The organism is Delftia sp. RIT313 (assembly GCF_000632165.1).
Taxonomy (GTDB): domain Bacteria; phylum Pseudomonadota; class Gammaproteobacteria; order Burkholderiales; family Burkholderiaceae_C; genus Comamonas; species Comamonas acidovorans.
On record NZ_JFYT01000090.1, the window covers coordinates 1 to 114,524 of the forward strand.

96 protein-coding genes and 3 tRNA genes (1 of these 99 running past the window's edge) are annotated in these 114,524 nt (G+C 67.1%); 48 read left to right on the plus strand and 51 right to left on the minus strand.

Going from position 1 to position 114,524, the window contains the following annotated elements; all coding sequences use genetic code 11:
- The coding region (gene hemA / locus BW39_RS25545; RefSeq protein ID WP_235264285.1) for a glutamyl-tRNA reductase at positions 1–1,365 on the minus strand (1,365 nt) is incomplete at its 3' end.
- 72 nt (positions 1,366–1,437) lie between these two features.
- Here hemA and BW39_RS25550 point away from each other — a divergent pair.
- Positions 1,438–1,713: a hypothetical protein gene (locus tag BW39_RS25550; protein ID WP_013800828.1), complete on the plus strand. Its 276-nt coding sequence runs from the start codon at positions 1,438–1,440 to the stop codon at positions 1,711–1,713.
- A gap of 55 nt (positions 1,714–1,768) precedes the next feature.
- On the opposite strand, the gene BW39_RS25555 is transcribed toward BW39_RS25550, so the two are convergent.
- A complete protein-coding gene (locus BW39_RS25555; protein ID WP_043824944.1) occupies positions 1,769–2,692 on the minus strand; it encodes a LysR substrate-binding domain-containing protein in 924 nt (307 codons plus the stop codon).
- 148 nt (positions 2,693–2,840) lie between these two features.
- Between BW39_RS25555 and BW39_RS25560 the strand changes: the two genes are divergently transcribed.
- Both BW39_RS25560 and BW39_RS25565 read left to right on the plus strand, forming a co-directional pair.
- On the plus strand, positions 2,841–3,833 hold the full coding sequence (locus BW39_RS25560; RefSeq protein WP_012207270.1) for a tripartite tricarboxylate transporter substrate binding protein BugE: 993 nt from the start codon (positions 2,841–2,843) through the stop codon (positions 3,831–3,833).
- Complete coding sequence (locus BW39_RS25565) at positions 3,833–4,738, plus strand: N-formylglutamate amidohydrolase (RefSeq protein WP_013800830.1); 906 nt, start codon at positions 3,833–3,835, stop codon at positions 4,736–4,738. The genes BW39_RS25560 and BW39_RS25565 overlap by 1 nt, the downstream gene beginning before the upstream one ends.
- Here BW39_RS25565 and BW39_RS25570 read toward each other — a convergent pair.
- The 6 genes from BW39_RS25570 to ugpB form a co-directional block, all read right to left on the minus strand.
- Entirely contained in the window at positions 4,735–7,161 is a 2,427-nt protein-coding gene (locus tag BW39_RS25570; RefSeq protein ID WP_043824946.1) for a DUF3772 domain-containing protein, read from the minus strand. The two genes, BW39_RS25565 and BW39_RS25570, sit on opposite strands and share 4 nt — an antisense overlap.
- A gap of 153 nt (positions 7,162–7,314) precedes the next feature.
- Entirely contained in the window at positions 7,315–8,079 is a 765-nt protein-coding gene (gene ugpQ, locus BW39_RS25575; RefSeq protein WP_043824947.1) for a glycerophosphodiester phosphodiesterase, read from the minus strand.
- Positions 8,080–8,169: 90 nt separating this feature from the next.
- Positions 8,170–9,180 carry a sn-glycerol-3-phosphate ABC transporter ATP-binding protein UgpC gene (gene ugpC, locus BW39_RS25580; RefSeq protein ID WP_034396898.1) on the minus strand — a complete coding sequence of 337 codons (1,011 nt, stop codon included), beginning with the start codon at positions 9,178–9,180 and terminating at the stop codon, positions 8,170–8,172.
- A gap of 89 nt (positions 9,181–9,269) precedes the next feature.
- Positions 9,270–10,118 (minus strand): sn-glycerol-3-phosphate ABC transporter permease UgpE, encoded by an 849-nt coding sequence (ugpE, locus tag BW39_RS25585; protein WP_012207265.1) that lies wholly within the window; start codon positions 10,116–10,118, stop codon positions 9,270–9,272.
- A gap of 2 nt (positions 10,119–10,120) precedes the next feature.
- Entirely contained in the window at positions 10,121–11,002 is an 882-nt protein-coding gene (ugpA, locus tag BW39_RS25590; protein WP_012207264.1) for a sn-glycerol-3-phosphate ABC transporter permease UgpA, read from the minus strand.
- A gap of 123 nt (positions 11,003–11,125) precedes the next feature.
- Positions 11,126–12,430: a sn-glycerol-3-phosphate ABC transporter substrate-binding protein UgpB gene (ugpB, locus tag BW39_RS25595; protein ID WP_013800834.1), complete on the minus strand. Its 1,305-nt coding sequence runs from the start codon at positions 12,428–12,430 to the stop codon at positions 11,126–11,128.
- A 420-nt stretch (positions 12,431–12,850) separates the two neighbouring features.
- Here ugpB and BW39_RS25600 point away from each other — a divergent pair, with 420 nt between their 5' ends.
- The 21 genes from BW39_RS25600 (at position 12,851) to BW39_RS25700 (ending at position 37,257) form a co-directional block, all read left to right on the plus strand.
- Entirely contained in the window at positions 12,851–16,765 is a 3,915-nt protein-coding gene (locus BW39_RS25600; RefSeq protein WP_043824948.1) for a DUF3683 domain-containing protein, read from the plus strand.
- Complete coding sequence (locus BW39_RS25605) at positions 16,765–17,220, plus strand: HIT family protein (protein ID WP_043824950.1); 456 nt, start codon at positions 16,765–16,767, stop codon at positions 17,218–17,220. Before BW39_RS25600 ends, BW39_RS25605 begins: the two co-directional genes overlap by 1 nt.
- Before the next feature lie 10 nt (positions 17,221–17,230).
- Positions 17,231–17,653 (plus strand): gamma-butyrobetaine hydroxylase-like domain-containing protein, encoded by a 423-nt coding sequence (locus BW39_RS25610; RefSeq protein ID WP_013800837.1) that lies wholly within the window; start codon positions 17,231–17,233, stop codon positions 17,651–17,653.
- Positions 17,654–17,880: 227 nt separating this feature from the next.
- Positions 17,881–18,612: a bifunctional demethylmenaquinone methyltransferase/2-methoxy-6-polyprenyl-1,4-benzoquinol methylase UbiE gene (gene ubiE / locus BW39_RS25615; protein WP_043824952.1), complete on the plus strand. Its 732-nt coding sequence runs from the start codon at positions 17,881–17,883 to the stop codon at positions 18,610–18,612.
- A gap of 53 nt (positions 18,613–18,665) precedes the next feature.
- Positions 18,666–19,682 (plus strand): Tim44 domain-containing protein, encoded by a 1,017-nt coding sequence (locus BW39_RS25620; RefSeq protein ID WP_043824956.1) that lies wholly within the window; start codon positions 18,666–18,668, stop codon positions 19,680–19,682.
- Between the two features lie 118 nt (positions 19,683–19,800).
- Positions 19,801–20,442 (plus strand): ubiquinone biosynthesis accessory factor UbiJ, encoded by a 642-nt coding sequence (locus BW39_RS25625; RefSeq protein WP_043824959.1) that lies wholly within the window; start codon positions 19,801–19,803, stop codon positions 20,440–20,442.
- Positions 20,439–22,004 carry a ubiquinone biosynthesis regulatory protein kinase UbiB gene (ubiB, locus tag BW39_RS25630; RefSeq protein WP_013800840.1) on the plus strand — a complete coding sequence of 522 codons (1,566 nt, stop codon included), beginning with the start codon at positions 20,439–20,441 and terminating at the stop codon, positions 22,002–22,004. The genes BW39_RS25625 and ubiB overlap by 4 nt, the downstream gene beginning before the upstream one ends.
- 58 nt (positions 22,005–22,062) lie before the next feature.
- Complete coding sequence (locus tag BW39_RS25635; RefSeq protein WP_013800841.1) at positions 22,063–23,511, plus strand: sodium:solute symporter family protein; 1,449 nt, start codon at positions 22,063–22,065, stop codon at positions 23,509–23,511.
- A 177-nt stretch (positions 23,512–23,688) separates the two neighbouring features.
- Positions 23,689–26,373: a DUF11 domain-containing protein gene (locus BW39_RS30660; protein WP_235264286.1), complete on the plus strand. Its 2,685-nt coding sequence runs from the start codon at positions 23,689–23,691 to the stop codon at positions 26,371–26,373.
- 219 nt (positions 26,374–26,592) lie between these two features.
- Entirely contained in the window at positions 26,593–26,904 is a 312-nt protein-coding gene (locus BW39_RS30665; RefSeq protein ID WP_043824961.1) for an FmdB family zinc ribbon protein, read from the plus strand.
- Positions 26,905–26,922: 18 nt separating this feature from the next.
- On the plus strand, positions 26,923–27,546 hold the full coding sequence (locus BW39_RS25650) for a DUF502 domain-containing protein (RefSeq protein WP_012207252.1): 624 nt from the start codon (positions 26,923–26,925) through the stop codon (positions 27,544–27,546).
- Positions 27,547–27,587: 41 nt separating this feature from the next.
- Positions 27,588–29,390 (plus strand): aspartate--tRNA ligase, encoded by a 1,803-nt coding sequence (gene aspS / locus BW39_RS25655; protein WP_043824963.1) that lies wholly within the window; start codon positions 27,588–27,590, stop codon positions 29,388–29,390.
- A 78-nt stretch (positions 29,391–29,468) separates the two neighbouring features.
- Positions 29,469–30,284 carry a curli production assembly/transport component CsgG gene (locus BW39_RS25660; protein ID WP_043824965.1) on the plus strand — a complete coding sequence of 272 codons (816 nt, stop codon included), beginning with the start codon at positions 29,469–29,471 and terminating at the stop codon, positions 30,282–30,284.
- Between the two features lie 8 nt (positions 30,285–30,292).
- Positions 30,293–30,769, plus strand: coding sequence for a dihydroneopterin triphosphate diphosphatase (gene nudB / locus BW39_RS25665; protein WP_043825103.1), 477 nt, complete (start codon positions 30,293–30,295; stop codon positions 30,767–30,769).
- A 27-nt stretch (positions 30,770–30,796) separates the two neighbouring features.
- The gene (locus tag BW39_RS25670; protein ID WP_012207248.1) at positions 30,797–31,570 is read left to right on the plus strand and encodes an endonuclease/exonuclease/phosphatase family protein; all 774 of its coding nucleotides are present in this window, start codon (positions 30,797–30,799) and stop codon (positions 31,568–31,570) included.
- Positions 31,571–31,699: 129 nt separating this feature from the next.
- The gene (gene folE / locus BW39_RS25675) at positions 31,700–32,422 is read left to right on the plus strand and encodes a GTP cyclohydrolase I (protein WP_052155430.1); all 723 of its coding nucleotides are present in this window, start codon (positions 31,700–31,702) and stop codon (positions 32,420–32,422) included.
- A 106-nt stretch (positions 32,423–32,528) separates the two neighbouring features.
- Positions 32,529–33,410, plus strand: a complete 882-nt coding sequence (locus BW39_RS25680) for an EamA family transporter (protein ID WP_043782810.1) — start codon at positions 32,529–32,531, stop codon at positions 33,408–33,410.
- Positions 33,411–33,424: 14 nt separating this feature from the next.
- Entirely contained in the window at positions 33,425–34,288 is an 864-nt protein-coding gene (locus BW39_RS25685) for a DUF429 domain-containing protein (RefSeq protein WP_043825104.1), read from the plus strand.
- A 45-nt stretch (positions 34,289–34,333) separates the two neighbouring features.
- Entirely contained in the window at positions 34,334–34,978 is a 645-nt protein-coding gene (locus BW39_RS25690; protein WP_043824968.1) for a LysE family translocator, read from the plus strand.
- Positions 34,979–35,075: 97 nt separating this feature from the next.
- Complete coding sequence (locus tag BW39_RS25695) at positions 35,076–36,101, plus strand: AraC family transcriptional regulator (protein ID WP_096913901.1); 1,026 nt, start codon at positions 35,076–35,078, stop codon at positions 36,099–36,101.
- Between the two features lie 142 nt (positions 36,102–36,243).
- Positions 36,244–37,257, plus strand: a complete 1,014-nt coding sequence (locus BW39_RS25700) for a Bug family tripartite tricarboxylate transporter substrate binding protein (protein WP_043824971.1) — start codon at positions 36,244–36,246, stop codon at positions 37,255–37,257.
- Here BW39_RS25700 and BW39_RS25705 read toward each other — a convergent pair.
- The 6 genes from BW39_RS25705 to BW39_RS25730 all read right to left on the minus strand — a co-directional run bounded on the left by BW39_RS25705 (position 37,244) and on the right by BW39_RS25730 (position 44,247).
- Entirely contained in the window at positions 37,244–38,719 is a 1,476-nt protein-coding gene (locus BW39_RS25705) for an amidase (RefSeq protein WP_043824972.1), read from the minus strand. The two genes, BW39_RS25700 and BW39_RS25705, sit on opposite strands and share 14 nt — an antisense overlap.
- A gap of 100 nt (positions 38,720–38,819) precedes the next feature.
- Positions 38,820–40,313 (minus strand): ABC transporter substrate-binding protein, encoded by a 1,494-nt coding sequence (locus tag BW39_RS25710; RefSeq protein ID WP_043824974.1) that lies wholly within the window; start codon positions 40,311–40,313, stop codon positions 38,820–38,822.
- 129 nt (positions 40,314–40,442) lie between these two features.
- The gene (locus BW39_RS25715; protein WP_043825105.1) at positions 40,443–41,300 is read right to left on the minus strand and encodes an ATP-binding cassette domain-containing protein; all 858 of its coding nucleotides are present in this window, start codon (positions 41,298–41,300) and stop codon (positions 40,443–40,445) included.
- Entirely contained in the window at positions 41,297–42,349 is a 1,053-nt protein-coding gene (locus tag BW39_RS25720; RefSeq protein WP_043824976.1) for an ABC transporter ATP-binding protein, read from the minus strand. Before BW39_RS25720 ends, BW39_RS25715 begins: the two co-directional genes overlap by 4 nt.
- 15 nt (positions 42,350–42,364) lie before the next feature.
- Positions 42,365–43,288, minus strand: a complete 924-nt coding sequence (locus BW39_RS25725; protein WP_043824977.1) for an ABC transporter permease — start codon at positions 43,286–43,288, stop codon at positions 42,365–42,367.
- Positions 43,285–44,247: an ABC transporter permease gene (locus BW39_RS25730; protein WP_043824979.1), complete on the minus strand. Its 963-nt coding sequence runs from the start codon at positions 44,245–44,247 to the stop codon at positions 43,285–43,287. Before BW39_RS25730 ends, BW39_RS25725 begins: the two co-directional genes overlap by 4 nt.
- Positions 44,248–44,555: 308 nt before the next feature.
- On the opposite strand from BW39_RS25730, the gene BW39_RS25735 reads away from it, so the two are divergent.
- Positions 44,556–44,819, plus strand: a complete 264-nt coding sequence (locus BW39_RS25735; RefSeq protein ID WP_012207234.1) for a YfhL family 4Fe-4S dicluster ferredoxin — start codon at positions 44,556–44,558, stop codon at positions 44,817–44,819.
- A 4-nt stretch (positions 44,820–44,823) separates the two neighbouring features.
- Here BW39_RS25735 and pth read toward each other — a convergent pair whose 3' ends face one another.
- From pth to BW39_RS25770, 7 genes are all read right to left on the minus strand, one after another.
- On the minus strand, positions 44,824–45,447 hold the full coding sequence (gene pth / locus BW39_RS25740; RefSeq protein ID WP_043824980.1) for an aminoacyl-tRNA hydrolase: 624 nt from the start codon (positions 45,445–45,447) through the stop codon (positions 44,824–44,826).
- Between the two features lie 126 nt (positions 45,448–45,573).
- The gene (locus BW39_RS25745; protein WP_013800859.1) at positions 45,574–46,203 is read right to left on the minus strand and encodes a 50S ribosomal protein L25/general stress protein Ctc; all 630 of its coding nucleotides are present in this window, start codon (positions 46,201–46,203) and stop codon (positions 45,574–45,576) included.
- Positions 46,204–46,376: 173 nt separating this feature from the next.
- Positions 46,377–47,336 (minus strand): ribose-phosphate pyrophosphokinase, encoded by a 960-nt coding sequence (locus BW39_RS25750; RefSeq protein WP_012207231.1) that lies wholly within the window; start codon positions 47,334–47,336, stop codon positions 46,377–46,379.
- A gap of 44 nt (positions 47,337–47,380) precedes the next feature.
- Positions 47,381–47,457 (minus strand) — tRNA-Gln (locus BW39_RS25755).
- 29 nt (positions 47,458–47,486) lie between these two features.
- Positions 47,487–48,350, minus strand: coding sequence for a 4-(cytidine 5'-diphospho)-2-C-methyl-D-erythritol kinase (ispE, locus tag BW39_RS25760; RefSeq protein ID WP_043824984.1), 864 nt, complete (start codon positions 48,348–48,350; stop codon positions 47,487–47,489).
- Between the two features lie 71 nt (positions 48,351–48,421).
- Positions 48,422–48,955, minus strand: coding sequence for an outer membrane lipoprotein LolB (locus BW39_RS25765; protein ID WP_043825107.1), 534 nt, complete (start codon positions 48,953–48,955; stop codon positions 48,422–48,424).
- Positions 48,956–48,966: 11 nt separating this feature from the next.
- Positions 48,967–50,754, minus strand: coding sequence for a tetratricopeptide repeat protein (locus BW39_RS25770; RefSeq protein WP_200871545.1), 1,788 nt, complete (start codon positions 50,752–50,754; stop codon positions 48,967–48,969).
- Between the two features lie 61 nt (positions 50,755–50,815).
- Here BW39_RS25770 and mutM point away from each other — a divergent pair, with 61 nt between their 5' ends.
- The 3 genes from mutM (at position 50,816) to mutY (ending at position 55,055) form a co-directional block, all read left to right on the plus strand.
- Positions 50,816–51,646 carry a bifunctional DNA-formamidopyrimidine glycosylase/DNA-(apurinic or apyrimidinic site) lyase gene (mutM, locus tag BW39_RS25775; protein WP_043824987.1) on the plus strand — a complete coding sequence of 277 codons (831 nt, stop codon included), beginning with the start codon at positions 50,816–50,818 and terminating at the stop codon, positions 51,644–51,646.
- Between the two features lie 336 nt (positions 51,647–51,982).
- On the plus strand, positions 51,983–53,980 hold the full coding sequence (locus BW39_RS25780; RefSeq protein WP_013800863.1) for a dynamin family protein: 1,998 nt from the start codon (positions 51,983–51,985) through the stop codon (positions 53,978–53,980).
- A gap of 4 nt (positions 53,981–53,984) precedes the next feature.
- On the plus strand, positions 53,985–55,055 hold the full coding sequence (gene mutY, locus BW39_RS25785; RefSeq protein WP_043824989.1) for an A/G-specific adenine glycosylase: 1,071 nt from the start codon (positions 53,985–53,987) through the stop codon (positions 55,053–55,055).
- A gap of 21 nt (positions 55,056–55,076) precedes the next feature.
- Here mutY and BW39_RS25790 read toward each other — a convergent pair whose 3' ends face one another.
- The 7 genes from BW39_RS25790 to BW39_RS25820 all read right to left on the minus strand — a co-directional run bounded on the left by BW39_RS25790 (position 55,077) and on the right by BW39_RS25820 (position 62,666).
- Complete coding sequence (locus tag BW39_RS25790; protein ID WP_012207224.1) at positions 55,077–55,319, minus strand: hypothetical protein; 243 nt, start codon at positions 55,317–55,319, stop codon at positions 55,077–55,079.
- Positions 55,316–56,749, minus strand: coding sequence for a cell envelope integrity protein CreD (gene creD / locus BW39_RS25795; protein WP_043824991.1), 1,434 nt, complete (start codon positions 56,747–56,749; stop codon positions 55,316–55,318). The genes BW39_RS25790 and creD overlap by 4 nt, the downstream gene beginning before the upstream one ends.
- 109 nt (positions 56,750–56,858) lie before the next feature.
- Complete coding sequence (gene creC, locus BW39_RS25800) at positions 56,859–58,319, minus strand: two-component system sensor histidine kinase CreC (protein ID WP_043824992.1); 1,461 nt, start codon at positions 58,317–58,319, stop codon at positions 56,859–56,861.
- Positions 58,320–58,335: 16 nt separating this feature from the next.
- Positions 58,336–59,055: a two-component system response regulator CreB gene (creB, locus tag BW39_RS25805; protein ID WP_081816295.1), complete on the minus strand. Its 720-nt coding sequence runs from the start codon at positions 59,053–59,055 to the stop codon at positions 58,336–58,338.
- A 29-nt stretch (positions 59,056–59,084) separates the two neighbouring features.
- On the minus strand, positions 59,085–59,987 hold the full coding sequence (gene rapZ, locus BW39_RS25810; RefSeq protein WP_012207220.1) for an RNase adapter RapZ: 903 nt from the start codon (positions 59,985–59,987) through the stop codon (positions 59,085–59,087).
- A 4-nt stretch (positions 59,988–59,991) separates the two neighbouring features.
- Positions 59,992–61,767: a DNA repair protein RecN gene (gene recN, locus BW39_RS25815; protein WP_043824995.1), complete on the minus strand. Its 1,776-nt coding sequence runs from the start codon at positions 61,765–61,767 to the stop codon at positions 59,992–59,994.
- A gap of 2 nt (positions 61,768–61,769) precedes the next feature.
- Positions 61,770–62,666 (minus strand): NAD kinase, encoded by an 897-nt coding sequence (locus tag BW39_RS25820; RefSeq protein ID WP_012207218.1) that lies wholly within the window; start codon positions 62,664–62,666, stop codon positions 61,770–61,772.
- Between the two features lie 30 nt (positions 62,667–62,696).
- Between BW39_RS25820 and hrcA the strand changes: the two genes are divergently transcribed.
- The 3 genes from hrcA to BW39_RS25835 all read left to right on the plus strand — a co-directional run bounded on the left by hrcA (position 62,697) and on the right by BW39_RS25835 (position 64,101).
- Entirely contained in the window at positions 62,697–63,701 is a 1,005-nt protein-coding gene (hrcA, locus tag BW39_RS25825; RefSeq protein ID WP_013800869.1) for a heat-inducible transcriptional repressor HrcA, read from the plus strand.
- Between the two features lie 67 nt (positions 63,702–63,768).
- Positions 63,769–63,847, plus strand: a tRNA-Ile gene (locus tag BW39_RS25830).
- Positions 63,848–64,024: 177 nt separating this feature from the next.
- Positions 64,025–64,101, plus strand: a tRNA-Arg gene (locus BW39_RS25835).
- Between the two features lie 80 nt (positions 64,102–64,181).
- Here BW39_RS25835 and BW39_RS25840 read toward each other — a convergent pair.
- The 5 genes from BW39_RS25840 to BW39_RS25860 form a co-directional block, all read right to left on the minus strand.
- On the minus strand, positions 64,182–66,551 hold the full coding sequence (locus tag BW39_RS25840) for a CHASE2 domain-containing protein (RefSeq protein ID WP_043824997.1): 2,370 nt from the start codon (positions 66,549–66,551) through the stop codon (positions 64,182–64,184).
- A 27-nt stretch (positions 66,552–66,578) separates the two neighbouring features.
- Positions 66,579–68,366, minus strand: coding sequence for a FecR family protein (locus BW39_RS25845; RefSeq protein ID WP_043824998.1), 1,788 nt, complete (start codon positions 68,364–68,366; stop codon positions 66,579–66,581).
- Positions 68,363–69,076, minus strand: coding sequence for a response regulator transcription factor (locus tag BW39_RS25850; protein ID WP_012207214.1), 714 nt, complete (start codon positions 69,074–69,076; stop codon positions 68,363–68,365). The genes BW39_RS25845 and BW39_RS25850 overlap by 4 nt, the downstream gene beginning before the upstream one ends.
- 94 nt (positions 69,077–69,170) lie before the next feature.
- A complete protein-coding gene (locus tag BW39_RS25855; protein ID WP_043825000.1) occupies positions 69,171–70,463 on the minus strand; it encodes a tryptophan--tRNA ligase in 1,293 nt (430 codons plus the stop codon).
- Positions 70,464–70,538: 75 nt separating this feature from the next.
- Entirely contained in the window at positions 70,539–71,216 is a 678-nt protein-coding gene (locus tag BW39_RS25860) for a site-2 protease family protein (protein ID WP_013800873.1), read from the minus strand.
- Positions 71,217–71,392: 176 nt separating this feature from the next.
- On the opposite strand from BW39_RS25860, the gene BW39_RS25865 reads away from it, so the two are divergent.
- On the plus strand, positions 71,393–72,754 hold the full coding sequence (locus BW39_RS25865) for a methyl-accepting chemotaxis protein (protein ID WP_043825002.1): 1,362 nt from the start codon (positions 71,393–71,395) through the stop codon (positions 72,752–72,754).
- Between the two features lie 119 nt (positions 72,755–72,873).
- Here the strand turns inward: BW39_RS25865 and BW39_RS25870 are convergent, their stop codons facing one another.
- Together BW39_RS25870 and BW39_RS25875 are read right to left on the minus strand one after the other, a co-directional pair.
- A complete protein-coding gene (locus BW39_RS25870; protein WP_012207210.1) occupies positions 72,874–73,518 on the minus strand; it encodes an L-threonylcarbamoyladenylate synthase in 645 nt (214 codons plus the stop codon).
- 25 nt (positions 73,519–73,543) lie between these two features.
- A complete protein-coding gene (locus tag BW39_RS25875; RefSeq protein WP_013800875.1) occupies positions 73,544–74,407 on the minus strand; it encodes a 3',5'-nucleoside bisphosphate phosphatase in 864 nt (287 codons plus the stop codon).
- 212 nt (positions 74,408–74,619) lie between these two features.
- Here BW39_RS25875 and BW39_RS25880 point away from each other — a divergent pair, with 212 nt between their 5' ends.
- Positions 74,620–76,407, plus strand: coding sequence for a methyl-accepting chemotaxis protein (locus BW39_RS25880; RefSeq protein WP_043825004.1), 1,788 nt, complete (start codon positions 74,620–74,622; stop codon positions 76,405–76,407).
- A 58-nt stretch (positions 76,408–76,465) separates the two neighbouring features.
- On the opposite strand, the gene BW39_RS25885 is transcribed toward BW39_RS25880, so the two are convergent.
- The 7 genes from BW39_RS25885 to BW39_RS25915 all read right to left on the minus strand — a co-directional run bounded on the left by BW39_RS25885 (position 76,466) and on the right by BW39_RS25915 (position 83,465).
- Positions 76,466–77,128 (minus strand): DUF799 domain-containing protein, encoded by a 663-nt coding sequence (locus tag BW39_RS25885; protein WP_013800877.1) that lies wholly within the window; start codon positions 77,126–77,128, stop codon positions 76,466–76,468.
- A gap of 1 nt (position 77,129) precedes the next feature.
- Positions 77,130–77,504, minus strand: coding sequence for a DUF4810 domain-containing protein (locus BW39_RS25890; RefSeq protein WP_043825006.1), 375 nt, complete (start codon positions 77,502–77,504; stop codon positions 77,130–77,132).
- Positions 77,501–78,181 (minus strand): CsgG/HfaB family protein, encoded by a 681-nt coding sequence (locus BW39_RS25895; protein WP_043825007.1) that lies wholly within the window; start codon positions 78,179–78,181, stop codon positions 77,501–77,503. The genes BW39_RS25890 and BW39_RS25895 overlap by 4 nt, the downstream gene beginning before the upstream one ends.
- 97 nt (positions 78,182–78,278) lie before the next feature.
- Positions 78,279–79,997, minus strand: coding sequence for a single-stranded-DNA-specific exonuclease RecJ (recJ, locus tag BW39_RS25900; protein ID WP_043825009.1), 1,719 nt, complete (start codon positions 79,995–79,997; stop codon positions 78,279–78,281).
- 10 nt (positions 79,998–80,007) lie between these two features.
- A complete protein-coding gene (locus BW39_RS25905; RefSeq protein ID WP_043825011.1) occupies positions 80,008–81,006 on the minus strand; it encodes a phosphoglycerate mutase in 999 nt (332 codons plus the stop codon).
- A gap of 66 nt (positions 81,007–81,072) precedes the next feature.
- Entirely contained in the window at positions 81,073–82,398 is a 1,326-nt protein-coding gene (locus BW39_RS25910; protein ID WP_043825013.1) for a sulfatase family protein, read from the minus strand.
- A 44-nt stretch (positions 82,399–82,442) separates the two neighbouring features.
- Positions 82,443–83,465, minus strand: coding sequence for a tripartite tricarboxylate transporter substrate binding protein (locus BW39_RS25915; RefSeq protein ID WP_043825014.1), 1,023 nt, complete (start codon positions 83,463–83,465; stop codon positions 82,443–82,445).
- Between the two features lie 179 nt (positions 83,466–83,644).
- Here BW39_RS25915 and BW39_RS25920 point away from each other — a divergent pair, with 179 nt between their 5' ends.
- The 3 genes from BW39_RS25920 (at position 83,645) to lolD (ending at position 86,139) form a co-directional block, all read left to right on the plus strand.
- A complete protein-coding gene (locus BW39_RS25920; protein ID WP_034396824.1) occupies positions 83,645–84,115 on the plus strand; it encodes a MarR family winged helix-turn-helix transcriptional regulator in 471 nt (156 codons plus the stop codon).
- A gap of 61 nt (positions 84,116–84,176) precedes the next feature.
- Positions 84,177–85,430: a lipoprotein-releasing ABC transporter permease subunit gene (locus BW39_RS25925; RefSeq protein WP_043796595.1), complete on the plus strand. Its 1,254-nt coding sequence runs from the start codon at positions 84,177–84,179 to the stop codon at positions 85,428–85,430.
- Entirely contained in the window at positions 85,423–86,139 is a 717-nt protein-coding gene (lolD, locus tag BW39_RS25930) for a lipoprotein-releasing ABC transporter ATP-binding protein LolD (protein ID WP_013800885.1), read from the plus strand. The genes BW39_RS25925 and lolD overlap by 8 nt, the downstream gene beginning before the upstream one ends.
- Positions 86,140–86,160: 21 nt before the next feature.
- Here the strand turns inward: lolD and BW39_RS25935 are convergent, their stop codons facing one another.
- The gene (locus tag BW39_RS25935; RefSeq protein ID WP_043825016.1) at positions 86,161–87,627 is read right to left on the minus strand and encodes a methyl-accepting chemotaxis protein; all 1,467 of its coding nucleotides are present in this window, start codon (positions 87,625–87,627) and stop codon (positions 86,161–86,163) included.
- A 214-nt stretch (positions 87,628–87,841) separates the two neighbouring features.
- Here BW39_RS25935 and BW39_RS25940 point away from each other — a divergent pair, with 214 nt between their 5' ends.
- From BW39_RS25940 to BW39_RS25980, 9 genes are all read left to right on the plus strand, one after another.
- Positions 87,842–88,663 (plus strand): TatD family hydrolase, encoded by an 822-nt coding sequence (locus BW39_RS25940; protein WP_043825018.1) that lies wholly within the window; start codon positions 87,842–87,844, stop codon positions 88,661–88,663.
- Positions 88,664–88,738: 75 nt separating this feature from the next.
- Positions 88,739–89,284 carry a DNA-deoxyinosine glycosylase gene (locus BW39_RS25945; RefSeq protein ID WP_043825020.1) on the plus strand — a complete coding sequence of 182 codons (546 nt, stop codon included), beginning with the start codon at positions 88,739–88,741 and terminating at the stop codon, positions 89,282–89,284.
- A gap of 19 nt (positions 89,285–89,303) precedes the next feature.
- Positions 89,304–90,113 (plus strand): spermidine synthase, encoded by an 810-nt coding sequence (locus BW39_RS25950; RefSeq protein WP_043825021.1) that lies wholly within the window; start codon positions 89,304–89,306, stop codon positions 90,111–90,113.
- A gap of 70 nt (positions 90,114–90,183) precedes the next feature.
- Positions 90,184–91,986 carry a GspE/PulE family protein gene (locus BW39_RS25955; protein ID WP_043825024.1) on the plus strand — a complete coding sequence of 601 codons (1,803 nt, stop codon included), beginning with the start codon at positions 90,184–90,186 and terminating at the stop codon, positions 91,984–91,986.
- A 207-nt stretch (positions 91,987–92,193) separates the two neighbouring features.
- Positions 92,194–92,682: a tripartite tricarboxylate transporter TctB family protein gene (locus BW39_RS25960; protein WP_013800891.1), complete on the plus strand. Its 489-nt coding sequence runs from the start codon at positions 92,194–92,196 to the stop codon at positions 92,680–92,682.
- 15 nt (positions 92,683–92,697) lie between these two features.
- Positions 92,698–94,209, plus strand: a complete 1,512-nt coding sequence (locus BW39_RS25965) for a tripartite tricarboxylate transporter permease (RefSeq protein WP_012207191.1) — start codon at positions 92,698–92,700, stop codon at positions 94,207–94,209.
- A gap of 152 nt (positions 94,210–94,361) precedes the next feature.
- Entirely contained in the window at positions 94,362–95,678 is a 1,317-nt protein-coding gene (locus BW39_RS25970) for a DUF3422 family protein (protein ID WP_043825026.1), read from the plus strand.
- A gap of 157 nt (positions 95,679–95,835) precedes the next feature.
- Positions 95,836–96,633: an SDR family oxidoreductase gene (locus BW39_RS25975; RefSeq protein WP_043825028.1), complete on the plus strand. Its 798-nt coding sequence runs from the start codon at positions 95,836–95,838 to the stop codon at positions 96,631–96,633.
- Between the two features lie 186 nt (positions 96,634–96,819).
- Positions 96,820–99,570: a bifunctional diguanylate cyclase/phosphodiesterase gene (locus BW39_RS25980; RefSeq protein ID WP_043825030.1), complete on the plus strand. Its 2,751-nt coding sequence runs from the start codon at positions 96,820–96,822 to the stop codon at positions 99,568–99,570.
- On the opposite strand, the gene BW39_RS25985 is transcribed toward BW39_RS25980, so the two are convergent.
- Positions 99,545–100,447: a DMT family transporter gene (locus BW39_RS25985; protein WP_043825032.1), complete on the minus strand. Its 903-nt coding sequence runs from the start codon at positions 100,445–100,447 to the stop codon at positions 99,545–99,547. The two genes, BW39_RS25980 and BW39_RS25985, sit on opposite strands and share 26 nt — an antisense overlap.
- 136 nt (positions 100,448–100,583) lie before the next feature.
- Between BW39_RS25985 and BW39_RS25990 the strand changes: the two genes are divergently transcribed.
- Both BW39_RS25990 and BW39_RS25995 read left to right on the plus strand, forming a co-directional pair.
- The gene (locus tag BW39_RS25990; protein WP_034396808.1) at positions 100,584–101,564 is read left to right on the plus strand and encodes a quinone oxidoreductase family protein; all 981 of its coding nucleotides are present in this window, start codon (positions 100,584–100,586) and stop codon (positions 101,562–101,564) included.
- Positions 101,561–102,403, plus strand: a complete 843-nt coding sequence (locus BW39_RS25995; protein ID WP_052155431.1) for an NUDIX hydrolase — start codon at positions 101,561–101,563, stop codon at positions 102,401–102,403. Before BW39_RS25990 ends, BW39_RS25995 begins: the two co-directional genes overlap by 4 nt.
- Before the next feature lie 6 nt (positions 102,404–102,409).
- Here BW39_RS25995 and BW39_RS26000 read toward each other — a convergent pair whose 3' ends face one another.
- The 4 genes from BW39_RS26000 to BW39_RS26015 form a co-directional block, all read right to left on the minus strand.
- Positions 102,410–104,074 carry a Na/Pi cotransporter family protein gene (locus BW39_RS26000; protein WP_013800898.1) on the minus strand — a complete coding sequence of 555 codons (1,665 nt, stop codon included), beginning with the start codon at positions 104,072–104,074 and terminating at the stop codon, positions 102,410–102,412.
- Positions 104,075–104,337: 263 nt separating this feature from the next.
- Positions 104,338–104,853 carry a signal peptidase II gene (gene lspA / locus BW39_RS26005; protein ID WP_013800899.1) on the minus strand — a complete coding sequence of 172 codons (516 nt, stop codon included), beginning with the start codon at positions 104,851–104,853 and terminating at the stop codon, positions 104,338–104,340.
- Positions 104,854–104,873: 20 nt separating this feature from the next.
- Positions 104,874–107,729, minus strand: a complete 2,856-nt coding sequence (ileS, locus tag BW39_RS26010; RefSeq protein WP_043825034.1) for an isoleucine--tRNA ligase — start codon at positions 107,727–107,729, stop codon at positions 104,874–104,876.
- Between the two features lie 105 nt (positions 107,730–107,834).
- The gene (locus BW39_RS26015; RefSeq protein WP_043825036.1) at positions 107,835–108,884 is read right to left on the minus strand and encodes a bifunctional riboflavin kinase/FAD synthetase; all 1,050 of its coding nucleotides are present in this window, start codon (positions 108,882–108,884) and stop codon (positions 107,835–107,837) included.
- 157 nt (positions 108,885–109,041) lie between these two features.
- Here BW39_RS26015 and BW39_RS26020 point away from each other — a divergent pair, with 157 nt between their 5' ends.
- On the plus strand, positions 109,042–109,650 hold the full coding sequence (locus BW39_RS26020) for an HNH endonuclease (RefSeq protein ID WP_012207180.1): 609 nt from the start codon (positions 109,042–109,044) through the stop codon (positions 109,648–109,650).
- A gap of 10 nt (positions 109,651–109,660) precedes the next feature.
- Here the strand turns inward: BW39_RS26020 and BW39_RS26025 are convergent, their stop codons facing one another.
- From BW39_RS26025 to BW39_RS26035, 3 genes are all read right to left on the minus strand, one after another.
- Positions 109,661–110,977, minus strand: a complete 1,317-nt coding sequence (locus BW39_RS26025) for a tetratricopeptide repeat protein (protein WP_043825037.1) — start codon at positions 110,975–110,977, stop codon at positions 109,661–109,663.
- A gap of 113 nt (positions 110,978–111,090) precedes the next feature.
- Positions 111,091–113,160: a sensor histidine kinase gene (locus tag BW39_RS26030; RefSeq protein ID WP_043825039.1), complete on the minus strand. Its 2,070-nt coding sequence runs from the start codon at positions 113,158–113,160 to the stop codon at positions 111,091–111,093.
- Positions 113,148–114,524 carry the 3' portion of a sensor histidine kinase gene (locus tag BW39_RS26035; RefSeq protein ID WP_043825040.1) on the minus strand. Its footprint extends 603 nt past the window's final position, so the window shows 1,377 of its 1,980 coding nt (coding positions 604–1,980); its start codon lies off the right edge, out of view; it ends in the stop codon at positions 113,148–113,150. Before BW39_RS26035 ends, BW39_RS26030 begins: the two co-directional genes overlap by 13 nt.

Genomic DNA, 114,524 nt, shown 5'->3' on the forward strand with positions numbered 1-114,524 from the left:
CCGAACTGGGCAGCCAGCTTCTCGCCGCGCTCCAGCGTGCGGTTGGCGATCATGATCTGCTTGGGGTGGCGGGCCGCTTTGGGCCGAGCGCAGGAACAGGCGCGAGACCGTGTCCATGGTCTGGCTGCGCTGGTCGGCATCGCCCTTGTGCAGCTCGGCCAGGGTGCCGTGCAGCATTTTCTGCGTGAGGCCGCGCGACAGGGCCTCCAGCACGGTGTCGATGTCTTCGCCCTTGGCCAGCAGCTTCTTGGCGCGCGCAATCTCCAGCGCACGCCATTCATCGGTCTGGGTGTTGAGCTGGCGGATCAGCGGCACCACGCCGGCCTGCGGGCGGCGCTGGTCCAGCCAGTGCATGAAGCTTTGCACGCCATGGTCGATGATGACTTCGGCCTGCTCGACCGCTGCCTGGCGCTGGGCCTGGCCCGTGCGCACCACGGTGGCCAGGTCGTCCACGGTGTAGAGGTAGACGTCGCGCAGGTCCTTGACCTCGGATTCGATATCGCGCGGCACGGCCAGATCGACCATGAACATGGGGCGGTGCTTGCGCTTCTTGAGCGCGCTTTCCACGGCGCCCAGGCCGATGATGGGCAGGCTGGACGCCGTGCAGCTGATCACGGCATCGTATTCATGCAGATGGTCGGGCAGGTCGGCCAGCCGCATGGTGCCGGCGCCGAACTGGGCAGCCAGCTTCTCGCCGCGCTCCAGCGTGCGGTTGGCGATCATGATCTGCTTGGGGTGGCGGGCCGCGAAGTGGGTGGAGACCAGCTCGATCATCTCGCCCGCGCCCACGAAGAGCACCTTGATCTGGGACAGGTCTTCGAACAGCTGGCCGGCCAGCCGCACGGCGGCAGCGGCCATGCTGATGCTGTGGGCGCCGATCTCGGTGGAGCTGCGCACTTCCTTGGCCACCGCGAAGCTGCGCTGGAACAACTGGTTCAGCGTGCTGCCCAGGGCGCCTGCGTTCTCTGCGGCGCGCACGGCATTCTTCATCTGGCCCAGGATCTGGGCCTCGCCCAGCACCATGGAATCGAGCCCGCTGGCCACGCGGAAGGCATGGCGCGCCACATGGCCGTCTTCCAGCAGATAGGAGTGCGAGCGCAGCAATTCGGACGAAATACCGCCGCTGTTGGCCAGCCAGTGCAGGGTGTGGTCCATGGCCGGCATTTCGGCCGCGCAGTAGATCTCGGTACGGTTGCAGGTGGAGAGAATGGCGGTCTCGACGGCGCTGTGCTGGCGGCCGGGGCCGGTCAGCGATTCGCGCAGGCCCTGCAGCGTGGGCACGATCTGGTCAAGCGCGAACGCGAAACGTCCCCGCATATCAAGCGGAGCCGTGTGGTGGTTGATGCCGAGTGCCCAGACTGCCATAACCCGGGATTATAAAATTTCGCGCAGTTTCAGGCATCCCTGATCACAACACCCTGGAATCGGAGCCCGCACATGGGATGGATTGCGAGTACGAATCATTGGCTGAACTTCCTGGCGCCTGCACTCTTCCTGTCGCCGGCCTTGATGTTGTGCGCGCTTTTGATCTATGGAAAATCGCAGCAATCCCTTGCCTGGTGGTTGCAGGTTGCTATCAATTTGGTTGTTGGCGCGCTGGTGTTGCTGGCCGGTTTGTGGTGGTTCGGGCGCGATGCAAAGATGGCCACCTACACCGCCCTGGTCCTCGTGATGGCGCTTTGCCAGTGGGTGCTTTCGCGCGGCTGGCGCTGATGGCTGACAGCAAAGATTGATGCAGATCAACGGAAGAGGGCGTTTCTCCCGGCGATCAGGGGCCTGAGGCTGCGGCTGGAGGCACGGCACCCGGCGCGGCCTGCTCCAGCAGCCATGCACGGAACTGCACAAACGCTTCGGAAGGCGCCCGCGCGGCCGGCCGGCACAGAAAGTAGCCGCGTTCGATGTGGACGGGTGCAGGCAAGGCAAGGGCCACGCGGCCGGCGGCCAGGTCTTCCTCCACCAGGCAGCGCTGCACCAGGGCCACGCCCATGCCGGCAGCCACGGCCTGGACCAGCAGGGCCACCAGTTCGAAGTCCGCCGCAGGCGCGGGGCAGGGCCCGGGCAGGCCGAGGTGGCTCATCCAGCGCGCCCAGTTGCCCGGATAGTTGGTGTGAAACAGCAAGGGGCGCGCAAGCACATCCGCTGCGCTGCGAATGGCTTGCGGGCCCTGCAATTCGCGCGGATGGCAGATGGGCACCAGGTCGCGGCCCACCACATAGTCGGCCACCACATGGGCGGGCCAGGGCTCGCTGCCCACGCGCAGCCAGCCGTCGATCTCGGCGGCGGACAGCGGGTCATCGCGCCGGTAGGGGGCGAACGAAAGGACGATGCCCGGATGCAGGGCATTGAATCGCGGCAGGCGTGGAATCAGCCAGTGGCTGAACAGCGTGGGCACGACCGACAACCGCAGTTGTGGGCCGAAGTGGCGCCTGCGTGCGGCGGCCGAGGCCGATTCGATGGCGTGTACGGAGGGCTCCACGGCCTGCAGGTATTCACGGCCGGCCTCGGTCAGCACGCTGCGCCGGCCCTGGCGCTCGAAAAGGGCAAAGCCCAGGTGCTCTTCCAGCCGGGCGATGGCGCGGCTGATGCCGCCCTGGGTGACATACAGCTCCTGGGCTGCCAGCGAGTAGCTGCCCAGGCGCGCCGCCGCCGCAAAGGCGTGCAGCTCGGAAAGCGAGGGAGAGTGCATGCGCATGACGGACGCAATTATGACGGTTTGTCATAGTTGCTTGCCGTCTTGTCTCTTTTCGCGCGTGCGGCGGCTGTCCAGAATCGGCGCCTGTTCCGCGAAGCCCTGCCCTGCAGCAGGCCGCTCTTTCATCCATCACGAGAGGAAACACACCATGGCAATGCGCCGCACCCTGTTGTCCAGCCTGGCCGCCTGCGCCGCCACTGCTCTTTTGGCTCCCGTCGCCTGGGCCCAGGGCCCGGCTGCCGACTATCCCAGCCGGCCGATCCGCCTGGTCGTGCCGTTTGGCGCGGGCGGCTCCACCGACATGGTGGCGCGTCTGCTGGCCGAGAAGATGAGCGTGATCCTGGGCAAGTCCGTGGTGGTGGACAACCGGGGCGGGGCGGGCGGCTCCATTGGCGCCTCCGAAATTGCGCGTGCTGCGGCCGATGGCTACACCATCGGCATGGCCACGGTGAGCACGCATGGCTCCAACCCGGCCATCTTCCGCAAGCTGCCCTACGACCCGATCAAGGACTTCGCGCCCATCACCAATGTGATGTCCGTGCCCAGCGTGTTCGTGATCAACGCCAGCGTGCCCGCCAAGACCATGAAGGAGTTCATCGCCCTGGCCAAGGCCAACCCGGGCAAGTACAGCTTTGCCTCGCCGGGCACAGGTTCCCTGGGCCACGCCAACATCGAGAATTTCATGAACCTGGCCGGTATCGACCTGCTGCACATCCCCTACAAGGGCGCGGGCCAGGCCATCACCGACGCGCTGGGCGGCCAGGTCAATGCCATGACGGACAACCTGCCCTCCACGCTGCCCCACATCAAGGACGGCAAGCTGCGCCCGCTGGCCGTGCTGGCCTTCAAGCGCGCCGACGTGCTGCCCGACGTGCCCACCTACACCGAGCTGGGCTTCCCACAGATGGGCGACGGCGGCTGGTTCGGCCTGGTCGCACCTGCCGGCACGCCGCGCCCCATCATCGACAAGCTCAATGCGGCTGCGCACAAGGCCATGGCCATGCCTGACTACCTGGAAAAGCAAAAATCCATCTCGGGCGAGTCCATGGGCAACACGCCCGAGGAATTTGCCAAGCAGATCAAGGCCGCCATCGAGCGCTACACGGCCGTGGCCAAGCGCGCCAACATCAAGCTCGACTGATGGACCGCATGGCACAGACCGATTTTCTGCGCCCCCGGCCGGACACCCCGGTCGTGGTGCATCCCGCCACCGGCGAGGTGCTGCCCATCGTCTGCGACTCGCCGCACAGCGGCACGTCCTATCCCGAGGATTTCGGCCATGCCGTGCCCATGTCCCTGCTGCGCCGTGGCGAGGACACGCATGTGGCCGCGCTCTGGGATCAGTGGCCCGCGCATGGCGCAACGCTGATCGAGGCCACCTTTCCGCGCACCTACATCGATCCCAACCGCAGCGAGGCCGACCTGGACCCCGCCCAGATCGACGGCCAGTGGCCCGTGCCCCTGGCGCCCAGCGTCAAGACCCGCCAGGGCCTGGGCCTGATCTGGCAGCGCATCAGCCGGGACGGCGTGGCCACGCCGCTGTATGAACGCCCGCGCACGGTGGCCGAGGTGGAGCACCGCATCGCGCGCTACTGGCGTCCCTACCATGCGGCGCTGGCGCAGGCCATCGATGACAGCGTGCAGCGCTTTGGCGGCGTCTGGCATCTGAACCTGCACTCCATGCCCAACGATGTCTACAAGCGCCTGGGCCGCACCGACGCGCCGCCGCTGGCCGACTTCGTGCTGGGCGACCGCGACGGCACGACCTGCGCGCCCGAGTTCATCCAGCTGGTGGGCGAGACGCTGGCGGGCTTTGGCTACAGCGTGGCCTACAACGAGCCCTACAAGGGCGTGGAGCTGATCGGCCGCATAGGCCAGCCGCACCTGGGCCGGCACAGCCTGCAGATCGAGATCCGCCGGCCGGTCTACATGGACGAGGACACGCGCGAGCCCAACGCGGGCTTCGAGCCGCTGCGCGGCCATCTGCGTGAGCTGATGGCCGTGGTTGCGGCGCATGTGCGCGCTGAAATGGCCGGGCGAGGCTAGGCCGGGCTGGCGGGGTCGCCGGGCATGGGCGGCGTGCCTGGCGTGCCCGGCACGCCTGTCACCACCGGCGCCGCCACCGAGGTGGTGGCCGGTGGCGACAGGTACAGGCCCGCGCCCTTGAGCGATGCCAGGATGCTGAACAGCACATCGCTGCGCACCCCGCCCGCATTGCGCGGGTTGCCCACGTAGCCGATGGCCAGGAAGGTCAGCGTGCCGTTGGCAATGCCTTCGAGCTGCACCAGAGGCTCGGGCGTGTCCAGGATGCCTTCATGCGTGCGAAAGGCCTCCAATATCAGGGTCCGCATGCGTTCGGCATCGGTGTCCAGCGGCGCGGGCAGGCGCAGCAGCACGCGCCCGGGCGCGCCGGCCAGCGTCATGTTGCGCACGGTCTTGGTGATGAATTCCGAGTTGGGCACGATGACGGTGGAGCGGTCGCCCAGCTGGATCTCGGTGGCGCGCACGTTGACGCGGCGCACGTCGCCCTCGGTATCGCCCAGCACCACCCAGTCGCCCACTTTCACGGGCCGCTCGGCCAGCAGGATCAGGCCCGAGATGAAGTTCTGCACGATGGCCTGCAGGCCAAAGCCAATGCCCACCGACAGCGCGCTGGCCACCCAGGCAATGCGCTCCACGCTGATGCCCAGCCCCGCCAGCGCCACGGCCACCACGAAGATGCCGCCCACATAGCCCAGCAGCGTGGTGATGGAGCTGCGCATGCCCGGCTCCAGCGAGGTGTTGGGGAAGTAGCGGTCCGTCAGCCAGCGCTTGATCACGCGGATCACGATCAGGCCCGTGACGATCACGGCGAATGCGGTGAACAGGGCCTGCGGTGCCATGGTGAAGTCGCCCACCTTGAGGCTGTGGTTCACCGTGCTGCCGCGGCGAAACACCTCGTCCGGCCCCGTGCCCAGCGGGGCCAGCAGGGCGATCACCATGTAGAACAACAGGGCCACGCGCAGCAGGCCCGAGACCAGCACCGAGGCCTGGTCCAGCAGCCGGCCCTCAATGCCCAGGCTCTGGTTCAGCCGGGTGCCGAAACTGCCCTTGGACGACAGCAGGGCCTCGCACAGATCGTCGCCCAGCTGGAACAGCAGGTAGGTGGTGGCAAAGACCACGCCGGTCCACACCATCTGGCGCGCCAACGTTCCGGCCAGCGCCACGTAGCCGGTCACGGCCAGCGCAATGGTGGCAATGCTGGCCACCGCCGCACAGGCCACGAGCAGACCCACCCACAAGGGCCGTGGCGGCGCAGGCTCTGCCTGGGCGCCGTCTTCCTGCGCGACCGGCGCCGGCGCGCGCAGATGCCGCAGGGCCAGCATGACCACGGCCGAAATCAGCAGGGCCGACAGGGCGTGCACCGTGACCTCGGCGGCCAGGCTGGCGCCGATGATGGCGTTGACCTCGGTCACCAGGCCGTTGAGCGCGGCTCCGGCGGCAATCCACCAGGGATAGGGGCTGAGCCGCTCGGCCAGCTCGTCCGACACGCCGGGCAGGCGCCAGGAACTGCGCCTGCGCGACAGCAGGGTCTGGCCCAGCGACACCACAAAGGCGCCGAACAGCGTGACCTGCACACTGGCCTTGGCCAGCGCGTCCAGCGATTCGCTGAAGCCATCGCCGGCCTTGAGCACGCTCCAGGCCAGTTGCGCTGCCAGGCCGATCAGCAGCGTGTTGATCAGCACGGTGGCCGCCGCGCGCAACGAGCGGCGCAGGCGGCCGCTGGGCAGGCGCGCGGGCGCGGCGCGCACCAGCAGACGCTCGGCCAGCCAAGGGCCGAGCAGGGCGATCAGCAAGGCGGCGGCCAGGCTGGCGATGAAGCCGCCCCGGCGATCGGACGCCATGGTGGAGGCGACGGCCTGGCGCAGCTCGCGCCCCAGGCCCTGCAGGCGCGCCGCGTCCAAAGGCGCGGCAGCGCGCAGGTTGCGCCAGAAGGGGCGGCCCAGCGGTGAATCTGTGCGGGCCGTCAGTGCGGCCTGGAATTGTTCGCGGCGCTGGCGTATCAGCTCGTTGCCGCGCTGGTCGGCATCGACCGACACCAGCCGCGCGAGCTTGAGTTCGGAATCCACGGCGCTGCGCTGCCTGGCCAGGCTGGCGCGCTGCTCGGCCACATCGGGCGCATCGGCAGGGGCGCCTTTTTCGGGCGCGGGGCCCAGGCCGGCCAGGCGCGAATCGATGTCGGCCAGTTCCTCGGTGCGGCGGGCTGCGACTTGGTCGGCCGCCGTGCCTATGGCCGCAGCCTCGTCCAGCAGCTTGCGGCCGTCATCGTCCTCGGCCAGCTTGCGGGGAATGGCGTCCAGCTGCTTGCGCAGATCGTCCACGCTGGGCAGGGCCGGCCGGCCGTCGGGCGCCGCCGTGGCCGCCGCTGCCGTGCGGTCCTGCGCATGGGCCGGAGCGGGCACGGTGAGGACCAGCATGGCCAGGACCATCAGGCCGGCGGCAAGGCATTGGCGCAAGGCCTGCGCCCACGTAGGGCGCAGCGGGAGAGGGCACGGGCGGGGCGGTGTCATGGACGCACATTGTGCGGCGGGCCGCCGCGACGGTTGTTTCCAAAGGTCCGGCCCCGCCAGCCAGCAGCCGTCTCAGCGCGAGGCGGGACTGAACATATCGACACGGTCGGTGATGACGCCGTCCGTGCCCAGGTCGATCAGGCGCTGCGCGGCCCATTCATCGTTGACCGTATAGCTGCTGCAGCGCAGGCCCGCGCCATGCACCTTGGCGACCAGTGCGGCATCCCACAGCGCATGGTTGAGCACCATGGCCGCGCAGCCCAGGTCCAGCGCGGTGCGCAGGTCGGCGTCGCCCGTGGCATCGGCCAGCTTGTCCACCAGCAGGCCCCGCGGAATGTGCGGTGCCGTGTCGCGTGCGCCCTTGAGCGCATCGGTCTTGAACGAGGTGAACAGCGGCTGGATGCAGTCCCTGGGCCAGATGCGGTTCATCAGCTCGCCCGTGGCGCGGCCCGTGGCCTCTTCCTGGCCGGGCGTGGGCTTGATTTCCACGTTCAGGAAGAAGTGGTTGGCCAGGCACCAGCGGGCCAGGGCTTCCAGCGTGGGCAGGGCCTCTCCCGCAAAGGCGCGCGAGTGCCAGCTGCCGGCGTCCAGCTGGGCGATTTCGCCCATGGACAGGTCGCCACCCGTGCCGTGGCCGTTGGTGGTGCGCTCCAGCGTGGCGTCGTGCATCAGGAACAGCACGCCGTCGGCAGACAGCTTGGCATCGCACTCGAACATGCGATAGCCGTGCGCGGCGCCCAGGCGGAAGGCGGCCATGGTGTTCTCGGGCGCCAGCTTGCCAGCGCCACGGTGGGCCACCCACAGGGGGTAGGGCCAGGATTTCAGGTTCTCGGTCATGGCGAGTCCGTCAAAAGAAGGGAGCTTGGATGGAAAAAGAGAGCCTCTGGGGCTCTCTTGGAAAAGGTCGGAGAGCCGGCCTTCAGGGGATCAGATCCGCTTTCCGGATTCTGCGTCGAACCAGTGCAGGCGACGCTCTTCGGAAGGACGCACGCGCATGGTCTCGCCGGACTTGGGGAAGGGCGCGCCTTCGTCGATGCGCACCGTCATCGTCTCGCCATTGAGCGAACCATAGACCAGGCGCTCGGCACCCAGCATTTCAACGGTGTCCACCTTGATTTCCCAGCCGCCTTCGCTGACGACGACCAGGTGCTCGGGGCGGATGCCCAGGATGCGGCCGGCCGTGCCGCCGGGCGCGTTCTTGAGCAGGTTCATCGGGGGCGAGCCGATGAAGCTGGCCACGAAGGTGGAGGCGGGCGTGTGGTAGACCTCTTCGGGCGTGCCGAACTGCTCCATCACGCCGCCGTTCATGACGATCATGCGCTGGGCCAGGGTCATGGCCTCGACCTGGTCGTGGGTCACGAACAGGCTGGTGATGCCCAGCTCGGCGTGCAGCTTCTGGATCTCGATGCGGGTCTGGCCGCGCAGCTTGGCGTCCAGGTTGGACAGCGGCTCGTCGAACAGGAAGACCTTGGGCTGGCGCACGATGGCGCGGCCCATGGCCACGCGCTGGCGCTGGCCACCCGACAGCTGGCGCGGCTTGCGGTCCAGCAGGTGCGACAGCTCCAGGATCTTGGCGGCCTTGTCCACGCGGCGCTTGATCTCCTCGGGCGGCACCTTGGCGATCTTCAGGCCGTAGGCCATGTTCTCGTAGTTCGACATATGCGGGTACAGCGCATAGTTCTGGAACACCATGGCGATGTCGCGCTTGGCCGGTTCCACGTCGTTGACCACCTTGTCGCCGATCAGCAACTGGCCGTCGGAGATCTCCTCCAGGCCCGCCACCATGCGCAGCAGGGTGGACTTGCCGCAGCCCGAAGGGCCGACGATGACGACGAACTCGCCGTCCTTGATTTCGGCGTTGACGCCGTGCAGTACCTGGTTGGCCGACGGGCCCTGGCCGTAGCGCTTGATCAGGTTGCGAAAGGAAATGGATGCCATACGAAGATTCTGGTTGAGTCGCAGAGCGAAGGGCGCTGGCGCTTGCTCTGCGGGGTTCTATACGGTGGGTTGGGGCGGCGGCGAGCGGTTTACTTTTCGGTGTCCACCAGGCCCTTGACGAACCAGCGCTGCATCAGGATCACCACGGCGGCGGGCGGCAGCATGGCCAGCAGGGCCGTCGCCATCACCACGTTCCAGTCATTGCCGGTATCGCCGCTGGCCACCATGCGCTTGATGCCGATGACCACGGGGTACATGTCTTCCGAGGTGGTCACGAGCAGCGGCCACAGGTACTGGTTCCAGCCGTAGATGAACTGGATCACGAACAGCGCCGCGATCGAGGTCTTGGACAGCGGCACCAGCACATCCTTGAAGAAGCGCATGGGGCCTGCGCCGTCGATGCGGGCGGCCTCCACCAGCTCGTCCGGCACCGTCAGGAAGAACTGGCGGAACAGGAAGGTGGCCGTGGCCGAGGCGATCAGCGGAATCGTCAGGCCGGCGTAGCTGTTGAGCATGCCCAGCGTGGAGACGACTTCGTAGGTGGGGCCGATGCGCACTTCCACGGGCAGCATCAGGGTCACGAAGATCAGCCAGAAGCAGATCTTCTTGAACGGGAAGCGGAAGTACACCAGCGCGAAGGCCGACAGCAGCGAGATCGCGATCTTGCCCACGGTGATCACCATGGCCGAGACGAAGCTGATCCACATCATGCGTGCCACGGGCGCGCTGGAGCCGGGGCCCGAGCCACCGAACAGCGCGGCCTTGTAGGTTTCCCAGAAGTTGCTGCCGGGCACCAGGGGCATGGGCACCTGGATGATGTCCTGCGGCGTGTGCGTGGAGGCCACGAAGGCCAGGTACAGCGGAAAGCCGACGATGATCACGCCCAGCACCATGATCAGGTGCGAGAAAAAGGAGAGAAGGGGACTGCGTTCAACCATGATCAGTACTGCACTTTCTTCTCAACATAGCGGAACTGGATCACCGTGAGTGCGACCACGATCACCATCAGCACGACGGATTGGGCAGCCGAGCCGCTCATGTCCATGGCCTTGAAGCCGTCGTGATAGACCTTGTAGACCAGGATGGAGGTGTCCTGTCCCGGACCGCCCTGGGTCGTGGCGTCCACGATGCCGAAGGTGTCGAAGAATGCGTAGACCACGTTCATCACCAGCAGGAAGAACGTGGTGGGCGACAGCAGCGGGAACTGGATGTCCCAGAAGCGGCGCATGGGGCCCGCGCCGTCGATGGCGGCGGCCTCGATCAGCGACTTGGGGATGGACTGCAGGCCCGCAAGGAAGAACAGGAAGTTGTAGGAAATCTGCTTCCAGATCGCGGCGATGACGATCAGCGTCATGGCGTTGCCGGAGTTCAGCAGGTGGTTCCAGTCATAGCCGATCATGCGCAGCGCATAGGCCACGACGCCGATGGACGGCGAGAACATGAACACCCACAGCACACCCGCCACGGCGGGCGCAACGGCATAGGGCAGCAGCAAGGCGGTCTTGTAGGCAAGCGCGCCCTTGATCACGCGGTCCGCAAAGATGGCCAGCATCAGCGACAGCGCAATGCCGAACACCGCCACCAGCACGGAAAAGATGGCCGTGGTCTTGAACGAGGCCAGGTAGGCGGGGTCATCCAGCAGGTGCTGGAAGTTGGCAAACCCCACCCATTCGGTGGAGAAGCCAAACGTATCCTGCGCCTGGAACGACTGCACGATGGCCTGGCCTGCGGGCCAGAAAAAGAAGACCAGCACGATGACCATCTGTGGTGCTATCAGCAACCACGGCAGCCAGGCGGATCGAAAAAGAACGCGTTTTTCCATGACGGAACTCGGTAGAACAAAACAGCCCGCAAACCGGATGGCCGTGGGGCCGCCGGTTGCGGGCCTGTGATGCACGGTGCGGGCTGCCTGCGCAGCGGCCACACCGCAGATCACATGGGAGGATTACTTGTTGGCCCGGGCGAAGCGGCCCAGTTGCTCGTTGCCACGGGTGACAGCGGTGTCCAGGGCTTGCTGGGGAGTCTTCTTGCCAGTCCAGATCTGTTCGGTTTCCTCATCGATGATGGTGCGGATCTGAACGAAGTTGCCCAGGCGGATGCCGCGCGACTTGTCGGTGGTCTTGCGGATCATCTGCGTCACGGCGGTGTCGGTGCCGGGATGCTTTTCGTAGAAGCCCGATGCCTCGGTCAGCTTGTACGCAGCGGTGGTCACGGGCAGGTAGCCGGTGCGCTGGTGGCTGGCGGACTGGATCTTGGTGTTGTTCAGGAAGTTGAAGAAGTCAGCCACGCCCTTGTAGCGTTCGGCGCTCTTGCCGGCCATCACCCACAGGGAGGCACCGCCGATGGCCGTGTTCTGGGGCGCGCCCTTCACATCGGCGTAGTAGGGCAGTTGCGACTGGCCGAAGGCGAACTTGCCTTCCTTGACCACGCGGGCATACAGGCCGGAGGAGCCGGTGATCATCGCGCACTCGCCGGAAGCGAAGGCGGCGTCAGGCACGTTGCCGCGGCCCTTGTAGACGAAGCTGCCATCCTTGGCGGCCTTGGCCAGGTTCTCGAAGTGCTTGACGTGCAGCGGCGAGTTGAACACCAGCTTGGCATCGGTGCCGTCAAAGCCGTTGTTCTTGGTCGCGTACAGGGTGTTGTGCCACAGCGAGAAGCTCTCCAGCTGGGTCCAGCTCATCCAGCTCGTGGTCAGTGCGCAGCGGTGGCCCGAGGCCTTGAGCTTTTCGGCGGCGGCGAACACTTCGGGCCAGGTCTTGGGCGGCTTGTTCTCGTCCAGGCCTGCCTTCTTGAAGGCGTCCTTGTTGTAGTAGAAGATGGTGGTCGAGCTGTTGAGCGGGTAGCTCATCATCTGGCCGTTGGGGGCGGTGTAGTAGCCGGCCACGGCGGAGATGTACTCGCCCTGGTCGAACTTGAAGCCGCCGTCGTTCATGATCTTGGTGACGGGCACCACGGCGCCCTTGGAGGCCATCATGGTGGCCGTGCCCACTTCGAAGACCTGCAGGATGTCAGGCGCGTTGCCGGCGCGGAACGCGGCGATGGCGGCCGTCATCGACTCGTCATACTGGCCCTTGTACGTCGGCACGATCTTGTACTGGGTCTGGCTGGCGTTGTACTCCTTGGCCAGGTCGTTCACCCAGTCGCCCAGGGCTGCGCTCATCGAGTGCCACCACTGGATTTCGGTTTGGGCTTGTGCCGAGATGGTGGTGGCCGCGATCGCGGCTGCCATGGCCAGTTGCTTCAGTTGCATGAGGACTCCTCTAGTTCGGTGACGGTTTCAGACCGCTGCCACGGTAAGGCAGGGGCATGACATGTCTGTGTCATTGTTTTCGGATGCTTCGTACCGCACTACAGGCCAAACCCGGTGAGCCGCTGGTCCCGTATGTCAGTCGTGTGACAAAAAATGACACGCGAAGCGGCGCTATTTTAGGTCAATACCATTTCGTTTCAAAAGCCGGGTTGTTCGTATTGGCTCGTTTGTGCTCTTTCTGTATAAGGCACATCCACCGGGCTCCGCAAGATCACGCCCCGTTGGCGAGGGCTGGCTTCGCGGGCCGAGACGGCGCGCCGTCCAGAGCCCCGTGGGAAGCGCATCCTCGGGGCGCTCGCTTAAAATTGCGCTCCCACTTGGCTTAGCGGCGCCCCGAGAGCGCCAGACACGGTCTACCCCATGAATGTACCGATTGCGTTGGCAGCCCTGCAGGCACAGGCTGCCGAACCTGCACGTCTGCGAGAGATTCCCTACAACTACACCTCGTTTTCCGATCGCGAGATCGTGATCCGCCTGCTGGGCACGTCCATGTGGGATGTGCTCAACCAGCTGCGCCAGGAGCGGCGCACGGGCCGCTCTGCCCGCATGCTCTACGAGGTGCTGGGGGACATCTGGGTCGTTCAGCGCAATCCCTACCTGCAGGACGACCTGCTGCACAGTCCCGACCGCCGCAAGTCGCTGGTGGAGGCCCTGGAGCACCGCCTGGGCGAGATCGACAAGCGCCGTGCTCCGCAGCAGGACCCCGTGCGCGATGCGCTGGTGGGCCAGCTGGTGGATGCGGCGCGGCGCGCCGTGCATGAGTTCAACGCCACCTTCGTCGAGGCCGAGCAACTGCGCCGCCGGGTGCAAAAGAGCCTGGGCCGCCACACGGCCAAGGACAACATCAAGTTCGACGGCCTGTCGCGCGTGGCCCATGTGACGGACGCCACCGATTGGCGCGTCGAATACCCCTTCGTGGTGCTCACGCCTGATACCGAAGCCGAGATGGCCGCCCTGGTGCGTGCCTGTATCGAGCTGCGCCTGACCATCATTCCGCGCGGCGGCGGCACGGGCTACACGGGCGGCGCGATCCCGCTGACCTGGCGCAGCGTGGTGATCAACACCGAAAAGCTCGAAGCCATGACCGAGGTGGAGATGCGCCGCATTCCCGGCGTGGACCACGAGGTGCCCACCATCTTCACCGAAGCCGGCGTGGTCACGCAGCGCGTGGCTGATGCGGCCGAGCGCGCGGGCTTCGTCTTCGCCGTGGACCCCACATCGGCCGAGGCCTCTTGCATCGGCGGCAATGTCGCCATGAATGCGGGCGGCAAGAAGGCCGTGCTCTGGGGTACGGCGCTGGACAACCTGGTGTCCTGGCGCATGGTCACGCCCGATGCACAGTGGCTGGAAGTCACGCGCGTGGGCCACAACCTCGGCAAGATCCATGACGCCGAGATGGCCAGCTTCGAGCTGCAGTACTTCGAGGCCGACGGCAAGACCCCCATCCGCAGCGAGCGCCTGGACATTCCCGGCCAGAAATTCCGCAAGGAAGGCCTGGGCAAGGACGTGACCGACAAGTTCCTGTCGGGCCTGCCGGGCATCCAGAAGGAAGGCTGCGACGGCCTGATCACCAGCGCGCGCTGGGTGGTGCACCGCATGCCCGAGCACACGCGCACGGTCTGCATGGAGTTCTTCGGCAACGCCAAGGACGCCGTGCCCAGCATCGTCGAGATCAAGGACTTCATGTTCGCCGAGCAAAAGCGCTCGGGCGTGCTGCTGGCCGGCCTGGAACACCTGGACGACCGCTACCTGAAGGCCGTGGGCTACGCCACCAAGAGCAAGAAGGGCAACGGCCATCTGCCCAAGATGGTGCTGCTGGGCGACATTGCCGGCGACAACGCCGACGATGTGGCCCGCGTGGCCGCCGAGGTGGTGCGCATTGCCAACTCGCGCAACGGCGAAGGCTTCACGGCCGTCAGCGCCGAGGCGCGCAAGAAATTCTGGCTGGACCGCAAGCGCACGGCCGCTATCTCGCGCCACACCAACGCCTTCAAGATCAATGAAGACGTGGTGATCCCGCTGCCCCGCATGTGGGAGTACACGGACGGCATCGAGCGCATCAACATCGAACTGTCGCTGCGCAACAAGCTCAAGCTGTGCGATGCGCTGACGGACTTCTTCCAGCACGGCGACCTGCCGCTGGGCAAGCAGGACGATGCGGGCGACATCCCCTCGGCCGAGCTGCTGGAGGACCGCGTGCAGCAGGCCCTGGCTCTGGTGGCCGACGTGCGCACGCTGTGGCAGGGCTGGCTGGACGATGTCGAGAACCTTTTCCCGCAGCTGCAGGACCATACGCTGCGCGCCAGCTGGAAGACCCAGCTGAAGGCGCCCATGGCCCAGATCTTCGCGGGCGCGGCCTTCCAGCCGCTGCTGGCCGAAGTCAACGCCATCCACCAGCGCGTGCTCAAGGGCCGTGTCTGGGTGGCGCTGCACATGCACGCTGGCGACGGCAACGTGCACACCAACATTCCGGTCAACAGCGACGACTACGAGATGCTGCAGACCGCCCATGAGGCCGTGGCACGCATCATGGTGCTTGCGCGCCATCTGGACGGCGTGATCTCGGGCGAGCACGGCATCGGCATCACCAAGCTGGAGTTCCTCAGCGACGACGAGCTGGCGCCCTTTGCCGCCTACAAGCAGCGCGTGGACCCCGAAGGCCGCTTCAACAAGGGCAAGCTGATCCGCAACGAGAAGCTGCAGGCCGTGGTGGGCCAGAGCCATGACGGCCGCTCGCCGCGCGAATCGCTGATGTTCGCCGACCTGACCAACGCCTACACGCCCAGCTTCGGCCTGATGGGGCACGAGTCGCTGATCATGCAGCAGAGCGACATCGGCGCCATCGCCGACTCGGTCAAGGACTGCCTGCGCTGCGGCAAGTGCAAGCCCGTGTGCGCCACCCACGTGCCGCGCGCCAACCTGCTGTACAGCCCGCGCAACAAGATCCTGGCGACCTCGCTGCTGGTCGAGGCCTTCCTCTACGAGGAGCAGACGCGCCGCGGCGTTTCGCTGCGCCACTGGCAGGAGTTCGAGGACGTGTCGGACCACTGCACGGTCTGCCACAAGTGCTTCAACCCCTGCCCGGTCAAGATCGACTTCGGCGACGTGACCATGAACATGCGCAACCTGCTGCGCAAGATGGACAAGAAGAGCTTCAGGCCCGGCAACAAGCTGGCCATGGCCATGCTCAACGCCACCAATCCGGACACCATCAAGTTCATGCGCTCGGCCATGGTCGGCGTGGGCTTCAAGGCCCAGCGCCTGGCCTCCGACGTGCTGCACAGCCTGGCCAGGAAGCAGACCCAGCGTCCACCGGCCTCGGTGGGGCGTGCTCCCCTCAAGGAGCAGGTGATCCACTTCGTCAACAAGAAGCTGCCCGGCGGCCTGCCCAACAAGACGGCGCGCGCTCTGCTGGACATCGAGGACAAGGACTACGTGCCCATCATCCGCAGCCCGCAGAGCACGAGCGCGGACACCGAGGCGGTGTTCTACTTCCCCGGCTGCGGCTCCGAGCGCCTGTTCAGCCAGGTGGGCCTGGCCACCCAGGCCATGCTCTGGCATGCCGGCGTGCAGACCGTGCTGCCACCCGGCTACCTGTGCTGCGGCTATCCCCAGCGCGGCAGCGGCCAGTTCGACAAGGCCGAGAAGATGATCACGGACAACCGCGTGCTCTTCCACCGCGTCGCCACCACGCTCAACTACCTGGACATCAAGACCGTGGTGGTCAGCTGCGGCACCTGCTACGACCAGTTGCAGGGCTACGAGTTCGGCAAGATCTTCCCGGGCAGCCGCATCATCGACATCCACGAATACCTGCTGGAAAAGGGCGTGACGCTGCAGGGCAAGGAGGGCTACCTCTACCACGACCCCTGCCACTCGCCCATGAAGCTGCAGGACCCGATGAAGACCGTCAAGGCGCTGGTCGGCGACGGCGTGGTCAAGAGCGAGCGCTGCTGCGGCGAATCGGGCACGCTGGGCGTCACGCGCCCCGACATCTCCACGCAGATCCGTTTCCGCAAGGAAGAGGAACTCAAGAAGGGCGAGGCCGCGCTGCGCGCCAGCGGCGCCCTGGCCGAGAAGGACAACGTGAAGATCCTCACCAGCTGCCCCAGCTGCCTGCAGGGCCTGTCGCGCTACGGTGGCGACATGAACAACGGCCTGCTGGAAGCAGACTACATCGTGGTCGAGATGGCGCGCCAGATCCTGGGCGAGAACTGGATGGCCGAGTACGTGCAGCGCGCCAACGCCGGCGGCATCGAACGGGTTCTGGTCTGATGGCTGCTCCCGCTTCCTGCCCTCTGTGCGCCACAGAAGGCGGCGTGCCCATCTGGCGCGGCCGGCGCCTGCGAGTGATCCGCGCGCAGGAAGAAGGCTTTCCGGCCTTCTACCGCGTGGTCTGGAATGCGCATGCAGCCGAGTTCTCCGACCTGGACGCCGCCGACCGCCAGCACTGCATGGATGCCGTGGTCGTGGTCGAGCGCGTCTTGCGTGAGCGCCTTGCGCCGGCCAAGATCAACCTGGCGGCACTGGGCAACATGGTGCCGCACCTGCACTGGCATGTGATTGCGCGCTTTGACTGGGACAGCCATTTCCCGGGCGCGGTCTGGGCCCCGGCCCAGCGCCCGCGCAATGGCGAGCGCGAGGCCGAGGTGGCAGCGCGCTTGCCAGCCATAGACACGGCGCTGGTCCAGGCACTCGATGCCTGGCAGCAGCACCCCGCCACTGAATGAGGAGCACCGCATGGCCGGCCTGACCCCTGACACCCCAACCCCCGAAGCCCTGACCGTGCACGGCGCATCGCGCGTGCTGGAAGTGGCCTACTCCGACGGTGCAAGCTTTCGCATCCCCTTCGAGCTGCTGCGCGTGTACTCGCCCTCGGCCGAAGTCCAGGGCCATGGCCCGGGCCAGGAAGTGCTGCAGACGGGCAAGCGCGAGGTGTCCATCACGGCCATCGAGCCCGTGGGCAACTACGCCATCAAGCCCTTCTTCAGCGACGGGCATGAAAGTGGCCTGTACACCTGGGAATACCTCTACGAACTGGGCCGCCGCCAGGACGAGTTCTGGGCGCAGTACCTGGACCGGCTGCAGGAGTCCGGCATGGACCGCGACACGCCCATGCCCGGCAAGGCCAGCGGCGGCGGACACGGCTGCGGCAGCCACTGACGCCGCGCACGGGTGCGCGCTGTATGGCGCCGTTCCCCTCGCACCACATTCCGGACCTCTGTACGGCACAGGGTTATTGGGGGTGGTGCTATATTTAAAATAGCTTGAAAGTCTTTGTTTGAAGGCGTTTCAAGCTGTTTGTTCTTGATAACCCTTGCCCGGCAAAGCCCGTGGCCACACGGGGTTGTCGCTGTACGCATTACTACTGCTTGCTTAGCATCGTTGTTATGAGCACCACACATTTCGGATTCCAGTCGGTGGACGAGCGCGAGAAGGCCAGCCGCGTGCGCGGCGTGTTCGACTCGGTCGCTTCGCGCTACGACGTCATGAACGACCTGATGTCGGGTGGTCTGCACCGTGTCTGGAAGGCCTATACGGTGATGGTGGCCAACCTCAAGGAAGGCGATAAGGCACTGGACATCGCGGGTGGCACCGGCGATCTGGCCCTGGCCTTCGCCAAGAAGGTCGGCTCCACCGGCCAGGTGGTGCACACCGATATCAATGAGGCCATGCTGCGCGTGGGCCGCGACCGCCTGATCGACAAGGGCGTGATCCTGCCCACCATGGTCTGCGATGCCGAGGCCCTGCCGTTTCCCGACAACCATTTCGATCTGGTCAGCGTGGCCTTCGGCCTGCGCAACATGACCCACAAGGATGTGGCGCTCAAGGAAATGAACCGTGTCCTGCGCCCCGGCGGCAAGCTGCTGGTGCTGGAGTTCTCCAAGGTGGCCAAGCCCCTGGAGAAAGCCTACGACTGGTACTCCTTCAAGATTCTTCCGGCCATGGGCAAGCTCGTGGCGGGCGATGACGCCAGCTACCGCTATCTGGCCGAGTCCATCCGCATGCACCCCGGCCAGGAGGATCTCAAGCGCCTGATGCAGGAATGCGGCTTCGGCCATGTGGACTATCACAACATGACGGGCGGCATTGCGGCCCTGCATGTGGGAATCAAGTGCTGAGCGCGTGAGGCGTTCGGTGAGGTGACGGCAACACGATTATTCGAGGAGATGACATGAAAAAGCTATGGTCTATGGTCTTGGTCGCGATGCTGGTGGTGGTCCACGGCACGGCCGACGCCAAGCGCATGGGCGGTGGCGGATCGGTGGGCAAGCAGTCGAGCAATGTGACGCAGCGTGAAGCTACGCGCGCGCCGGCGCAGAACACGCCGCCGCAGAACGCCGCCACACAGAACGCTGCGGGCAAGCCTGCCACGCCGCCTGCGGCCGCTCCGGCCAAGAAGCCCTGGGGCGCCATGCTCGGCGGCCTGGCCGCCGGCCTGGGTCTGGCATGGCTGGCCCACTCGCTGGGTCTGGGCGCCGCCTTCGGCCAGTTCCTGCTGATCGCCCTGCTGGCCCTGGTCATCATGGTCGTGGTGGGCATGGTCATGCGCTCGCGCCGTGCAGCGGCCGGCGCGCAGCAGGCATCGTCCAGCCCCTTCGCCTTCCAGAACGCGGCCCCTGCGGGCGCGGGCAACATGGGTGGCAACGTGGAAAGCGCACCGCTGGCACGCCAGTACAACCCCGAGAAGGTCGGCAACGACGCCTCGGCCCGTCCCTGGGAGCAGAACCACCAGCCGGCCGCCCTGGCCTCGGGTTCCGGCGTGCAGATCGGCTCTGCCCTGGCAGGCTCGCAGAACTGGGGTGTGCCTGAAGGCTTCGATACCGAAGGCTTCCTGACGGCTGCCAAGCGCAACTTCGTCACGCTGCAATCGGCATGGGACCGCTCGGACATCGCTTCGCTGCGCGCCATGATGACCGACGAGATGCTGACCGAGATCCGTGGCCAGCTCAGCGAGCGCGAGGTGCAGCGCCCTGGCCAGCCCAACCAGACCGACGTGGTCATGATCGATGCCCAGTTGCTGGGCATCGAGGATCTGGGCAATGACTACATGGCCAGCGTGGAATTCTCCGGAATGATCCGCGAGGACGCCTCGGCAGGCCCCACGCCCTTCCGCGAGGTCTGGAACATGACCAAGCCCAAGAGCGGCAGCAGCGGCTGGCTGGTCGCCGGCGTCCAGGCACTGCAGTAATTTGCAGAGGACCGGCGCAAGCCAGGGATGCGACAGGGGGTCACGCCATGGGCTGGCCACTTGTCTCGACCGGATTTGCGTCGGCCGCATCCTCTCACTTCGGGAATAATCGGGGACTATGGCAACACAGTCCCCTTTTTCTTTTCTGAACGGTCTCATGGAACGCGTGATGGCCGGTCCGCAACCGCCGCAATGGCTGGTCAGCGAGGTGCATCAGCGCCTCGTGCTGTTCCTCAACCATGTGCTGATGCAGGAGAAAGAGGCGATGGAGCGCCTCGTGCGGCAAAAGGGCCGCGTGGCGCGCGTGCAGTGGCGCGGCTACTCCATGGCCTTGCAGATCACGCCCGCCGGCCTGTTCAACGTGGCGCCCGAAGGCGCGCAGCCCGACCTGCTGCTTGAAGTCACCGAGACCTCCCCGCTGGCCCTGGCCCAGGTGGCCCTGCGCGGCGACAAGCCCTCCATCCGCATCGAGGGCGACGTGCAACTGGCCGCCGACATCAACTGGCTGGTGGACCACGTCGAATGGGACGTGGAGGAAGACCTGGCCCGCATCATCGGCGATGCGCCCGCGCACACCGTGGCCAAGGTCGCGCGCAGCGCTGCCCAGGCACTGCGCCAGTTCGTAGGCGCCCGCATGGCCGGCAAGCCCGATGCCGATGCCCCCGATGCCCCCGAGGCCGCACGTGCGGCAGCGCCCGCCAGCGCGCCCGTTGGTTCCCCCGTGGTATCCCTGCCCGGTTTCGAGAACGACAAGCCATGAGCCGGTTTCTTCGCGGGCTGACCATCCTCTGGGTGGTGTTCCGCTACGGACTCGACGAGCTGGTGCTGTCGAGCTTCGAGCATCCCTGGATGCGCCGCGCACGCGCGGTGCTCACGCTCGGCCGGCGGCTGGACAAGCCGCGCGGCCAGCGCCTGCGCGAGGCCCTGGAGGAGCTGGGGCCCATCTTCGTGAAATTTGGCCAGGTGCTGTCCACGCGCAGCGACCTGATGCCGCCCGACGTGGCCGAGGAGCTGGCCCGGTTGCAGGACCGCGTGCCGCCCTTCGATTCGCAGATTGCGGTGGACACCATCGAGCGCGCCTTCCGCAAGAAGCTGGACCAGATCTTCGTGAGCTTCGAGCGCGAGCCGGTGGCCAGTGCCTCCATCGCCCAGGTGCACTTTGCCGTGATCAGCGACCGCAACGGCGTGCAGCGCGACGTGGCCGTCAAGGTGCTGCGTCCGGGCATGAAGACCGTGATCGACAAGGACCTGGCGCTGATGCACATGATGGCGCGCTGGGTCGAGCGCCTGTCGGCCGACGGCAAGCGCCTCAAGCCCCGCCAGGTCGTGGCCGAGTTCGACAACTACCTGCACGACGAGCTGGACCTGATCCGCGAAGCCTCCAACGCCGCGCAGCTGCGCCGCAACATGGAAGGGCTGGACCTGGTGCTGATCCCCGAGGTGTACTGGGATTTCTGCCGCAACGACGTGATGGTCATGCAGCGCATGACCGGCGTGCCCATCAGCCAGGTCGAGCGCCTGCGCGAAGCCGGCGTGGACATCCCCAAGCTGGCACGCGACGGCGTGACCATCTTCTTCACCCAGGTCTTTCGCGATGGCTTCTTTCACGCCGACATGCACCCGGGCAACATCATGGTCAGCCTGGAGCCCGAGACCTTCGGGCGCTATATCTCGCTGGACTTCGGCATCGTCGGCACGCTGACCGAGTACGACAAGGAATACCTGGCGCAGAACTTCACGGCGTTCTTCCGCCGTGACTACAAGCGCGTGGCCGAGCTGCACATCGAAAGCGGCTGGGTGCCGCCGAGCACGCGCGTGGACGAGCTGGAGGCCGCCATCCGCGCCGTCTGCGAGCCGTACTTCGACCGTCCGCTGGCCGAGATTTCGCTGGGCATGGTGCTGATGCGCCTGTTCCAGACCTCGCGCCGCTTTCAAGTCGAGATCCAGCCGCAACTGGTGCTGCTGCAAAAGACGCTGCTCAACATCGAAGGCCTGGGGCGCCAGCTGGACCCCAATCTGGACCTGTGGAGCACGGCCAAGCCCTTCCTCGAAAAATGGATGCTGGACCAGATGGGCCCGCAACGGCTGTGGCGCGAGCTGCTGGCCGAGGCGCCGCGCTATGCCAAGCTCATTCCCGAGCTGCCGCGCCTGATCCATCGCCGGCTCACGCGCAACTCCGGCGAGCACGACGAACTGCTCAAGGAGCTGCTGCAGCAGCAAAAGCTCACCAACCGCCTGTTGCAGGCCATCGTCAGCGCCGGCATCGGCTTTGTCATCGCGCTGATCCTGCTGCAACTGGTGGTGCGGCTGCGCTGGTACTGAGAACACTGACGGGTTTCCGGACCTCTCCCTTTTCCCACTTTGAAACAGGAGTGCCAGCGTGCTGCTCTCTATGGTGATCGCCTACCTGTTCGTGACCATCGCCATCGGCCTGTGGGCGGCCAGGCGGGTCAAGAACACGGCCGACTTCGCAATTGCCGGGCGCCATCTGCCCATGTACATGATCATCACCACCACGTTTGCCACGTGGTTCGGCTCGGAGATCGTGCTCGGCGTGCCCGCCAAGTTCATCGAGGGCGGCCTGCGCGGCGTGGTCGAAGACCCGTTCGGCGCTGGCATGTGCCTGATCCTGGTGGGCCTGTTCTTCGCGGGCAAGCTCTACCGCATGACGCTGCTGACCATCAGCGACTACTACCGCCACCGCTATGGCCGGTCCATCGAGATCGTCTGCTCGCTGATCATCATGCTCAGCTACCTGGGCTGGGTCTCGGCCCAGGTCACGGCCCTGGGCCTGGTGTTCAACCTGCTGTCGGGCGGCACGGTCAGCATTCCCGTGGGCATGGCCATCGGCGTGGTGTCCATCCTGGCCTATACGCTGTTCGGCGGCATGTGGTCGGTGGCGGTGACGGACTTCCTGCAGATGATCATCCTGGTCGTCGGCCTGGTGGTGCTGGCCTGGTTTGCCAGCGACATGGCTGGCGGTGCCGGCAAGGTCATCGACCTGGCCGTGAGCCGCGATCTGTTCCAGTTCTGGCCCGAGCCCAGCTGGCATGAAATCCTCTTCTTCTTTGGCGCCGCCATCACCATGATGCTGGGCTCCATTCCCCAGCAGGACGTGTTCCAGCGCGTGATGTCGGCCCACAGCGAGAAGGCCGCCACGCGCGGCACCGTCATCGGTGGCTCGGCCTATATCTGCTTCGCCTTCGTACCCATGTTCCTCGTGGCCAGTGCGCTGATCATCATGCCGCAGGAGGCTGCGGAACTGCTCAAGCAGGACCCGCAGAAGGTGCTGCCCACCCTGGTCATGGACAAGATGCCCTTCGTCATGCAGGTGCTGTTCTTCGGCGCGCTGCTGTCGGCCATCAAGTCCTGTGCCTCGGCCACGTTGCTGGCGCCCAGCGTGACCTTTACCGAGAACATCTGGCGCCAGTTCCGCACCCAGGCCAGCGACCGGGAAATGCTGCTGGCCATGCGCATCAGCGTGCTCGTCTTCAGCATCTGCGTGCTGGCCTACTCGATCAAGATGGAAGGAACGCCCATCTATGAGCTGGTCTCCAGCGCCTACCAGGTGCCGCTGGTCGGCGCCTTCGTGCCCCTGGTCTTCGGGCTGTACTGGAAGCGCGCCACCACGCAGGGCGCCATTTGCGCCGTGGCACTGGGCATTGGCGTGTGGGTGGTCTTCATGGCCACGCCGGCTTTGCACGAGGCATTTCCGCAGCAATTGGCGGGCCTGCTGGCGGCTGTGACGGGGATGGTGGCCGGGTCACTGGCACCGCAGTGGCTGGCCAATCGCAGCGCAGACATTCTTGAATTCAGCCCCGAAAGGTAAGCGCAGCTGCCTCGTTATTTGCGAAAACAATTGATGACAATCATCAATAGTTATTAACTATATAGTCGGCGGCTGGGATTGTGGAGGTCCCGGAATGCTGACTTGGGTGGTGTGAAGCACAGGTCGTGACAGTACGGCGGACCTCCGAATAGCAAACGCTTGGGAGGAAGCACCGTCATGAAAACACTCAAACTGATTGCGAGGGCTCGCCGGCTGAAGCTGCGGCCTGTCGCTGGCGTCCGGTTCCGATGGAGTTGGCTTGGAGGCGCCTTGCTTGTGCCAGCCCTGTGCGGCCAGGTGGCAATGGCTGCGCCGAGGATCCCGGTCGCGCCGGTCATTGTCTGGAGCGAGGACTTCGAAAACCCGCAGACACCCCCCATCACCACGGAGGGGCGGGATCTGCTGGTCTACCAGGGCGCGGACCCTGCGGGGCAGATGTATACCGCCGACCCCCTGTACCGGATGAGCGCCAACCAGTGCAATGGCATAGTCACGTCCTTCAACCAGGATCCAACTTCGGCGACGATGAGTGCGGCCTGCGGTTCCCAAGGCAATTGGAACGCCCTGCAGCAGATGGCGGAGGTCGCAGGGCGCTATCAGGGCCAGAGTGCGGCGGATGCGGTCAAAAATCACGTCATGGCGATGCTTACAGCGAATGGGACCTTTCCTGCTGGCGCAATTGCCTTTCGCACCAAGGCCAATATTCCGCAAAGTTCCGGCAGCAGATTCCTCACGGCCCGTGCCGATGTGGTGGCGAACTTCTGCTCGTCAGGATTCGTCGCTCCGTTGCTGCGTTTTTCTCTTGTCAATGACGCTAATGCGGAACTGCCCATCTCCATGAACGCTGTCGATCCATGCGTGGATGGTGTGTCGTTCAATACGATGCCTATCGGTATTGGGATCATACAAACGGCCAGGGCCCAGACAGTGACCTCTCCCGGAGCCCTGCTCTTCAGCGGAGCCTCTGTCGGGTTTGTTCTGCACAACGACCAGACCAGCTCCATGGGCAACGATTCGTCGATCGACAACGCGCAGATCATCGATGTCACGCCGCAGCTGGACAAGGCCTTCTCGCCTGCCAGCATCCACCTCGGCCAGGTCTCCCGGCTGACCATGACCATCACCAATACGACCGATCTGCTGCGCAAGCGAGGCTGGTCGTTTACCGACAACCTGCCTGCAGGACTGGTCGTCGAGGGCAATGCCAGCACCACCTGCCCCGGCACGACCGTGCAGGCGGCAGCAGGCGGCAGCACCGTGACCGTGTCCAACGGAGACCTGGCCCAGGGCGCCGCCTTCTGCGAGGTGAGCCTCGACGTGCGTCCGACCGCGACAGGCAGCTTCACCAACGGTCCTTCCAACCTCAGTCTTATTGGCCTGAACCAGCCGGCCACACTGGCTGTGCTGGCGGTTGCGCCAGCGGCCGACATGCAGGCCACCAGCGTCGATCTTCCGCCGTCCATGACGGTGGGGGCACCGGTATCCGGCAGCTTCAGCTGCACCAATGCGGGACCCAGCCCTGCGGCGGCAGCATCGTGCACCATTTCAGGTCTGCCGGCAGGCGCTTCCGTGTCCTGCACTCCCGCTGTTCCTACAGGATCGCCGCTGGCCGCAGGCGACAGCATCGCCTGCACGGTAGGCTTCACGCCTGCTGTCACGGGCGCCATCATGGCACTGGTGACGGCCGGCAGTGCAACGACAGATCTGGTGCCGAGCAACAATGCGATGTCCTTCCCCTACAACCCAGGGGAGTCGGCGGACATGAGGGCCACGGAGCTGACCCTGCCGGCCTCCATGGCGGTGGGCACGCCGGCATCCGGCAGCTTCAGCTGCACCAACGCGGGGCCCAGCCCTGCGGCGGCAGCCTCGTGCGCCATTTCAGGCCTGCCGGCAGGCGCTTCCGTGTCCTGCACTCCCGCTGTACCTACAGGATCGCCGCTGGCCTCGGGCGCCCGCATCGACTGCACGGTGGGCTTCACGCCCACAGCGGGCGGGGCATTCACGGCCCTGGTCTCCGCCAGCAGCGGCACGCCGGACCCGGTGCCTGCCAACAACACCATCTTGCGCCCCTACAGCCCCGGGGAGCGTGCCGACATGCAGGCCACCTCCATCACGCTTCCCCTGACCATGACGGTGGGCGTGCCGGTGTCCGGCAGTTTCAGCTGCACCAATGCCGGCCCCAGTGCGGCGACGGCGGCCTCGTGCGTGATCTCCGGCCTGCCAGCCGGGGCGACCACGTCCTGCACGCCCAGCGTCCCCACGGCCTCGCCATTGGCATCGGGCGGCAGCATCGCCTGCACAGCGCAGTTCACGCCCACCACAACGGGCACCATAGCGGCCTTGGTGACGGCGAGCAGCAGCACCGTGGATCCGGTGCCGGCCAACAACACCAAGGCCCACCCCTTCAACCCCGTGGAGCGGGCCGATATGCAGGCCACCAGCGTCACGCTACCGGCCACCGCCAACGTGGGTGTTCCCGTGAAGGGATCGTTCGTCTGCACGAACGCCGGCCCCAATGCGGCAGCCTTTGCCAATTGCTCCATCGCAGGGCTGCCGGCAGGTGCCAGCACCTCATGCACGCCTGCGGTGCCGACAGGCGCGCCGCTGGCCTCGGGTGCCAGCATTTCCTGCACGGTGAGCTTCACGCCCACCACGCAGGGCAGCCTGACAGCCACCGTGACGGCGGTCAGTGGAACCACGGACCCGGAGCCGGCCAACAATTCGCGTGACCAGGAGTTGGTGGTTGCTGCCGCATTGACGCCGGAGCCGGTCCCCGCCACCGGGGTGCCTGCCCTGGTGCTGATGGGTCTTGCCGTCATGCTGGCCGGTATGGGGATGCAGCGGCGCCGGGCACGGCGCTGAACATGGACGCGGCAGGCGCCCCGGCAGCGGGGCCCGCACCGCCCTGATGGAATGCCAGTCCGCGCGACTGGCATTTTGCATTTCGGGCCATCAGGTACCGACTGATGCATGCGGCCTGCGGCTCTCCGGCCTGGGCCTTTGGGGGCAAGGCAGCCGCAGTATCGGGCGGATGCCTATAATCGAAAGTTTTGCATCTTCTCTCGTATAAGCATTAGCGCCATGCCTATTTATGCATACAAGTGTGGCTCCTGCGGTCATGCCAAGGACGTGCTGCGGAAAATCTCGGATGCTCCGCTGACGACCTGCCCGGCCTGTGGTGCCGAGGCCTTTTCCAAGCAGCTGACGGCTGCCGGCTTCCAGCTCAAGGGCTCGGGCTGGTACGCGACCGACTTCAAGAACAGCGGCAGCAAGAGCGCCGCCACGCCGGCTCCAGCGGCCGGCACCCCGGCCTCGGATACATCTGCCGCACCTGCGGCAACTGCGCCTGCTGCGGCCCCCGCATCTGCTCCCGCACCCTCCACGGGCCATTAATCAAGGCTTGCATTTCTCATGTCCGCTCTGCGCAAATGGCTGTTCGCCGGCCTGCTGGTGATTGTTCCTCTGGTGATCACGCTGGGCGTGCTCAACTGGATCATCGGCACGCTGGACCAGACGCTGGCCATCCTGCCCGAGGCCTGGCATCCGGACCGGCTGCTGGGTTTCCACATTCCCGGCTTCGGCGTGGTGCTCACGCTGCTGATCCTGCTGGTGGTTGGCGCTGCGGCCAGCAACTTCATCGGCCGCAAGCTTGTCTCCTGGGGCGATGCGGTGGTCAGCCGCATTCCCGTGGTGCGCTCCATCTATTCCAGCGTCAAGCAGGTGTCCGACACCGTGTTCTCGGACAGTGGCAATGCGTTTCGCACCGCCGTGCTGGTGCAGTGGCCGCGCGAAGGCGTCTGGACCGTGGCCTTCGTCACCGGCTCGCCCAGCGGAGAGGTCGCCGCCTATCTGCGTGACGAATACCTGAGCGTCTTCGTGCCGACAACGCCGAATCCGACGGGCGGCTATTTCGTCATCGTTCGCAAGAGCGATTGCATCGAGCTGGAAATGAGCGTGGATGCCGCGCTCAAGTACATTGTTTCGATGGGCGTGGTGACTCCTCCGGATCTCACACTGCCCGCGGAATCCAAATAACAAACTGTCGCGCCCATCCCGGGCGCAGGAAGCTTTTCATCATGGCCATGCGCTCCCATTACTGCGGTCTAGTGACCGAAGCCCTGATGGGCGAAACCGTTACCCTGTGCGGCTGGGTGAACCGTCGCCGCGACCATGGCGGCGTGATCTTCATCGACCTGCGCGACCGCGAAGGCTATGTGCAGGTGGTCTGCGACCCCGACCGTGCCGAGATGTTCAAGACTGCCGAAGGCCTGCGCAACGAGTTCTGCGTGCAGGTCAAGGGCCTGGTGCGCGCACGTCCCGAAGGCACGACCAACGACAAGCTCAAGAGCGGCCAGATCGAAGTGCTGTGCCACGAGCTGAACGTGCTCAACGCCTCGGTCACGCCTCCGTTCCAGCTGGACGACGAGAACCTGTCCGAGACCGTGCGCCTGACCAACCGCGTGCTGGACCTGCGCCGCCCCTACATGCAGCGCAACATGATGCTGCGCTACCGCACGGCCATCCAGGTGCGCAACTTCCTGGACAAGGAAGGCTTCATCGACATCGAAACGCCCATGCTGGGCAAGAGCACGCCCGAAGGCGCGCGCGACTACCTGGTGCCCAGCCGCGTGCACGATGGCGAGTTCTTCGCCCTGCCGCAGTCGCCCCAGCTGTACAAGCAGATGCTGATGGTGGCCGGCTACGACCGCTACTACCAGATCACCAAGTGCTTCCGCGACGAAGACCTGCGCGCCGACCGCCAGCCCGAGTTCACGCAGATCGACTGCGAGACCTCGTTCCTGGGCGAAGAGGAAATCCGCGCCATCTTCCAGCGCATGATCACCGAGGTCTTCAAGACCCAGCTGGACGTGGATCTGGGCGAGTTCCCGATGATGACGTACCAGGATGCGGCCTTCCGCTTCGGCTCGGACAAGCCTGACCTGCGCGTCAAGCTCGAGTTCACCGAACTGACCGAAGTCATGAAGGACGTGGACTTCAAGGTGTTCTCCACCCCCGCCACGACCAAGGGCGGCCGCGTGGTCGCGCTGCGCGTGCCCGGCGGCTCGCAGATCTCGCGCGGCGAGATCGACCAGTACACCGAATTCGTCAAGATCTACGGCGCCAAGGGCCTGGCCTGGATCAAGGTCAACGAAGTGGCCAAGGGCCGCGATGGCCTGCAGTCTCCCATCGTCAAGAACCTGCATGACGCGGCCATTGCCGAGATCCTCAAGCGCACGGGCGCACAGGACGGCGACCTCATCTTCTTCGGCGCAGACAAGGAAAAGATCGTCAACGACTCCATCGGCGCGCTGCGCCTGAAGGTGGGTCACAGCGAATTCGGCAAGGCCAACGGCCTGTTCGAGAACCGCTGGGCGCCGCTGTGGGTGGTGGACTTCCCCATGTTCGAGCACGACGAGGAAAACGACCGCTGGGCGGCCGTGCACCATCCCTTCACCTCGCCCAAGGACGGCCACGAGGAGCTCATGGTCACCGACCCGGCCAATTGCCTGGCCAAGGCCTACGACATGGTCCTGAACGGCTGGGAGCTGGGCGGCGGCTCGGTGCGTATCCACCGCGCCGACGTGCAGAGCAAGGTGTTTGACGCGCTCAAGATCTCGCCCGAAGACGCCCGCGCCAAGTTCGGCTACCTGCTGGACGCGCTGCAGTACGGCGCGCCCCCGCACGGTGGCCTGGCCTTCGGCCTGGACCGCCTGATCACGCTGATGACGGGTGCCGACTCCATCCGTGACGTGATCGCCTTCCCCAAGACCCAGCGTGCCCAGGACCTGCTGACCCAGGCGCCTTCGCCCGTGGACGAAAAGCAGCTGCGCGAGCTGCACATCCGCCTGCGCAACCCGCTGGCGGCCACCCAGGGCTGAGGACCGGGCCTGGCGGCTTGATACGGACGGCAGAAGCTGGCACAGCTTCTGCCGTTTTTCTTTTTGCGGAGAGCTTTCATGCGTTTTCAAGGCATTGCATCGGTGGCGCTGGCTGTGCTGGCAGGGCTGGGCCTGTCCGGCTGCGGGGAAAAGAAGACCGAGCTGGGGCAGGGTGGCTCGGAGATCACCGGCTCCGCCGGGCCCCTGGGCGCGAACAATGGCTCGCGCGAACTCGTGCGCTGCGATGCGCCCGTGGCCACGCTGGCCCTGGCCGAGAATCCCAACGGCTACGTCATGGGGTCGGGCTACCAGTTGCCCGCCTCGCCCGTGCCGCTGATCAAGCTGCTGGCCCAGCAAAGCGGGTGCTTTCGTGTGGTGGACCGGGGCGCGGGCCTGCGCGGCACGGTGCAGGAGCAGGACCTGAAGAACGCCGGCGTGCTGCGAGAGAACTCCACGGTGCGCAAGGGCCGTGGCTATGAGGCGCAATACACGCTGACGCCCAGCCTGACCTTCAGCGAGCAGGACGCGGGCCGGGGCCTGGCCGGCGTGGTTGCCATGATTCCGGTGCTGCGGGACATCGCGGGGCTGGTCGGCATGGTCGAGCAGGTCAAGTTCAAGGAGGCGCAGACCGCTCTGCTGCTGTCGGACAACGAAACCACCGAGCAGGTGGCCGCTGCCACGGGCGCCGCCCGCACCACCGATCTGGGCGTGGGCGGCATGGTGCTGGGCCGCCTGGGCGCGGCGGGCGCGGGCTGGAGCAATACCAACGAGGGCAAGGTCATCGCCGCCGCCTTTCTGGATGCGCACAACCAGCTCGTGCATCAGGTGCGCGCGCTGCAGACCAAGGATCTGCCGCCTTCCGTGGCGACCAAAGCGGTCCAGGGCAAGGGCTGATGCCTGCCATGCCAGGCTACAAGATCCCTGAATCGGTGCTGGTCGTCATCTACCGCGATGACGGGCAGGTGCTGCTGATGCGCCGCACGGCACCGGCGCCTGAGGGCGGGGAGTTCTGGCAGTCGGTGACGGGCAGCAAGGACCATGAAGACGAGTCCTGGCGCGAGACCGCAGTGCGCGAGGTGCGGGAAGAAACCGGCATCGACCCCGAGGCGCCCGGCTGCCTGCTGCAGGACTGGGCGCTGGAGAACATCTACACCATCTACCCGGCCTGGCAGCACCGCTATGCGCCCGGTGTATGGCACAACCGCGAGAGGGTTTTCGGCCTGCGGATTCCGTCCTACACCCCTGTGTTCTTGAATCCGAGGGAACATACCGCATCTGCTTGGCATCATTGGCATGACGCTGCCGAGCGCTGCTACTCCCCGTCCAATGCGGAAGCCATCCTGATGCTGCCGCGATTCGCTTCACTGGAGCTGGACTGATCCCGATCCCTGTGTTCCTGACCGCCTATGACTGACAACGTGAAATCCTCCCACGAGGTGGACCCCGGCCCGTCCATACTGCGCGTCGCGACCTACAACATCCACAAGGGCGTGCAAGGCATGGGTCCCGTGCGCCGCCTGGAGATCCACAACCTGGGACACGCTGTGGAGCAGCTCGATGCCGACATCGTCTGCCTGCAGGAAGTGCGCAAGATGAACCACAAGGAGGCCGCCTACTTCGAGCGCTGGCCCCAGGTCTCGCAGGCGGAGTATCTGGCTCCCCTGGGCTACGAGGCTGTCTACCGCACCAATGCCTACACGCGCCATGGCGAGCATGGCAACGCGCTGCTCACCCGCTGGCCCGTGGTGGGCCACCAGCACGAAGACATCTCCGACCACCGCTTCGAGCAGCGGGGCCTGCTGCATGTGGAGGTGGAAGTGCAGAACCGGCGCGTGCACACCATCGTGGTGCACCTGGGCCTGATTCCTGGCAGCCGCGTGCGCCAGGTCTCCCAGCTCAAGCGCTTCATCGAGCGCGAGGTGCCGCCTGGCGCCCCCGTGGTGGTGGCGGGCGACTTCAACGACTGGGGTGGCCAGATCAAGCGCATGCTCGGCGGTTTCGGCCTGTACGAATACGACGAATTGCCCAGCGTGCCCACCTATCCCTCGCGCCTGCCGCTGGCCCAGCTGGACCACGTCTACGTGCGCGGCCTCACCCCGCTGGGCCTGCATGTGCCCAAGGGACGCATCTGGTGGCGCATGTCCGACCATCTGCCGCTGATTGCCGAATTCCGCCTCTAGCCCCGGGTTCTGTCACACAAGCCATTCTTTTGCTATTGAAATGATAGCTTTCAGCGCGGGCAGAACCTGCGTTTGGGTGGAAAATCCCTTGCGTGCCATGCCGCGGGTTTCGCTGTTACCATGCCAGCCATGTTCAGAGAACTCGTCGACATGAAACAAGACAGCCAGGCCGAGGGCACCCCCGTCTCGGTCAAGATCCGCGAACGGTTGAAGCAGGCGCAAAAGCGCTTTCATGCGAACGACAACATCTCCGAATTCATCGAGCCCGGTGAACTCGAGCAGCTGCTCGACGAAGTCCAGGACAAGATGCAGGGCGTGCTCGACAGCATGGTCATCGACACCACGCACGACCACAACACGCGCGCCACGGCGCGCCGCGTGGCCAAGATGTATGTCAACGAGGTGTTCCGCGGCCGCTATGTGGCGCAGCCCGCCATCACCGAGTTCCCCAACGCCGAGCACCTCAACGAGCTGATGATCGTCGGCCCGATCACGGTGCGCAGCGCCTGCAGCCACCATCTGTGCCCGGTGATCGGCAAGATCTGGATCGGCGTGCTGCCCAACAAGAACACCAATGTCATCGGCCTGTCCAAGTACGCGCGGCTGGTGGACTGGATCATGGGCCGCCCCCAGATCCAGGAAGAGGCCATCATCCAGCTGGCCGACCTGATCCTCGACAAGACCCGCCCTGACGGCCTGGCCGTGGTCATGGAGGCTTCGCACTTCTGCATGTCCTGGCGCGGCGTGCGCGAGATGGACAGCAAGATGCTGAACTCCGTCATGCGCGGCGCCTTCCTCACCAATCCTGAACTGCGCCGCGAGTTCCTCTCGCTGGTGTCTAGCCGCAGGTAACTCCCCGGGGTGGCGTCCCCGGACGCCTCAGACAAGACCCCAGGCTGCGCAGTGCGCGGCCTTTTTTCTTTCCCGCGCCACGCCCCGCTTTCCCCCGGACCTGACCATGTCGCTGCAAGCCTTTGCCCTGATCATCATTGCCGGCCTCATCCATGCCGGCTGGAACATCGTGGCCAAGAAGGCGGGCGGCGACTCGCGCTTCGCCTTCTTCACCTCGGTCATCATGATGGTGATCTGGGCGCCGCTGGGCTGGTGGGTGGGGCGCGATGTGGTGCCCACATGGGGCCGCAACGAATGGCTGGTGGTGCTGGCCAGCGGCCTGCTGCACGTGGCCTACTACGTGACCTTGCTGCGCGGCTACCGCAGCGCGGACCTCACCGTGGTCTATCCGCTGGCGCGCGGCTCTGGGCCGCTGCTGTCGTCCATGGTGGCGGTGGTCTTCCTGGGGGAGCAGATTTCCTCGCTGGGCGCGCTGGGCATTGCCGGCGTGGTGGTTGGCGTGTTCCTGATCGCGGGCGGGCCCGGCCTGCTGCGCGCACGCCATGACCCCGAAGCGCGCGAGCGGCTGCGGCTGGGCCTGTGGTACGGCCTGCTGACGGGCGCCTTCATCGCCAGCTACACCGTGGTGGACGGCTACGGCGTGAAGATGCTGCTGATGTCGCCCATCCTCATCGACTACATGGGCAACTTCGTGCGCGTGTTTCTGCTCGCTCCCGTGGTGCTGCGCGACCTGCCCACTGCGCGCAGCCTGTGGCGCACGCAGTGGCGCTTCGCGGCCCTGGTGGCGCTGATCAGCCCCATCGCCTATGTGCTGGTGCTCTACGCCATGCAGGATGCACCCATGTCGCACGTGGCGCCTGCGCGCGAAGTCTCCATGCTGTTCGCGGCGCTGATCGGCGGGCACATGCTGCGCGAAGGCGACCGCCTGGCGCGCATTGCAGGCGCGGTGTGCATTGCCGTCGGCGTGACGGCGCTGGGCCTGGGCTGAGCGCCATGGCGGAAATGCGGGTGCTGGGCTGCGATTTCAGCAGCCGGCCTACGGCGCGCAAGCCCATCACCATGGCCCTGGGCCACCTGCTGGCTGGTGGCACGGTGGTCCTGCAGGATTTGCTGGAGTTCGCCTCGCTGGACGCATGGGCTGCCTGGCTGGCCCGGCCCGCCGATGCGGCGCAGTCGGGGCAGTCGGCCTGGGTGGGCGGATTCGACCTGCCTTTTGGCCTGCCGCGCGAACTGGTGGAGCAACTGGGCTGGCCCACGGACTGGGCGGCCTGCATGGATCACTACGCCGGCCTCACGCGCCAGAGCCTGCGCGAGCAGTTCAAGGCCTTTTGCGCGGCGCGGCCCGCGGGCGGCAAGTTCGCGCACCGCGCCACGGACGGGCCTGCCGGTGCCAGCCCTTCCATGAAATGGGTGAACCCGCCCGTGGCCTACATGCTGCATGCCGGGCTGCCCTTGCTGCGCGCGGCCGGCGTGCATCTGCCGGGCCTGCAACGGCCGGGCGAAGGCGATGCGCGCCGCGTGGCGCTGGAAGCCTACCCGGGCATGCTGGCGCGCGCCGTGATCGGCCGCCTCAGCTACAAAAGCGACGAACCCGCACGGCAAACGCCCGAACGCCATCAGGCGCGCGTGCAATTGCTGGCGGCGCTGGAGCGTGGCGACAACCCGCTGGCGCTGCGCCTGCGTATCGACGCCGAAGAAATCCGCAACCAGTTGCTGGCAGACGGCAGCGGAGACCGGCTGGACGCCGTGATCTGCATGCTGCAGGCCGCCTGGGCGGTGGCCCGCCATGCGCAGGGCGATGCGCTCTACGGGCTGCCGCATGACCTGGACCCGCTGGAAGGCTGGATCGTCACGGCGCAAGCCTGACCCAAGCCGCGCTGGAACATGCGATGAATCGAAAAGAGAGAAGCGATGCCGACCTTTGAAACCCTGCTGGCCTTTTTTGGCGTGGCCGTGCTGCTGGGCCTGAGCCCGGGGCCTGACAACCTGTTCGTGCTCATGCAATCGGCCCAGCGTGGCTGGCGCGTGGGACTGTGCGTGGTGCTGGGCCTGTGCCTGGGGCTGGTGGTGCATACGGCGGCGGTTGCGTTGGGCCTGGCGGCGCTGGTGGCTGCATCGCCCCTGCTGTTCACCGCCATCAAGCTGTGCGGCGCGGCCTATCTGGCCTGGCTGGCCTGGGGCGCGCTGCGCGCCGTGGCCCGGCCGGGCGAGATGCCGCAGGCCGGCGCAGCCGACCCGCTGACCCCCGCACGGGCGCTGCGCTGGGTGGGGCGTGGCGTGGTGATGAACCTCACCAATCCCAAGGTGCTGATCTTCTTCCTGGCCTTTCTGCCGCAGTTCGCGGACCCCGCGCGCGGCAGCGTGGCCACCCAGGTGATGGTGCTGGGCTGCGTGTTCATGCTGGCGGCGCTGCTGGTGTTCGGCGCCATCGCCTGCTGTTCGGGCTGGTTCGGCGTGCTGCTTCAGCGCTCCGTGCGTGCGCAGAACTGGCTCAACCGCGTGGCCGGGCTGGTGTTCCTGGGCATGGCGGTGCGGCTGGCGCTGGTGCAGCGCTAGGGCCTGTTCACACTAATGCGGGGCCGTGGCACAGTCCCTCCATGCTTTTTCGCTCACGCCCCTTGGCGCCATGAGCAGCGGCGTCCTCATCAAACCCATGCCACAGACCACGGCCCACACCATTGCCATTGCCCAGGTCCTGCAGATCGTGCAGGGCGTGCAGCGCAATGGCATGGATGTGCCAGCCATCCTGCGCCGTGCCGGCATCGCGCCGGCCCTGCTGGATGCGCCGCTGTCGCGCGTCACCCAGGCGCAGTACGCGGCGCTGATCCGCGTGCTGCGCCGCGTCTGCCGCGACGAGCTGTGGGGCCTGTGCCGCCATCCGCTGCCCGTGGGCAGTTTTGCCCAGGCCTGCCGCAGCATGCTGCCCTGCCGCACGCTGGGCGAGGCATTGCAGGCCGGGCTGCGTTTCTACCGCCTGGTGCTGCGCGACTTCGCTCCCCGGCTGCAGGTGGTGGATGGCGTGGCCCGCATCGCCATGGTGTCGCTGCGCGAGCGTGATGCGCCGCTGGCCTATGCCGAGCGTTCCTTTTGCTTTCTGGGCTATGGCGTCATGTCCTGGCTGGTGTCGCGCAGGATTGAGTTGACGGGCGTGTGCGCGCCGGCCGGAGCCAGCATGCCGTATGGCACGGAGGCGCAGCGCCTGTTCCTGGCGCCGCTGCAGCGTGACCGCGACTTCACGGGGCTGGAGTTCGATGCGCGCTGGCTGGAGCTGCCCGTGGTGCAGACCCCGGAGAGCCTGGCCGAATTCCTGGACCAGGCGGCCATGGGCCTGGTGATCCGCTACCGCGACCGCACGCGCCTGGGCGAGCGCATCCGCCGCCTGCTGCGCCGCGATCTGGCGGGGGAGCTGCCTTCGCTGGAGCAGGTGGGCGCCGCGCTGTCCATGACACCGCAGACGCTGCGCCGCCGCCTGCGCGACGAAGGCCTGGGCTTCCAATCCCTCAAGGACGACCTGCGCCGCGACGCCGCCATCGAATTGCTGAACCGCCCGGATCTGACCCTGGCCGACATCGCGGCCCGCGTGGGGTTTGCGGAGGCCAGCACCTTTCACCGCGCCTTCAAGGGCTGGACCGGCCTGCCGCCGGGCGCCTACCGGCAGGCCCAGCATCGCGGCCGCTGATCTTTTTTGCCAATCATTTTGAGACGATCGGCGATTGGTGGCTGAAGGCCCGGTGGCCACACTGTCCATGGACCCTGCCACTGCGGCAGGGCACACCGCCCCGCCAACGAGGGCGGAGCACCGAAGGACAAGGAGACAAGCCATGGAATCGAGCCGACGCGGCTGCCTGCGGGCGGCGCTGGCATGCGCCGCCAGCGCCTCACTGGGCGCCGCCCTGGGAACGGCATCGCCGATCGCCTTTGCACAGCCGGCAGGCGGTGCCTATCCGTCCAAGCCGCTGCGCATGGTGATTCCCTATCCGGCGGGTGGCGGCACGGACATCATCGGCCGCATCATTGCCCAGCAACTGAGCCAGGCCTGGGGCCAGCCCGTGGTGGTGGAGAACCGGCCGGGCTCCAGCGGCATCATCGGCGGCGATGTGGTGGCCAAGTCGGCGCCCGATGGCTATACGCTGCTGCTGGGGATCACGGCCATGATCCAGGCGCCTGCGCTGTACGCCAGGATGCCTTATGACGTGCTCAAGGACTTTGCCCCCGTATCGCAGGTGGCCCTGTCCTCGGACCTGTTCGTGGTGCCGCGCGACGTGCCGGCCACGACGCTGCAGGAGTTCATCGCCCTGGTCAAGGCCCATCCGGGCAAGTACAGCAACGGCAACTACGGCAACGGCACCTCCTCGCACATGCATGGCGAACTGCTGCGTGCCAGGGCCGGGCTGGATCTGGCGCTGATTCCCTACAAGGGCGCAGCGCCGCTGGTCAACGATGTGCTGGGCGGGCAGCTGTCGTCGGGCTTCATCGACGTGTCCTCGGCCAATGCGCACCTGAAGTCCGACAAGATCCGCATCCTGGCCATCACCGGCATGCAGCGCCATCCGGCGCTGCCCGAGGTCCCCACCTTTGCCGAACTGGGGCTGGCGGGCTTCGAGGCCAATGGCTGGTTTGCCACCTTCGTGGCGGCGGGAACGCCCCGGCCCATCGTGGACAAGCTCTCGGCCGAGGTGCGGCGCATCGTGGCCTCGCCCGAACTCAGCGGCCGCCTGGCGGCCATGGGGCTGCGCCCGGTGGGCGGCACGCCCGAGGAGCTGTCAGCGGCCATGGCGCGCGACCTGCCGCGCTGGGCGCGCATCGTCAAGGATGCGGGAATCAGGCTGGAGTAGCCGGCGCTGCCCGTGCCTGCGCGCCGTCTTCGCTGACGCCAGTGCCCTGGCCCGGCGGCAGGGGCTGTGGCCAGGCAGGCTGCGGCGGCCGCAGCTGCTCCAGCACACGGCTGAGCCGCAGCACGCCCAGGTCGTCAAAGCGGCGGCCCGCGATCTGCACGCCGATGGGCAGCTGCCCGTCATGCCCGCAGGGCACGGACGCGGCGGGCTGCTCGGACATGTTGTAGGGCACGGTGAAGGCAATGTGCTCCAGCGGTCGCAGCGGGTCGTTGGTGGGGCTGGGCAGGTGGGCCGGGAAAGCCGTGATGGGCGCCACGGGCGACAGCACATAGTCGAAGGCCGCCGTGGCACGCACCGTGGCCACGCGCAGCAGGTGCGATTGCTGGCTGGCCACGAACAGCTGGGTGGCGGTGATGGACCCGGCACTGTCGGCCCAGTCGCGGATGAAGGGCAGGACCACGCGGCGCTGGGCGTCCGGCAGCGACTGCATTTCCACATGCGAGCGCATGCGCCAGAAATGGTCGAGGCCGTCGAGCATGTCGCGGGTAAGCCAGGGCTGGATGATCTCGATATGGGCGCCGGCCGATTCCAGCCAGGCAGCAGCCTGCTCCACCACGGCACGCACGCGGGGCTGCAGGGGCAGGCCGCAGCCGGCATCCAGCAGCAGGCCTATGCGCAGGCCGCGCACCTGGGCGGGGTCCATGTCGAAGCCGCTCCAGGCAATGTCCTGGTGCGGCAGGCCCATGCTGTCGCGCGCATCGGGCAGGGACAGCGCCTGCATCATCAGCGCGGCATCGGCCACGCTGCGCGTCATGGGGCCGGCGCAGCGGCCGGTATAGGGCGGGTCTATGGGCACGCGGCCCAGGCTGGGCTTGAGGCCGAAGATGCCGCACCAGCCTGCGGGCAGACGGATGGAGCCGCCAATGTCCGTGCCCACATGCAGCGGCCCGTAGCCGGCCGCCGCAGCGGCGCCCGCGCCTGCGCTGGAGCCGCCCGGCGTCTTGTCCGGATCCCAGGGGTTGAAGGTGTTGCCGTGCAGCGAGGACAGGCCCGAGGACAGCATGCCGTAGTCGGGCATGGTGGTCTTGGCGAAGAGGATGGCGCCCGCTTCGCGCAGGCGCGCAGCGGGCGGTGCGTCCAGCGGGGCGGCGACCTGCGGCATGGCGGCCGTGCCCACGGGCGTGGGATCGCCGCGCGTGGCGATGTTGTCCTTGACCGTGGCGGGGACGCCGTCAAGCAGGCCTGCCGGCTCGCCGCGCAGCCAGCGGGCCTCGCTGGCGCGTGCCTGGGCCAGTGCGGCCTCGGGGCGCAGCAGGTAGGTGGCGCCCAGGGCCGGCTCCCAGCGCTGCACATGGGCCAGCAGGTCTTGTATGACCTCGACGGGCGAGAGGCTGCGCTCCCGGTAGGCGCGCAGCAGCGCATGGGCGGGTAGGTCGTGCAGAGCCTGTGTCGTTCCAGTCATCGCGGCTTCCTTGAGGATGGCGGTTCCAGCGGCAGATCTGCCGCAGTGTGGCCCGGGGCCACCGGCGCACCTGTCGCCTGTGGCTCAGCCGGTGCGCGGCTCAGGTGGCCCAGGACAGTGCCGAGAGATCGTTGACGAAGATGGGCATGTCCTTCCACAGTCCGCGCAGGTTCTTGTTGGCCACGGTGACCCATTGCGGCGTGTAGAGGAAGGCGTGCACGCAATCCTGGGCCAGCAGGCGCTGGGCATCGCCCAGCAGGCGCGAGCGGTCGGCGGGGCGCGAGGCGTTCTTGATCTTGTCGTACAGCTCGTTGAACTGGGCGGACTCGTAGCCCCAGTAGTAGTCGGGCTTGGCGAAGTTGCCCAGGTCGAAGGGCTCGACATGGGAGATCAGCGTCAGGTCGTAGTTCTTGAGGGTGTAGGTGCCTGACAGCCACTGCGCCCATTCGACGTTCTGCAGCTTGGCGCGGATGCCGATCTTGGCCAGCTGCGCGGCAATCACCTCGCCGCCCTGGCGCGCGTAGGGCGTGGGCGGCAGGGTCATGGTCAGCTCCAGCGGGGTTTTGATGCCGGCCTCGGCCAGCAGCGCCTTGGCCTTTTCCACGTCGAAGGGGTTGATGCCCGTGGTGTCCACGTAGCCGAAGGCCGTGGGCACGTAGTAGCTGCCGATGGGCAGGCCGTAGCCGTCGCCCGCGCCGTCGATCACGGCCTTGCGGTCGATGGCCGCAGCAATGGCGCGGCGCACGCGCGCGTCGCCCAGGGGCTTGCGTGCGTTGTTCATGGCCAGGATGGTCTTGGCACGCGAGCCGCTGACCACGACCTGGAAGCGCCCGTTGGCCTTGAACTGGGCCACGCTGCGCGGCGTCACGCGTGGGAAGGCATCGACATCGCCAGCCAGCAGCGCAGCGACCTGGGCCGCAGGGTCGGAGATGAAGCGAAAGCTGGCGCGGCGAATGCGCAGGCCGGAGGCCATGCGGTGCTGCGGCCAGGCCGTGAGCGTGACCGAGGCACCCTTGCTCCAGTTGCCCAACTGGTAGGGGCCCGTGCCCACGGGGCGCGTGGCGTTGGTCGCCGCGCTCTTGGGCTCGACGATGATGGAAGTCGCCTGGCCGAGCACGAAGAGGAAGTCCGGATCGATGTCCTTGTTGATCACGACCACAGTGTGGTCGTCCACCACGCGCGTGGACAGGGAGGCGAAGGTTCGCTTGTCCTTGTTGGTGCTCTTGTCGTCGCCCGCCCGGTCGAAGGAGTACTTCACGCTGTGGGCGTTGCAGGGCTCGCCGTTCTGAAAACTCACGCCCTTGCGCAGGCGGAAGGTGTAGGTCTTGAGGTCGGGCGAGACCTCCCAGCTCTCGGCCAGCAGCGGCGAGACGCTGCCGTCCGGGTTGATCTTGGTCAGCGTCTCGAACAGGTTGTAGAGCACGATCTCGCCGATGGACGATGCGGCCCCGGCCGTGGGGTCCAGCCCCGGGGGCTCCAGCGTCATCGCCAGCGTGATGCTGTCCTTGCGGCTCTGGGCCAGCGCAGGCCAGGGCATCAGCAGGGGCAGGCCGGCAGCAGCGGAGCTGGCCAGCAGGGAACGGCGGTTGAACATGAACAGGTCTCCGGAAATTCTTGCAGATGGTTCTCGGGCCGCTGTCTGCGGCCTGCAGCAGTGTTTTTACACCACGGCGCACGGGTGCGTGGCCCTGGGGGCCTGGTCCGCGCGGGCGGCCGTCAGCTTTCAGGCCCGGTGCTGCAGGGCGATGCGCGGCACGGCCCGGACCAGGGCCTGCGTATACGGGTGCTGTGGGGCGTGGAACAGCTGCTGCGGCGCTCCGCGCTCGACGATGCGGCCCTCGCTCAGCACGATGGCGTCGTCGCACAGGTGCTGGACCACGGCCAGGTCGTGGCTGATGAACAGATAGGACAGGCCCAGCTGCTGCTGCAGATCGTGCAGCAGGTTCAGCACCTGGGCCTGCACCGATACGTCCAGCGCACTCACGGGCTCATCGGCCACGATGAGGCGGGGCCGTGTGATCAATGCCCGCGCAATGGCGATGCGCTGGCGCTGACCGCCCGAGAACTCGTGCGGGTACTTGTCCAGATCCTGCGCGCGCAGGCCGACCTGTTCCAGCGTGGCGCGGGCCAGGTCGCGCCGGGCGGTGCGTTCGGGCGACGCAGGCTGTGCGAGCAGGGGTTCGCAGACGATGTGCTCCACCGTCATGCGCGGGTCCAGCGAGCCGTAGGGGTCCTGGAACACCATCTGGAAGTCGCGGCGTGCCGTCCGCAGTGCCTGGCGGCCCAACTGGTGCAGATCCTGGCCCAGCAGCCGCACACTGCCGGCGCTGGGCGTGTCCAGCGCCATGACCAGGCGTGCCAGCGTGGACTTGCCCGAACCCGACTCGCCCACCACGCCCAGGCTGCGCCCCGCCGCCAGCGTGAAATCCACGCCGCGCAGCGCATGCACCTGCTCCGGCGCGCGCCACAGCGACCGGCGCGGCAGCTGGTAGCTGCGGGTCAGGTCTGTCACTTGCAGCAGGGGTGCATCGGAGGCCGGTGGCGTCTGGACCGGTGGCGCCTGGAGGGGGTGCCCTGTCATGCGCATTCCTGTGCAGGCAGGCCCTGTGCAATGGCCTCGGGGCGCAGGCAGCGCACCACATGCGGCTGTGCCCAGGCCTGCAGGGATGCGGGCGTGGGCCGCTGCGGGCGCTCCAGTACCACGGGGCGCGGGCGCTCGCTGTGGCAGGCCGGCTCGGTGAAGCTGCAGCGGCCCGCGAAGGCGCAGCCGGCCGGCAGGTCCACCAGCTCGGGCACGGTGCCGGCAATGGTGGGCAGCCGGGCCGGCGGCAGGCTGCCGGAGGCGGACAGGTCCAACTGGGGCCTGGCCGCGAACAGGCCGCGCGTATAGGGATGGGCGCGGCGCGCGAAGATGGCCTCGGTCATGCCGCTTTCGACCACGCTGCCGCCGTACATGACCAGCAACTGCTCCACGTTCTGCGCGATCACGCCCAGGTCGTGCGAGATCAGCAGCAGGGCCATGGAATGCTCGGCCACCAGTTCCTGCAGCAGGTCCAGGATTTGCTGCTGAACGGTCACGTCCAGCGCCGTCGTGGGTTCGTCGGCAATCAGCAGGTCGGGCCCGCAGGCCAGGGCCATGGCGATGGTGATGCGCTGGCGCTGGCCGCCCGAGAACTGGTGCGGATAGTCGTCATAGCGCTGGGCCGCACGGGCAATGCCCACGCGCTCCAGCAACGCCACCGCATGCGCGCGCGCGGCCTGGCGGCCCAGGCGCAGGTGATGGCGCAGCGGCTCGGCCACCTGGTGGCCGATGCCGTGCACGGGGTTCAACGCCGTCATCGGCTCCTGGAACACCATGGCCATGCGGTTGCCGCGCAGGCGGCAAAGCGCGTTCTCGTCCATGTCCAGCAGCTCCTTGCCGTTGAGCTGGATGCTGCCGTCCACCTGCGCATGCTCTGGCAGCAGGCCCATCAGCGCCAGGGCGGTCAGCGACTTGCCGCAGCCCGACTCGCCGATCAGGCCCAGCGTGGCGCCGCGCTCCAGGATGAACTCCAGGTTCTGCACGGCGCGCGCGCGGCCGCGCGGGGTCTGCAAGGTGATGGTGAGGCCGGAGACTTCGAGCAGGGGCATGGGCGCGTGCCTTCCTCAGCGCTGGCGCGACAGGCGCGGGTCGAGCAGGTCGCGCAGCCCGTCGCCCAGCAGGTTGAGCCCGAGCACCGACAGCGCAATGGCCAGGCCCGGCCACACGGCCAGCAGCGGTGCCTGGAACATGAGGGTCTGCGCCTCGCTGAGCATGCGGCCCCAGGAGGCCTGGGGCGGCTGCGTGCCCAGGCCCAGATAGGACAGGGCGGCCTCGGCCAGAATGGCCAGCGCGAACTGGATGGTGGCCTGCACCACCAGCACCGGCAGGATGTTGGGCAGCACGTGGCGCCAGGTGATGCTGGCGCGGCCATGGCCGCAGGCGCGTGCGGCCAGCACGTATTCGCGTGCCCACACAGCCTTGGCCGATGCCCGCGTGATGCGCGCGAAGGTGGGAATGTTGAAGATGCCGATGGCAATGATGGCGTTGACGATGCCTGCGCCGAACACGGCCGTGAGCATGATGGCCGACAGCAGCGCGGGAAAGGCAAAGCTGAAATCGGCCAGCCGCATGATGGTCTCTTCCACCCAGCCCCTGCAGGCTGCCGCGACCAGGCCCAGCACCACGCCCATCGACAGCCCGATGCCCACGGCAATCACGCCGACCAGGATGGAGCTGCGCGCGCCCAGGAACAGCAGCGAGGCCACGTCCCGCCCATAGGCGTCGGTGCCCAGCCAGTGCAGGGCGCCCGGTGCAGCCAGCTTGGCGTCCATGTCCATGTCGTAGGCAGAGCCCGGCGTCCACCAGAAAGACAGCAGGGCCGTGAGCAGCAGCAGCGCGGTCAGCACCGCTCCCAGCAGGAAGCTGCGGTGGCCCAGCATGCGCCGGCCCGCTCCGGCGGGCGCGCCCAGGGTGACGGCCCGCGTGGGCCGATGGCCCGCTTGCGAGGCGGAGGGCGGGGGCGAAGGAGGGCTGTGCGGCTGGCTCATACGTCGCTGGCCTCGATGCGCGGATCAATGGCCGCGTACAGCACGTCCACGATGAAGTTGATGACCACCACCATGGCCGCCAGCAGCAGCACGCAGTTGCGCACCACGATCAGGTCACGGTTGGCGATGGACTGGAAGATCAGCCGGCCCAGGCCCGGCAGGTAGAACACGTTCTCCACCACGATGGTGCCTGCCAGCAACTGGGCGAACTGCAGGCCCATGACCGTGAGCACGGGGATCATGGCGTTGCGCAGCACATGGCCCCAGAGCACGGCACGGCGCGACAGGCCTTTGGCGCGGGCCGTGCGCACGAAGTCCTCGCGCAGCACCTCCAGCACGGCCGAGCGCGTGATGCGCGCCAGGATGGCCGCCTGCACCACGGCCAGCGAGATGGCCGGCAGCAGCAGCGCCTGCAGTGCCTTCAGCGGGCCGCCGCCGTCAGCCTCGCTCCAGCCGGGAAAGCCGCCGGCGGAAAACCATTGCAGCTTCACCGAGAACACCAGGATCAGCAGGATGGCAAACCAGAAATTGGGGATGGCGATGCCGACCTGTGCCAGGCCCATGACGCCCAGGTCGCCCCAGCGGTTGTGGCGCGATGCGGCATAGATGCCGGCGGCCAGTGCCAGCACGGTCGTGATGAGCATGGCCATCACGGCCAGCGGCACGGTGACGGCCAGCCGCTCCAGCACCAGCTCGCTGACCGGCGTGCTGTAGGCGTAGCTCAGGCCCATGTCGCCGTGCAGCAGTCCCTGCAGCCACTGCAGGTAGCGCTGCCAGGCCGGCTGGTCCAGCCCCAGTTGCACGGCCAGCGCCTGCACCGCCTCGGGCGCGGCATCGGGGCCCATCAGCGTCTGGGCGGCATTGCCGGGCAGCACTTCCAGCACGCCGAAAACCACGGCCGATGCGCCCAGCAGCGTGGCTGCCAGCATCAGCAGGCGCTTGAGCAGAAAGATGCTCATGGGCAATCGGCCTCGGCAGGGTGGATGGCGGTCACGTCGGCGGAGTGGGTGGGTTGTTCTTGGAAGGGCCCGAATGGTACTGCGCACGGCCCATGCGCGCAGCATAGCGGCCTTTGAAGCGGCAGGGCCCCGATGGACGGGGACGCGGCCATCGATTTCGGGGCGCCGGGCTTGCCCGTGCAGCCTCCATGCTTATGTGGCGGACAGGATAATGGCGGCATGACTGATGCCACCTTGCTGCAAGGCCCGTTCGGGGCGCATGGGCCCGCCCGGCCCGGAGCGTGGCTGGCACTTGCGAGGGACCTGCCATGGCTTTGATGATCACCGACGAATGCATCAACTGCGATGTCTGCGAGCCCGAGTGCCCGAACGATGCGATCTCCATGGGCGAGGAGTACTACGAGATCGAGCACAGCAAGTGCACGGAGTGCGTGGGCCATTTCGATGAGCCCCAGTGCGTGCAGATCTGCCCGGTGGCCTGCATTCCCGTGAATCCCGCCCATGTGGAAGACCGCGAGACGCTGATGCAGAAGTACCTGCGTCTGCAGTCCCAGGCTCCCGCTTCTTCCTGAACGTTCAGCCCTTGTCGCTCTCGGCCGTGGACGGGCGTGCGGGCTTGGGGCGCGGTGGCTTGGTGGTGTGGATCAGCAGGGTTGCCTTGTCCATGTTGCCGGCCTGCAGTTCGGGCCAGGCCTTGAGGGAGTGGGCGATGCTGTCCTCGATCAGCTGGCGCTGGTCGGGCGCGGGCTTCTTGAGCACCCAGTTGGCGACTTCGGCCTTGTGGCCCGGATGGCCTATGCCGATGCGCAGCCGCCAGTAGTCGGCCGAGCCCAGCTGGGCATGGATATCGCGCAGGCCGTTGTGGCCACCGTGGCTGCCGCCGCGCTTGAGCTTGACCTGTCCGGGCTCGAAGTCCAGTTCGTCATGCACCACCAGGACTTCCTCGGGCTGGATCTTGAAGAAGCGCGCCAGCGCGCCCACCGACTTGCCCGACAGGTTCATGAAGGTCTGTGGCTGCAGCAGCCAGACGTTCTCGCCGCGCACGCTGGCACGGGCCATGAGGCCGAAGTAGCTGCGCTCGGGCACCAGCTGAACCTTGAGTTCGCGCGCCAGCGCATCAATCCACCAAAAGCCCGCGTTGTGGCGGGTGTCCTCATACTCCGGCCCGGGGTTGCCCAGGCCGACAAACAATTTGATCATCGGGCGATTATCTCCATGGCGGCCGCAGCCGGCGGGCGAGGGTGCTCCCCCATGCAAAAGGCCCACGCGAGGTGGGCCTTTTGCAGGTTTGCGGCAGCCGGGGCCACCGCAAGGGAAAGCCAAGAATTACTTCTTGCCCTTCTTGGCCGGAGCGGCCGGGGCTGCCACGGGAGCTGCCGATGCATCAGGAGCCACTTCGGGCAGCTTGATGGAGATCAGGGCGGGGTTCTTGTTGGAACCGCGCACCACGGCCTTCACGCCGTTGGGCAGCTTGACGCCTTGCAGGCCCAGGGTGGACTTGGAAGTCAGGCCGCTCAGGTCCACGGTGATGAACTCGGGCAGTTGGGCGGGCATGCACACCACGTCCAGTTCATGGACCAGGGGAGTGATCGTGCAGTTCTCGACCTTGACGGCCTGGGACTGTTCCATGCCTTCGAAGTGCAGCGGCACCTTCAGGTGAACCTTGGTCTTGTCGTCAACGCGCTGGAAGTCCACGTGCAGGATGAGCTGCTTGTAGGGGTGGAATTGCACGTCGCGCAGCACGACCTTGGAGGTCTGGCCGTTGACTTCCATGTCCAGGATGCTGGAGTGGAACACTTCCTTCTTCAGGGCGTGCCACAGGGCGTTGTGATCGATTTCGATCAGTTGGGCTTCGGCAGCACCGCCGTAGACGATGCCAGGGGCCTTGCCCGAATTGCGCAGACGGCGGCTCGCACCCGTACCTTGCTTGGCGCGCTCAAAAGCGACGAATTGCATAACTAACTCCTAGATGGATGGACCGCGACCAGCCTCATCCGTTGATAAAAGAACGCCTGTCCGATGCGGACCAGGCTGCTCTTGCGGTGTCCCGGGGTGGTCCTGAAACCACTCCGGAACGCGCAAACCTCCCGAAGGAGGTTTGCTGGGTTCCGACCACAGGGGCCGATATTTTATTCAGAGAACAGGCTCAACACCGAATCACCGGTGGAAATCCGCTGGATCGTCTGGGCAATCAGGGGTGCCACGGACAGTTGGCGGATCTTGCCGCAGGCCTGTGCCTCGGCGCTCAGGGGAATGGTGTTGGTCACCACGACCTCGTCCAGGGCGTTGCCGTTGCCGATGCGCTCGATGGCCGGACCCGAGAAGATCGGGTGCGTGCAGTAGGCATAGACACTCTTGGCGCCGCGCTGCTTGAGCACTTCGGCAGCCTTCACCAGCGTGCCGGCGGTGTCGATCATGTCATCCATGATCACGCAGTTGCGGCCGTCGATATCGCCGATGACATGCATGACCTCGGAGACATTTGCCTTGGGGCGGCGCTTGTCGATGATGGCCAGGTCGCAACCGAGCTGCTTGGCCAGCGCACGTGCGCGGACCACGCCGCCGACGTCAGGGGAGACGACGATCAGGTCTTCGTAGTTCTTCTGGCGCAGATCGCCCAGCAGCACCGGCGTGGCATAGATGTTGTCCACGGGGATGTCGAAGAAGCCCTGGATCTGGTCTGCGTGCAGGTCCATGGTCAGGACGCGCTCGACGCCCACGGCCTGCAGCATGTTGGCCACGACCTTGGCCGTGATCGGCACGCGGGTGGAGCGCGGGCGGCGGTCCTGGCGGGCGTAGCCGAAGTAGGGAATCACCGCGCAGATGCGCTCGGCCGATGCACGCTTGAGCGCGTCCACCATGACCAGCAGTTCCATCAGGTTGTCGTTGGTCGGTGCGCAGGTGGATTGCACGACGAAGACGTCGCGCGTACGCACGTTCTGCTTGATCTCGACGGCGACTTCTCCATCGGAGAAACGACCCACGTCGGCTGCGCCCAGCGTGGTGCCGAGGTGCTGAACGATTTCAGTGGCCATGCCAGGATTGGCATTGCCGGTGAAGACCATGATGTCAGGATGATGTGAATGCATTGAGCGCCCCAGTACGATGGGTTTGCCTTGACGCGAAAGACGTTTGGCAGGGGAGGAAGGACTCGAACCCTCGCATGCCGGAATCAAAATCCGGTGCCTTTACCAACTTGGCGACTCCCCTACACAGGCCTTCTGCCGCAGGCAGACAGCCTATAAACTTTCATCTTTCAGCCAATCCTTGAGAGGATGGGCCTGCAGATTGCTGCAAACTCTGACGTTCCAGGCGCCAGGGGCATCCTTTAAGTCAATCGTTTGCGTCAGTGGTGCAAATACTGCACTTCCTGAGCCCGTCATTCTAGCATGCAGTTTTAGTGAGTTTAGCCAATCGATGGCTTTTTTCACTTCAGGCTGCAGCCTTTCGGCGACAGGCTGCAAGTCGTTTTGGCCAAAGCCATAGTGATCTGCAGCAAAGTCTTCGATTGTAGCATGGGCATGATCGCGCTTGAGGGTTGCGTCGCGGAAGATGGACAGGGTCTCCAGCCCCGCCTCGGGCTTGACCACCACGAACCGCTGGGGCGGCAGGGCGTGGGCCTGTTCCAGCGGCGTGATGTGCTCGCCTATGCCTTCCACCCAGGCGGAGTTGCCGCACAGAAAGAAGGGCACATCGGCGCCCAGGTCCAGTGCAATGCGCTGCAGCTCGCGCCGCGTCAGGTTCAACTGCCACAGGCGGTTCAGTGCGATAAGGGTCGATGCCGCATCCGACGAACCCCCGCCCATCCCCGCCTGCGCCGGCAGGCGCTTTTCCACGCCGATGTGCGCGCCCGCGCTGCAGCCGGTCGCCTGCTGCAGGGCCCGTGCGGCCCGCACGATGAGATCGTCGGCAGGAAGTGCCATGCCCGACAGGTCCTCGCGGCTGATCCGGCCGTCGCTACGCCTGTCGAAATGCAGCGTGTCATGCCAGTCCAACAGCATGAAGACCGATTGCAGCAGGTGATAGCCATCGGCGCGGCGGCCGGTGATGTGGAGGAACAGGTTGAGCTTGGCCGGAGCCGGCACGTCGTGGAGCGAGCGCATGGGCTGGAGAGGATGAGGAAAAAGAGGCAGGGCAGGGGCGGCAGGTATGGAGCTGGCGCGCCCGGCGGAAATCAGGGCGTGTCGAGCACGATGCGCAGCGCGGCCGGCGGCTGCGGGTCATGGCGCCGGGCGGACAGGCGGCCCTGCTCCATGCGGGAGAGGTCGACCTGCCAGCCTGCGGCTGCGGTGGCCCGGCCCTGCAGCCAGTCGAACAGGGCGGCAATGGGCAGATCGCTGCCCGTCAGCTCCTGCACCAGGGCGGGCAGCGAGTCCGAGGTCTTGCGCTCCTCGCCTTGTTGCAGGCTTGCCTGACCCGGCTCCCAGAGCAGACGCGCCAGTGTCGAGCCCAGGGGCGTGAACAGCAGCAGCTCGCCGCGCTGGGGGGTGCCCAGCAGCTCGAAGCCTGCGCTGAAGGATTGGTTTTGCGCATCTTCCACCTGCAGCGCCAGCCGGCCCGCCCAGTGGCCTGCAGCGGTGGGGGCGGTTGCGTCGGCCTGCAGCTGGCGGGGTGGCAGGGCGCAGCCGGCCAGGGCCAGCAGTGCGGCGGCGGCCGCCGTGGCGCACAGCTGCCGGCGTGCAAGGGCGGGATGCTGAAACCCAGGCACGGCGCGGTGGCTCAAAGCGAGACGCCCAGGCGGCGCAGGGTTTCGCGCAGGGTCGTGTTGTCAGGACTGGTGGCCAGGCCCTGGCGCCAGATCTTCTGCGCGCGTTCGCGATCACCCTTGGCCCAGAGCACTTCGCCCAGGTGTGCGGCGATCTCCACGTCGGGGCGTGATGCGTAGGCGCTTTCGAGCAGCCTGAGGGCTTCGTCCAAGTCGCCCCGGCGGAATTTCACCCAGGCAAGGCTGTCGGTGATGAAGGGGTCGCCGGGCGACATTTCCAGCGCCTTGCCGACGAGCTTTTCGGCTTCATCCAGATGGATGCCGCGTTCGGCGAAGGAGTAGCCCAGCGCGTTGTAGGCGTGCTGGAAATGGGGCTGGCGCGCGATGATGCCGCGCAGCAGCCGCTCCATTTCGTCATGCTTGCCAATGCGCTCCGCCAGCAGGGCGGTGTCATAGGCGAGCTCGGCGTCTTCAGGGTCCTGCTTTTGCAACTCGGCCTGCAGCGCGTAGGCCTGGGCATTTTGATTGGCATCGCGCAGCAGCTGCACTTCGGCCAGGCGCTTGAGCCGCTGCTGGCTGGGGCCGCTGGCGGGCACGGCCTCGATGAGGGCGCGGGCTTCCTTGAGCTTGCCCTGGCGCGCGAGCAGGGCGGCACGGCGCGCCTGCACGCTCAACAGGTTGGGCGCGTCGTCGATGCGGCGCAGCAGGGCGTCGGCCTCGGCGAACTTGCCCTGCTTTTCTGCAATCTGGGACTGAAGCAGGTAGTACTGGGACTGGGCTGCACTGCGCGCCACACCGGCGGGAATCTGCGGCACGAGCTTGCCGAAGCGCTCGGTGGACGCCTGGGCTGCATCCACGTCGTTGGACTGCAGCTGCAGCGCGGCCAGGGTGGCCCAGGCTTCGGCGTAGTCGGGGGAATCCACGGTGATGGAGACCAGCTGCTGGCGGGCCTCGTCCATGCGCTGCTGGCCCAGCAGAACGCGGGCATAGGCCATGCGCATCTGGGCTGAAGGGTTCTTGGCCAGGTAGCGTTTGACGATGGGCTCCGCCTCAGGCATGCCGGCTTCCAGCAGCTCCATGGACAGCAGGGCCACGGGGCCGGTATCGGGTGTCAGCGCCTGTGCCTTTTGCACGGCCTGCATGGCGGCAGCCTTCTGCCCGGCGCCCAGGCGCATGTGGCCGATGGTGGCCCAGGCGAGGGGGCCGCTGGCGGGGTTGTCGGTCTCGCCCGCCATGGCCTGCTCGACCACATCGGCCGCCAGGGCCTTGTCGCTGGCGTTGTTGTAGAGCTGGGTGATGCCCAGGTAGGTGGCGGGCTTGGAGGGCGCAGGCGTGGCCTCGATCTCGCGCTTGAGATAGCTGCCGGTATCGGCGATGCGGTTCAGTGCCACCAGGATCTGGAGCACGAAGCGGTTGGCGTCGCGGGACTGGGGAAAGGCGTCCAGCCAGGCGCGGGCATTGGCCAGGGCGCGCTCGCCGGAGCGCGATTGCAGCGCCAGCTCGGTGCCACGCCGGTACAGCTGCTCGCTGCCGCTGGTGCGAGCGGCCTCCATCATCATGGCCTGAGCGTCGCCCAGCGCACCTTCGCTGGCGGCGATCTCGCCGACCAGGATCTCGTAGAACAGCTCGGCGTTGAGGGCGGCGCGATCGTCCTCCGCAGAGGCGGCGGCGGACGAGGGAGGTTCGGGGGATTCCGTCTCGATGGTGGCTGCGGTCTTGCCTGGGAGTGCCCAGGCAGTGGCGGAACCCATGGCCAGGGCTGCTGCCACGGCAAGTCCCTGAAGGCGAAGGCGATGATCCATCGAACCATAATAATCGAAGCCCAGACCACATTTCGCACAACTACAGCACAACCCGGATCGCATGCCTGAATTGCCAGAAGTAGAAGTCACGCGGCGCGCTTTTGCCACGCAGATCGCCGGAGCGCGCATTGAATCCGTGGCCTTGGGCAAGCCCTTGCGCTGGCCGTTGGGCATTGCCCCCGAGCTGCTGGCCGGGCGCGATGTGCACGGCGTGCGCCGGCGCGGCAAGTATCTGCTGATGGAGCTGAGCGAGGGCCTGCTGATGCTGCACCTGGGCATGTCGGGCAGCCTGCGTTTCGTGGCCCCCCATGAAGCACCGCTGGGGCCTGCAGGGACGCATGACCATTTCGACCTGCAGACCAGCAAGGGCCTGCTGCGGCTGCACGATCCGCGGCGCTTTGGTGCGGTGATGTATGTGGCGGCCGAGAGCGATCCCTGGGCGCGCAGGCTGCTGGACCATTTGGGGATGGAGCCGCTGGATGACAGCTTCTCGTTCGAGACCTTCCGGGCCGGCCTGAAAGCCAGCCGCACGCCCATCAAGCAATTGCTGCTGAACGGCAGCGTGGTCGTGGGCGTGGGCAATATCTATGCGTCCGAGGTGCTGTTCATGGCGCGCATCGCGCCCACGCAGCCGGCCTGCGAGGTCGGGCCGCGCAAGGTGCGCCGGTTGTTCGATGAGATCCGCCGCGTGCTGGCCCTGGCGGTGGAGCAGGGCGGCACGACGCTGCGCGATTTCTCCGCGCCCGACGGCATGGCCGGCCACTTCCAGCTGCAGGCCAAGGTCTATGGCCGCGAAGGCCTGCCCTGCACGCACTGCGGCTCGCCCGTGCAAATGCTGCGCCAGGGGCAGCGCAGCACCTACTTCTGCGCGCGGTGCCAGAAGGCGGGATGATCGCTTCAAAAAACGGAGCGAATTCTCAACGTCTCGTAACGCCTGTTGCGGCTGCATTGCGGCAGGTCCCGCGAAGCATTTGCAGAAAACGCCTGTTTCTTCAAATTTCAGGCACCAGCCGCTGCAGATTGATGGTGAAATATTGTTTCATTTGTAAATAAACGATATTTTGCCCTTAATCCCCCCGCTCCAGGGGCCGGCCTTGGGGCGCCGCAGCAGGCAAAACGGGGCGACGGTGCTATATTTTGAAGAGAAAAGGCATCACGCTTGCGGCGCAATGTCGAGGCGATCACTAGGCATCGGCAGACATTGGCGATGCAATGGCGGGGGAAACACGTGGGACCATCATTCAACGAGCAATTCGACCAGCACGGCGCATGGCGCCGCGGCTTTGCGCAGCAATTGCATGCGCTGCGCGAATGGCTGCAGTCCCAGGAGCTGCTGGATGTCGCGGTGCAGGAGCGGCTGCAGCGGCTGGAAGCCCAGGTGCGTGGCGACAAGGTCATGGTGGCCTTCGTGGCCGAGTTCTCGCGCGGCAAGTCCGAGCTGATCAATGCGGTCTTCTTCGCCCACTATGGCCGCCGCCTCATGCCGGCCAGCGCAGGGCGCACGACCATGTGCCCCGCCGAGCTGGGTTGGGAAGCCGAGCTGCAGCCCAGCCTGCGCCTGTTGCCCATCGATACGCGCGAATCGCTGGAAAGCCTGGGCCAGTGGCGCGCCCGTCCCGAGGCCTGGCTGCAACTGCCGCTCGACGTGAACAATGCCCAGCAGATCGCCGACACGCTGGCCAAGGTGGCCGAAGTGCGCAAGGTTTCCGTGGAACTGGCGCGGACCTGGGGCTTCTGGCATGACGAGGACCAGGGCGGCAATCCCTTCGTCGATGAGCAGGGCCTGGTCGAGGTGCCCATGTGGCGCCATGCGCTGATCAACATGCCCCACCCCCTGCTCAAGCAGGGGCTGGTCATTCTGGATACGCCCGGCCTGAATGCCGTGGGCGCCGAGCCCGAGCTGACCGTCAACCTGATCCCCCAGGCCCATGCCGTGGTCTTCGTGCTGGCGGCCGATACCGGCGTGACCAAGTCCGATCTGGCCATCTGGCGCGACCATGTGCTGCCGCCCGATGTGGCTTCGGGCCAGCATGCGCTGGCCGACTCCCGCCTCGTGGTGCTCAACAAGATAGACACGCTCTGGGACAGCCTGAGTTCCGCGTCGCAGGTGCAGGCGCAACTGCAGCGCCAGCGCCAGGAGTCGGCACAGATGCTGGGCCTGCCCATGGAGCGGGTGCTGCCCGTGTCGGCGCAAAAGGGCCTGGTGGCCAAGGTCTCCAGCAACGATGCGCTGCTGCAGGCCAGCGGACTGCCCGTTTTCGAGAACATGCTGGCCGAAGGCATCATGGGCCAGCGCCAGAAGGTGCTGCAGACGGCCGTCAGGGCCAATGTGCAGCAGTTGCAGGTCGAGGTGGAGCGCGTGCTCAACATCCGCCGCCGCGACCTGGACGACCAGATGGCCGAGCTGCGCAGCCTGCGCGGCAAGAATGCCAGCGTCATCGCCTCCATGCGCCACCGCATCGAGAGCGAGCAGCAGGATTTCGATGCCAGCGCCGCCAGGATCCAGGCCGTGCGGCTGGTGCACATGCGCATGCTGCGCGACATCTTCCGCCAGCTGGGTTCCAGCGCGCTCAAGCAGGAACTGGTCGATCTCAAGGATGCGCTGGAGCAGCGCGGCCTGAAGCTGGGCGCCCGCAAGGTCTATGCCGAAACCTTCGAGCGCCTGCGCACCGTGGCGACCCGCGCCCAGGCGCAGGCCGGAGAGATCCAGTCCATGCTGGGCGCGACCTTCAAGGAACTCAATGCCGAGTTCGGCTTCTCGCTGCAGGCTCCGGCCCAGCTGGAACTGGCCGAGTTCGGCGGCGACCTGCAGCGCATCGAGGCCAGCTACACCCAGTACCTGGGCCTGGGCCACGCGCTCAGGCGCAGCAATCCTGCGTTTGCGCAGCGCCTGATCAAGGCGCTGGCGATGCGGCTGCGCACGGTGTTCGAGTCTGCGGCCAACGACGTGGACATGTGGAGCAAATCCGCCACGGCCCAGCTCGATGCCCAATTGAAGGAGCGCAAGCGCAGCTTTGCCCGCCGCATCGAAGCGGTGGACCGCATCCAGAATGCGGCCTCGGGCCTGGTGGAACGCATTGCCGAGATCGAGACCGCCGACGAACAGCTCACGGCCTTGCAGCTGCAGCTGGGGCAGGCCACCATGGAACTGCTGCAACCCCTGTCGCCCACGCCCGCCTTCCCCGGCCTGGCAAAGGCTGCACAGGAAACCTCACTGACTGCTTGATATCTTGACCTTTCCCTCGATTGCCACGCCCGTCGTGCAGTGGCAGGCGTCGCATGGACGCAATCACCTGCCCTGGCAGCAGACGCGCGATCCCTACCGCGTCTGGCTCTCCGAAATCATGCTGCAGCAGACACAGGTGAGTACCGTGCTGGGCTACTACCAGCGCTTTCTCGATGCCTTCCCCGATGTCGCCAGCCTGGCGGCCGCACCGCAGGACGCGGTGCTGGCGCTGTGGAGCGGCCTGGGCTACTACAGCCGCGCGCGCAACCTTCACCGCTGTGCCCAGGCCGTGGTCGAGGACTGGGGTGGTGCCTTTCCACGCAGGGCAGAGGATCTGGCCACGCTGCCCGGCATAGGCCGGTCCACGGCCGGCGCCATCGCCTCCTTTTGCTTTTCCGAGCGTGTGCCCATCCTCGATGCCAACGTGCGGCGCGTGCTCACGCGCGTGCTGGCCTTCGATGCCGATCTGGCTGTTGCCAAGAATGAGCGCGAACTGTGGGATCTGGCCCAGCAGCTGTGTCCCACCGAGGACCTGCAGCAGGCCATGCCCCGCTATACCCAGGGCCTGATGGACCTGGGTGCCACCATCTGCACGCCGCGCAAGCCCAGCTGCCTGGTCTGTCCGCTGCAGCCGCAGTGCCGGGCAGCGCGCTTTGGCAATCCCGAAAACTATCCCGTGCGAACGCGCAAGCTCAAGCGCAGTTCCGAGGCCTGGTGGCTGCTGATCGCCGTGGACGGGCAGGGCCGCGTCTGGCTGGAGCGCCGTCCGCAGCAGGGCATCTGGGCGGGGCTTTATGCGCCACCCGTGTTCAACGGGCGCGAGGCACTGGAGCAGGCGGTGGCACAGCATTGGCCAGGAACGGCGCCCCTGGACTGGACCGATCTGCCCGCCTTCCTGCATGTGCTCACCCACCGCGATCTGCACCTGCATCCGGTGCGCGTGCGCGTGCAGGGCGGCGGCATCGATGCCGCCACGCCGGACGGCCAGGGCTGCTGGGCCGATGCCGGGGTCTGGGCCGACATGGGCCTGCCAGCCCCCGTGCGCAAGCTGCTGGATGCGCAATTTGCGGGCTGAGGCCACGGCCGGCCCGGCTGGCTAGAACCTGCGGCGCGGCAGCAGCAGGGCGCAGCGCAGCAGCATCCAGGCCAGCCATTGTTCCCGTGCGCCGGGCGTGCGCCTGGCGCGTGCGGTGGCGTCGGCAATGTGCAGGCGCAGGGAGCCAAGGGCATGGCGGTCCCCGCTTTGCACGGCCTGTTGCCAGGCCTGCTCGCAGCGCTGGCGCTCCAGCGCCTGATTGTCCGGGCTGCGGATATCGCTGATGGCGGTGATGGTGCTCATGGCTGCAGCGCTCCCACGGTGGGTGGGGTGCCCGCGTCTTCACCGCCGCGGTCGCCATCCTGCCGGCCGAAGGCATACCAGTCCACATGCCGCGTGCAGACCATGATCAGGGCCAGCACCGCGAACAGCGCGATCGATCCCACGATGAGCGCGCTTTGCTCCAGTTGCAGCAGCACGTACAGCAGGCCGTAGAGTGCGGCGATGCCCGCCGCAAACGGCAGGCCGCGGCGCAGGCTGCCCAGGATGTGGCTGGCGTAGTAGCCCAGCAGCAGCACGCAGGCCGAGGCGGCAATGCCGTAGGCGCTGGCAAATCCCATGTGCTCCGACAGGCTGATCAGCAGCAGGAAGAAGCTGCACAGCGCCGATCCCACCAGCAGGTACTGGATGGGATGCACGCGCAGCTGCTTGAGCACCTCGAACAGGCCGACGGCCACGAAGGTCAGCACCACGAAGAGCAGGCCGTACTTGGTGGCGCGGTCGCTCAACGAGTAGGCGTTGATGGGGTCCACGAAGTCCGTATCCAGCGATTCCAGGCAAGGGCCGCTGTTGGAGGCATGGGCGGTGGCCGCGTATTCCTCCATGTCGCGGCGGCCGGGCTGGCACAGCGGCTGCTGGTCGGTGAAGGCCTGGCGTGCGGACGAGGCCAGGGCCGAGAGGTTCCAGCTGGCTTCGAAGCCCTTGTCGCTGATCTCCCGCCGGTTGGGCAGAAAGCTGCCACCGAACGAGGGATGGGGCCAGTCGGCCGACAACTGGACCTGGCTGTGGCTGCCCAGCGGCACGAAGGCCAGCTTTTCGGTGCCCACCAGTTCCAGGGCAATCTTCAGTTCAAGGGGCCCGTCCTTCTTGAGCAGGGCCGGCGCCAGTTCCGCCTGCAGGCCCTGCGAGTAGCGCTCCAGTGATGTGCCGGGGCCCACGTCCAGGCTCTTGCCATCGGCTTCGATGGTGGCCGAGCGTATGCCGCGCGGATCGGTGAGCGACAGCGCCACGCGCAGTGCGCCGCAGCGCACGGTCTGGTTGGCCGCCGTGTCGATGGAGGGCTTTTCCAGGTACTGGGCGGCGTTCGTGAAGCTGGCGCTGATGCTGTCCTGCATGGCGTAGGTGCTGACTTGGTGCAGGCCGCGCGAGCGCTCCTCCATGCGCGCCGTGGCCTGGTGGCGCAGTTGGTCGGGCAGCAGCATGCGCTGGAACTGGCGCGTGGTCCATTCGGTCTTGCTGCCTTTCTCGACGCCCGTGGTCTCGGTGCAGTTTTGCACCAGCACAGGGCCCATCAGCGTCTGGCGGCCAGCCAGGCTGGCGACCACGCCCTGCACGGCGTTGTCGCGGTTGCGTATGCGGTCCCGCACCACGTCGTGTATCAGGCCCAGGCCCAGCATCAAAAGGCCCAGCATGACCAGCAGGGCCACGCCTTTGGCAAGCAGTCGGTTCTTCATTCCACATCCCGTTCGTTGATCGTGGACGCAGTCTGGGCGGGGGTTGTGTGGCCGGAATGAAGTGTGTGAAGCGGGTGTGAAGTCGGATTCGCAGGACCGATAGGGGGCGTCAGTGTGCCCGCAGTGGCCAGTTCAGCGTGACACGCAGCCCGGGCTGGGCGTTGGCGGCCTGCATGCTGCCGCCGTGCAGCAGCATGATGCGCAGCACGATGGACAGGCCCAGTCCCGTGCCGCTGCGCTCCCCGTTGGGGCGGGGGGTGGTGAAAAAGCGCTCGCCCAGCCGGCCGAGTAGCGCCTCGGGCACGCCGGGGCCGTGGTCACGCACGCTGACGCGGCCGGGCTCCAGGTCCACGTGGATGCTGCTGCCCTCTGGGGCGAAGTCGATGGCGTTGCTCAGCAGGTTGCTCAGGGCCAGCACCACCAGGTCCTGCTCCCAGGGGCCGCTGCTGTCCTGGCCTTGCAGCACCAGCTGGATGCGGCGCTGGTGCGCTGCGCTGTGCACTTGCGCCATGGCCTGTTCGGCACAGGCCTGCAGGCTGCAGGCCGTGTGCGGGTGCAGGGCGCGGCGCTGCTCCAGCTGGCTCAGGCGCAGCAACTGGTCCACGAGGTTTTGCAGGCGCTGGCACTGGTCCACCACCTGGCGTGCGAACAGTTCGCGGTCGGCCGATGGCAGGTCTTCCTGCAGCAGCTCGCCTGCTCCACGGATGGCAGCCACGGGGCTCTTGAGTTCGTGCGTGAGGGCGCGCACATAGCCTTCGATGTAGTCGCGCCCTTCCAGGCGGCTGCGCATGTTCTCCATGGCGCGAGCCAGCTCGCCCAGCTCGCCGGGCATGCGCGGGGCCTCGGGCGTGGGCGGGGCGGTGGTGGGGGAGGCGGCCTCGTTGAGCGTGGGCGCCTGTACCTGCTGGGCATAGCTGCGCAGGCGCCGCACATGGATGACCAGCCACCAGGTGACGGCAAAGCCCACGCCGGCCGACAGCAGAAGGAACAGCAGGCCGCCGCGCAGCATCTTGCTTTCCGCGCTGTCCACGATCTTCTGCACCGAGTGGGCGGGCTTGGAGGCGGTGAGCACGCCCGCCACGCGGCCATCGACCATGATGGGTGCCGAGACATACATGACGCTGCTGGCCTCGTCGTTCTGCACCTCGCGCGTGGTGCGTGCGCCGTATTCGCCGCGCAGCGTGCGGTGCACGTCGCGCCAGCGCGAGTAGTCGGCGCCCTGGTCCAGCCCGGCGGAGTCGAACAGCACCAGGCCCTTCTGGTCCGTGACGGTGACGCGCATGTCCAGGCTGGTCTTGCGCGTGTCCCAGATCCAGACCTTGACGGTCTGGTTGGCATAGGCCTGCATGTGGTGCGCGAAGCGGCTGTCCGCGGGGCTTTGCTGCAGCACGCCGCTGGCCATGTCGTCGCTGGCCAGCGCGGCCAGTGCGTAGGCGGTCTCGACCAGCGTGTCCTCGGTCACCTTGCGCACGCTGGGCTTGACCTCGACCATGAAGACGCGCAGCACGAAGAATGCGGCCAGGCCGTTGATGACGAAAAAGGCGAAGAACAGCCGCAGTCCGAGGCGCATGGCGTGCTGCGGTGGCTCAGCCCGGCAGCGTCAGGCTGTAGCCCATGCCGCGGTGGGTGGTGATGAAGTCCTGCTGCGGCACCTGGGCGCGCAGCTTGGCGCGCAGGGTCTTGACGTGCGTATCCACGGTGCGGTCCGTGCTGTCGCTGTCCTGGCCCCAGATGCTGTCGAGCAGGAACTCGCGGCTGAGGATGCGCCCGGGGCGCTCCAGCAGGCAGCGCAGCAACTGGTACTCGCGCCGCGTCAGCTCCAGGGGCACACCCTGCATGCGTACGCGCTGGCCTTGCGTATCGATGCTGAACAGGGCATCGGCCGGCGCTGCGCTGGCCGTTGGCGCGGGCTGCAGGCGCTGCGCACGGCGCAGCAGGGCGCGGGTGCGGGCCACCAGCTCGCGCGGGCTGAAGGGCTTGGTGAGGTAGTCATCGGCGCCCAGCTCCAGGCCCAGCACGCGGTCCATTTCCTCGCCGCGTGCGCTGAGCACCAGCAGCGGCACGGCGGCGCCGGCCTGGCGCAGCTCGCGGCACCAGTCCAGGCCGTTGCCATCGGGCAGGCCCACGTCCAGCAGCAGGGCATCGGGCGGCTGCGCCTGCCATTGCGCGCGTGCATCGGCCAGCTGCAGGCAGTGGCGCACGGCGATGCCGTCGCGCTCCAGCGCATAGCAGACGGTGCGCGCGATGGCGGGGTCGTCCTCCACCAGCAACACACGCGGGGCGTTCGTCATCGGCAAGCCTTGCATCGCAGTGTTCCGGAGGCGGGGCCTGGCGCTCAGACGTCGTGCGCAAGCAAGTCGGCAGGCTTGAGCGTGGGCCGGCTGTCCAGCGAGCGGTGCCGGCACAGCGTGGGCCAGCGCGGGGCAAAGTGCCGCGCCAGTTCCTCGACCAGGAAGACCGAGCGGTGCTGGCCCCCCGTGCAGCCGATGGCCACGGTGACATAGCTGCGGTGGTTGCTGGCCATCATGTCCAGCCAGGACTCCAGGAACTGCTGGATGTCGCGCCGCATCTGGTCCACGCCGGGCTGCTGGCGCAGGAACTCGGCCACGGGTGCGTCCATGCCGGTCAGCGGGCGCAGCTGGGGTTCGTAGTGCGGATTGGGCAGCATGCGCACATCGAACACATAGTCGGAGTCCGAGGGCAGGCCGTGCTTGAAGCCGAAGGACTGGAAGACCAGGGTCATCTGGCCCACCGGGGCCGCAATCAGCTCCTTGATATAGCTTTGCAGCTGGGACGAGCGCAGGTGGCTGGTGTCGATGACATGCGACTTCTCGCGCAGGTCGCCCAGCAGCTCGCGCTCGGTTTCTATGTCCTGCACCAGGGCGCGGCGGCCTTCGGCGACCGGCCCCTGCGACAGCGGATGGCGGCGCCGGGTTTCGGAGAAGCGCCGCACCAGGGTGCCCGTGGTGGCGTCCAGAAAGACCAGGTGGGGCACGACGCCCTGGCGCTGCAGCCGTTCCAGCTGGCCGGGCAGGTGGGGCAGTCCGCCGGCGCTGCGCGCATCCATGGCGATGGCCACCTTGTTGCTGTGGCGGCCATGCTCCAGTTCGACGAAGGCGGACAGCAGCTCGGGGGGCAGGTTGTCCACGCAGTAGTAGCCGGCATCCTCCAGCGCATGCAGGGCGACGGATTTGCCCGATCCGGACATCCCGGTGATCAGCACGATCTCAAGCGACATGGCATCAGCCTCCATTGGTATTGCGCGCGCCGTTGGCCGCGCGTCCCGGCTTGGACCGTGTGCGGTCGGCATCGGCCTGGGGCCGCTGCCGGCCGGCCCGTCGCGGGGGTGGGCGGGGTGCAGGTGCCTGGCGCGCCATGGCCAGCATTTCGCGGGCATGGGCCATCGTGGTTTCGGACTGGCGCTCGCCACCGAGCATGCGCGCCAGCTCGGCCTCGCGTGCGGCGCTGTCCAGCGGCTGCACGGTGCTGAGCGTGCCTTGCCTGGCGCGCTGCTTGGCCACCAGGTAGTGCTGGTCGGCGCAGGCGGCAACCTGCGGCAGATGGGTGACGGACAGCACCTGCCGCGATCGGCCCAGCGCATGCATGAGGCGGCCCACGGTTTCGGCGACGGCGCCGCCCACGCCCGAGTCCACCTCGTCAAAGATCAGCGTGCCGGCTTCGCCCAGCTCGCTGGTGGTCACGGCAATCGCCAGCGAAATGCGCGACAGCTCGCCGCCCGACGCCACCTTGGCAATCGGCTTGGGACTGGCCCCAGGATGGCCGGCGACCAGGAAGGCCACGCTGTCCACGCCAAAGGCACCGGGGGAGTCGGCCGTGGACAGGGCGGCCTCGAACAGGCCGCCTTCCATGCCCAGGCCCTGCATGGCCTGGGTGATGGCGCGCGACAGGCGTGGCGCAGCCAGGGCGCGCTGCTGTGACAGCACCCGGGCGCTGGCCTGGTAGTGCTGCTGCGCCGATTGCTCGGCCGCATGAAGGGCCTCGATGTCCACGGCGGCGTCCAGCTGCTGCAGTTCCTGGCGCCATCCGGCCAGCAGCGCGGGCAATTCATCGGGCGTGCGGCGGTAGCGGCGCGCCAATTGCATCCACAGCGACAGGCGTTCATCGAGCTCGGCCAGGCGCTCGGGGTCCAGGTCGGCGCGGCGCAGATAGCTTTGCAGCGAATGGCGCGCATCCTGCGCCTGGGCCATGCATGAGGCCAGCACGTCGGCAATGTTCTGGAAGTCGGGCTCCAGGTGCTCCTGGTTCTGGATCAGGTGGCTGGCGCGGCCCAGCGGAGTGATCACGCCGGCCTCGTCGTCCTCCAGCATCTGCAGCGTGGTCTGGGCGGTGTCGATCAGGGTCTGGGCATGGGACAGGCGCGTGTGCTGGGCATTGAGCTCGTCCCACTCGTCGGCCTGCGGGGCCAGCTTGTCGAGTTCGGTGATCTGCCACTGCAGCCGCTCGCGCTCGCGCTGCAGGCTGTCCTGGGCGGATTGCGCATGCTGCAGCGCCTGCCGGGCCTGGGACCAACGGCTCCAGCAGCCCTGGACCTCGCGGCTGTCGATGCCCGCATAGGCGTCCAGCAGGGCGCGCGCCGCATCGGGCCGCGTGAGGCTTTGCCAGGCATGCTGGCCGTGGATGTCGATCAATTGCTCACCCAGGGCGCGCAGCTGCGTGGCCGTGGCCGGCGTGCCGTTGATCCAGGCGCGGCTGCGGCCCTGGATGTCCACCGTGCGCCGCAGCAGCAGGCCGCTGTCCTCGCAGGCCAGGCCTGCGGCCTCCAGCCAGGGGCGCACCCGTGCGCAGCCGTCGAACTCCACGCAGATATCGGCCTGGGTGCAGCCTTCGCGCACCACGTCGGCGTCGGCGCGGGCGCCCAGGGCCAACTGCAATGCGTCGATCAGGATGGATTTGCCGGCGCCGGTCTCCCCGGTCAGCACGGTGAAGCCCGCATGCCAGTCCAGATCCAGGGCCTGCACGATCACGAAGTCGCGCAGAACGATGCGCTTGAGCGCCATGGTCAGGCGCCTCCCTCGTTCCAGCCCAGTTTCTTGCGCAGCGTGGCGAAGTAGTTCCAGCCCTTGGGATGCAGAAAGCGCACGCTGTGGTGGGCGCGGCTCACGAGGATGCGATCGCCGTGCTGCAGCGAGGCCAGGGACTGCATGTCGAAATTGGCGCTGACATCGCGCCCGGCCACGACCTCGATCGTGACCTCGTTGGCATCGGACAGCACGATGGGGCGGTTGGACAGGTTGTGCGGCGCAATGGGTGCCATCACCCAGGCAGGGATGGAAGGGTGCATCATCGGCCCGCCGGCGGACAGCGCATAGGCCGTGGAGCCCGTGGGCGTGGCCACGATCAGGCCGTCGGCGCGCTGGTTGGAGACAAAGCGGCCGCCCACCTCGATGCGCAGCTCCACCATGCCCGAGGTGCCGCCGCGGTTGACCACCACGTCGTTCATGGCCAGGGCCTCGAACACGCACTGGCCGTCGCGGATCACGCGGGCGCACATCAGGGGGCGCAGGTCCTCCTCGTATTCGCCCTGCAGCATGGGGGTGAGCGTGGCCTCGAAGTCCTCCAGCGCGATGTCGGTGACAAAGCCCAGGCGGCCCTGGTTCACCCCGATCAGGGGCGTTCCGTATTGCGCCAGATGCCGGCTCACGCCGAGCATGGTGCCGTCGCCGCCGACGACCAAGCCCAGGTCGCAATGCCTGCCCAGGCCATCGACATCGAGGGTGGGGTAGTCTGTGAGCCCTGCGTGCAGGGCCGATTGGGTATCAAGCACGACTTCGCAGCCCTGGCGCCTGAGGAAGTCCGCAATGCGCTCAAGCGCGTTGCTGGCATTCTCGGACGGGGCGCTTGCGCTGGGAGCGTGGTACTTCCCGATCAAGGCAACGTGGCGAAACGTGGACGTCATTTCTGGAAATTACATCATTAAAATCATCACATGCTCGACGAACGTGCCAAGTTGTTGCTCAAAGCGCTGATCGAGCGTTATATCGCTGACGGCCAGCCTGTGGGCTCGCGAACCCTGTCGCGTGCGTCGGGGCTTGAATTGTCGCCTGCCACGATACGCAATGTGATGGCTGACCTCGAAGACCTGGGGTTGATCATCAGCCCGCACACCTCGGCGGGCCGCATTCCGACCGCCCGGGGCTACCGGCTGTTCGTGGACACCATGCTCACTGCAGACCGTGCCGATATCGTGACGCCCGAGCTCGCGCCCGAGCAGCCGCAGAAAGTCATCGCCAACGCCGCCAACCTGCTGTCCAGCCTTTCCCAGTTCGTGGGCGTGGTGCTGGTGCCGCGCCGCACCTCGGTGTTCAAGCACATCGAATTCGTGCGGCTGTCGGAGCGGCGCTTTCTGGTCATCATCGTATCGCCCGACGGTGACGTGCAAAACCGCGTCATCTTCACCGACGTGGACTACTCGGGCTCGCAGCTGATCGAAGCCTCCAACTTCCTCAACAGCCACTACGCGGGCCTGGCCATGGAAGAGGTGCGCGAGCGCCTCAAGGGCGAGGTGGAGCTGCTGCGCGGCGAGGTGGCCACGCTCATGCAGGCGGCCGTCAACATCGGCACGGAGGCTATGACCAGCGCCCAGGAGGACGTGGTCATCGCGGGCGAGCGCAACCTGCTGTCGGTCAGCGATTTCTCCAGCGACATGGGCAATCTGCGCCGCGCCTTCGACCTGTTCGAGCAAAAGACCCAGATCCTCAGGCTGCTGGATTTTTCCAGCCAGGCGGAAGGCGTGCGCATCTACATCGGCGGTGAAAGCCAGGTCGTGCCTTTCGAGGAGCTGTCCGTGGTCAGCGCGCCCTACGAGCTCGACGGCAAGGTGGTGGGCACGCTGGGCGTGATCGGGCCCACCCGCATGCACTACGACCGCATGATCCAGATCGTGGACATCACCTCCAAGCTCGTCAGCAATGCGCTGAGTCACAAGCGCTGAGTCCTGCGGGTTAGGCTCTACAATAGTTGTTTGCCATGGCCTACATCCGTGCTGCCTTGGTGAATCAGGGGCCTTAGCTCATGCTTGGTTAGAGCAGCGGACTCATAATCCGTTGGTGCCCAGTTCGACTCTGGGAGGCCCTACCATCCATTGGTATGAAAAGCCTGCCGCCTTTCCGGGCGGCAGGCTTTTTTGCTGGGCGCACGGCTGCCGCATGGCATGCCATCGCCCGGTTGCCGAGGAAAGCGGGCGCCGGGTTTTTTGCAGAAATATGGCGCTTTTGTCCGGGAGCCCCAAAACCCGCTGCTACAATGCGAAGCGTTGCGGCTGTAGCTCAGCTGGATAGAGTACTTGGCTACGAACCAAGGGGTCGTGGGTTCGATTCCTGCCAGCCGCACCAAAAAACGCAAAGCCCTGAAGTTGAAAGACTTCAGGGCTTTTTCGTTTTCTGCATTTGCATCCGCATCCCTGGGATGCCAGTCAGGCCTGTTCCGCTTTCGGCAGCACGATGCTGAAGGCGCTGCCCTGGCCGGGCGTGCTTTCTATCTCAAGCTGCCCGCCATGTCGGGCGGCCACGGTGCGCACGAAGGCCAGGCCCAGGCCCACGCCGTCGAGGTGCTGGTGATGGTCCAGGCGCTCGAACGGTTGGCTCAGCCGGGCGACGGCCTTCCCATCCATGCCGGGCCCGTGGTCCCGGATGGTGATGCGGCAATGGCCTGCGTCCTGCCACAGCAGGCATTGCACCGTGGCGGGGTTTGCCTGATCTGCGCGCGCTCCGTATTTGATGGCGTTGCCGATCAGGTTGACGGCCGCGCGGTGGAGCATGCCCGCATCGCCCAGCACGGGGCATTCCTGTTCGGGCAGGTGGAACTCCAGCTGCACGTGGGCCGCAGAGGCCTGGGCCCAGCAGCTTTCCACGGCCTGGTCCAGCACCAGGCCCAGGTCCAGCCGTTCCCGGCGCAGCGCCTGCTGCTGGGCGCGTGCCAGGTGCACGAAATCGTCGGCCAGCTGCAGGGAGGCCTGGGCATAGCTTTCGATGCGCGGCAGCAGGAGGCCGAGGTCGGGCGCCTGTACGGCGCCGCGCTGCATCTCCAGCAAGGTGATGATGGACGCCACGGGCGCCCGGATGTCGTGCGAGATGAACTGCATGGCCAGGTCGCGCTGGGCCTGGGCGCTGCGCAGATCGCTGATATCGACCAGGGTGATCAGCCAGCCCGTGGTCGGCGGTGCCTCGAAGGTCTGGGTCAGCAGCATCAGGCTGCGTCCCATGGGGTCGCGCCCCTCGCTGCTGGGCGGCAGGCCGTGGGCGGCAAGTGCCTCGGGCGTGAGCAAGGGCTGGCCGGCGGATGCGCCGGCTGCCGTGTCCAGTGCCCGCAGACCATCGAGCAGCCGGGGCAGGGCATCGCCGGCCCTGAGGCCATGCCCCAGGCTGCGGGCATAGGCGTGGGCTGCGGCGTTGGCCAGCAGCACATGGCCCTGCCGGTCGCAGACAAAGGTGGGCGAGGGCAGCTGGCGCAGGCTTTCGCTGACGAAATGGTGCAGGGCGCGCAGTTGGCGCGAAGCCTGCTCCACGGCCGCGATGCGCTGGTCCAGCAGGTCGCCGCCCAGGCGCAGCGCGGTGGGCAGGCCCTGCCCCTGCAGGTCGCGCAGCTCCAGCGCCAGAAAGCGCGCGGCGGCGCGCAGGCGCAGCCAGCTCCATAGCGGATAGGCCAGGGCCAGGCCCAGCAGGCCGGCTGCAGGCGCCGTCTGCACCTGCCACAGGCGCGGCGCAAGCCCGGCCAGCGAAAGGCAGGCCAGGGCCAGCAGCGCGCAGGCCAGCATGCCGCCCGACGGGCCCAGCCAGGCCAGGGCCAGCAGGGCCAGCAGCACGGCTGCCGCATTGAGCGCGCGGTTGAGCGTGGCCGACGCTGGATGCACATGCGAGCCCTGCAGGCTGCCGTTGAGCACATGGGCCAGCATCTCCACGCTGGAGATGGGCCGCGCGCTGGTGCCCAGCGGTGCGGTGAAGCGGCTGCCCAGGCCGGTGGCCGTCGTGCCGATGAGCACGTATTTGCCGCGGAATGCCGCTGCAGGAATGCGGCCGCGCAGCACGTCGATGTAGGAATAGGTGGTGAAGGGCGAGCGGTCCCTGGCGCCTTGCTCCGGTCTGGCCTGTGCAAAGGCAATGATCTCCTGCTGGCGGCGTTGCCAGGAGGGCGAGTCGGGGTCCATGGGCGGCACGGGCTCCGGGCGGGCGCATGCGCGGCCGTTCTCGCCCACGCAGTGCAGGGCCAGCGCCATGTGCCACCAGGGCTGCTGCGCACTGCCTTCTATGGCATGGAAGCCGCGCACCGCGCCATCGGCGTCCACGGGCAGCTGGGTATGGCCCAGCGCCGCTGCGGCCTGTGCGAAGGCCGGCAGCGGGCCGCTGCCTGGCGCCACGGGCAAGACGGTGCGGCCGCTGCGCTGCAGAACGCGCGCCAGCAGCAGGTCGTCGCCGGGGTAGTCCAGGTCTTCCTCGCTGAGCATCACGTCCAGGCCTATGGCGCGCGGCGGTGCCTGGCTGATGCGCTCCAGCAGGCCGGCGTGCAGTGCGCGACGCCAGGGCCAGCGGCCAATGGCGTCGATGCTGGCATCGTCGATGGCGACGATGACGATGTCCTGCGATGCCTTGGGGCGGTGCAGCCAGCTGGCCGTGTCCTGTACGAAGCCGTTGATGCGGTCGAGCTGCCCGTCGCCGCTGAGCCAGAACACCAGGGACAGCAGGCCCGCCGCCAGCAGCAGCCAGTCCCGCCGCAGTCCACGGCCACGCGCAGGCGCTGGCTGCGCCGGCGTGGCGGGGCTGTCAGGCAGGGGCGGCTGGGTGGGCAAGCGCGGGCAGGGAATGAACGGGCACGGCTACTGGCGCTGCAGGCGCTCTCCGTTGCCCGAATGCATCATCTCGCCGCTGGCATCGACGATCCAGCTGCCGGTGCGGAACTGGCGCGCGGCCGAGAAATCGCTGCGCAGGCCGTTGGCATCCTCGATCTGCAGGCGCAGGTAGTAGCTGCCTGCGGGCAGCTCCTCGGTGCTCCATTGCGGCTGGTCGGTCCAGAGGTCCACCAGCGGCGCGGTGAACTCCTGGTCGCGCGCCACCATCACGTGGTAACGCTGGCCGGGCTCGCCGCTCCAGCGGATCTGGCGGCTGCCTTCGGCCGGGCCGTCGCCCATCTGCAGCGCGCTGGCCGAGGGCTGGGGAGGAACGGCCGCCAGTTGCATGGCCTGGGCTGCGGCAAACGGGCCCTGGTCGGGCTGTCCATCGGCCAGCGTGCGAATGCTGGCGGCACGCCAGAGATAGCGTCCGGCCGGCAGGCGGGCCAGCGTGGTGGGGGGCAGTGTGCAGTCGTTCAGGTCGCGTGCATCGATGGCGGGCTCGGCAAAGCCGGCCTGCGCATCGGCAGAGACGACCTGGATGCGGTAGCGCGCGGCGCCCACGACCTGGGTGCATTGCAGGCTGGCGCGGCCCAGGCCCACGGTGGCGTCGGCCTGCGGTGATTCATACAGCGGCGGCACGGGATGGGCCTTGACGCGCAGGGCGCGGCGGCTGGCGGCGCCCGGAATGCCCTGGGCATCGATGCCGCGCAGGGACAGCACGTAATCGCCGTCCTCCACGCCCGCCAGGCGAAGCGGCGATGCCGTGGCCTGGAAGCTGGCGCTGCGCAGCACCTGGGTCATGTCGGCATCGCGCGACAGCTGTAGCTGGTAACGCACGGCGCCCGGCAAGCCGGGCAGGGGCAGGCTGATCCAGTTGGCGTCTTCCGCCAGCGCGGGCCACGCCGTGATGTCGGGCGCGCCCAGCATGGGGCGGGGCTCGCCTACGCGACCATTGGCGGCCACGGCCACGCCCTGGCCCGGGCGCAGCAGCGCATCGCCAGTGTTCGCGCTTGAAGCGTCGGAGCCCACGGCGACGGTGCCTTCATCGACGGCGGCCGCCGTGCTGCCGGCGGCATCGGCCTGGACCAGGAAGCGGGTGCCGCGCACGCTGGTCGATGCAGCGGGCGTGCGGATCTCGAAGCGGCGCTGTGCGTTGCCGGGTTCGGGAGGCACCGAAGCCTCGACACCGCCCTCGCGCAGATCCAGCACGGACTGCAGGCTGCCGGCACGGCCCTTGCGGCGCATCTGGCGCAGCACCACATCGGACTGCGACTGCACGCGCACCAGGGAGCCATCGGCCAGGCGCACGGCGACGAATGCGTCCGGGGCCAGCTGCAGGCGCTCGCCTTCCTGCAGCGTCTGTCCCTTGCGCAGGGGCTGGCCCGCATCGTCTCCGGCCGCGCCCTGCGTATCGGCCAGGTGGTCCAGCGGGCGCGTGCTGCGCGCATCACCCTGCACGAATTCCACGGAGGCCACTGCGGCGCGCAGCAGGCGCACGGGGATCTCCAGCACGGAGCCGGGCCGCAGGCGGTAGGGATTGGACACGCCGTTGTGCTGCTGCAGATCGGTCCACTGGCGGGCATCGCCCAGGTAGCGGGCCGCCAACTGCTCCAGCGTGTCGCCGGCGACGACTCGGTGCGCCATCGTGTCGCCGTTGCGGCCCACGGGTTTGATCTGGGCCTGTGCGCCGCCCAGGCCCAGCAGCCCGAGAGCGGCCAGCATGCAGGCCCGCGATACGGGCCTGCCCAGGGCGGCAGGCATGTGTACGGTCATGATGCCTGCTGCAGCGCCTGCAGCGCTGCGTCGGGCACATCGAGGCGATAGCCATAGCCGTACACGGCACTGATGGCGTAGGGCTGTCCGGCGCGCAGGTTCAGCAGGGCGCGCAGGCGCGAGATATGCGTGTCCAGCGAGCGCGACTGCACTTCGGCGTTGTGCCCCCACACGGCTTCGCGCAGGTGCTCGCGCGACAGCAGCCGGCCCTGGTTCTGGAACAGGGTCAGGGCCAGCGTGTACTCGCGGTGCGTCACCTCGATGGGCTGGCCGTGCATTTCCAGGCTGTTGGTGGTGGTGAGGAAACGGTAGGGGCCGAACTCCAGCACGCTTTGCGTGTTCACCGGATAGGCGCGGCGCAACAGGGCGGCCATGCGCGCGCGCAGCTCGGCATGGCGCACGGGCTTGACCATGAAGTCGTCGGCGCCGCAGGACAGGCCCTCGACGATGTCGGCCTCTTCGCTGCGGTGGGTGATGATGAGGATGGGCAGCTCGCGGCTGACATGGCCACGCGCCCATCGCACCAGGTCCGTTCCTTCCATGTCCGGGAGGTGCCAGTCCACGATCAGCAGGTCGAAGCTCTCGCGGCGAAGCTCCAGTTGCAGGGCCGAGCCCGTCTGGTAGGTGTGGCAGCTGTGGCCCGTCTCCAGCGCGACCTGACGCAGCATCTCCAGTTGCAGCGGATCATCGTCCAGAGCAGCTATACGCATCCAAATGTCCTTTCACGCACGCGCCGCAATCCCGGCGCCGAGCCCGCGGGCAAGACTGCCCGCAAATAGGCGGTTTCTAAAGCGAAGCTTACCCTTACTCTGCGGCATCGCGCAGTTGCTGCAGGGCGGCCAGCACCAACTGGGGGTCTGCGGGCTGCAGCCGGGGCTGCAGTGCGGACAGGGCCGCCTCGCCTTCCTTTTGGAGCTGGCCAATGGCCTGGCCGGCTTCCTTGGGGGCGTCGAAGCCCAGGCTTTGCAGCAGCAGCTGGCCGTCGGCGGCGACGAGCTTGAAGTAGAACTTGCCGTCGGCTTCGCGGTATTGCTTGAACTGGGGCAGGGCCTGCCTGGCGGCCTTGGCCTTGGCGGCCACGGGCGCCTGTGCCAGGCTGCGCAGGCCGACGGCCGAGCGCAGTTCGCGGATCAGGGGCAGGGTCTCGCGGCGGGCCTTGGCGGCGCCGGCCTGCAGGATGTCCTCCAGCTCGGCAGGGTGGGCCACCAGGTGCTCGTAGCGCTCGCGCATGGGGGCCAGCTCGCGGTCGATGCGCTCGAACAGTTGCTGCTTGGCGTCGCCCCAGGCAATGCCTTCGGCGTACTGGCGGCGCAGCGCCTCGGTTTCCTCTTCGCTGGCAAAGCCCTGGTAGATCTGGAACAGGGCCGAGCCCTCGACTTCCTTGGGCTCGCCGGGCGTGCGCGAGTCGGTGGTGATGCTGCCGATGAGCTTGCGCAGCTGCTCGCGCGAGGAGAACAGCGGGATGGTGTTGTTGTAGCTCTTGCTCATCTTGCGGCCATCCAGGCCGGGCAGCGTGGCCACGTTCTCCTCGACCTGCGCCTCGGGCAGCGTGAAGAACTCGCCGCCGTAGATGTGGTTGAAGCTGGAGGCCATGTCGCGCGTCATCTCGATGTGCTGGACCTGGTCGCGGCCCACAGGCACCTTGTGCGCATTGAAGGCCAGGATGTCGGCCGCCATGAGCACGGGGTACATGAACAGGCCGGCGGTCACGCCGTCATCGGTCTCGGTGCCGTCCGCGTGGTTCTTGTCCACGGCCGCCTTGTAGGCGTGGGCACGGTTGAGCAGGCCCTTGCCGGTCACGCAGGTCAGCAGCCAGCACAGCTCGGGGATCTCGGGAATGTCGGACTGGCGGTAGAAGGTCACATGCTCGGGGTCCAGCCCCGCCGCCAGCCAGCTGGCCGCGATCTCGATGGTGGAGCGCTGCACGCGTGCCGGGTCCTGGCATTTGATCAGGGCGTGGTAGTCGGCCAGGAAGTAGAAGTTCTCGACCTCGCGCGAGCGGCTGGCCGCGATGGCCGGGCGCAGCATGCCGGCATAGTTGCCGAGGTGCGGGGTTCCGCTGGGAGTGATGCCGGTGAGGAAACGGATGGTGCTCATGACGGGAGGCTTCGACAGGCAAGAAAGAAAAACAGGGAGCCGCAGAGACAGCCGGTGGACCGTTCTGCAGCGCGTTCAGCGCAGCAGCGCGATCAGCGGGGTCAGCGCGAAGTCGATCACGGCGTAGCCCAGGTCCATCAGCGGGCGCAGCCACAGGCTGCCGACCACGCCGGCGATGACCAGGCCCATGACGATGAAAAAGCCCCAAGGCTCGATGCGCGCCACCCACTGCGCCTGGCGCCAGGGCAGCAGGCCGACAAGGATGCGGCCACCGTCCAGCGGCGGCAGCGGAAACAGGTTGAAGGCCCACATCACCAGATTGACCAGGATGCCGGCGCGGCACATTTCTATGAAGAAGCGCTCGCCCACGCCCGATCCCACCAGAACCACCAGCAGCACGCCCCACAGCAGGGCCTGCACGAAATTGGAGGCCGGGCCTGCCAGGGCCACCCAGATCATGTCGCGCTTGGGGTTGCGCAACTGGTCGAAGCGCACGGGCACGGGCTTGGCGTAGCCGAACAGAAAGGCGCCCGAGGTGGCGAAGTACAGCAGCAGCGGCATCAGGATGGTGCCGATGGGGTCGATGTGCTTGATGGGGTTGAGCGTGATGCGTCCCATCATGGCGGCCGTGTTGTCGCCGAAGTGGCGCGCGGCATAGCCATGGGCTGCCTCGTGCACCGTGATCGCGAAGAGCACGGGCAGGGCATAGATGAGTACGGTCTGGATGAGGTTGGAGATGTCCACGGCGGGCATTGTCTCAGACGCTGGCCACCCTTGCCGCTGGCAGCCGCCAGAGCCCGTGCGCTGCGCTCTGGCCGCGTGGATATGGTGGTTTCCCGCAGATTGGCAATGCCCCATTCTGTGTTGCAAAATGAAACACCGATGGGATGGTTCCCTCAACAGGTTTTTCACCAAGGCCCTCGGGCCATATGTACAAGAGGTGGCACGTGGGCGTACTGGGCTTGGGCAGGCTGCCGATAGGCTGGCGGCTGGTGATTGCGTTCGGCGGTATCAATCTGCTGGTCTTCACGATGATGGCGGTCACGGTGTTTTCACTGGGGCAGGCCGAACAGGCGCTGGCGGCCGGGGGAGCGACCACGGTGGCCGAGCAGGCGCTGGTGCATACGCGCTGGTGGGTGCTGGGGCTGGGCGCCGCCGTTTGCGTGCTGGCCCTGGTGGCCTGGTTCAGCCTGCGGCGGGGAATCGTGCAGCCGCTGGGCCAGGCCATCCTGATTGCCGAGACCGTGGCGGCCGGTGATTTGAGCCAGGAGTTCTCGACCGAGCTGCAGGGCGACTTCGGCCGCCTGCTGGGCGCGCTGGGCACCATGGAGGACACGCTGACCGAGCTGGTCGGCCGCATCAAGCAGTCCACGGATTCCATCGGCCTGTCGGCCGGCGAGATCGACGCCGGCAACTCCGACCTGTCGCGCCGCACCGAGGCCCAGGTCTCGGCGCTGGCCCAGACGGCCGCCAGCATGGAGCAGCTCACCGCCACCGTGCGCCAGAACGCCGACCGCGCGCATTCGGCCAGCGGCCTGGCCGTCGATGCCTCGTCCACCGCCAAGCGCGGCGGGGCCGTGGTGGGCGAGGTGGTGCAGACCATGGAGGCCATCAGCGGCAGCTCGCGCAAGATCGTGGACATCATCCAGGTCATCGAAGGCATCGCCTTCCAGACCAATATCCTGGCGCTCAACGCGGCCGTGGAGGCGGCGCGTGCGGGCGAGCAGGGCCGGGGCTTTGCCGTCGTGGCCAGCGAGGTGCGCAGCCTGGCCGGGCGCTCGGCCGAGGCCGCCAAGCAGATCAAGGAACTGATCACCACCAGCGTGCGCCAGGTGGAAAGCGGAGCCGGCCTGGTCAACCAGGCGGGCGCCACCATGCAGGAAATCGTGGGCGCCGTGGGCCAGGTATCGGGCCTGCTGGGCGAAATGTCGCAGGCGCTGCGCGAGCAAAGCGAGGGCATCGCCCAGGTCAACGCGGCCGTGGGCCACATGGACAGCGCCACCCAGGAGAACGCAGCCCTGGTGCAGCAGGCCTCGCGCGCGGCCTCGGCGTTGAGCGAGCGCGCCCAGGATCTGGAGCAGGCGGTGGGCGCCTTCAAGCTCGATGACGAGCCAGAGTCTGCGGCGGGCGCGGGGTTCTCGGCAGCGCAGGCCAGGCCCGCGCTGGCCCCGTCCGTTGCCGTGGCGCCCACAGTAAGTTTGCCAAGTTCTCCAAGTTCGCCAAGGCCGCCGCAGCGTACGCCGACGCCTGCGGCCCGGTCGCTGCGGTCGCTGGAATTGGCGCAGCACTGATCTGCATCTCTCTCGTCAGCGTCCCTTCACAACACAAACGCCGGGCTTGCCCGGCGTTTGTCTTTCATGCGGTGCGGAGCATAGCCCCTGCTCGGGCCATCTTCGCCAGGCCATCTTCATCAGGCCATCTCAAGGCCCAGGGCGTCCAGGCTGCCCCTTCCCTGGCGCACCACGGTCGGCGGATTGCCCAGGGCCATGGGAACCAGGTCGATCACGGTGGTCGGCTCCGAAGGGCAGGCGCCTGCATCGACGATGGCGTCAAGCTCGTGGGGGAAGCGCTCCAGGATGGCATCCGCGTCGTGCAGGGCCTCGGTCTCGCCCGGCGGGATCAGCGTGGTGGCGATCAGCGGCTCGCCCAGTTGCTCCAGCAGCAGCTGCGTGCCCTTGCGGTCCGGCACGCGCAGGCCGATGGTCTTGCGCGACGGATGGCTCAGGCGCTTGGGCACTTCCTTGGAGGCTTCCAGGATGAAGGTGTACGGCCCCGGCGTGGCCAGCTTGAGCAGGCGGTACTGTCGGTTGTCCACGCGCGCATAGCTGGACAGCTCCGACAGGTCGCGGCACAGCAGCGTGAGATGGTGCTTGTCGTTGATCTGCCGGATGCGGCGAAGCCGCTCCACCGCAGGGCGGTCGTCCAGATGGCAGACCAGCGCGTAGCTGGAATCCGTGGGAATGGCCAGGATGGCGCCCTGGCGCAGCATGTCGGCGGCCTGCTTGATGAGACGGGGCTGGGGATTGTCGGGGTGGGCTTCGAAGCGTAGGACCATGGTGTGCGTTGTTGGCGGGAGGAGCTCAGGCCAGCTGTATGCGCTCGCTCAGCAGTTCCCATACCGGCGTCAGCTGGCCCGGCAGGTAGGGCAGGTCGCCCAGATCGGTGTGCGATTCCTCGGGGCTGTGGAAATCGCTGCCGCGCGATGCGGCCAGGCCGAATTCGCGCGCCATGTCGGCATAGATGGTGTATTCGCTGGGCCGGTGGCTGCCGGTGACGACCTCGACGCCCTGGCCGCCATGGGCCTTGAATTCGGAAAACAGCGCGTATTCCTCGTTGGCGGTGAGCGCGTAGCGGGCCGGATGGGCGATCACCGCCACACCGCCGGCCTGCGTGATCCAGCGCACGGCGTCGGCCAGGCGGGCCCAGGTGTGGGGCACGTAGCCGGGATGGCCTTCGGTCAGGTAGTGGCGGAACACCTCGCCCGTGTCGCGGCAGCGGCCCGATTCCACGAGAAAGCGTGCGAAATGGGTGCGTGAGATCAGGCCGGGATTGCCAGCGAAGCGCAGCGCGCCTTCGTAGCTGCCTTCGATGCCGGCCAGCTCCAGCTGGCGGGCCATCTCACGGGCGCGTGGGCCGCGCCCGTCGCGCGTGGCGTGCAGCCCTTCGAGCAGGGCGGGGTCGTCCGCGTCAAAGCCCAGTCCCACGATGTGCACGGTGGCACCTGCAAAGCTCACCGAGATCTCGGCGCCCGTCAGGTAGTCCATGCCGCAGGCGCGCGCGGCGGCGGCGGCGCGGTGCTGGCCGCCGACTTCGTCATGGTCGGTCAGCGCCCACAGCTGCACGCCCCGGGAGGCGGCGCGTTCGGCCAGTTGCTCCGGCGTCAGCGTTCCATCCGAGACCACGGAGTGGCTATGCAGATCGGCGTTCAGATAGGACTTGGGCACCGGTCCATTGTAGGTGTCGGTGCTTTTCCGAGCCGGGCAGTGCGGCTGGGGGACTTCCCTGAGTGCGGGTTAACAGGCCTCAATAGTGACGGATGCATGACGATGATCAGCCAGGCGCCGTCAAGGGTGGACAAGAATGGTTTCCGGAGCGATGGGCGGCAGGGGCGCCATGGCCTGGCTCCGGCATTGTTATAAAAAAGATCGGTTTTTCCATGAATCTGAATCAAATCACGGTCGCCCAGAAGCTGTGGGCCCTGGTGCTGGGACTGCTGGTGAGCATGCTGGTGGTCAACGGCGGCATCTTGGTCTATCTGCACGGGGTCAACGAGAAGATCAACACCGATGTGATGACCGCGCAAAGCGGCGCCACGCTGGCGCGCGAGTGGCGGCATCTGACGCAGATGAGCGTGGAGCGCTCCATCGTCGCGGCCATGTCGCCCGACGAGACGCTGGCCGCGCAGCAGCGCGCGTTGATGAGCAAGGGCATAGAGCGCATCAACGTGCTGCAAAAGCAGGTGGGCGACCTGCAGCTGGGCACGCAGTCCAAGCAGGCGCTGGACGCCGTGGCGGCCGAGCGCCGCGAGACGCTCAAGGCCAACTCGGCGGCCCAGGAGGCGCGCAAGGCCAGCGATTTCGCCACCACGTTCGACATCGTTGAAAAGCAGCTGCGCCCGGCGGCCGAGCGCTACAACAGCGCGCAGGAAGCCTTCGTGCAGCAACTGGAGCGCCAAAGCGAGCTGGCGCGCGAGGAAGGCGTGGCCCATCGGCGCCAGGCGTACTGGATCGGTGCGCTGACCAGTGCGGTCATCGTGGCCCTGGGCCTGTTCATGGGGGTGGCCATCATGCGGTCGATCACGCGGCCGCTGGACCAGGCCGTGGCCCTGGCCGACGGCATTGCCGCAGGCGACCTCACGGGCTCGGTGCAAAGCAACCGGGGCGATGAGCTGGGCCATCTGCTGGGCGCACTCAACGGCATGGCGCAGCGGCTGCGCGGCGTGGTGGGCGAAGTGCGCTCTGGCGTGGAGTCCGTGTCCACGGCCTCCAACCAGATCGCCAGCGGCAACCAGGACCTGTCCTCGCGCACCGAGCAGACAGCGGCCAACCTGGAGGAGACGGCGGCCAGCATGGAAGAGCTGACGGCCACCGTCACCCAGTCGGCCGACACGGCGCGCCAGGCCAACCAGCTGGCGGCCACGGCCGCGCAGGCGGCCGAGCAGGGCGGTGCCGTGGTGGCCCAGGTGGTCACCAGCATGCAGCAGATCACGGACAGCAGCCGCAAGATCGCCGACATCATCGGCGTGATCGACGGCATTGCCTTTCAGACCAATATCCTGGCGCTGAACGCCGCCGTGGAAGCGGCCCGCGCAGGCGAGCAGGGCCGGGGCTTTGCCGTGGTGGCGGGCGAGGTGCGTTCGCTGGCCCAGCGCAGCGCCGAGGCGGCCAAGGAAATCAAGCTGCTGATCACCACCAGCGTGGACAACGTGCAGTCGGGCTCGAAGCAGGTGGAGCAGGCGGGGCGTTCCATGGAGGAAATCGTCTCCAGCGTGCGCCGCGTCAGCGACCTCATCGGCGAGATCACGGCCTCGTCCACCGAGCAGCGCGACGGCATCGGCCAGGTCAACCAGGCCGTGACCCAGCTCGACCAGATGACCCAGCAGAACGCGGCCCTGGTCGAGGAATCCAGCGCGGCTGCGCTGGCCATGCAGGACCAGGCGCGGCGCCTGTCCGAGGTGGTGGCGGTGTTCAAGCTGGGACAGGAGGGCAGCGCACTGGCGCCGGCCAGGGCACACGTGCCAGCCACCGCAGCGGCACGCCGGCCGGCATCTATCGGCGCAACCGGTGCAACTGCTGCGGTGCGCCCTGCGCCTGCGGCACCCGTACGTCCAGCGCGCGCCGTGCGCAATGCGCCGGCGCCCCAGAAGATCCAGCAGCCCGTGGCGAAGGCCCCCGCCAGGACAGCGGCCAAGGCCGGGGCGGACGACGACTGGGAGACCTTCTGACCGGGAGGAGCGGGGATGCAGGCCGGCGTGCAAGTCAGCGCCGGCCTGCAGGCCTTCGTCAGTTGCGCGGCTTGCCGTAGTCGGGCGAGCGCGGGCCTGGCAGCAGTCCGCGCTGCGCCATGGGCGACAGCAGGCGCTGGTTGGCGATGGAGGCGATCTGCACGCTGCGGTCGTTCATGGTGTCCAGGATCTGGTTGAGCAGTGCCGTCACCAGGATGCCGACCAGTCCGCCGCCGGAGCTTTGCCCTTCGGCGCTGGAGGCCGTGGCACTGCCATCCCACAGCTGGGTGCCGGTGCGCAGGTCCACCAGCCTGGCCTCCAGCGTGACCACGGAGGCGCTGCTGATCACCGCATAGCTGGTGCCGTAATTGCGGATGTTCAGGTACAGGGCCGCATCGGCGCCAAAGATTTCACGGAGCTTGGCCACGGGCAGTTCCTGGGCGTCGTCGGCGCTGACGATGCCGTTCTGGCGGAACATTTCCTCGGTGACAGCCACGGGCAGAACGTAGTAGCCGGCCTCGGCCAGCGGCAGCGTGATCTGGGACAGCACGCCCGCCGGTGCATTCACTTCCGGGGACTGGTTCAGCGCAGGCATGACCAGGATGGAGGCAGGCTTGGATGCCCGCAGCGCCGAATAGTCATAGGGCGCGGTGGTGGCGCACCCGGTCAGCGCCACGGTCATGGCAAGAGCCAGGGTCTTGATGTGATCGGTCAGGCGCATGTCAATTCTTGCGGGCCGTGAAGGTTTGCAGCAGCGTGTCCATGAAGGTGGCGGACTCGGGGAAATGCTGTTTTTCCTCGGCCAGTTGCTCCACCGTCTTTTCGTTGTTGCCGGTCCGGGAATAGAGCATGGCCATATGGGCGCGGTAGCCGGGCGGCAGCGCCTTTCCCTCGGCCTGCACCTTCAGGCGGGCTTCTTCCAGCTTGAGCAATTGGTCCTCGGCGCCGGTACTGCCGTCATCCTTGAGGTATTGGTAGACCTGGGGCTGGTAGTCATTCCAGGCATACAACGGCTGGCGCGGCGCAGCGCAGCCGGCCAAAGTGGCGCAGATGGCCAGCGCGGCCAGGGCCGTTGCCGAATGGATGGGGCGCTTCATTGCGCGGGCTTCCATGCGCCGCTGTCAATGCCGGCCGCCAGCTTGTCCACGGCTTCGCGGATGGCCAGATCCAGTACCTTGCCGTTGAGCGTGGAGTCATAGCCGGCCGTGCTGCCGAATCCCACGATTTCGCGGTTCGACAGGCTGTATTCGCCGGCACCCTGCACCGAATAGACGACTTCGGAAGTCTGCACCCGGACGATGTTCAGGCTGACCTTGGCATAGGCCACCTGCTCCTTGCCACGGCCGAGCACGCCGAAGAACTGGCGGTCCCCGACCACCTTGCGGCCGAACTCGCTCACGTCGCCGGTCACGACGTAGGTGGCGCCCTTGATCGCTTGCTCCTGCTTGTTGAAGCCCGCTTCCTGGCGGGTCTCGGACATGTTGTCGCGGTCCAGCACGCTGAATCGGCCGCTTTGCTGCAGATGGGTCACCAAGATGGTTCTGGCCTGGCCACCGAGGCGATCGACGCCGTCCGAGAAAATGCCGCGCTGAAAGCTGGAGCGGTTGTCGAATTTGCCCACGGAAATGGGGCTGCGCGGGCCTTGATAGGCGATGGATGCAGAAGCGGGCTTGGCTGTTTCAAGCGTGCGCGATTGCTCTGTGGTGGCGCAGCCGGAAAGGCCGGCGGCCAGGGTAATGGCAATGGCCGTGCAAGGCCACAGGCGAGAGGTCATGAGTATTTCCCCGGTTTTCTTGGAATGAATTTGCAATAATTTGTTGCAAAAACCGGGGATATTAACCGAGGGGCACCGTGAATGGCGCCCCGGGTCTCTAGGACGCGTCCGAATGCACTCCCTCGATCAGGAATTGCACCTTGCGCTCTCCGCGCCATTCATTGATGTCCATGCGAAAGGCAATGCAGGCCGATGGCGGCAGCGGGTCGGTATGGCCGAACCAGATGCCGTCCACGGTTTCGCCCTGATGGCGCAATTGCAGTTTCAGGTGCTTTTCACCGACCAGGCGCTGTGAGAGCACTTCCAGTTGCTCGCTGAAGGTGGGCGGGGCAAAGCCCTGGCCCCAGACCGCGAGATTGAGCTGCTCGACCATTTCGGGCTTGCGGAAATCCGGGTCCAGCGGTCCGTCGGTCTCTATGCGGCGCGTCAGCGTGGCCGCGTCCAGCCATTCCTGTGCCACCTGGGCCAGGGCCTTCTCGAACACCGCGAAACCGGCCTCGGCAATGGTGCAGCCGGCCGCCATGGCGTGGCCGCCAAAGCGCAGCAGCAGGCCGGGGTGGCGCTTGGATACCAGGTCCAGCGCGTCGCGCAGGTGAAAGCCGGGAATGGAGCGGCCCGAGCCCTTGAGTTCATGCTCGTGCCCCGGCGCGCCGCTGGCGGCGAAGACGAAGCTGGGCCGGTGCATGCGGTCCTTGATGCGCGAGGCCACGATGCCGACCACGCCCTCGTGGAAGTCGGGGTCGAACACGCTGATGGCGGCCGGCGGCGTCATGCCGTCCTCGCACAGGCCTTCGGCCATGAGCAGGGCCTGCTCGCGCATGCCGCCTTCCAGTTCGCGGCGTTCGCGATTGATGGCGTCCAGCATCTGCGCCAGGTTGGCGGCGCGGCCCGCATCGTCCGTGGTCAGGCACTCGATGCCGATGGTCATGTCGGACAGCCGGCCTGCGGCATTGATGCGCGGGCCCAGGGCAAAGCCGAAGTCGAACGTGGTGGCCGCAAAGGCCTTGCGGCCAGCGGCTTCGAACAGGGCCAGCAGGCCCGGCTGCATCTGGCCACGGCGGATCTGCTTCAGGCCCAGGGCGACCAGGCGGCGGTTGTTGGCGTCCAGCCGGACCACGTCGGCCACCGTGCCCAGGGCGACCAGGGGCAGCAGGGCCTCCAGCCGGGGCTGGCTGGCCTTGTCGAAGCGGCCGCGCGCGCGCAGCTCGGCACGCAGGGCCAGCAGCACGTAGAACATCACGCCGACACCGGCCATGGACTTGCTCTCGAAGCTGCAGCCGGGCTGGTTGGGGTTGACGATGGCATCGGCCAGCGGCAGGTGGTTGCCGGGCAGGTGGTGGTCGGTGACGACCACCTGCAGGCCCAGGGCCTTGGCCTCGGCCACGCCTTCGACGCTGGCAATGCCGTTGTCCACGGTGACCATCACTTCGGCGCCGGTTTCCTTGACGCGGCGTGCGATGGGCGGCGTCAGGCCGTAGCCGTCCACCACGCGGTCGGGCACCAGGTAGCTGACCTCGGTCGCGCCCAGCATGCGCAGGCCGCGCCAGCCCACGGCGCAGGCGGTGGCGCCGTCGCAGTCGTAGTCGGCCACGATGCACAGGCGCAGGCCGCGCTCTATGGCATCGGCCAGCAGCCGCACGGCGGCCTCCATGCCCAGCAGGCCGGAGGGGGCCAGCAGGCGTGCAGGCGTGTCGTCCAGTTCGTCGGCGGAGCACACGCCGCGTGCGGCGTAGAGCTGGGCCAGCAGAGGGTGGACGCCGGCCTGGCGCAGTGCCGAGGCCTGCTGCGCAGGGATCTCGCGGGGGATGATTTTCATGGGCAATGTGTCAGAGCATGCGGCCCAGGTCGGGCAGGGCGCGGGGGCCGAAAAGGCCCGCCAGCCTGTCCAGCCAGCGCGGCGGGCGGCTGCTCCATGCGATGGCATGGCGTTCGCCGCACAGCGTCAGCGTGAGCGGGTGGCCTGCGCGCACGCGCTCCAGCAGGCGGGCGATGAGCCCGGCGTCCAGCGCCTTCCAGGCCTCGCGCCACGCAGCGGGGTTGCCCTGCAGGGCTGCGGCGTGAAGGTCGTCCAGGCATTGCACGGCGGCCTTGGCGGCGGTGGCCGTGCCGGGCTGCAGGCGCCCGGCGCCGTGGACCCAGAAGGCGTTGATGGGCACCTGGCCGCGCGCGGCGCGGGCATCGTTGAAGACATGGGTGTAGAGCAGCATCTGCACCTCGCTTTGCAGGCGGTGCAGGGCGCGCGCCTGCTGCGCATCGGGCAGCCAGGGCCGCACGTCGCGGCCGATGACGCGGTCCATGGAGGCCGTGGCCAGGTCATCGAACAGCGCACCGCGCGCCAGCCAGCGCTGCGGCTGCTGGTACTCCAGCACGATGCCGTCGTCGGCGAACCAGGGCGCCAGCAGGGCCAGCAGCTGGCGGGATTCCTCATCGCTGAGGGGTGTGGTGGCGGGATCGCTCTGGTGGACCTGGTCTGCGCCTATGTGCCAGTGGCAGGGCGTGACATAGGCGCAGGCCTGCGCCGTCTCACCGGCCTGCCAGGCGGCCCAGGCAATCAGGCCCGGCGCATCGGGCAGGCCCAGCGAGCGCGCCAGGGCGCGTTCGTGGGGGGGAGAAAAATCCATCTCCGTGCCGGTCTGTGCGGGCGCGGGCTGCATCAACGCCAGCAGGGATTGGAGATGGGGCAACTCCAGTCCGCCCCAGACGGCCGCGACGGCAGCGTCATCCGCTGCATCCGAGGACGGACCGCCGGCATAGGGGATGATCCATTCGGTCGTTTCCTCCAGCGGGGCTTGGGTGGAGGACACCAGGGGCGCGGTCAAAAGCATGGCCGCTATTGTCGGGCATGGGGTGCCGCAGTGCCGGCGCCTTCGTTTTTCCCCTTGGAGCGCGGTTCAGCGCTGGGGCATGTCGCGGGCCGAAGAGACCAGGCTGACCGCGGCGTCCTCGGGAATGGGCGGCATGCCCTGGTTCCAGTCTTCCCAGGCGCTGCGCATGGCGGCCAGACGCTCGGGCGCGCGCGCTGCCTGGTTGGCGCGCTCGCGCTCGTCGGCGGCAAGGTCGAACAGGTAGTCGATGCCGTCCACGCGCAGGTACTTCCAGTCGCCATCGCGCAGCGCGCGCTGGCCCCGGTGCTTCATGCGCCAGTGCAGGGTGCGCGGGAATTCGGCATCTTCGGCGCGCAGCACGGGCAGCAGGGAGACGCCGTCCAGCGCATGGCCGGCCGGCGCCTGCACGCCGGCGGCATCCAGCACCGTGGCCGACCAGTCCATGCTCATGCAGTGCTGGGGGCTGCTGCGGCCCGGTGCGATCACGGCCGGCCAGTGCGCGATCCAGGGCACGCGTATGCCGCCCTCGGTCAGGTCCATCTTGCCGCCGACCAGGGGCCAGTTGTCGGAGAAGCGTTCGCCGCCGTTGTCGCTGGTGAAGACGATGAGGGTGTTGTCCAGCTGCCCGTTGGCGCGCAGCGCCTCGACGATCCAGCCTATGCCTTCGTCCATGTGGTGGATCATGCGGCGGTACTGGTGGATGTTGCCGCCGTCCAGGTGGGCAATGCCTGCGCCCAGCGCCTCGGCCGTGCTGCGGTCATCGCGCGTTTCCCAGGGCCAGTGCGGCGCCGTGTAGTGCAGGCTCAGGAAGAAGGGCGCATCGCCTTGGGCCATGCGGTGGACGAAGTCCACGCTGCGCTGCGACAGCAGGTCGGTCAGGTAGCCCTCGTCATGGTGTTCCTCCTCGCCCACCCACAGGTCGTGCTGGCCCGAGCTGCTCAGATGGGTGAAGTAGTCCACGCCGCCCGACATGGGGCCGAAGTATTCCTCGTAGCCCGAGCGCAGCGGGCCGAAGTGCGGCGGGTAGCCCAGGTGCCATTTGCCGATCAGCGCCGTGCGGTAGCCGGCATCCCTGAGCATCGATGAGACGGTGGGCATGTCCGGCGGCAGGCCCAGCTTCTCGCCCAGCGGCGTGCCGCGTGTCTTGCTGTTGATGGGTTCCTCGGCCGCACCGCGCAGGCGGTACTGGTAGCGCGCCGTGGCCAGGGCAAAGCGCGTGGGAGAGCACACGGGCGAGTTGGCATAGCCCTGGGTGAGCCTGAGGCCGCCGGCGGCCAGGCGGTCAAGCACCGGGGACACCGCTCCGAAGTCGGCCGCGCGGCCGCCGTAGCAGCCGAGGTCGGCATAGCCGAGGTCGTCGGCCACGATGAAGAGGATATTGGGACGGGACATGGAAATGCGCTCTGTGCAGGGTTGTGGGCGGGAAGCGGCGGCGCTCATTCCATCTTCATTCCGGTGGACTGGATCACGGTCCGGTAGCGGTCGGCCAGCGCCTGTATGCGTTCGGCGGCGGCCGGGCCGGTCAGGCCTTCGTAGAACAGGTCGTTGGCGCGCAAGCGCTCGCGCAGGGCCGGATCCTTCATGGCCTTTTCCAGCGCGGACTGGATTCTTGCGACCAGGGGCTCGGGCGTGGCGGCAGGCACCCACAGGGCGAACAGCACTTCCTGCTCCAGGTCCTTGTGGCCCAGCTCGCCCACGGTGGGCACGCCGGGCACCAGCGGGTTGCGCTGGCGCGTGGTCACGGCCAGCGGCACGACCTTGCCGGCCGCCACCTGGCCCAGCATGGCCGAGGAGCTGATGATGCCGCCATCCACCTCGCCCGCCAGCACGGCCGTGCTGGCCGGGGCGTTGCCCTTGTAGGGCACGTGGCTGACCTTGGCGCCCGTGGCATGGGTGAGGATGGCCGAGGCCAGGTGGCCCGGCGTGCCGTAGCCGGCCGAGCCCAGCGTCAGGCCGCTTCTCTTGCCCTGGGCGATGAACTGGTCCAGGGTCCTGAGGCCTGTGCCTGGGTTGACGGCCACCATCATTCCCTGCGAGGCGATCATCATCACGGGACGCAGGTCCGTGCCCTTGAACGGCATGCTCTTGTAGATGAAGGGATTGACGGTGAAGGTCGTGTCGATGCCGACCAGCAGCGTGTAGCCGTCGCCGGGCGCCTTGGCCGCGTTGTCGGTGCCGATGTTGCCGCCCGCGCCGGGCCGGTTGTCCACGACGAAGGGCTGTTTGAGTTCACGCTGCAGTACCTCGCCCAGGCTGCGCGCCAGGATGTCGGCAGCGCCGGCGGGCGCGAAGGCGACGACGATGCGCACGGGTTTGGCGGGCCAGGCCGCGGCATCGGCGGCCGCATCGGCCCGGGCGCCAGCGCCGGAGCCCAGGCCCAGCAGAAGGGCCAGGCCGGCCCGCAGCAGCGGGCTGCGCAAGGCATGGGTGGCATGGGTGGCTTGGAACAGGGAAAACATGGTGGCGAACTTTCTGCGCTGCGGGGGCGCCGGGCTTTGCGAGAATCCCCAGGCCGGCTCCGGACGGTGGCTCCCGTTGTCTCCTTTCCGGACGGGGCCACTGTAGAAGTCCCCGCAGCAATTGATCTAATCAACTGTTCCCCGTGAATACCCGTCCCGCTCCCACCTCCATCCAGCAGATGCTGCTGTTTCGCATCAACCGCTACTTCGGTGCAGCGGGCGGCGTGGCCATGCGCATGTGCGAGGCGCATTTCGGCATCACGCGCCGCGAGTGGGGCGTGATGGCCACGGTGGCTGCCAACGAGGGCCTGCTGTCGTCGGAGCTGGCCGAACGCGCGCAGCTGGACCGCGCACGCACCTCGCGCGCCCTCAGCGGGCTGGAGGAAAAGGGCTGGGTGCAGCGCAGCCCCATGCCCGGCGACCGCCGCCGCGTGGCCGTGTCGCTGACCGCCGAGGGGCGGCGCATGTACGGCCTGATCCTGCCGCGCATGGCCCAGATCCATCTGGACCTGGTGTCCGTGCTCAGCGACGAGGAGCTCGCACAATTCGATACCTTGCTGGCCAGGCTGCAGCGCCATGCGCTGACGCTGGAAGCAGAGGGCCGCTACGACGCCCTGCCGCGTGTGGACCGCGGACGGCACCGGCGCTGACACGCCGACGGCAAAGCCTGCCGCCATGCAGGGCCTGTGGGCGATGACACAATGCATGCCCATGCAATTTCCCTACGAACTGGCCGTCGGCTGGCGCTACACCCGGGCGGGGCGTGCCACGCGCCGCAACGGCTTCATCTCGTTCATCTCCGGCGTCTCCATGCTGGGCATCGCCCTCGGTGTGGCGGCGCTGATCATCGTGCTCAGCGTGATGAACGGCTTCCAGAAGGAAGTGCGCGACCGCATGCTCAGCGTGGTCTCGCACATCGAGATCTTCGCGCCCCAGGGTGCGGCGCTGCCCGATCTGGAGCGCACCATGCGCGAGGCGCGCGCCAACCCCGACGTGCTGGGCGCTGCCCCGTTCGTCGCGGCCCAGGCGCTGCTGGCGCGTGGCGAGGACATGAAGGGCACCCTGGTGCGCGGCATCGATCCGGCGCGCGAGGGCGAGGTCACCGATGTGGCCGCCACCAATGCCGAGGTGCTCAAGCGCCTGTTGCCCGGTGAATTCAACGTGGTGCTGGGCGTGGAGCTGGCGCGCTCGCTGGGCGTGCGCCAGGGCGACATGGTCACGCTGATCGCCCCGGGCGGCCAGGTCACGCCGGCCGGCGTGGTGCCGCGCCTCAAGCAGATGCATGTGGTCGGCACCTTCGACTCCGGCCACTACGAATACGACTCGGCCCTGGTGATGATGCATTACGAGGACGCGCAGCGCCTGTTCCGCCTGGAAGGGCCGACTGGCATCCGCCTGAAGCTCAAGGACCTGCACGAGGCGCCGCGCGTGGCCATGGAACTGGCCCACACCATCACCGACCGCCTGCTGATCCGCGACTGGACCCAGCAGAACCGCACCTGGTTCGCGGCCGTGCAGCTGGAAAAACGCATGATGTTCATCATCCTCACGCTCATCGTCGCCGTGGCTGCGTTCAACCTGGTGTCCACGCTGGTGATGACGGTGACCGACAAGCGCGCCGACATCGCCATCCTGCGCACGCTGGGTGCCTCGCCGTCCAGCATCATGGGCATCTTCATGGTGCAGGGCGCCATGGTGGGCGTCATCGGCACCTTCGCGGGCCTGCTGCTGGGCCTGGGCATCGCCTTCAACATCGATGTCATCGTGCCGGCCATCGAGCGCCTGCTGCACGCCAACTTCCTGCCCAAGGACATCTACCTGATCAGCAAGATGCCCAGCGATCCGCAGTACAGCGACATCATGCCCATCGCCGTGATCTCCCTGGTCCTGGCCTTTGTCGCCACCATCTATCCCAGCTGGCGCGCCAGCCGCGTGAACCCCGCCGAGGCGCTGCGCTATGAATGAAGTGAATGTGATGCCCGGTTTCGAAGTGTCCCAACAGGGCGCCGTGGTCCTGGATGCGCGCGGCCTGACCAAGCGCTTTGCCGAAGGACGGCTCAACGTGCAGGTGCTGGCAGGTGTCGATCTGCAGGTGCGTGCGGGCGAGACGCTGGCCATTGTCGGCGCCTCGGGCTCGGGCAAGAGCACGCTGCTGCACCTGCTGGGCGGGCTGGATGCTCCCACCAGCGGCAGTGTCACCCTCAAGGGCGAGCCCCTGCATGAACTCAGCGCCCAGAAGCAGGGCGCGCTGCGCAACCGGCACCTGGGCTTCATCTACCAGTTCCACCATCTGCTGCCCGAATTCAGCGCCCAGGACAACGTGGCCATGCCGCTGCGCATACGCCGCGACGACAGGGCCGAGTGCATGGAGCGCGCCGCACGCATGCTGGCGGCCGTGGGCCTGGGCGAACGCATGCTGCACCGTCCGGCCGAACTGTCGGGGGGCGAGCGCCAGCGCGTGGCCATTGCCCGTGCCCTGGTCACCCAGCCGGCCTGCGTGCTGGCCGACGAGCCCACCGGCAACCTGGACCGCAGCACGGCCGACACCGTGTTCCGCCTGATGCTGGAGCTGGCGCGCAGCCATGGCACGGCCTTCGTCATGGTCACCCACGATGAGCAGCTGGCGGCGCGCTGCGACCGCATGGTGCGCCTGGTGCAGGGCCAACTGGCCTGACCGGCAGGCCTGAGTCTGGCCTCAGGCCATGCGCAGCAAGGTGCCCGGCAGGCGCTGGGCGCCTGCGGGAAGCACGGCCGCTGCCGGGGCCGACTTGATCTGCGGCGCAGCGGGAACGATGGATGCCGGCAGCGGCTTGCGCTGCACCTGTTCCCTGGATGCATCCGCGACGGCCGCGCTCTGTGCCGTCAGGTCGGCCGTCACCTCGCGCAGGCGTGCCGACTGGGCCATGGAGGCCTGCACCACATCGCCCATGATGGCCGTGACCTGGTGCGAGGAGTCCACGATCTCCTGCATGGTGCCCCCGGCCTGGCGCACCTGATTGGCGCCCAGTGCCACCTGCTCCACCGAGGTGTGGATGAGCTGCTTGATTTCCTTGGCGGCGGCGGCGCTGTTCTGTGCCAGTGCCCGTACCTCGCCCGCCACCACGGCAAAGCCCCGGCCCTGCTCGCCTGCGCGGGCCGCCTCCACGGCAGCGTTGAGCGCGAGGATATTGGTCTGGAAGGCGATGCCGTCCATCACGCCGATGATGTCGCTGATCTTGCGCGAGCTGGCGCTGATGGACTCCATGGTGCCCATCACCTCGTGCACCGTGCGTCCGCCCTGCTCGGCCACCAGGCAGGCCTGGCGTGCCAGTTCGTTGGCCTGGCCTGCGTGCTCGGCGCTTTCGCTCAGGCCCTGCATGGCCTCGCCCAGGGTCTGCGCGGCCGTGAAGCGGCGCGTGATATCGCGGGCGTACTTGACCACCTTGAACGGCCGGCCATCGGCGTCGAGGATGGGGTTGTAGCTGGCCTCGATCCAGACCTGGCGGCCGTGCTTGCCGATGCGCAGGTACTGGCCCGCATCGTGCTGGCCGCTGGCCAGCTTGCGCCAGAACTGCGCGTATTCTGGGCTGTGGCGTTCATGGGGCTGGACGAACATGCTGTGGTGCCGCCCCGTGACCTCGTCCAGCGTGTAGCCCATGGCCTGCAGGAACAGGCGGTTGGCATGCAGGATGTTGCCCTGCAGGTCGAACTCGATGATGGCCTGCACCTTGGAGATGGCGGCCAGCTGGCCTTCGGCGTCGGCGTTGCGGCGCTGCTGCTCGGTGATGTCGGTGGCGTACTTCACCACCTTGAAGGGCCTGCCATGGCGATCGAAGATGGGGTTGTAGCTTGCCTGCAGCCAGACATCGCGCCCGTCCTTGGCAATGCGGCGGTAGCGCCCCGCGTCGTGGATGCCGCTGCCCAGGCGCTGCCAGAACGCGGCGTACTCGGGCGAATCGCTCATCTGGTGGTCCACGAACATGCGGTGGTGCTGGCCGATGACCTCGCCTTCCTCATAGCCCATGGTGTCCAGGAAGTTCTGGTTGGCGGCCAGCACATGGCCTTGCAGGTCGAACTCGATCACGGCCTGGGACTTGTGGATGGCTGCCAACTGCCCATCCAGTTCCGCCTGGCGGCGTGCGCCACCCAGGTCCAGGATCCGACTCCATGCTGAGCGCTTCATGGGAAATTCCTCTCTCCAAAGAATGCCTGCCGGTGTTGCGAGAGCTCGACGCGGGGATGTAAATGTTTCTTTATGTATTTATATGGACCGCCAAGTGTTTCGGGTATTGATTTTGTCAAATGGAGCCAGCTCGCAATAAGCCCAGGGTTTGCCCTTGGTTTACGCATTGCCTGCCTCTGGCGGGCTGGGTGCAGGCCGGTGGCATGATGCGGCCATGCCCGCCTGGATAGACACCCATTGCCACCTCGACGCCCCTGAATTCGATGCCGACCGCGATGCCGTGCGCGCGCAGGCGGCCGAGGCCGGCGTTGCACATCTGGTGATTCCGGCCGTGGCGCGCGAGCACTGGGACACGGTGGTGGCGCTGGCGCGGCGCCATGGCGACAGCTATGCGCTGGGCATCCATCCGCTGTATACGCCCAATGCCCGCGAGCAGGACATTGCCGCATTGCGCGAGACGCTGGCGCGGCTGCGCGGCGATGCGCAACTGGTGGCCGTGGGCGAGATCGGCCTGGACTTCTTCGTGCCCGGGCTGGATGCGGACCGGCAGATCTGGTTCTACGAGCAGCAGATCGCGCTGGCGCGCGAGTTCGACCTGCCCGTCATCCTGCATGTGCGCAAATCCAGCGACCGGCTGCTCAAGACCCTGCGCGCGCGGCCTGTGGCGGGCGGCATTGCCCATGCCTTCAACGGCAGCGTGCAGCAGGCCCAGGCCTTCATCGACCTGGGCTTCAAGCTGGGCTTTGGCGGGGCAGTGACCTATGACCGGGCGCTCAAGCTGCGCGAGCTGGCAGCCGCCCTGCCGCTGGATGCGCTGGTGCTGGAAACCGATGCCCCCGACATTCCGCCGCACTGGCTCTACGCCACGGCCGGGCAGCGTGCCCAAGGCCAGGCCCAGGGCCGCAACACGCCGGCCGAGCTGGCACGCATTGCGGACGTGATTGCGCAGTTGCGCGGCATCACGCCCCAGGCCCTGGCCGAGGCCACGGGCCGCAACGCGCGTGCCGCGCTGCGAGGCCTGCCCGCCATGGCCTGAACCAGGCTTGAGCGGAACCTGAACCTGAGCGGTCTTGCCGCCCGCTGCCAGCAGCCCGGCGACCGCTGGGCGACAATGCCGGCCATGTCCTTGACCGTTCCCGACCTGCCGCCCCCCGGAGCCCCGCGCTGGCAGGGCCTGGCGCCGGTGGCCGATGCGCGGACCCGGGCCCTTGTGCTGGGCAGCTTTCCGGGCCTGCGATCGCTGCAATTGCAGCAGTACTATGCCCATCCGCAAAACCAGTTCTGGCCCTTGCTCCAGGCCCTGTGGCCCGGGCATCCGCAGCCCGGCCGAGACGACTATGCGGGCCGCTGCGAATGGCTGCTGGCCCGCGGCCTGGGCCTGTGGGACGTGTATGCCAGCTGCGAGCGCGAAGGCAGCCTGGACAGCGCCATCCGCGCGGCCGAGGTGAATGATTTCGTGGCGCTGCGCACGCATTGCCCCCAACTGGCGCTGGCCCTGCACAACGGTGGCGAGAGCTACAAGCACGCCGGCCGCACGCAGGCCCTGGGCCTGGCCACCGTGAAGCTGCCATCGACCAGCCCGGCCAACGCGAGCTGGAGTTTCGCGCGCAAGGTCCAGGCCTGGCGCGAGGCGCTGGCTGCCCATCAATTGCTCTGATTTTTTGACTGTTCCCGACGTGATACGCAAGACCCGCGGCGCCGCCAAGGCAGCCTCATCCTCTTCCTCCAGCGCCACCACCGCCGCAGACGCCGAGCTGCCCGAAGTCAGCGTCTCCGACGATGGCGATGTGCGCCACCTGCACCTGGGCACGCCCTGGATCCAGGGCTCCATGCGCATACGCGAGCCGTTCGAGATCGAGCTCGAATACGTGCAGCGCATGATGGGCTGGCTGCTGTTCATGGAGCCCGCCAGCGTGGCCGGCCGCCATGCCATGCAGCTGGGCCTGGGCGCCGCGGCCATCACCAAGTTCTGCCACAAGAAGCTGCGCATGCGCACCACGGCCATCGAGCTGAACCCGCAGGTGCTGGCCGTGTGCCGCAGCTGGTTCAAGCTGCCGCCCGACAGCGACACGCTGCGCGTGGTCCTGGCCGATGCGGCCCAGGAAATCCGCAAGAGCCAGTGGCTGGGCACGGTCGATGCGCTGGCCGTTGATCTCTATGACCACGATGCGGCCGCGCCCGTGCTGGACAGCGCCGAGTTCTATGCCGACTGCCGCAATCTGCTGACCGAGGACGGCATCATGACCGTCAACCTGTTCGGCCGTACCTCCAGCTACGAGCGCAGCCTGGCGCGCATGGCCGAAGCCTTTGGCGAAGAGGCCATGTGGGCCTTCCGCCCCACGCGCGAGGGCAACACCGTGGTGCTGGCCCAGCGCACGCCGCGCGCTCTCGACCCCGCCGCGCTGCAGGCTGCCAGCGCCCAGGTGCAGGCCCGCTGGGACCTGCCCACGACGCGCTGGCCCAAGATCTTCGTGCGGCCCTGGTAGAGCGGGGCTTGCCGGGCAGTGCGGCCGGCAGGCTTACCATAGGGCGCAGTTCAGCTTCCGGCCCAACGCCATGTCCGATCCGACCTCCACCACGCAGCCCAAACCCGCCGTTGTTCCAAGCAATCCTTCGGGGCCCCTGGACTGGCGCAGGCTGGTGCAGTGGCTGCTGGCCGATGGCGTGATCACGGCCGAAGAGGCCCAGCGCACCGTGGCGCGCTGCTCGCAGGCCGAGAGCACCCAGCATCCGCTGGTCCGGCTGGCCAACGTGGGCGTGGCCCGCGCCGGCGACGGGCGCGCGCTGGACATCGAGGAGCTGACCCAGTACCTGGCAACCCGCAGCGGCATGGCCTACCTGCGCATCGACCCGCTGCGCGTGGACGCGGGCCGCGTCGGCGAAATCATGAGCGCCAGCTATGCCGAGCGCCACAAGGTGCTGCCCGTGCAGGTATCGCCGCAGGAAGTGGTGGTGGCCACGGCCGAGCCCTTCATCGACGACTGGGTGGCCGAGGTCGAGCGCCAGGCGCGCCGCAAGGTGCGCCGCGTGCTGGCCAGTCCGCTGGACCTCAAGCGCTACACGGGCGAATTCTTTGCGCTGGCCAAATCGGTGCGCGCAGCCGAGAAGGCGGGCGGCGCCGCCAGCGCGGCCAGCTTCGAGCAGCTGGTGGAGCTGGGCAACAGCAGCAAGCAGCTCGACGCCAACGACCAGGGCGTGGTGCGCGTGGTGGACTGGCTGTGGCAATACGCCTTCGACCAGCGCGCCAGCGACATCCACATGGAGCCCCGGCGCGAGCAGGGCGTGATCCGTTTTCGCATCGACGGCGTGCTCCACCCGGTCTACCAGGTGCCCATGGGCGTGCTCAATGCCATGGTCTCGCGCGTGAAGCTGCTGGGGCGCATGGACGTGGTGGAAAAGCGCCGCCCGCAGGATGGCCGCATCAAGACCCGCAACCCGCGCGGTGACGAGGTGGAAATGCGCCTGTCCACGCTGCCCACGGCCTTTGGCGAGAAGCTGGTGATGCGGATCTTCGATCCCGACAACACGGTCAAGGACCTGGATGCACTGGGCTTCACCAGCCATGACGCCCAGCGCTGGAACGAGCTGGTGCGCCGCCCGCACGGCATCATCCTCGTGACCGGGCCCACGGGCTCGGGCAAGACCACCACGCTGTACTCCACGCTCAAGCGCGTGGCCACGGAGGCGGTCAATGTCAGCACCGTGGAAGACCCGATCGAAATGATCGAGCCCAGCTTCAACCAGACCCAGGTGCAGCCGCAGCTGGACTTCGGCTTCACCGAGGGACTGCGCTCGCTGATGCGCCAGGACCCGGACATCATCATGGTGGGCGAAATCCGCGACCTGGCCACCGCCGAAATGGCCGTGCAGGCCGCGCTGACCGGCCACCTGGTGTTCTCCACGCTGCACACCAACGATGCGCCCAGCGCCGTGAGCCGGCTGATGGAGCTGGGCGTGCCGCCCTACCTGATCAATGCCACGCTGCTCGGTGTGCTGGCCCAGCGCCTGGTGCGCACGCTGTGCCCGCAGTGCAAGCAGCGCGACGAGGAGACCTCGGCCGCCACGCTGGCCGAGGCCGTGCGGCCCTGGAAACTGTCAGGCAGCTACCAGCCCTACAATCCCGTGGGCTGCGTGGAGTGCCGCATGACGGGCTTTCGCGGGCGCATGGGCCTGTACGAGCTGCTGACCGTGAGCGAGGCGCTCAAGCAGCAGGTCCACACCTCGCCTTCCATGGATGCGCTGCGCCGCCAGGCCGTGCAGGACGGCATGCGCCCGCTGCGCCTGGCAGGTGCCCTGCGCGTGGCCGAAGGCGTGACCACGCTGGACGAGGTCATGGCCAGCACGCCCTTGCTGGGATGACGGGCAGGCGATTGCTGGGTTGGAGTGTGAGTGCCTGCTCTGGCGCAGGCCTTTGACATGGATGGATCCGGTGCCCCGTGCTGGCACCTTTTTTCATTCATGCGGGTAGGACATGAGGGTATGCCCTTTGTAGGTGGAATCCACATCCAGACACAGTTTTTCTGAACGCAAAATCGCCGGGTCGTGATTCCGTAAGGAGACATTCTCGTGAAAATCAAGAGTCAGAAAGACTTTTTTTCGGGCGTGATGTTTTTGGTTATCGGCCTCGCTTTTGCGATCGGCGCTACCAACTACACCGTCGGCACCGGTGCCCGCATGGGCCCGGGCTACTTCCCGCTGATCCTGGGTGTGCTGATGTCCATTCTGGGCACGGCCATCTGCTTCACCGGCCTGACCAAGGGTCCTTCGGGCGGTGACAAGATCGGCAAGTGGGCGTGGAAGCAAGTGTTCTTCGTCCTGGCTGCGAACTTCGCGTTCGGCGTACTGCTGGTCGGCGTTCCCAATCTGGGCATTCCCCAGTTCGGTCTGATCGTCGCCATCTACGCGCTGGTGTTCATCGCCAGCCTGGGCGGTCATAGCTTCAAGTTCAAGGAAGTGGCAATTCTGTCCACCGTCCTTGCTGTGGGCAGCTATGTGGCCTTCGTGTGGGCACTGAATCTTCAGTTCCCCGTCTGGCCCAGCTTCATCACCGGTTAAGCAGGAGCATCGTCCGTGGAACTTTTTCAGAACCTGGCGACCGGCTTCGGCGTCGCCTTCACTTTCCAGAACCTGATCTACTGCTTCGTCGGCTGTCTGCTCGGTACGCTCATCGGCGTGCTTCCAGGCATCGGCCCCGTGGCAACGATCGCCATGCTGCTGCCAGCAACCTACGCCCTGCCTCCGGTGGCGGCGCTGATCATGCTGGCCGGTATCTACTACGGTGCGCAGTACGGTGGCTCGACCACCGCCATTTTGGTGAACCTGCCTGGTGAATCCTCGTCCGTGGTGACCGTGATCGACGGCTACCAGATGGCAAGAAAGGGGCGAGCGGGACCCGCTCTCGCTGCCGCAGGCATAGGCTCGTTCTTCGCAGGTTGCGTGGGCACCGTGATCCTGGCCGCCTTCGCGCCTCCGCTGACGGAAGTCGCCTTCAAGTTCGGCCCTGCCGAGTACTTCTCGCTGATGACCCTGGGCCTGATCGGCGCCGTGGTGCTGGCTTCGGGCTCGCTGCTCAAGGCCATTGCCATGATCGTGCTGGGCCTGCTGCTGGGCATGGTCGGCACCGACGTGAACTCCGGTGTTGCCCGCTACAGCTTCGACATTCCCGAGCTGACCGACGGTATCGACTTCGTCGTGATCGCCATGGGTGTGTTCGGCTACGGCGAAATCATTGCCAACCTGTCCAAGCCTGAAGACGAGCGCGAAGTGTTCGCCGCCAAGGTGACGGGCCTGATGCCCACGAAGGAAGACTTCAAGCACATGATTCCGGCCATGCTGCGCGGCACGGCCCTGGGTTCTGCCCTGGGTATCCTGCCCGGTGGCGGTGCCATGCTGTCGGCCTTTGCTGCCTACACGATCGAGAAGAAGACCAAGCTCAAGCCGGGCGAAGTCCCCTTCGGTCAAGGCAACATCCGCGGCGTGTGCGCTCCCGAGTCGGCCAACAACGCCGGTTCGCAGACCTCCTTCATCCCGCTGCTGACGCTGGGCATTCCGCCCAACGCCGTGATGGCGCTGATGGTGGGCGCGATGACCATCCACAACATCCAGCCGGGCCCGCAGGTGATGACCAGCAACCCCGAGCTGTTCTGGGGCCTGATCGCCTCGATGTGGATCGGCAACCTGATGCTGATCGTGCTGAACCTGCCGCTGATCGGCATCTGGATCAAGCTGCTGACCGTGCCTTACCGCTGGCTGTTCCCGTCCATCGTGCTGTTCTGCGCGATCGGCGTGTACGGTACCAACAACAACACCTGGGACGTGTGGATGGTGGGTATCTTCGGCTTCGTGGGCTATGTGTTCCACAAGCTGGGCACCGAACCGGCTCCCTTGCTGCTGGGCTTCATCCTGGGCCCGATGATGGAAGAGAACCTGCGCCGGGCGCTGCTGCTGTCGCGTGGCGACTGGAGCGTGTTCGTGACCCGTCCGATCTCGGCCGGCCTGCTGCTTGCCGCCGTGGTGCTGCTGGTGGTGGTGCTGATGCCTGCAGTGAAGAACAAGCGCGAAGAAGCATTCGTAGAGGATTGATCGCCTCAGCGTTGCAACCATGTTGCTTGACGGCCCTTCGGGGCCGTTTTTTTTGGTCAACAAGCGATGCCGGTGGAAAGCTGTTGATCCCGGATGCCTGGGAGCCGACGCGCCCGTGACTGCACAATAGCGCGCAGTCTTTCGAGGTCACGATGTCCCCACTACTGTCATCCCAGCACCCGCAGCGCGTGCTGCTGCACAACGAGATCCACGCCCGCCCCGCCGAGGAGATGCAGGCGCCGCTGGCCATCACCCACGTGGTGATGCTCACCGATGCGGCCCAGCGCGAGGCCAGCCGCGCCCATGTGGCCACCCTGCTGCGCAACCACCACCTGCCGCCGCCCGATGCGGCGACCACCCATGTGTTGATCGACCTGGGCGCCTTTCACCTGCGCTGGGAACTGCACACGGAGTTCGTCTGCTGGACCTTCAGCAAGCCCATGTCGCAGGCCGGCATGGACGATGTGCGCGAGCCCGAAGCCGCCATCGACTACGTGCCGCGCGACTGGCTGGCGGCCTTGCCCGGCCAGTGCCTGAGCGGCCTGCACCTGTGGGCCTTGCAGGAGCAGGCAATCAATGAGCCGCATCTGGTGCGCCACCTGCTGCAGGAAGACACGCTGGTGGGTGCGCGCGTTGCCGGCGATGCAGGCAAGGTCTACACCGACTTCGCCATCCATGCCGATGGCTTCTCGCGCATGCTGCTGCTGGCCGGCGAGTCATTGTCGCCACGCCGCCTGGGGCGGCTGGTGCAGCGGCTGCTGGAGATCGAGACCTACCGCATGGCGGCCCTGCTGGGCCTGCCGGCAGCCCGCCAGGCCGCTGCCGTACTGGCCACGGCCGAGCGGGATCTTGCGGCCCTGGCCCATTCCATCCGTCTTGCCGACCGCGATGCCGAGCCGGCACTGCTGGACCGGCTGACACGCCTGGCCGGGCAGGTGGAGAGCGAATACGCCACCACGCATTCGCGCTTTTCCGCCAGCGCGGCCTATTTCGAACTGGTGGACAAGCGCATTCAGGACATCCAGGAATCGCGCATCGACGGCATACAGACCATCCGCGAGTTCATGGACCGGCGCCTGACGCCGGCGCGCAGCACCTGCGAATGGGCAGCGCGGCGGCAGAACGCGCTGTCCGAGCGCGTCTCGCGCGTCAGCAGCCTGCTGCGCACGCGGGTGGAGATCGAGCAGCAGCAAAGCAGCCAGCAGTTGCTGGGCGCCATGAACCAGCGCCAGGACATGCAGTTGAAGTTGCAGTCCACGGTGGAAGGCCTGTCCGTGGCCGCCATCACCTACTACTTCACGGGCCTGATCAGCTACCTGGCCAAGGGCGCCAAGACGCTGGGCTGGCCCTGGTCGCCGGAGAGCACGGCCGCCTTCGCCATTCCCGTGGTGGCACTGGGCGTATGGTGGTCGCTGCGCAGGCTGCACCACAGATTGTTCCGTGGCCAGCACGGGTCCGGCACGCACTGAAGGGAGCTCCTGCAGCCCCGCCCCTGCGCCTGTTTTCCCCTGCACCGGCGTTTTCGCGTTTTCACACGTTTGGCGTGAAAGCATCGAAGCCTCGCGCACAATGTGCGCTGCCGTTCTGCAAGGATCGAGCAAGGCTTTTTTTGTTCAGGAGTGAGACATGGATCTGGGAATCGCGGGCAAGTGGGCCCTGGTATGTGGCGCCAGCAAGGGACTGGGCTTTGGCTGTGCCAAGGCGCTGGCGCAAGAGGGCGTGAACCTGGTGATCAATGCGCGCAATCCCGAGGCCCTGCAGGAGGCTGCGGCCAGCCTCGCCGCCCTGGCGCCGAAGGTGAAGGTGCTGGCCGTGGCGGCCGACATCACCACCGAGGAAGGCCGCGCCGCCGTGCTGTCGGCAGCCGGCGGCCCGGGCGTGGATTTCGACATCGTCGTCACCAATGCCGGCGGCCCGCCGCCCGGTGATTTCCGCGACTGGGACCGCGCGGCCTGGCTCAAGGCCGTGGACGCCAACATGCTCACGCCCATCGAGCTGATCAAGGCCACGGTGGACGGCATGGCGGCGCGCGGATTCGGCCGCATCGTCAACATCACCTCCAGCGCCGTGAAGGCGCCCATCGACATCCTGGGCCTGTCCAATGGCGCGCGCAGCGGCCTCACCGGCTTTGTGGCGGGCCTGGCGCGCAGCGGCATCGCGGCCAAGGGCGTGACCATCAACAACCTGCTGCCCGGCAAGTTCGACACCGATCGCCTGCGCACCACCTTCACGGCCGCCGCCAACAAGAGCGGCAAGAGCCTGGACGATGTGCGCCTGGTGCAGCAATCCCAGGTACCGGCCCGCCGCTTCGGCACGCCCGATGAATTCGGCGCCATCTGCGCCTTCCTGTGCAGCGCGCACGCAGGCTACATGACGGGTCAGAACATCCTGCCCGACGGCGGCCTGTACGCAGGAACCTTCTGATGCGCCGGTGCACTGCCTCCATGAACGGGTCCAGGGCCGGCAAGGCCCGGGAAATGGTCCCTTGCATGGTTGCGCAGTGCCGAGCGGTCCATGGGCAGGTGCAGCCTTGACAGTCCCGTTCCTGCATCGTGGCCAGCGGCCTTGCCGCAGCCTGCCCATTCCAAACGCCATGCAGGGAGCCCGGAGATGACGGGCCAGTCCCATCAGACGGACTGGGCGGCGGCCGACCCCGTCCGCGCGCCCGGCCCGGCAGCGGCCGCAAGCCCTGCGCGCATGCGCCATACCCTGGCGCTGATGCTGGTGCTGCTGACGGTGGCCCTGGCGGCCGCCATGGTCTGGCTGCTCAGCGGCATGCGGACCACGGCGCAGGAGGAGGCTTCGCTGCGCCTGGTGCGCTTTGTGCTGGGCACCGAGGCGGCCATCAGCCGCAGCCTGGAATCCCTGGATGCCCTGGCGCTGGGTGTGGACGAACTGCTGGGTTCGCGCAACCCCGCATCGGCATCGCAGCCGCAACTGCAGGAAATGCTGCACACCATGGTGCGGCAGAACACGCTGGCGCAGCGCGCCTCGGTGCACGATATCCAGGGCCGGGAACTGGCCGCTTCGGGCGATGGCCCGGTCATCGACCTGCCTGCGCAGGCCTGGGAGCGCCTGGCGGGCCAAAGCCGCTCCGAATTGCTGGCAAGTCCACCCTCCGTCGCGCCGCAGGTGCCGGGTGGCGAACGCATGCTGTACCTGGTGCGGCCCCTGAGCCGGGCAGAGCAGGGCGGCTATGTGCTGATGCAGGTGCCGGCTGCGGCGCTGGGCGCCGTGCTGGCCCAGGGCGGCGTGTTGGATGGCCTGGAGGTCACGCTGGAGCAGGGCAGCGGCGAGCTGCTGCTGTCCATGCCCCAGTATGGCGATGTCGCCGCTGTGCGGCTGCTGCCGACGACGTCGCAGCTGCCGTCCAGCGGCGTCATGCACATGGCCGCACGCCTGAGCCGCGTGCCCGCCCTGGTGGCTGCGCATCCGCTGCCCAAGGGACATCTGTGGGTCACGGCCAGCCTGCCCATGTCCTCCGTGCTGGCCGGCTGGCGCGTGGCTGCCTGGCTGATGGTGTTGGCCGTGATGATCTTCGGCGTGCTGCTGGCCGTACTGGGCTGGACCGTGCACCGCTACATGGACCGCCTGCATGCCGCGCGGCGCCAGGCCCAGCGGTCCGAGCAGTGGCTGGACCAGGCGCTGGACAGCATGGTCAGCGGCTTTCTGCTGCTGGATTCGCAGCAGCGCGTGCTGCGCTGGAACCGCTGCTACGAGGAAATGTTCCCCTGGCACGCGGACCAGCTGGAGCCTGGGCGGCCCCTGCAATCGCTGCTCGATTCCTGCCCCAGCGCCGTGGGCCTGGCGGCGGCGCCTGCGCAGGCCGACGAGGCCAAGGACCTGCACCGCCAACTGGTGCTGCGCCCTGGCGTGCCCTTTGAGCAGCAACTGCCCAGCGGCCGCTTTGTCCAGATGACGGCACGGCTGGCCGCCGAGGACGGCGTGGTCATCACCTACAACGATGTCACCGATATCCGGCTGGCCACGGCCGAGATCGAGAGCCTGGCCTTCTACGATCCGCTGACCAGCCTGCCCAATCGCCGCCTGCTGCTGGACCGCCTGGCCCAGGCCACGGTGCTGGCCGCACGCGAAGGCTGGACCGGGGCGCTGCTGTTCCTGGACCTGGACCAATTCAAGATGCTCAACGACACGCTGGGCCACGAAGTGGGCGACCAGCTGCTGCAGCAGGTGGCGCACCGCCTGCGCAGCGCCGTGCGATCTTCGGACACGGTGGCGCGCCTTGGGGGGGATGAGTTCGTGGTCATGCTCTGCGAGCTGTCGCACGAGCCTGCCGAGGCGGCCACGCTGGCCCAGCGCATTGGCGAGAAGATCCTGGCGCGGCTCAACCAGTCCTATGTGCTGGGCGCCCATCTGCACCGCAGCGCCTGCAGCATTGGCGCCACGCTGTTCGGCCGCCAGCCGCAGTCGGCGGCCGAGCTGCTCAAGCAGGCCGACATCGCCATGTACCAGATCAAGGCGCGCAACGGCAGCGGCCTGTGCTTCTTCGATCCGCAGATGCAGGTGGAAATCCACCAGCGCGTGCGCATGGAAGGCGACCTGCGCCAGGCCCTGGCGCAGTCCCAGTTCGAACTGCACTACCAGCCCCAGTTCACGCTGGCCGGCGAGGTCATAGGCGCCGAAGCCCTGCTGCGCTGGCGCCACCCCGAACGCGGCCTGGTGCCGCCCGGCATGTTCATTGCCGTGGCCGAGGAAAGCGAGATCATCGTGCCGCTGGGCATGTGGGTGATCCGCACGGCCTGCGAGCAACTGGCGATCTGGCAAAAGGATGCGCGGCTGCGCCATCTGCAGGTGGCCGTGAATGTCAGTGCCCGCCAGTTCCGGCACCAGGACTTTGCCTCCCAGGTCATCGAGCAGGTGCGCAATGCCGGCATTGCGCCCCATCTGCTCAAGCTGGAGCTGACCGAGTCGCTGGTGATCGAGAACGTGCAGGAGTCCATCGACAAGATGAAGCAGCTGCGCAGCCATGGCGTGTGCTTTTCCATGGATGACTTCGGCACTGGTCACTCCTCGCTGACCTATCTCACCCAGCTGCCGCTGAACCAGCTCAAGATCGACCAGTCCTTCGTGCGCCACCTGGGCTTGCGCCATACCGATGACGTGATCGTGCAGACCATCATCGGCATGGCGCGCAACCTGAACCTGGATGTGATCGCCGAAGGCGTGGAGACCCTGGAGCAGCGCGCCCTGCTCGCGCACTACGGCTGCGAGTATTTCCAGGGCTATCTGTTCAGCCCGCCCGTGCCCATACGCGCGTTCGAGCAGCTGCTGGCCAAGGTGCCCGTGCGCACCGTGGCGCATGGCCTGCCAAAGGCTATCCCCGGCGCGAAGACACCATGATGCCGCCCACGATGAGCGCGAAGGCCAGCCCGTGGTACAGCTGCGGCGTCTGGCCCAGCAGCGGAATGGACAGCAAGGCGGTGAACAGGGGCATCAGATTGCCGAAGAAGCCCGCCACCGCAGGGCTGCTGCGCTGCACGCCCAGGCCCCAGAAGCGATAGGCCAGGATGGCCGGCCCGACGGCGATGAACAGCAGGGCGCCCAGCAGCGGCCACCCTGCCTGAAGGTGAAACCGTCCCGATGCGGCCTCCAGTCCCGTGAACAGGCCGGACCACATCAGGCCGAAGACCATCTGTGCCAGCAGAAAGCCCGACCAGTCCGCGCGCAGCTGTCCTGACACGCTGGTCCTGGACAGCAGCCACGTATAGAAGGCCCACAGGATCGTGGCCAGCACCATGAACAGGTCGCCCGGCACCAGCTGCAGCTGGCGCAGCACCTGCGGATCGCCGCGTGACAGCACCACGGCCACGCCCAGCACCGACAGCGCGGCCCCCAGCAACTGGCGGCGGCTCACGGCAATGCCCCAGCAGATGCGGCCCACGGCCAGCATCCACACCGGCATGCTGGAGCCGACCAGGGTGGCGTTCAGCGGCGTCGATGTTTTCAGCGCCAGGTACAGCAGGGCGTTGTAGCAGCCGATGCCCAGCAATCCCAGCAGCGCGAACTGGCGCCACTGCGGCCAGAGGGCGCTGTCCCGGCGCAGCACCCATCCCGCCAGCGGCAGCAGCAGCATGAAGGCAATGGCCCAGCGCAGGAAATTCAGCGCGAAGGGCGAGATCAGGTCATGGACCATGCGGCCCACGATGGCATTGCCGGCCCACAGCAGCGGCGGCAGCGTCAGGATGGCGGCGGTGGAAGGCTTCAGCGGCTGGCTCATCGGGATCATCCGGCTTTCGGGCTCGCCACTATAGGCGTTGCGCGCTCTTTGCGCCGAGCATGCGTTGCCGTCTTCCGCGAGGCGGGCCGAAACATGGCACGATGCCGCTCTTGTCGCTTTTTTCAGGAGTGCTCCCATGGGTATTGCAGTGCAGATCCGCCACAACGGCGGCCCCGAAGTCCTGGAGCTGGTGCAGGTCGCCGTGGGCGAGCCCGGGCCAGGCGAGGTACGCATACGCCACCATGCAGTGGGCCTGAACTTCATCGATGTGTACCAGCGCTCCGGCCTGTACTCGCTGCCCATGCCCCTGAGCCTGGGCATGGAAGGCGCAGGCGTGGTCGAGGCCGTGGGGGCCGGCGTGGAGCACCTGGGCGTGGGCGATCGCGTGGCCTATGCCAGCAATCCGCCGGGCAGCTACAGCGAAGTGCGCGTCATGCCCGCCATGTGCGTGTGCCGCCTGCCCGATGCCATTGCGTTCGAGACGGCTGCCGCCATGATGCTCAAGGGCCTGACCGCGCAGTACCTGCTCAAGAAATGCATTCCGGTCGAGGGCCTGGCACCGGGTGATGCCGTGCTGTTCCATGCGGCGGCTGGTGGCGTGGGCCTGATCGCCTGCCAATGGGCCAGGGCACTGGGCCTGCAGCTCATCGCCACTGCGGGCTCGGACGAGAAGTGCGCGCTGGCCCTGGCCAACGGTGCAGCCCATGCCATCAACTACCGCAGCGAGAACTTCGCCGAGCGCGTGCAGGAGATCACGGGCGGCCAGGGTGTGAAGGTGGTCTACGACAGCGTGGGCAAGGACACCTGGGAAGGCTCGCTGGCCTGCCTGCGGCGCTTCGGCCTGTTGGTGAGCTTCGGCAACGCCTCGGGCCCCGTGGCGCCTTTCGCTCCTGCCGTGCTGGCGGCCAAGTCGCTGTATGTGACGCGCCAGACCCTGTTCTCCCACATCACCAGCCGCGAGGCCACCCAGGCGATGGCCGACGATTTGTTCGCCGTGGTGGAAAGCGGTGCCGTGAAGATCCATATCGACCAGCGCTATCCGCTGGCCGAGGTGCGCCAGGCCCACCTGGACCTGGAGGCACGCAAGACCACGGGCTCCACCATCCTGCTGCCATGAGTGTGCAAAAGCGCCTGACTGATCCGGCTGACCCGGTCGACTCGGCCGTGCAGGCCTGGCTGTGCCGCCTGCGCGCCGACACGCGCCAGCCCGCGCTGCAGCCGCGCCGGCCATTGCTGGTGGCGGGGCAGGAGACAGGTTCGCTGGAAGACGGCCTGGCCGCGCTGCTGCCGGACGATGTGATGCATGCCCACGGCGTGGCACTGCGCCTGCAGGCCGGCCAATGGCATCTGCAAGGCCAGGGCGATGCCACGGTCCTGCTCAATGCCCTGGCCCGGGTGCTGCGTGCCACGGGCCACAGCGGCCCCTGGCGCGATGAGCAACTGGCCGTGTGCAACGTCCAGGGCCAGCGCATTGCCACCGTGGAGCGCGGCGCCGTGCGCCCGCTGGGCATTGCCACCCAGGCCGTGCACCTGGTGGGCGAGACGGCCGATGGCCGCATCTGGGTGCAGCAGCGCGCCGACAACAAGCCCACCAACCCAGGCATGTGGGACACGCTGATGGGCGGCATGGTGGCCGCGTGCGATACCGTGGCCGAGGCTGTGGAGCGTGAAACCTGGGAAGAGGCCGGCCTGCGCGTGGCCGAGCTGCAGGGCCTGCGCCATGGTGGCCATGTGCTGTTCGAGCGCCCCAGTGACGAGGCCGAGGGCCGGGGCTTCATGCGCGAGCGCATCGACTGGTTCAGCGCCACCGTACCGCCGGCGCTGGAGCCCGGCAACCAGGATGGCGAGGTCCAGGCTTTTGCGCTGATCGAGCGCGACCAGCTCGTCGAATGGCTGCTGCAGGGCCGCTTCACGCCCGAGGCCGCCCAGGTGCTGGCGGCCTGGCTGGGCTGGTGAAACGCTTCAGCGCGCCGTCTTGTTCAGTGCCGATTCCTTGAGCCGGCTGGGCGCCAGGGCGCCGGCCGATTCGAGGATGGGGTAGGCCACCGAGCACAGCAGCGAGTTGATGCGCTTGAGATCGCTGATCAGGTCGATGTGCAGCGAGCTGGTCTCTATGCTGGAGACGGTGTTGTCGGAAAGGCGCGCCAGGTGGGTGGCCGAGTAGGCCAGCTCCAGGTCGCGGAAACGCGCCTTTTCCTCCAGCAGCTTCTGCGCTTCGCGCACATTGCCGTTGAGGAACACGCTCATTGCCAGGCGCAGATTGTCCAGCAGGTGGTGCAGCAGCTCGCGGATCTCCTGCGTGCCGGCCTCGGAGAACTGGCGGCCCTTCTTGATCTTCTTGTCCTCGATGTCCAGCAGAACGCGCTCGATGATGTCGCCGATCTGCTCCATGTTGATGGTGAAGCTGATGATTTCCGTCCAGCGCTGGCCCTCGCGCTCATCCAGTTCGGCGCGCGAGATCTTGGTCATGTAGTACTTGATGGCCGAGTACAGATCGTCCACCGTGCCTTCAAGCTCGCGCAGCTCCTGGGACAGCTTGAGGTCGTCGGTCTCCAGCACCCGCTGCATGCCGATCAGCATGGACTCGACCATGTCGGCCTGGTGCAGGGCCTCGCGTGCGGCGCAGGAAATGGCCAGCGACGGCGTGCTCAGCGCCGAGGGGTCCAGGTGGCGCGGCCGCAGCAGGCTGGTGGAGCTGGCCTCGGGCTTGGGCAGCAGGGCCGTCACCCAGCGCGCCACGGTCTGCGTCAGGCCGATGAAGCACAGGCTGTTGAAGATATTGAAGGCCAGGTGGAACAGCACGATGTTCTGGCCCTTGCCGTCGATCATCGGCATCACGTAGGTGGCCCACAGCCCCAGGAAGGGCGCGACGATGGCCACCCCCATGATCTTGAACAGCATGTTGCCGATGGTGACCTGGCGCACTTCGGTGCTGGACTTGGCCGTGGTCAGCACGGCCACCAGGCCGCTGCCGATATTGGCGCCCAGCGTCAGGCCCAGCGCCACTTCCATGGGAATCGCGCCCGAGCTGGCCATGGCCGCAATCAGCAGCACGATGGCCAGGCTGGAATAGGCCATCACGGCCAGCAGCGCACCCAGCAGCAACTCCATAAAGATATCGCTGGTGACCGAGCCCAGCAGGGTGCGCACGGCGGGGGCTTCCAGCAGCGGCTCGGTGGCCTCGACCACCAGGCGCAGGGCCAGCAGCATCACGCCCAGCCCGATCAGCACGCGGCCTATGCGCCCGGCCGTGGTGTCCTGGCGTGTGATGAACAGCACCACGCCCACGAAGATGAACAGCGGCGACAGCCAGGACAGGTCGGTGGAGAACAGCACGGCCATCAGCGCCGTGCCCACGTCGGCGCCACGCATCACGGCCAGCGCGGCCGGCAGCGAGATCAGGCCCTGGCCCACGAAGGCCGAGGTCATCAGCGAGGTGGCCGTGCTCGACTGCACCAGCGCAGTCACACCCAAGCCCGACAGCGCAGCCGAGAAACGGTTGCTCATGCTGTGGGCGAGCAGGTCGCGCAGGTTGGCGCCGAACACCCGCAGCACGCCGGTGCGGACCATGTGCGTGCCCCAGACCAGCAGGGCGATGGCGGCCAGTAGATTGAGTAAGTGCTTCATGTGCTGTGAGCGGAGAAGCGGACCAATATAACCCCGGTCCCGGCTTGCGCGCAGGAGAGTCGGCCGCATGAGCGCACAGTTTGGTGCGAAATAAAGAAAATTGTAGAAATAAAACGAATCAAAAAGAATTTCGGTTGACCAAAAACGCACTCAGGAAAACCCGAGGAGAAAGCCCGTCGGCACGCAGTTGGCGGCAGCCTCCATGAAAAAGCCCCTCGCAGGAGGGGCTGGGCTGGCTGTCGTGGCGTGCGCCGCGGCGGGGATCAGGTTCTTTTGGCCCGCCGTGCGCGCAGCACCTCGTCCAGGATCAGCAGGCCCGCGCCCACGCTGATGGCGATGTCGGCGGCATTGAAGGCCGGAAAGTGCGAACGGCCCCAGTAGAAGTCCAGGAAGTCCACCACGTAGCCGTGCTGCAGGCGGTCCACCACGTTGCCGATGGCGCCGCCCAGGATGCTGGCCAGCGAGAAGCAAAACAGCTTCTGCCCCGGATGCTTGCGCAACTGCCAGACGATGAGCAGCGTGGCCGCCACGCCGATGCCCACGAACAGCCAGCGCTGCCAGCCGCCCGCACCGGCCAGGAACGAGAAGGCCGCGCCCGTGTTGTGGGCCCGCACGATGTTGAAGAAGCCCGTGATCGGCGTCCAGTCGCCCAGCTGGTAGGCACCAAGGATCCACTGCTTGGTGAGCTGGTCGATGGCGATGATCGCCAGCGACCAGGCCAGCCAGGGCCAGATGCGGCTGTTGCGGGATTCGGGGACCGCAGCAAAGGTAGGGGTCATGGCAGCGCCTCAGGGGTTGATTACGCCTTGTGGCGCTCTTCGCCAGCACCGTGCAGGTTGCTGTCGCAACGGCCGCACAGGCTGGGGTGCTCGGGGTTGATGCCCACGTCGGCACGGTAGTGCCAGCAGCGGTCGCACTTGGCGTGGCTGCTGGGTGTAACGGCGGCCTGCAGGGCCTCGCCTGCCAGGGCCTCGGCCGCCGAGGTGATGAAGACGAACTTCAGGTCGTCGCCCAGGCTTTGCAGCAGGGCCAGGTCTTCGGGCTGGGCCGAGACACTGACTTCGGCCTGCAGCGAGGAGCCGACCCGGCCTTCGGTGCGCACGGCCTCGATGTCCTTGTTCACCACGTCGCGGATCTCGCGCAGGCGCGCCCACTTGGCCAGCAGGGCCTCGTCACCGGCCGGCAGGTCGGTGTAGGTCTCCAGGAAGATGGACTCGCTGTCGCCGAAGACCTTCCAGGCTTCTTCGGCCGTGAAGGACAGGAAGGGCGCCATCCAGCGCAGCATGGCATGCGTGATCTGGTGCAGGGCGGTCTGGGCGCTGCGGCGGGCCAGGCTCTTGGGCGCGCTGGTGTACAGGCGGTCCTTGAGCACGTCCAGGTAGAAGCCGCCCAGGTCTTCCGAGCAGAACAGCTGCAGCTTGGCCACCACGGGGTGGAATTCATAGACCTTGTAGTGGGCCAGCAGCTCGGTCTGGAACTGGGCCGCGCGGGCCAGGGCCCAGCGGTCGATCTCCAGCAGCTCTTCGGTGGGAACCGAGTCCTGCGCAGCATCGAAGTCGCTGACGTTGGCCAGCAGGAAGCGCAGCGTGTTGCGGATGCGGCGGTAGGCATCCACCACGCGGGCCAGGATCTTGTCGTCGATGCCCAGGTCGCCCGAGTAGTCGGTCGAGGCCACCCACAGGCGGATGATCTCGGCGCCCATCTTGTTGCTCACGTCCTGCGGGGCGACGGTGTTGCCCAGCGACTTGGACATCTTCTTGCCCTGGCCGTCCACGGTGAAGCCGTGCGTCAGCAGGCCGCGGTAGGGCGCGCGACCGAAGATGGCCGAGGCCAGCAGCAGCGACGAATGGAACCAGCCGCGGTGCTGGTCATGGCCTTCCAGGTAGAGGTCGGCCTCGGGGCCCTGGTCGTGGTGCATGTCGGCGTGCGTGCCGCGCATCACGTGCCAGAAGGTGGAGCCGGAGTCGAACCAGACTTCGAGAATGTCGGTGCTCTTGGTGTAGTGCACGGCCTCCTCGGCGCCCAGGATGTCCTCGGCCGTCACGCGACTCCAGGCCTCGATGCCACCCTGCTCGACCATGGCGGCCGCCTGGTCGATGATCTCCATGGTGCGCGGGTGCAGCTCGCCGCTGTCCTTGTGCAGGAAGAAGGGCAGGGGCACGCCCCAGCTGCGCTGGCGCGAGATGCACCAGTCGGGGCGGCCGGCGATCATGTCGCGCAGGCGGGTCTTGCCGTTCTCCGGGTAGAACTGGGTGTGCTCGATGGCTTCCAGCGCGATCTGGCGCAGCGTCTGCGCGGGCTTGTCGCCGGGCTTGGTGAACACGCCCTCGCCCTCGTCCATGCGGATGAACCACTGGGCTGCGGCGCGGTAGATCACGGGCGTCTTGTGGCGCCAGCAGTGCGGGTAGCTGTGGGTGATGGTCTTGGTGTCCATCAGGCGGCCGGCCAGCTTGAGCGCGTCGATGATGGCGGGCGTGGCCTTCCAGATGTGCTGGCCGCCGAACAGCGGCAGCTCGGGTGCGTAGACGCCGTTGCCCTGTACGGGGCTCAGGATGTCTTCGCGCGTCATGCCGTTGTTCATGCAGCTGTTGAAGTCGTCCACGCCATAGGCGGGGGCCGAGTGCACGATGCCGGTGCCGTCATCGGCCGTGGCGTAGTCGGCCAGGAACACTGGCGAGACGCGGTCGAAGCCCTTGTCCATATCGGCCAGCGGGTGCTTGAACTGCAGGTGGTCCAGCTTCCTGCCCACGGCGGTGGCGACGACCTGGCCTTCGAGCTTCCAGCGTGCCAGGCATTTCTCGACCAGGGCCGAGGCCACGATCAGCAGGCCGCGCTCGGTGTCCACCAGGCTGTATTCCAGCTCGGGGTTGACGTTGAGCGCCTGGTTGGCGGGGATGGTCCAGGCCGTCGTCGTCCAGATGACGATGAAGGCTGGCTTTGCCAGCGAGGGCAGGCCGAAGGCGGCTGCCAGCCTGTCGGGCTCGGCCGTGGGGAACATCACGTCCAGCGTCTGGCTTTGCTTGTCGGCGTATTCGATCTCGAACTCGGCCAGCGAGGAGCCGCAGTCAAAGCACCAGTACACGGGCTTGAGGCCGCGGTAGACGAAGCCGCGCTCCATGACGCGCTTGAGGGCGCGCAGCTCGGCGGCCTCGTTGGCGTAGTTCATGGTCTTGTAGGGATGGTCCCAGTCGCCGAGCACGCCCAGGCGCTTGAAGTCCACCATCTGCTGGGCGATCTGCTCGGTGGCGAAGGCGCGGCTCTTGGCCTGCATCTCGTCGCGCGGCAGGTTGCGGCCATGCAGCTTTTCGATGGCGTTCTCGATGGGCAGGCCGTGGCAGTCCCAGCCCGGCACGTACAGCGCGTCGAAGCCTTCGAGCTGGCGGCTCTTGACGATCATGTCCTTGAGCGCCTTGTTCACCGCGTGGCCGATGTGGATCTTGCCGTTGGCGTAGGGCGGGCCGTCATGCAGGATGAACTTGGGCGCACCGTGGCGCGCGTCGCGCAGCTTCTTGTAGAGCCCCTTGTCCTCCCATTCCTGGACCCAGCCCGGCTCGCGCTTGGGCAGGTCGCCGCGCATGGGGAAGGGCGTGTCGGGCATGTTCAGCGTGGCGCGATAGCCCGCATTGGCGTTGGGGGAGACTTTCGAATCAGACATGGAGAACCTTGAAAGCAGGCCAGAGCCCGGACCGTCTGGTCCAGGCACGGAAAAAGGGGAGGGAAGCCTGGTGCGCACCCGCGCCCGGGCAGGTGACGGAGAGCGTCAAATTCGGTCGCGCGTGGTCTGGCGACGGGTCTCGGTGTAGATGGGCGTGTGGATGGTGGCGAAGAACGCGCGCGCGTCATCGCAGTCCTTGGCGATGCCGGCGGTGAGGGCGTCGAGACTGTCGTACTTCAGCTCGTCGTGCAGTTTGTGCAGAAGTTCCACGCGGATGATTTTACCGTAGGCCTCTTCGCCTCCCGGCGCGCCGGGCCAATCGAGGCAGTGGGTTTCCAGCAGGACGCGCCCGCCGTTGACATCCGTCGGGTCCAGGGAAGGGCGCACGCCGAGGTTGGCCACGCCGCGCAGCGGTCGTTCATTCAGGCCATGGACCAGCACGGCGAAGATGCCGCTGGCCGCAGGCTTCCAGTGGTTGAAGCGCAGGTTCAGCGTGCGAAAGCCGTCGCCCGCGCCCTGGCGGCTCTCGGCCAGGCTGCGGCCCAGCTTGCGGCCGTGCACCACATGGCCGGAGATGGTGTAGGGATGGCCCAGCAGCCGCGCGGCGTCCTGCATGCGCCCCTCGGCCAGGGCTGCGCGCACATGGGTACTGGACACGCGCAGGCCGTGCACCTCGTAGCTGTTCATGCGGGCCACGTCAAAGCCCTGGCGCTGGCCCGCCGCATCCAGCATGGCGTAGTCGCCCGCACGCTGGGTGCCGAAGCGGAAGTCGTCGCCAACCAGCACGTATTTCGCGCCAAGGCCCGCCACCAGCACTTCGTCGATGAAGGCCTGCGGCGACTGGCTGGCCAGCGTCTGGTTGAAAGGCAGAACCACAGTCTGGTCCACCCCGCAGCGCTCCAGCTCCGACAGCTTGTCGCGCAACGTGCCTATGCGCGCCGGGGCAATCTCAGGCCGTCCCAGGGTCTGGGCGAAGTAGTCGCGCGGATGGGGCTCAAAGGTCAGCACGCAGGTGGGCACGCCGCGCTGTGCAGCCTCGGCCGACAGCAGGGCCAGCATGGCCTGGTGGCCGCGATGGACACCATCGAAATTGCCGATGGTGACGGCACAGGTCGATTCCCGCCCTGGATGGTTGAAGCCTCGAAAAATCTTCATGGGACGCTTTGTTTTCAATAGCGGCTGGCACGCGCGCAGCCAGCGCAGGCTGTCAATCCGACATGGAAACAGAGTATATTGCCTCGATAAGGCCTGCCTTGCAGGCCCTGTGCACTGGCTGCATTCCCGTTCACTTTGGTGTCAGAGGAGGCGTGTCGTGAAGGTCTTGAAGCTGTCGGCCCAAGGGCTGCCCCAATCCTGGATCACGCTGGAGCAGGCGGCGCTGCATTACGCGGCGGACGATGTGCGCTGGGAGTCCGGCGGAGAGGTCGCCTGTTTCCGCGGTGGTCACAATGCCGTCACGGGCTGCCAGTCTGTCATCCACATCAACAGCATCATCGGCACGCGCGGGGCACCTGCCATCAATCCGCACAGCCTGCAGCCCGGCCTGACCAATGGCAAGCTGTTCGCGCGCGACCGCTGCATCTGCGCCTATTGCGGCCGGGTCTTTCATGAAAACGACCTCACGCGCGAGCACATCGTGCCCATCTCCGCAGGGGGAGGCCACCAGTGGATGAATCTGGTGACGGCCTGCCGCTCCTGCAATCACCGCAAGGGTGCCCGCACGCCCGAGCAGGCGCGCATGCCGCTGCTCTACACGCCCTATATACCCAGCCTCTGGGAAGACTTCATCCTGCGCAACCGGCGGATCCTGGCCGATCAGATGGAGTTTCTGCTGCTGCACGTGCCCCGGAGTTCGCGCTGGGCACGGGACGGATTCGCCGAGGGCGGCGGTGCGCCCACGCACGAGGTGGCGTGGGCTTGATGAAGGCCCGTCAGGCAGCGGTCTTGGTGGCCGTCACGACAAAGCCCTGAACCGGCTCGCCACCTTCCTGGCGCAGCACCAGTTCTTCCGTCGCCACACTGAAACCGGCTTGCTTGCACAGTGCCTCGATATGGCTGCGCTTGTGGGCATAGCGCTGGCTGGATTGGAGGACCAGGTCGGGACCGTCTTCTGGCGCTGTCTCGCAGGAGAAGATGAACTCGCCACCCGTCTTGAGAATGCGTGCGGCATTGGGAATGACTGGTTGAGAGTCGCCAATGTAGACCAGTACATCCAGGCAGGTAATCACATCGTATTCCTGGTCTGGTGTATTGCTCAACGCGTCCAGCAGGTTGACATGGTGAAAACGGTCATAGATGCCATGCTTGGCTGCCTGCTCGATCATCTTGATAGAGCTGTCGACACCAATCAGGTAACCCTGCATGGTGCCAAGGCAAAGTCCGAGCAAGCCGGTGCCACAGCCCAAGTCGAGCACATTGACGTCTTTTTCCGGATGCCGTGCGATCAATTGCTGCGCCACCAGTTTGGGGAGTTGGTAGCCTAATCCCTGAACCAGATGCTGGTCAAAACTATCTGCCATGTTGTCGAACAGGGCCCGGTGCATTTCCTCAGGCAGATGTGCAGGGGTCGTTCCCTTCGCCAATGCTGCGTAATACGCCAGCGTTTCATCTTCTGGGAATTTCTCTTCCAGGATACGGATGTCATCCAGGGCTTCAGCGGCTTGACCGTGCGTGACGGTGTGCTTTACCCGCTCCATTCTGTATTGCGGTTGCAGGGGATGCTCCTGCACCAAGGCATCCAACAGCTGCACGGCTTGTGCATGCTCTCCCAGGTTGCCCAGGTCGCGGGCCAGATGCAGGCGCAGTGTGGCATCGCCCGGATGCATTTCAAGGCCGCGGTGCAGATGCTTGACGGCCATCTGCAGATTCCCGGCACGGTGCGCAATATCGATCACGCCAGCAAGCACCTGGGAATTGTTGGGCTCAATGCGGGAAACTTTTTCTGCCAATTCAATCGCTGAATCGAACTGACCATGCCTTGCGCGAAAGAGCGCCGTCTCCAGCAAGCCCGGGCCCCACATGGGAGCCAGTTCAATGCATCGTGCGAAGGCTTGCTCGGCCTTGGCGTGGTTCCCTGCCTTTTCAGCCATCAGTCCGCCCAGCATGAAGACGCGAGCGTCATCAGGCACTTGGCGATGAGCCTTGTTCAGAGTCTGGGCGGCTTTTTGCAGGTCGCCTTTCGCGATCTGCTGGCGAGCCATTTCCAGGTGCTTGCGGTTGATGTCGGCGGGGATGGAAGTAGCGCTCATGGACAGGTGTGTGTTTATGGCCAAGGAGAGGCGGGCGTTGATTGCGGCATGTGCCGGCAGGCCACGCCAGTGGCGAACTTTTCATTATCGTGGATTCTTCGCCCGGCCATGTTTCAAGCCGATGCCTGCAAGGTCTTGGCCTGCGGTGCGGACAAGGGGCGCGGTGGCAGCGTGAGCGTGAAGCGGGTGCCGCCCTGGGCTGATGGCGCTGCCTGTATGTCGCCGCCGTGCAGGCGCGCGATGCGCCGGGCGACCCACAGGCCCAGGCCGAAGCCGCGGGCCTGGTCGGCGCGGTGGCCGCGCTCGAAGCGCTCGAAGATGCGTTGCGCCAGCTCGGGTGCAAGACCCGGGCCCTGGTCGCTGACAGTGAGTTCCAGCCGGCCGTGTTCGTCGGTGCGCGCCCGCACGGCGATTTCTCCGGCCTTGGCGTATTTCACCGCGTTGTCCACGAGGTTGGACAGGGCGATGCGGGTGAGCGTGGAGTCGCACTCCCATGTGGCGGGCGCATTGGCGCTGTCCAGGTTCAGGTGGTGGCGGCGTGACCAGTGCACAAGCTGTGCGGCATCATCGACCAGTTCCATGACGGGAGCGCGGTGCAATTGCAGCCGGAAGGCGGGAGCATCCAGGCGGTCGCTGATCAGGCAGTTGTCCACCAGGGCCGTCAGGCGCCTGCAGGCGCGACGGATCTGTGCGGCGCGCTCCAGCTGGGAGTCGATGTCGGGCGAGGGAAAGGACAGCTGCTCGGTGGCCGCGCTGTCCACCACGGCCAGCGGCGTGCGGAATTCATGGTTGACCATGTTGAAGAACTGGCGCTGCTCCAGCCGCAGCGTGCGTTCGCTGTGCAGTGCCGCTTGCAGTGCGTTCTGGGCGCGCAGCAGCTCGGCCGTGCGCAGGCGTACACGCTCTTCCAGCGCATGCTCGGACTTGGCAAGGGATTCGAGCAGCTGTGCCTGGCGTGCCATGGAGTCCCGGAATTTCTGGATCAGACCGGCGCCCACGGCCACGGTGATCACGATGTTGACCAGCAAGGTGTTGAGCTGCCAGAACACGCTGGTTTCTATGGTCGGCAGGCTGGTCAGGCCGACATAGGCCGCCGTCACATACAGGCCCATCAGCCCATACATGGTGCTGGGAACCACCATCAGCACATGGACCAGATTGGCACGCTCGCGCAGCAGATTGCTCCATGCCACCACGGCGAACAGTGCGCTGATGGCCCAGGGTGCGCCAACCCCTATCCAGGCCCAGTCCTGGTAGCGGCCCAGCGGTATGCTGGGCAGGCACAGCAGCGGGATGATTCCCAGGGCAAGCAAGGCCCGGTCCATGCGCCGCCAGCGTGTGTCGCGTGTCAGCAGCTCGCGCATCTGCCAGGCCAGGGCGGCGGGCAGCATCAAGGTGCCCAGGCTGACGCACAGATGGCCCCAGTGCGCGAGATGGTCGGGCAGCCAGATCTGCAGGTACCCCCGGTCGCTGGCGCCGTGGATCAGCACGGCCATGGCGGCCACGGCCATGGCGGCCAGATTGCGCAGGCGCAGGGCCAGGGCTGCGCCGATGATCAGCAGGGCCAGCATGAGGTTGATGCCCTGGTGGATGCCCGATGCCCATTCCACGGCCGAGAACTGCGTCATCAGGCCGCTGCTGCGCCAGAGCGTGGCGTCCAGCTGCATGGGGCTGGAGGTCTGCACGCGCAGGATGAAGGGCTGGCCCGAGTACAGCGGAAACACCAGCTGCCGAACATGCACGCGCGGTTCGTCGGTGGCCGTATCACCGCTGCTGCGCATGCGCCATGCGCCGTCCACGTGCTGGTAGAGCGCAACGCGGTCCAGATAACTGGGCAGGATTTCCAGCCACAGCGGATCGTGCTCGGGGTCTGCCTTGCCGGCGGCGATGTGAGGCGCCTGCACCTTGAGCCAATACACATCGCGCGTATAGCCCTTGTTCAGCGGTGTATCGAGCAGGGTGAAGGCCGTATCGGGCAGGGCTGCCACCTGATCGATGGTGAAGCTGCCCTGGGCATCGACGAGCGCCAGCATGGGCAGGTCCGTGCCCAGCTGCAGGCGCTTTGCCGGCAGGGACTGCCAGGCCGGGCTGAGAATGAAGCAGACCACCAGCACCAGCGAAAACACCAGCCAGCCCGGCAGCGCCAGCCGGTTCAGGATACGCAGCAGGTTCAGGATACGCATGGCGAGGCGGGCTGTGTTGCAGCTGTGGCAAGGCCGCTGTCTTCGGGAATGCTGCTGGGCAGCGTCAGCGTGAAGCAGGTTCCGCCGCCCGCAGCTGGCGTGACCTGCACATCGCCGCCATGCATCTGGGCCACGCGCCGGGCCACCCACAGCCCCAGGCCGAAGCCTCGGGTCTGGTCCGAACGCTCTCCGCGCTCGTGCAGCTCGAAGATGCGCTGCGCCAACTCGGGCGCCAGGCCAGGGCCCTCGTCGCTGACGGTGAGTTCCAGCCTGCCCTGTGCGTCCAGGCGGGCGCATACGGCGATTTCTCCGGCCTGGGCGTATTTCACGGCGTTGTCCACGAGGTTGGACAAGGCGATCCGTACCAGGGTGGGATCGCACTCCCAGGAGGCGGGGACGCCCGCAGTCTCCAGCTTCAGATGGTGTCGGCGCGACCAGTGCACGAGCTGCACGGCATCGTCGATCAGGTCCATCACGGGCACCCGGTCGAGCTGCAGCCGGAACGCAGGCGCGTCCAGTCGGTCGCTGACCAGGCAGTTGTCCACCAGGGCCGTGAGGCGCCTGCAGGCGCGGCGGATCTGGGCTGCGCGTTCCAGCTGGGAATCGATATCGGTGGACGGAAAAGTCAGTTGCTCGGTGGCTGCGCTGTCCACCACGGCCAGCGGCGTGCGGAACTCATGGTTGACCATGTTGAAGAACTGGCGCTGCTCCAGCCGCAGCGTGCGTTCGCCATGCAAGGCGGCCTGCAGCGCGTTTTGCGCATGCAGCAGCTCCGCCGTGCGCATGCGCACTCGTCCTTCCAGCGCATGTTCCGACCGGGCCAGCGACTCCACCAGCTGCGCCTGCCTGCCCATGGAGTTCTGGAATTTCTCGACCAGGCTGGCGCCCACGGCAATGATGATGAGGATGTACAGCAGCAGCGATTCCAGCTGCCAGTACATGCCTGCCTCGATGTCGGAAGACACCAGTCCCGTATAGGCCGCAGCCACGTGGATGCCCATGACCGTGTGCAGCGTGTAGGGAATCAGCACCAGCAGGTTGACGATGCTGGGACCCTGGCGGAACAGGTTCTGCCAGGCCACCAGCGCACTCAGCAGACTGGCCATCCAGGGCACGCTGACCCCCAGCCAGGCCCATTGCGTGTAGTGCCCCGTCGGTATGCTGAGTACGGCCAGCAGCGGTGCCACGGTCAGCAGCACCAGCATGCGGTCGATGCGGCGCCAGGCCGTGCCGCGCGTCAAGGTCTCGCGTGCCTGCCAGGCAAACGCGGCAGGCAGCAGGAAGACGCCCACGCTCACCCAGACATCCGCATGCGGCGCCCAGGGCTCGGGCAGCCACAGCTGGGCATAGCCGCGCACATTGGC

Bases quoted from the DNA above. Each gene is read 5' to 3' on its own strand.
- BW39_RS25555 (WP_043824944.1), bottom strand. From the start codon at position 2,692: ATGCGCATGCACTCTCCCTCGCTTTCCGAGCTGCACGCCTTTGCGGCG.
- BW39_RS25970 (WP_043825026.1), top strand. From the start codon at position 94,362: ATGTCCCCACTACTGTCATCCCAGCACCCGCAGCGCGTGCTGCTGCAC.
- BW39_RS25680 (WP_043782810.1), top strand. From the start codon at position 32,529: ATGTCGCTGCAAGCCTTTGCCCTGATCATCATTGCCGGCCTCATCCAT.
- BW39_RS25690 (WP_043824968.1), top strand. From the start codon at position 34,334: ATGCCGACCTTTGAAACCCTGCTGGCCTTTTTTGGCGTGGCCGTGCTG.
- ugpE (WP_012207265.1), bottom strand. From the start codon at position 10,118: ATGGTTGAACGCAGTCCCCTTCTCTCCTTTTTCTCGCACCTGATCATG.
- BW39_RS25790 (WP_012207224.1), bottom strand. From the start codon at position 55,319: ATGAGCACCATCACCGCCATCAGCGATATCCGCAGCCCGGACAATCAG.
- ileS (WP_043825034.1), bottom strand. From the start codon at position 107,729: ATGTCTGATTCGAAAGTCTCCCCCAACGCCAATGCGGGCTATCGCGCC.
- BW39_RS25660 (WP_043824965.1), top strand. From the start codon at position 29,469: ATGCGTTTTCAAGGCATTGCATCGGTGGCGCTGGCTGTGCTGGCAGGG.
- BW39_RS25980 (WP_043825030.1), top strand. From the start codon at position 96,820: ATGACGGGCCAGTCCCATCAGACGGACTGGGCGGCGGCCGACCCCGTC.
- BW39_RS25845 (WP_043824998.1), bottom strand. From the start codon at position 68,366: ATGACCGTACACATGCCTGCCGCCCTGGGCAGGCCCGTATCGCGGGCC.
- BW39_RS25855 (WP_043825000.1), bottom strand. From the start codon at position 70,463: ATGAGCACCATCCGTTTCCTCACCGGCATCACTCCCAGCGGAACCCCG.
- recN (WP_043824995.1), bottom strand. From the start codon at position 61,767: ATGGCGCTCAAGCGCATCGTTCTGCGCGACTTCGTGATCGTGCAGGCC.
- BW39_RS25975 (WP_043825028.1), top strand. From the start codon at position 95,836: ATGGATCTGGGAATCGCGGGCAAGTGGGCCCTGGTATGTGGCGCCAGC.
- BW39_RS25995 (WP_052155431.1), top strand. From the start codon at position 101,561: ATGAGTGTGCAAAAGCGCCTGACTGATCCGGCTGACCCGGTCGACTCG.
- ugpQ (WP_043824947.1), bottom strand. From the start codon at position 8,079: ATGACCGAGAACCTGAAATCCTGGCCCTACCCCCTGTGGGTGGCCCAC.
- BW39_RS26025 (WP_043825037.1), bottom strand. From the start codon at position 110,977: ATGAGCGCTACTTCCATCCCCGCCGACATCAACCGCAAGCACCTGGAA.
- BW39_RS25820 (WP_012207218.1), bottom strand. From the start codon at position 62,666: ATGACGTCCACGTTTCGCCACGTTGCCTTGATCGGGAAGTACCACGCT.
- ugpC (WP_034396898.1), bottom strand. From the start codon at position 9,180: ATGGCATCCATTTCCTTTCGCAACCTGATCAAGCGCTACGGCCAGGGC.
- BW39_RS25670 (WP_012207248.1), top strand. From the start codon at position 30,797: ATGACTGACAACGTGAAATCCTCCCACGAGGTGGACCCCGGCCCGTCC.
- creB (WP_081816295.1), bottom strand. From the start codon at position 59,055: ATGCAAGGCTTGCCGATGACGAACGCCCCGCGTGTGTTGCTGGTGGAG.
- BW39_RS25695 (WP_096913901.1), top strand. From the start codon at position 35,076: ATGCCACAGACCACGGCCCACACCATTGCCATTGCCCAGGTCCTGCAG.
- BW39_RS25605 (WP_043824950.1), top strand. From the start codon at position 16,765: ATGGCTGCTCCCGCTTCCTGCCCTCTGTGCGCCACAGAAGGCGGCGTG.
- BW39_RS25650 (WP_012207252.1), top strand. From the start codon at position 26,923: ATGTCCGCTCTGCGCAAATGGCTGTTCGCCGGCCTGCTGGTGATTGTT.
- creC (WP_043824992.1), bottom strand. From the start codon at position 58,319: ATGCGCCTCGGACTGCGGCTGTTCTTCGCCTTTTTCGTCATCAACGGC.
- BW39_RS25745 (WP_013800859.1), bottom strand. From the start codon at position 46,203: ATGCAATTCGTCGCTTTTGAGCGCGCCAAGCAAGGTACGGGTGCGAGC.
- BW39_RS25735 (WP_012207234.1), top strand. From the start codon at position 44,556: ATGGCTTTGATGATCACCGACGAATGCATCAACTGCGATGTCTGCGAG.
- BW39_RS25885 (WP_013800877.1), bottom strand. From the start codon at position 77,128: ATGCGCCTGACCGATCACATCAAGACCCTGGCTCTTGCCATGACCGTG.
- BW39_RS25565 (WP_013800830.1), top strand. From the start codon at position 3,833: ATGGACCGCATGGCACAGACCGATTTTCTGCGCCCCCGGCCGGACACC.
- BW39_RS25880 (WP_043825004.1), top strand. From the start codon at position 74,620: ATGAATCTGAATCAAATCACGGTCGCCCAGAAGCTGTGGGCCCTGGTG.
- BW39_RS25910 (WP_043825013.1), bottom strand. From the start codon at position 82,398: ATGTCCCGTCCCAATATCCTCTTCATCGTGGCCGACGACCTCGGCTAT.
- lspA (WP_013800899.1), bottom strand. From the start codon at position 104,853: ATGACCCCTACCTTTGCTGCGGTCCCCGAATCCCGCAACAGCCGCATC.
- ubiB (WP_013800840.1), top strand. From the start codon at position 20,439: ATGAGCCGGTTTCTTCGCGGGCTGACCATCCTCTGGGTGGTGTTCCGC.
- ugpB (WP_013800834.1), bottom strand. From the start codon at position 12,430: ATGCAACTGAAGCAACTGGCCATGGCAGCCGCGATCGCGGCCACCACC.
- ispE (WP_043824984.1), bottom strand. From the start codon at position 48,350: ATGCGCTCGCTCCACGACGTGCCGGCTCCGGCCAAGCTCAACCTGTTC.
- BW39_RS25700 (WP_043824971.1), top strand. From the start codon at position 36,244: ATGGAATCGAGCCGACGCGGCTGCCTGCGGGCGGCGCTGGCATGCGCC.
- BW39_RS26000 (WP_013800898.1), bottom strand. From the start codon at position 104,074: ATGAAGCACTTACTCAATCTACTGGCCGCCATCGCCCTGCTGGTCTGG.
- BW39_RS25890 (WP_043825006.1), bottom strand. From the start codon at position 77,504: ATGAAGCGCCCCATCCATTCGGCAACGGCCCTGGCCGCGCTGGCCATC.
- BW39_RS25935 (WP_043825016.1), bottom strand. From the start codon at position 87,627: ATGAAGCGCTCAGCATGGAGTCGGATCCTGGACCTGGGTGGCGCACGC.
- rapZ (WP_012207220.1), bottom strand. From the start codon at position 59,987: ATGTCGCTTGAGATCGTGCTGATCACCGGGATGTCCGGATCGGGCAAA.
- BW39_RS25945 (WP_043825020.1), top strand. From the start codon at position 88,739: ATGCCGGCCATGTCCTTGACCGTTCCCGACCTGCCGCCCCCCGGAGCC.
- BW39_RS25560 (WP_012207270.1), top strand. From the start codon at position 2,841: ATGGCAATGCGCCGCACCCTGTTGTCCAGCCTGGCCGCCTGCGCCGCC.
- BW39_RS25895 (WP_043825007.1), bottom strand. From the start codon at position 78,181: ATGACCTCTCGCCTGTGGCCTTGCACGGCCATTGCCATTACCCTGGCC.
- BW39_RS25915 (WP_043825014.1), bottom strand. From the start codon at position 83,465: ATGTTTTCCCTGTTCCAAGCCACCCATGCCACCCATGCCTTGCGCAGC.
- BW39_RS25610 (WP_013800837.1), top strand. From the start codon at position 17,231: ATGGCCGGCCTGACCCCTGACACCCCAACCCCCGAAGCCCTGACCGTG.
- BW39_RS30660 (WP_235264286.1), top strand. From the start codon at position 23,689: ATGAAAACACTCAAACTGATTGCGAGGGCTCGCCGGCTGAAGCTGCGG.
- BW39_RS25920 (WP_034396824.1), top strand. From the start codon at position 83,645: ATGCTGCTGTTTCGCATCAACCGCTACTTCGGTGCAGCGGGCGGCGTG.
- BW39_RS25570 (WP_043824946.1), bottom strand. From the start codon at position 7,161: ATGGTCCTGGCCATGCTGGTCCTCACCGTGCCCGCTCCGGCCCATGCG.
- BW39_RS26015 (WP_043825036.1), bottom strand. From the start codon at position 108,884: ATGAAGATTTTTCGAGGCTTCAACCATCCAGGGCGGGAATCGACCTGT.
- BW39_RS25865 (WP_043825002.1), top strand. From the start codon at position 71,393: ATGTACAAGAGGTGGCACGTGGGCGTACTGGGCTTGGGCAGGCTGCCG.
- recJ (WP_043825009.1), bottom strand. From the start codon at position 79,997: ATGAAAATCATCCCCCGCGAGATCCCTGCGCAGCAGGCCTCGGCACTG.
- aspS (WP_043824963.1), top strand. From the start codon at position 27,588: ATGGCCATGCGCTCCCATTACTGCGGTCTAGTGACCGAAGCCCTGATG.
- BW39_RS25720 (WP_043824976.1), bottom strand. From the start codon at position 42,349: ATGCCCCTGCTCGAAGTCTCCGGCCTCACCATCACCTTGCAGACCCCG.
- BW39_RS25730 (WP_043824979.1), bottom strand. From the start codon at position 44,247: ATGAGCATCTTTCTGCTCAAGCGCCTGCTGATGCTGGCAGCCACGCTG.
- creD (WP_043824991.1), bottom strand. From the start codon at position 56,749: ATGAAGAACCGACTGCTTGCCAAAGGCGTGGCCCTGCTGGTCATGCTG.
- BW39_RS30665 (WP_043824961.1), top strand. From the start codon at position 26,593: ATGCCTATTTATGCATACAAGTGTGGCTCCTGCGGTCATGCCAAGGAC.
- BW39_RS25985 (WP_043825032.1), bottom strand. From the start codon at position 100,447: ATGAGCCAGCCGCTGAAGCCTTCCACCGCCGCCATCCTGACGCTGCCG.
- BW39_RS26030 (WP_043825039.1), bottom strand. From the start codon at position 113,160: ATGCGTATCCTGAACCTGCTGCGTATCCTGAACCGGCTGGCGCTGCCG.
- BW39_RS25710 (WP_043824974.1), bottom strand. From the start codon at position 40,313: ATGTTCAACCGCCGTTCCCTGCTGGCCAGCTCCGCTGCTGCCGGCCTG.
- BW39_RS25600 (WP_043824948.1), top strand. From the start codon at position 12,851: ATGAATGTACCGATTGCGTTGGCAGCCCTGCAGGCACAGGCTGCCGAA.
- folE (WP_052155430.1), top strand. From the start codon at position 31,700: ATGTTCAGAGAACTCGTCGACATGAAACAAGACAGCCAGGCCGAGGGC.
- ubiE (WP_043824952.1), top strand. From the start codon at position 17,881: ATGAGCACCACACATTTCGGATTCCAGTCGGTGGACGAGCGCGAGAAG.
- BW39_RS25550 (WP_013800828.1), top strand. From the start codon at position 1,438: ATGGGATGGATTGCGAGTACGAATCATTGGCTGAACTTCCTGGCGCCT.
- BW39_RS25850 (WP_012207214.1), bottom strand. From the start codon at position 69,076: ATGCGTATAGCTGCTCTGGACGATGATCCGCTGCAACTGGAGATGCTG.
- BW39_RS25715 (WP_043825105.1), bottom strand. From the start codon at position 41,300: ATGACAGGGCACCCCCTCCAGGCGCCACCGGTCCAGACGCCACCGGCC.
- BW39_RS25990 (WP_034396808.1), top strand. From the start codon at position 100,584: ATGGGTATTGCAGTGCAGATCCGCCACAACGGCGGCCCCGAAGTCCTG.
- lolD (WP_013800885.1), top strand. From the start codon at position 85,423: ATGAATGAAGTGAATGTGATGCCCGGTTTCGAAGTGTCCCAACAGGGC.
- ugpA (WP_012207264.1), bottom strand. From the start codon at position 11,002: ATGGAAAAACGCGTTCTTTTTCGATCCGCCTGGCTGCCGTGGTTGCTG.
- BW39_RS25705 (WP_043824972.1), bottom strand. From the start codon at position 38,719: ATGACTGGAACGACACAGGCTCTGCACGACCTACCCGCCCATGCGCTG.
- BW39_RS25870 (WP_012207210.1), bottom strand. From the start codon at position 73,518: ATGGTCCTACGCTTCGAAGCCCACCCCGACAATCCCCAGCCCCGTCTC.
- BW39_RS25725 (WP_043824977.1), bottom strand. From the start codon at position 43,288: ATGAGCCAGCCGCACAGCCCTCCTTCGCCCCCGCCCTCCGCCTCGCAA.
- BW39_RS25770 (WP_200871545.1), bottom strand. From the start codon at position 50,754: ATGGATCATCGCCTTCGCCTTCAGGGACTTGCCGTGGCAGCAGCCCTG.
- BW39_RS25620 (WP_043824956.1), top strand. From the start codon at position 18,666: ATGAAAAAGCTATGGTCTATGGTCTTGGTCGCGATGCTGGTGGTGGTC.
- mutM (WP_043824987.1), top strand. From the start codon at position 50,816: ATGCCTGAATTGCCAGAAGTAGAAGTCACGCGGCGCGCTTTTGCCACG.
- BW39_RS25905 (WP_043825011.1), bottom strand. From the start codon at position 81,006: ATGCTTTTGACCGCGCCCCTGGTGTCCTCCACCCAAGCCCCGCTGGAG.
- pth (WP_043824980.1), bottom strand. From the start codon at position 45,447: ATGATCAAATTGTTTGTCGGCCTGGGCAACCCCGGGCCGGAGTATGAG.
- nudB (WP_043825103.1), top strand. From the start codon at position 30,293: ATGCCAGGCTACAAGATCCCTGAATCGGTGCTGGTCGTCATCTACCGC.
- BW39_RS25860 (WP_013800873.1), bottom strand. From the start codon at position 71,216: ATGCCCGCCGTGGACATCTCCAACCTCATCCAGACCGTACTCATCTAT.
- BW39_RS25955 (WP_043825024.1), top strand. From the start codon at position 90,184: ATGTCCGATCCGACCTCCACCACGCAGCCCAAACCCGCCGTTGTTCCA.
- BW39_RS25750 (WP_012207231.1), bottom strand. From the start codon at position 47,336: ATGCATTCACATCATCCTGACATCATGGTCTTCACCGGCAATGCCAAT.
- BW39_RS25940 (WP_043825018.1), top strand. From the start codon at position 87,842: ATGCCCGCCTGGATAGACACCCATTGCCACCTCGACGCCCCTGAATTC.
- BW39_RS25685 (WP_043825104.1), top strand. From the start codon at position 33,425: ATGCGGGTGCTGGGCTGCGATTTCAGCAGCCGGCCTACGGCGCGCAAG.
- hrcA (WP_013800869.1), top strand. From the start codon at position 62,697: ATGCTCGACGAACGTGCCAAGTTGTTGCTCAAAGCGCTGATCGAGCGT.
- BW39_RS25625 (WP_043824959.1), top strand. From the start codon at position 19,801: ATGGCAACACAGTCCCCTTTTTCTTTTCTGAACGGTCTCATGGAACGC.
- BW39_RS25925 (WP_043796595.1), top strand. From the start codon at position 84,177: ATGCAATTTCCCTACGAACTGGCCGTCGGCTGGCGCTACACCCGGGCG.